Source organism: Variovorax sp. V213, from assembly GCF_041154455.1.
Classification (GTDB): Bacteria; Pseudomonadota; Gammaproteobacteria; order Burkholderiales; family Burkholderiaceae_C; genus Variovorax.
This window is the reverse complement of sequence record NZ_AP028664.1, coordinates 3,743,162-3,858,504: the sequence shown is the minus strand read 5'-3', so window position 1 is coordinate 3,858,504 and position 115,343 is coordinate 3,743,162. Positions and strand designations below refer to the sequence as shown.

Annotated in this window: 93 protein-coding genes and 1 pseudogene (2 of these 94 running past the window's edge); 48 read left to right on the top strand and 46 right to left on the bottom strand. The window is 67.8% G+C overall.

The window, feature by feature from the left end; genetic code table 11:
- The 3 genes from ACAM55_RS18330 to ACAM55_RS18320 all read left to right on the top strand — a co-directional run.
- Window positions 1–544, top strand: partial view of a beta strand repeat-containing protein gene (locus ACAM55_RS18330; RefSeq protein ID WP_369652909.1) — the 3' portion only. 2,360 nt of this gene lie to the left of the window's left edge; only the last 544 of its 2,904 coding nucleotides appear in the window; its start codon lies beyond the left edge, outside the window; its stop codon occupies window positions 542–544.
- 251 nt (window positions 545–795) lie between these two features.
- Window positions 796–7,980, top strand: a complete 7,185-nt coding sequence (locus ACAM55_RS18325; RefSeq protein WP_369652908.1) for a hypothetical protein — start codon at window positions 796–798, stop codon at window positions 7,978–7,980.
- Window positions 7,981–7,990: 10 nt separating this feature from the next.
- Entirely contained in the window at window positions 7,991–13,288 is a 5,298-nt protein-coding gene (locus ACAM55_RS18320; RefSeq protein ID WP_369652907.1) for a beta strand repeat-containing protein, read from the top strand.
- Window positions 13,289–13,305: 17 nt separating this feature from the next.
- On the opposite strand, the gene pbpC is transcribed toward ACAM55_RS18320, so the two are convergent.
- Window positions 13,306–15,600 carry a penicillin-binding protein 1C gene (pbpC, locus tag ACAM55_RS18315; protein WP_369652906.1) on the bottom strand — a complete coding sequence of 765 codons (2,295 nt, stop codon included), beginning with the start codon at window positions 15,598–15,600 and terminating at the stop codon, window positions 13,306–13,308.
- A 274-nt stretch (window positions 15,601–15,874) separates the two neighbouring features.
- Here pbpC and ACAM55_RS18310 point away from each other — a divergent pair, with 274 nt between their 5' ends.
- On the top strand, window positions 15,875–16,087 hold the full coding sequence (locus ACAM55_RS18310) for a thrombospondin type 3 repeat-containing protein (protein WP_369652905.1): 213 nt from the start codon (window positions 15,875–15,877) through the stop codon (window positions 16,085–16,087).
- Between the two features lie 18 nt (window positions 16,088–16,105).
- On the opposite strand, the gene ACAM55_RS18305 is transcribed toward ACAM55_RS18310, so the two are convergent.
- From ACAM55_RS18305 to ACAM55_RS18245, 13 genes are all read right to left on the bottom strand, one after another.
- A complete protein-coding gene (locus tag ACAM55_RS18305) occupies window positions 16,106–16,732 on the bottom strand; it encodes a LysE family translocator (RefSeq protein WP_369652904.1) in 627 nt (208 codons plus the stop codon).
- A gap of 27 nt (window positions 16,733–16,759) precedes the next feature.
- Window positions 16,760–17,029, bottom strand: a complete 270-nt coding sequence (locus tag ACAM55_RS18300) for a DUF2277 domain-containing protein (protein ID WP_369652903.1) — start codon at window positions 17,027–17,029, stop codon at window positions 16,760–16,762.
- A gap of 106 nt (window positions 17,030–17,135) precedes the next feature.
- On the bottom strand, window positions 17,136–18,482 hold the full coding sequence (locus ACAM55_RS18295) for an amidase (RefSeq protein WP_369652902.1): 1,347 nt from the start codon (window positions 18,480–18,482) through the stop codon (window positions 17,136–17,138).
- Window positions 18,482–19,168, bottom strand: a complete 687-nt coding sequence (locus tag ACAM55_RS18290) for a DUF2848 domain-containing protein (protein ID WP_369656422.1) — start codon at window positions 19,166–19,168, stop codon at window positions 18,482–18,484. Before ACAM55_RS18290 ends, ACAM55_RS18295 begins: the two co-directional genes overlap by 1 nt.
- Window positions 19,169–19,202: 34 nt before the next feature.
- Window positions 19,203–20,513, bottom strand: a complete 1,311-nt coding sequence (locus ACAM55_RS18285; protein ID WP_369652901.1) for an MFS transporter — start codon at window positions 20,511–20,513, stop codon at window positions 19,203–19,205.
- A gap of 39 nt (window positions 20,514–20,552) precedes the next feature.
- The gene (locus tag ACAM55_RS18280; RefSeq protein WP_369652900.1) at window positions 20,553–21,248 is read right to left on the bottom strand and encodes a hypothetical protein; all 696 of its coding nucleotides are present in this window, start codon (window positions 21,246–21,248) and stop codon (window positions 20,553–20,555) included.
- Window positions 21,249–21,395: 147 nt separating this feature from the next.
- Window positions 21,396–22,313, bottom strand: a complete 918-nt coding sequence (locus ACAM55_RS18275) for a LysR family transcriptional regulator (protein ID WP_369652899.1) — start codon at window positions 22,311–22,313, stop codon at window positions 21,396–21,398.
- Window positions 22,310–22,735, bottom strand: coding sequence for a GNAT family N-acetyltransferase (locus tag ACAM55_RS18270; protein WP_369652898.1), 426 nt, complete (start codon window positions 22,733–22,735; stop codon window positions 22,310–22,312). The genes ACAM55_RS18275 and ACAM55_RS18270 overlap by 4 nt, the downstream gene beginning before the upstream one ends.
- A gap of 26 nt (window positions 22,736–22,761) precedes the next feature.
- Window positions 22,762–23,835 (bottom strand): tRNA 2-selenouridine(34) synthase MnmH, encoded by a 1,074-nt coding sequence (mnmH, locus tag ACAM55_RS18265; RefSeq protein WP_369652897.1) that lies wholly within the window; start codon window positions 23,833–23,835, stop codon window positions 22,762–22,764.
- Window positions 23,828–24,634 carry a phosphonate ABC transporter, permease protein PhnE gene (gene phnE / locus ACAM55_RS18260; RefSeq protein WP_369652896.1) on the bottom strand — a complete coding sequence of 269 codons (807 nt, stop codon included), beginning with the start codon at window positions 24,632–24,634 and terminating at the stop codon, window positions 23,828–23,830. Before phnE ends, mnmH begins: the two co-directional genes overlap by 8 nt.
- Complete coding sequence (locus ACAM55_RS18255) at window positions 24,631–25,482, bottom strand: PhnE/PtxC family ABC transporter permease (protein ID WP_369652895.1); 852 nt, start codon at window positions 25,480–25,482, stop codon at window positions 24,631–24,633. The genes phnE and ACAM55_RS18255 overlap by 4 nt, the downstream gene beginning before the upstream one ends.
- Window positions 25,479–26,318 carry a phosphonate ABC transporter ATP-binding protein gene (locus tag ACAM55_RS18250; protein ID WP_369652894.1) on the bottom strand — a complete coding sequence of 280 codons (840 nt, stop codon included), beginning with the start codon at window positions 26,316–26,318 and terminating at the stop codon, window positions 25,479–25,481. The genes ACAM55_RS18255 and ACAM55_RS18250 overlap by 4 nt, the downstream gene beginning before the upstream one ends.
- Window positions 26,319–26,349: 31 nt before the next feature.
- Window positions 26,350–27,207, bottom strand: a complete 858-nt coding sequence (locus ACAM55_RS18245) for a putative selenate ABC transporter substrate-binding protein (RefSeq protein WP_369652893.1) — start codon at window positions 27,205–27,207, stop codon at window positions 26,350–26,352.
- 118 nt (window positions 27,208–27,325) lie between these two features.
- Here ACAM55_RS18245 and selD point away from each other — a divergent pair, with 118 nt between their 5' ends.
- From selD to ACAM55_RS18220, 5 genes are all read left to right on the top strand, one after another.
- Window positions 27,326–28,405 (top strand): selenide, water dikinase SelD, encoded by a 1,080-nt coding sequence (selD, locus tag ACAM55_RS18240; RefSeq protein ID WP_369652892.1) that lies wholly within the window; start codon window positions 27,326–27,328, stop codon window positions 28,403–28,405.
- A gap of 101 nt (window positions 28,406–28,506) precedes the next feature.
- Entirely contained in the window at window positions 28,507–28,995 is a 489-nt protein-coding gene (locus ACAM55_RS18235; protein WP_369652891.1) for a DUF4124 domain-containing protein, read from the top strand.
- A 13-nt stretch (window positions 28,996–29,008) separates the two neighbouring features.
- Window positions 29,009–29,452, top strand: coding sequence for a ribonuclease HI family protein (locus ACAM55_RS18230; protein ID WP_369652890.1), 444 nt, complete (start codon window positions 29,009–29,011; stop codon window positions 29,450–29,452).
- 118 nt (window positions 29,453–29,570) lie between these two features.
- Complete coding sequence (locus tag ACAM55_RS18225; protein ID WP_369652889.1) at window positions 29,571–29,819, top strand: DUF3297 family protein; 249 nt, start codon at window positions 29,571–29,573, stop codon at window positions 29,817–29,819.
- A gap of 91 nt (window positions 29,820–29,910) precedes the next feature.
- Window positions 29,911–30,432: an O-acetyl-ADP-ribose deacetylase gene (locus ACAM55_RS18220; protein WP_369652888.1), complete on the top strand. Its 522-nt coding sequence runs from the start codon at window positions 29,911–29,913 to the stop codon at window positions 30,430–30,432.
- 34 nt (window positions 30,433–30,466) lie between these two features.
- Here ACAM55_RS18220 and ACAM55_RS18215 read toward each other — a convergent pair whose 3' ends face one another.
- Together ACAM55_RS18215 and ACAM55_RS18210 are read right to left on the bottom strand one after the other, a co-directional pair.
- The gene (locus ACAM55_RS18215; protein WP_369652887.1) at window positions 30,467–31,111 is read right to left on the bottom strand and encodes a hypothetical protein; all 645 of its coding nucleotides are present in this window, start codon (window positions 31,109–31,111) and stop codon (window positions 30,467–30,469) included.
- A gap of 45 nt (window positions 31,112–31,156) precedes the next feature.
- On the bottom strand, window positions 31,157–37,189 hold the full coding sequence (locus ACAM55_RS18210; protein WP_369652886.1) for an alpha-2-macroglobulin: 6,033 nt from the start codon (window positions 37,187–37,189) through the stop codon (window positions 31,157–31,159).
- A gap of 151 nt (window positions 37,190–37,340) precedes the next feature.
- Here ACAM55_RS18210 and opgC point away from each other — a divergent pair, with 151 nt between their 5' ends.
- Window positions 37,341–38,483, top strand: a complete 1,143-nt coding sequence (opgC, locus tag ACAM55_RS18205; protein WP_369652885.1) for an OpgC domain-containing protein — start codon at window positions 37,341–37,343, stop codon at window positions 38,481–38,483.
- Window positions 38,484–38,489: 6 nt separating this feature from the next.
- On the opposite strand, the gene ACAM55_RS18200 is transcribed toward opgC, so the two are convergent.
- From ACAM55_RS18200 to ACAM55_RS18190, 3 genes are read right to left on the bottom strand one after another with little or no spacing between them, the layout of a single operon-like run.
- Complete coding sequence (locus ACAM55_RS18200; protein WP_369652884.1) at window positions 38,490–39,275, bottom strand: SGNH/GDSL hydrolase family protein; 786 nt, start codon at window positions 39,273–39,275, stop codon at window positions 38,490–38,492.
- Window positions 39,276–39,303: 28 nt separating this feature from the next.
- Entirely contained in the window at window positions 39,304–40,056 is a 753-nt protein-coding gene (locus tag ACAM55_RS18195) for an anti-sigma factor (RefSeq protein ID WP_369652883.1), read from the bottom strand.
- Between the two features lie 25 nt (window positions 40,057–40,081).
- On the bottom strand, window positions 40,082–40,657 hold the full coding sequence (locus ACAM55_RS18190; RefSeq protein WP_369652882.1) for an RNA polymerase sigma factor: 576 nt from the start codon (window positions 40,655–40,657) through the stop codon (window positions 40,082–40,084).
- Window positions 40,658–40,859: 202 nt separating this feature from the next.
- Here ACAM55_RS18190 and ACAM55_RS18185 point away from each other — a divergent pair, with 202 nt between their 5' ends.
- The 3 genes from ACAM55_RS18185 (at window position 40,860) to ACAM55_RS18175 (ending at window position 43,364) form a co-directional block, all read left to right on the top strand.
- Window positions 40,860–41,405 (top strand): DUF3455 domain-containing protein, encoded by a 546-nt coding sequence (locus tag ACAM55_RS18185; protein WP_369652881.1) that lies wholly within the window; start codon window positions 40,860–40,862, stop codon window positions 41,403–41,405.
- 100 nt (window positions 41,406–41,505) lie between these two features.
- The gene (locus ACAM55_RS18180) at window positions 41,506–42,042 is read left to right on the top strand and encodes a hypothetical protein (RefSeq protein WP_369652880.1); all 537 of its coding nucleotides are present in this window, start codon (window positions 41,506–41,508) and stop codon (window positions 42,040–42,042) included.
- Between the two features lie 17 nt (window positions 42,043–42,059).
- Window positions 42,060–43,364 carry a tol-pal system YbgF family protein gene (locus ACAM55_RS18175; RefSeq protein WP_369652879.1) on the top strand — a complete coding sequence of 435 codons (1,305 nt, stop codon included), beginning with the start codon at window positions 42,060–42,062 and terminating at the stop codon, window positions 43,362–43,364.
- 12 nt (window positions 43,365–43,376) lie between these two features.
- Here ACAM55_RS18175 and ACAM55_RS18170 read toward each other — a convergent pair whose 3' ends face one another.
- Entirely contained in the window at window positions 43,377–44,852 is a 1,476-nt protein-coding gene (locus tag ACAM55_RS18170) for a rhomboid family intramembrane serine protease (RefSeq protein ID WP_369652878.1), read from the bottom strand.
- Window positions 44,853–44,983: 131 nt separating this feature from the next.
- Complete coding sequence (gene argH / locus ACAM55_RS18165; RefSeq protein ID WP_369652877.1) at window positions 44,984–46,381, bottom strand: argininosuccinate lyase; 1,398 nt, start codon at window positions 46,379–46,381, stop codon at window positions 44,984–44,986.
- Between the two features lie 22 nt (window positions 46,382–46,403).
- On the opposite strand from argH, the gene ACAM55_RS18160 reads away from it, so the two are divergent.
- Genes ACAM55_RS18160 through ACAM55_RS18150 form a run of 3 tightly spaced genes read left to right on the top strand, consistent with a single transcriptional unit; the run spans window position 46,404 to window position 49,506 of the window.
- On the top strand, window positions 46,404–47,504 hold the full coding sequence (locus tag ACAM55_RS18160; RefSeq protein WP_369652876.1) for a sensor histidine kinase: 1,101 nt from the start codon (window positions 46,404–46,406) through the stop codon (window positions 47,502–47,504).
- Window positions 47,501–48,247 (top strand): LytR/AlgR family response regulator transcription factor, encoded by a 747-nt coding sequence (locus ACAM55_RS18155; protein ID WP_369652875.1) that lies wholly within the window; start codon window positions 47,501–47,503, stop codon window positions 48,245–48,247. Before ACAM55_RS18160 ends, ACAM55_RS18155 begins: the two co-directional genes overlap by 4 nt.
- A complete protein-coding gene (locus ACAM55_RS18150; protein WP_369652874.1) occupies window positions 48,244–49,506 on the top strand; it encodes an AI-2E family transporter in 1,263 nt (420 codons plus the stop codon). Before ACAM55_RS18155 ends, ACAM55_RS18150 begins: the two co-directional genes overlap by 4 nt.
- A 41-nt stretch (window positions 49,507–49,547) precedes the next feature.
- On the opposite strand, the gene ACAM55_RS18145 is transcribed toward ACAM55_RS18150, so the two are convergent.
- Entirely contained in the window at window positions 49,548–50,072 is a 525-nt protein-coding gene (locus ACAM55_RS18145; protein WP_369652873.1) for an N-acetyltransferase family protein, read from the bottom strand.
- Between the two features lie 48 nt (window positions 50,073–50,120).
- On the opposite strand from ACAM55_RS18145, the gene ACAM55_RS18140 reads away from it, so the two are divergent.
- Window positions 50,121–51,068, top strand: coding sequence for a LysR family transcriptional regulator (locus ACAM55_RS18140; protein ID WP_369652872.1), 948 nt, complete (start codon window positions 50,121–50,123; stop codon window positions 51,066–51,068).
- Here the strand turns inward: ACAM55_RS18140 and ACAM55_RS18135 are convergent.
- From ACAM55_RS18135 to ppc, 5 genes are all read right to left on the bottom strand, one after another.
- The gene (locus ACAM55_RS18135) at window positions 51,049–52,296 is read right to left on the bottom strand and encodes an MFS transporter (protein ID WP_369652871.1); all 1,248 of its coding nucleotides are present in this window, start codon (window positions 52,294–52,296) and stop codon (window positions 51,049–51,051) included. The genes ACAM55_RS18140 and ACAM55_RS18135 overlap by 20 nt on opposite strands.
- 170 nt (window positions 52,297–52,466) lie before the next feature.
- Entirely contained in the window at window positions 52,467–53,012 is a 546-nt protein-coding gene (locus ACAM55_RS18130) for a hypothetical protein (RefSeq protein ID WP_369652870.1), read from the bottom strand.
- Window positions 53,013–53,036: 24 nt separating this feature from the next.
- A complete protein-coding gene (locus tag ACAM55_RS18125; protein ID WP_369652869.1) occupies window positions 53,037–61,214 on the bottom strand; it encodes a glucoamylase family protein in 8,178 nt (2,725 codons plus the stop codon).
- A 94-nt stretch (window positions 61,215–61,308) separates the two neighbouring features.
- Window positions 61,309–61,527, bottom strand: coding sequence for a hypothetical protein (locus ACAM55_RS18120; protein ID WP_369652868.1), 219 nt, complete (start codon window positions 61,525–61,527; stop codon window positions 61,309–61,311).
- 184 nt (window positions 61,528–61,711) lie between these two features.
- Window positions 61,712–64,558, bottom strand: a complete 2,847-nt coding sequence (gene ppc / locus ACAM55_RS18115; RefSeq protein ID WP_369652867.1) for a phosphoenolpyruvate carboxylase — start codon at window positions 64,556–64,558, stop codon at window positions 61,712–61,714.
- Between the two features lie 83 nt (window positions 64,559–64,641).
- Between ppc and hemC the strand changes: the two genes are divergently transcribed.
- Genes hemC through ACAM55_RS18095 form a run of 4 tightly spaced genes read left to right on the top strand, consistent with a single transcriptional unit; the run spans window position 64,642 to window position 68,749 of the window.
- Entirely contained in the window at window positions 64,642–65,568 is a 927-nt protein-coding gene (gene hemC / locus ACAM55_RS18110) for a hydroxymethylbilane synthase (protein ID WP_369652866.1), read from the top strand.
- Window positions 65,569–65,587: 19 nt separating this feature from the next.
- Complete coding sequence (locus ACAM55_RS18105; protein WP_369652865.1) at window positions 65,588–66,376, top strand: uroporphyrinogen-III synthase; 789 nt, start codon at window positions 65,588–65,590, stop codon at window positions 66,374–66,376.
- Window positions 66,373–67,464, top strand: a complete 1,092-nt coding sequence (locus ACAM55_RS18100) for a uroporphyrinogen-III C-methyltransferase (RefSeq protein ID WP_369652864.1) — start codon at window positions 66,373–66,375, stop codon at window positions 67,462–67,464. The genes ACAM55_RS18105 and ACAM55_RS18100 overlap by 4 nt, the downstream gene beginning before the upstream one ends.
- Window position 67,465: 1 nt before the next feature.
- Entirely contained in the window at window positions 67,466–68,749 is a 1,284-nt protein-coding gene (locus tag ACAM55_RS18095) for a heme biosynthesis protein HemY (RefSeq protein ID WP_369652863.1), read from the top strand.
- Window positions 68,750–68,882: 133 nt separating this feature from the next.
- On the opposite strand, the pseudogene ACAM55_RS18090 reads toward ACAM55_RS18095, so the two are convergent.
- Window positions 68,883–72,118 (bottom strand): annotated as a pseudogene (locus ACAM55_RS18090) (Rne/Rng family ribonuclease).
- A gap of 559 nt (window positions 72,119–72,677) precedes the next feature.
- On the opposite strand from ACAM55_RS18090, the gene ACAM55_RS18085 reads away from it, so the two are divergent.
- The 4 genes from ACAM55_RS18085 to ACAM55_RS18070 are packed head-to-tail and all read left to right on the top strand — an operon-like array spanning window position 72,678 to window position 75,867.
- On the top strand, window positions 72,678–73,775 hold the full coding sequence (locus ACAM55_RS18085) for an RluA family pseudouridine synthase (RefSeq protein ID WP_369652862.1): 1,098 nt from the start codon (window positions 72,678–72,680) through the stop codon (window positions 73,773–73,775).
- Window positions 73,768–74,439 carry an HAD-IIIA family hydrolase gene (locus tag ACAM55_RS18080; RefSeq protein WP_369652861.1) on the top strand — a complete coding sequence of 224 codons (672 nt, stop codon included), beginning with the start codon at window positions 73,768–73,770 and terminating at the stop codon, window positions 74,437–74,439. The genes ACAM55_RS18085 and ACAM55_RS18080 overlap by 8 nt, the downstream gene beginning before the upstream one ends.
- Window positions 74,440–74,449: 10 nt before the next feature.
- A complete protein-coding gene (locus tag ACAM55_RS18075; RefSeq protein ID WP_369652860.1) occupies window positions 74,450–74,821 on the top strand; it encodes a Rieske (2Fe-2S) protein in 372 nt (123 codons plus the stop codon).
- A gap of 2 nt (window positions 74,822–74,823) precedes the next feature.
- Complete coding sequence (locus ACAM55_RS18070) at window positions 74,824–75,867, top strand: S49 family peptidase (protein WP_369652859.1); 1,044 nt, start codon at window positions 74,824–74,826, stop codon at window positions 75,865–75,867.
- Window positions 75,868–75,874: 7 nt separating this feature from the next.
- On the opposite strand, the gene ACAM55_RS18065 is transcribed toward ACAM55_RS18070, so the two are convergent.
- Genes ACAM55_RS18065 through ACAM55_RS18055 form a run of 3 tightly spaced genes read right to left on the bottom strand, consistent with a single transcriptional unit; the run spans window position 75,875 to window position 78,368 of the window.
- The gene (locus ACAM55_RS18065) at window positions 75,875–77,026 is read right to left on the bottom strand and encodes an MFS transporter (RefSeq protein WP_369652858.1); all 1,152 of its coding nucleotides are present in this window, start codon (window positions 77,024–77,026) and stop codon (window positions 75,875–75,877) included.
- A gap of 2 nt (window positions 77,027–77,028) precedes the next feature.
- Window positions 77,029–77,790 carry an SAM-dependent methyltransferase gene (locus ACAM55_RS18060; RefSeq protein ID WP_369652857.1) on the bottom strand — a complete coding sequence of 254 codons (762 nt, stop codon included), beginning with the start codon at window positions 77,788–77,790 and terminating at the stop codon, window positions 77,029–77,031.
- Complete coding sequence (locus ACAM55_RS18055) at window positions 77,787–78,368, bottom strand: nucleoside triphosphate pyrophosphatase (protein ID WP_369652856.1); 582 nt, start codon at window positions 78,366–78,368, stop codon at window positions 77,787–77,789. Before ACAM55_RS18055 ends, ACAM55_RS18060 begins: the two co-directional genes overlap by 4 nt.
- An 82-nt stretch (window positions 78,369–78,450) precedes the next feature.
- On the opposite strand from ACAM55_RS18055, the gene ACAM55_RS18050 reads away from it, so the two are divergent.
- The 22 genes from ACAM55_RS18050 to nagZ all read left to right on the top strand — a co-directional run bounded on the left by ACAM55_RS18050 (window position 78,451) and on the right by nagZ (window position 97,912).
- The gene (locus ACAM55_RS18050) at window positions 78,451–79,008 is read left to right on the top strand and encodes a DUF177 domain-containing protein (protein WP_369652855.1); all 558 of its coding nucleotides are present in this window, start codon (window positions 78,451–78,453) and stop codon (window positions 79,006–79,008) included.
- Window positions 79,009–79,154: 146 nt separating this feature from the next.
- Complete coding sequence (gene rpmF / locus ACAM55_RS18045; RefSeq protein WP_007830466.1) at window positions 79,155–79,337, top strand: 50S ribosomal protein L32; 183 nt, start codon at window positions 79,155–79,157, stop codon at window positions 79,335–79,337.
- Between the two features lie 61 nt (window positions 79,338–79,398).
- Window positions 79,399–80,496, top strand: coding sequence for a phosphate acyltransferase PlsX (plsX, locus tag ACAM55_RS18040; RefSeq protein ID WP_369652854.1), 1,098 nt, complete (start codon window positions 79,399–79,401; stop codon window positions 80,494–80,496).
- Window positions 80,496–81,473 (top strand): beta-ketoacyl-ACP synthase III, encoded by a 978-nt coding sequence (locus ACAM55_RS18035; RefSeq protein WP_369652853.1) that lies wholly within the window; start codon window positions 80,496–80,498, stop codon window positions 81,471–81,473. Before plsX ends, ACAM55_RS18035 begins: the two co-directional genes overlap by 1 nt.
- 51 nt (window positions 81,474–81,524) lie before the next feature.
- Entirely contained in the window at window positions 81,525–82,478 is a 954-nt protein-coding gene (fabD, locus tag ACAM55_RS18030; RefSeq protein WP_369652852.1) for an ACP S-malonyltransferase, read from the top strand.
- A gap of 25 nt (window positions 82,479–82,503) precedes the next feature.
- Window positions 82,504–83,247: a 3-oxoacyl-ACP reductase FabG gene (gene fabG / locus ACAM55_RS18025; protein WP_093018790.1), complete on the top strand. Its 744-nt coding sequence runs from the start codon at window positions 82,504–82,506 to the stop codon at window positions 83,245–83,247.
- 99 nt (window positions 83,248–83,346) lie between these two features.
- Complete coding sequence (acpP, locus tag ACAM55_RS18020; protein ID WP_007830471.1) at window positions 83,347–83,586, top strand: acyl carrier protein; 240 nt, start codon at window positions 83,347–83,349, stop codon at window positions 83,584–83,586.
- Between the two features lie 96 nt (window positions 83,587–83,682).
- Window positions 83,683–84,927: a beta-ketoacyl-ACP synthase II gene (gene fabF, locus ACAM55_RS18015; RefSeq protein ID WP_369652851.1), complete on the top strand. Its 1,245-nt coding sequence runs from the start codon at window positions 83,683–83,685 to the stop codon at window positions 84,925–84,927.
- 31 nt (window positions 84,928–84,958) lie between these two features.
- Window positions 84,959–85,423 (top strand): hypothetical protein, encoded by a 465-nt coding sequence (locus ACAM55_RS18010; protein ID WP_369652850.1) that lies wholly within the window; start codon window positions 84,959–84,961, stop codon window positions 85,421–85,423.
- Window positions 85,424–85,432: 9 nt separating this feature from the next.
- Window positions 85,433–86,107, top strand: a complete 675-nt coding sequence (gene rpoE, locus ACAM55_RS18005; RefSeq protein WP_369652849.1) for an RNA polymerase sigma factor RpoE — start codon at window positions 85,433–85,435, stop codon at window positions 86,105–86,107.
- Window positions 86,108–86,124: 17 nt separating this feature from the next.
- On the top strand, window positions 86,125–86,790 hold the full coding sequence (locus tag ACAM55_RS18000; RefSeq protein WP_369652848.1) for a sigma-E factor negative regulatory protein: 666 nt from the start codon (window positions 86,125–86,127) through the stop codon (window positions 86,788–86,790).
- 84 nt (window positions 86,791–86,874) lie between these two features.
- Window positions 86,875–87,879 (top strand): MucB/RseB C-terminal domain-containing protein, encoded by a 1,005-nt coding sequence (locus tag ACAM55_RS17995; RefSeq protein WP_369652847.1) that lies wholly within the window; start codon window positions 86,875–86,877, stop codon window positions 87,877–87,879.
- A gap of 94 nt (window positions 87,880–87,973) precedes the next feature.
- Window positions 87,974–89,467 (top strand): DegQ family serine endoprotease, encoded by a 1,494-nt coding sequence (locus ACAM55_RS17990; protein WP_369652846.1) that lies wholly within the window; start codon window positions 87,974–87,976, stop codon window positions 89,465–89,467.
- A 521-nt stretch (window positions 89,468–89,988) separates the two neighbouring features.
- A complete protein-coding gene (gene lepA / locus ACAM55_RS17985) occupies window positions 89,989–91,800 on the top strand; it encodes a translation elongation factor 4 (RefSeq protein ID WP_369652845.1) in 1,812 nt (603 codons plus the stop codon).
- 9 nt (window positions 91,801–91,809) lie between these two features.
- Window positions 91,810–92,775, top strand: a complete 966-nt coding sequence (lepB, locus tag ACAM55_RS17980; RefSeq protein ID WP_369652844.1) for a signal peptidase I — start codon at window positions 91,810–91,812, stop codon at window positions 92,773–92,775.
- Between the two features lie 31 nt (window positions 92,776–92,806).
- Window positions 92,807–93,175, top strand: coding sequence for a DUF4845 domain-containing protein (locus ACAM55_RS17975; RefSeq protein WP_028258993.1), 369 nt, complete (start codon window positions 92,807–92,809; stop codon window positions 93,173–93,175).
- 17 nt (window positions 93,176–93,192) lie between these two features.
- A complete protein-coding gene (gene rnc, locus ACAM55_RS17970) occupies window positions 93,193–93,879 on the top strand; it encodes a ribonuclease III (protein ID WP_369652843.1) in 687 nt (228 codons plus the stop codon).
- Between the two features lie 7 nt (window positions 93,880–93,886).
- Window positions 93,887–94,852, top strand: coding sequence for a GTPase Era (gene era / locus ACAM55_RS17965; RefSeq protein ID WP_369652842.1), 966 nt, complete (start codon window positions 93,887–93,889; stop codon window positions 94,850–94,852).
- A gap of 1 nt (window position 94,853) precedes the next feature.
- Window positions 94,854–95,627, top strand: a complete 774-nt coding sequence (recO, locus tag ACAM55_RS17960) for a DNA repair protein RecO (RefSeq protein ID WP_369652841.1) — start codon at window positions 94,854–94,856, stop codon at window positions 95,625–95,627.
- Window positions 95,624–96,391: a pyridoxine 5'-phosphate synthase gene (locus ACAM55_RS17955; RefSeq protein WP_369652840.1), complete on the top strand. Its 768-nt coding sequence runs from the start codon at window positions 95,624–95,626 to the stop codon at window positions 96,389–96,391. The genes recO and ACAM55_RS17955 overlap by 4 nt, the downstream gene beginning before the upstream one ends.
- Before the next feature lie 13 nt (window positions 96,392–96,404).
- Window positions 96,405–96,806 carry a holo-ACP synthase gene (acpS, locus tag ACAM55_RS17950; RefSeq protein WP_369652839.1) on the top strand — a complete coding sequence of 134 codons (402 nt, stop codon included), beginning with the start codon at window positions 96,405–96,407 and terminating at the stop codon, window positions 96,804–96,806.
- A complete protein-coding gene (gene nagZ, locus ACAM55_RS17945) occupies window positions 96,803–97,912 on the top strand; it encodes a beta-N-acetylhexosaminidase (RefSeq protein WP_369652838.1) in 1,110 nt (369 codons plus the stop codon). Before acpS ends, nagZ begins: the two co-directional genes overlap by 4 nt.
- 7 nt (window positions 97,913–97,919) lie before the next feature.
- On the opposite strand, the gene ACAM55_RS17940 is transcribed toward nagZ, so the two are convergent.
- The 4 genes from ACAM55_RS17940 to ACAM55_RS17925 all read right to left on the bottom strand — a co-directional run bounded on the left by ACAM55_RS17940 (window position 97,920) and on the right by ACAM55_RS17925 (window position 102,079).
- Window positions 97,920–98,486 (bottom strand): YgjP-like metallopeptidase domain-containing protein, encoded by a 567-nt coding sequence (locus tag ACAM55_RS17940; RefSeq protein WP_369652837.1) that lies wholly within the window; start codon window positions 98,484–98,486, stop codon window positions 97,920–97,922.
- A complete protein-coding gene (locus ACAM55_RS17935) occupies window positions 98,483–99,745 on the bottom strand; it encodes an Hsp70 family protein (protein ID WP_369656421.1) in 1,263 nt (420 codons plus the stop codon). Before ACAM55_RS17935 ends, ACAM55_RS17940 begins: the two co-directional genes overlap by 4 nt.
- A 2-nt stretch (window positions 99,746–99,747) precedes the next feature.
- The gene (lysS, locus tag ACAM55_RS17930; protein ID WP_369652836.1) at window positions 99,748–101,310 is read right to left on the bottom strand and encodes a lysine--tRNA ligase; all 1,563 of its coding nucleotides are present in this window, start codon (window positions 101,308–101,310) and stop codon (window positions 99,748–99,750) included.
- A 121-nt stretch (window positions 101,311–101,431) separates the two neighbouring features.
- Complete coding sequence (locus ACAM55_RS17925) at window positions 101,432–102,079, bottom strand: LON peptidase substrate-binding domain-containing protein (protein ID WP_369652835.1); 648 nt, start codon at window positions 102,077–102,079, stop codon at window positions 101,432–101,434.
- Between the two features lie 49 nt (window positions 102,080–102,128).
- On the opposite strand from ACAM55_RS17925, the gene ACAM55_RS17920 reads away from it, so the two are divergent.
- On the top strand, window positions 102,129–102,689 hold the full coding sequence (locus ACAM55_RS17920) for a YggT family protein (protein ID WP_369652834.1): 561 nt from the start codon (window positions 102,129–102,131) through the stop codon (window positions 102,687–102,689).
- A 149-nt stretch (window positions 102,690–102,838) separates the two neighbouring features.
- Here the strand turns inward: ACAM55_RS17920 and accD are convergent, their stop codons facing one another.
- The 11 genes from accD to ACAM55_RS17865 all read right to left on the bottom strand — a co-directional run.
- Window positions 102,839–103,711, bottom strand: coding sequence for an acetyl-CoA carboxylase, carboxyltransferase subunit beta (gene accD / locus ACAM55_RS17915; protein ID WP_369652833.1), 873 nt, complete (start codon window positions 103,709–103,711; stop codon window positions 102,839–102,841).
- Window positions 103,712–103,779: 68 nt separating this feature from the next.
- A complete protein-coding gene (gene trpA, locus ACAM55_RS17910) occupies window positions 103,780–104,625 on the bottom strand; it encodes a tryptophan synthase subunit alpha (RefSeq protein ID WP_369652832.1) in 846 nt (281 codons plus the stop codon).
- Complete coding sequence (trpB, locus tag ACAM55_RS17905) at window positions 104,625–105,902, bottom strand: tryptophan synthase subunit beta (RefSeq protein ID WP_369652831.1); 1,278 nt, start codon at window positions 105,900–105,902, stop codon at window positions 104,625–104,627. The genes trpA and trpB overlap by 1 nt, the downstream gene beginning before the upstream one ends.
- 50 nt (window positions 105,903–105,952) lie before the next feature.
- On the bottom strand, window positions 105,953–106,645 hold the full coding sequence (locus tag ACAM55_RS17900; protein WP_369652830.1) for a phosphoribosylanthranilate isomerase: 693 nt from the start codon (window positions 106,643–106,645) through the stop codon (window positions 105,953–105,955).
- On the bottom strand, window positions 106,642–107,454 hold the full coding sequence (truA, locus tag ACAM55_RS17895) for a tRNA pseudouridine(38-40) synthase TruA (protein ID WP_369652829.1): 813 nt from the start codon (window positions 107,452–107,454) through the stop codon (window positions 106,642–106,644). The genes ACAM55_RS17900 and truA overlap by 4 nt, the downstream gene beginning before the upstream one ends.
- Before the next feature lie 27 nt (window positions 107,455–107,481).
- Window positions 107,482–110,268: a FimV/HubP family polar landmark protein gene (locus tag ACAM55_RS17890; RefSeq protein ID WP_369652828.1), complete on the bottom strand. Its 2,787-nt coding sequence runs from the start codon at window positions 110,266–110,268 to the stop codon at window positions 107,482–107,484.
- 166 nt (window positions 110,269–110,434) lie between these two features.
- Window positions 110,435–111,577 carry an aspartate-semialdehyde dehydrogenase gene (gene asd / locus ACAM55_RS17885; protein WP_369652827.1) on the bottom strand — a complete coding sequence of 381 codons (1,143 nt, stop codon included), beginning with the start codon at window positions 111,575–111,577 and terminating at the stop codon, window positions 110,435–110,437.
- A 92-nt stretch (window positions 111,578–111,669) separates the two neighbouring features.
- Window positions 111,670–112,758 carry a 3-isopropylmalate dehydrogenase gene (gene leuB / locus ACAM55_RS17880; RefSeq protein WP_369652826.1) on the bottom strand — a complete coding sequence of 363 codons (1,089 nt, stop codon included), beginning with the start codon at window positions 112,756–112,758 and terminating at the stop codon, window positions 111,670–111,672.
- 43 nt (window positions 112,759–112,801) lie between these two features.
- Window positions 112,802–113,452, bottom strand: coding sequence for a 3-isopropylmalate dehydratase small subunit (gene leuD / locus ACAM55_RS17875; RefSeq protein ID WP_369652825.1), 651 nt, complete (start codon window positions 113,450–113,452; stop codon window positions 112,802–112,804).
- Between the two features lie 13 nt (window positions 113,453–113,465).
- Window positions 113,466–114,887 (bottom strand): 3-isopropylmalate dehydratase large subunit, encoded by a 1,422-nt coding sequence (leuC, locus tag ACAM55_RS17870; RefSeq protein ID WP_369652824.1) that lies wholly within the window; start codon window positions 114,885–114,887, stop codon window positions 113,466–113,468.
- 49 nt (window positions 114,888–114,936) lie between these two features.
- Window positions 114,937–115,343 carry the end of a LysR substrate-binding domain-containing protein gene (locus tag ACAM55_RS17865; RefSeq protein ID WP_369652823.1) on the bottom strand. It continues 547 nt past the right edge of the window, so only the last 407 of its 954 coding nucleotides appear in the window; its start codon lies off the right edge, out of view — the gene reads right to left on this strand; it ends in the stop codon at window positions 114,937–114,939.

Below are 115,343 nucleotides of genomic sequence, written 5' to 3'. Positions count from 1 at the left end.
GGTGACCGGCCCGCAAGCCGGCCCGCTGGCCGTGGGCGCATCGCAGAAGCTGCTGGTGCGCGTGTTCGCACCGGGCGGCGCCAGCGCCGGCGCAACCGACACCACGACCGTGACCGCGACCTTCACCGGCCCGTCCAGCTGCGGCGCACCGTCGGCCACCGACATCAGCACCGTGATCACCGGCCAGATCCGCGTCCTCAAGACGCAGGCAGCCGACGTCACCTGCGATGGCGTGGCAGACGGCGCATTCGCGGCAACTCCGCTGTCGCTGAAGCCCGGCCAGTGCATCGTCTACAAGGTCGTCGCCACCAATGAGGGCACCGCGCCGGTCACCAACATCGCGATCAACGATGCGGTGCCTGCGTACACCTCGCTGAGCGCCACGCAACCCACGGCGGCAACGCAGTGCACCTCGACCGGCGTGACCGGCACGGCGCTCGTCTACGCACAGACCGCCACCGCGGTGAGCTGCGGCAGTGCCACCAACTCCGTGGCCCCGAGCGGCACGGCCACGTTGACCTTCGCCGTGAAGATCAACGAGTGACGACAAGGGTTTGAGTCGCCGGCGGGCCTCCGGGTCCGCCGGCTTTCGCGAGGCGCTGCCCATCGGCATGCCTCGCTTTTTTCCCTTGCCGCTTTCACCCAGCACGCGATCGCGCCTGTCCTGCAGGCGGCAGAGGAAAAAAGTTCTTTGAGTTTTGACGGCTCGCGCCGCGCGCGGGCCGACGGAAGGTTCGTGGCGTGCAATTTCTTCTGGCGTATCTGAGCACCCGCTCGCAGCGATGGCGAGGTGGCATGGCCGCAGCCGTCGTGGCGATGGCGGTCCTCGGCTGCATGCTCGCCGGAACTGCCGCCCACGCCGCGCCCCCGCCCGGCGGCACCGTGATCCGCAACGTCGCCACCGCCACCTATGTGCCGGCCGGCCTTTCACAGACCGAGACGTCGAGCTCCAACGGCGTCAGCGCCAACGTGTTGCCGGTCGAGGCGCTGGTGCTCACGCAGGACCAGTCGGTCAGCCGTCCGCCGTCCGCCGTCGTCACGCTGAGCCACCTGCTCGCCAACACCGGCAATGTGCCGTCGAGCTACACCATCGGGCTCGTCAACAACGGCGCAGGTTGCGCGGCCAGCGCGCTCGACCTGTCGGCCCTGCGCGTGGTGCGCGACACCAACAACAACGGCGTGGTCGATGCGGCCGACCCGGTGCTGCCGCTCGGCACAGGCGGCGCCATCGCGCTGCGCTCCGGCGAAACCGCCGCGCTGCTGGTGCAGGGCACCGTCCCTGCCACGGCCAGCGGCAATGCCTGCGTGGCGCTCACCGCCACCACCGCGCTGCAGCACCTCAGTGCCGTCAACCGCGACACCGTGACCGTGGGCGATGCGGCGGTGCTGGCCCTCACCAAGTCCGCGAGCTATCCTGGCTTCGTGGTTCCGGGCGCCACGCGCATCGACTTCACCGTGACGGGCACCAACATCGGCGCGCGCGACGCACGCCCCGGCAACACCGCCGCACCCGCCGGAACGCCGGTGCTGGTGAACGGCACGCCCACCAGCCTGCTGCTGGTGCGCGACCTCGTGCCCGCTGGCACGCGCTACATCGCGGGCAGCCTGCAAAGCACGGCGGCCGGCGCGGTGCGCCTGTTCCGCCTGCCGGGCGATCCGGACTTCAGCTACCGCACCGCCGAAGACGCCTCGGCCGTCGAAGTGGCCATCGGCGTGCCGACCGCGCTGTCGCGCAACGCGTCGATCGCCATGCGGTTCGCGGTGCAGGTCAAGGCCGACCAGAGCGGCGACATCCGCAACACCGCGCAGGGCTACTACAACGACGGTGCCGCGCCCGCGGTGTCGCCGTCGAACACGGTGGTCATCACCTCAAGCCAGGGCCGCATCGGCGTGGCCAAGGCGGCCTCGACGCCGCGCCTGAACCGCGGCACCGACGGCCAGCTCGACGGCACCGCCACCGTGAGTTTCAGCGTCAACGTGCGCAACTACGGCACCGTGTGGCTCTACGGCGTGCAGGCGACCGACCTGCTCGAAGGCAGCGGCGCCACGCAGTTCGGCAGCTTCACGTCGGCGGCGGTGCCCGCCGCCAACCAGTACACCATCGTGCCCGGCACGCTGGCCATCGCGGGCAACCAGGGCAACGGCGTGGGCGGCACCGTGGCTGCGGCCGACAGCGCATTCAACGGCACCGCCGCTGCGCAGAACCTGCTGGCGCCCGGTGCCGTGCTGCCGGTGGGCGCGCAGTTCACCGTGCGCTTCGATGTGCGCTTCAACGTCGGTGGCCGCGCCGGCACGCTCTACAACACCGCGCGCGCCCAGGGCGCGCTCGCGGCCGGCGGTCCGCCCGTGGCCTTCGACGACTCGGTCAACGGCAGCAACCCCGACGCCGACGGAGACGGCAATCCGAACAACGACAGCTCGCCGACGCCGGTTTCCACGCAGCTGCCCGCGCTCACGCTGGCCAAGACCGCTTCGGCGCCGCGGCGCGTGTCGCAGGGCGTGTACGAGCTCGACTACCGTCTCAGGGTGAGCAACACCGGCGTGGCGTCGGCGCCGAACGTGCGCCTCATCGACAACCTCAATTGCACCTTCGACATGGACAAACCCGACGGCCTCGTTGCCGCCTGGGAACTGGCCGGTCCGCCGAAGGCGCGCAACGGCATCCTCCATGCCGCGGGCGGCTTCACCGGCCGTGCCACCTGCGACCGCGAAGCGCTCGCCAGCAGCGATCCTTTCAGGCTGCCGACCGAAGCCGTGTTGAGCGTCACCGACGGCAGCCGCGCGCTCGCGCCGGGCCAGAGCGAAGAACTCTCCTTCACCGTGCGCATCACGCAGAAGCCCGGCATCGTCGGCGGCCGCATGGCGCTCACCAACAAGGCCTGGGCTGCGGCCTTCGACCAGAACACCGTCAACGTCACGCCGGCCATGCTGGTGGCGGCCAGCGCCAGCTCGGCGCAGTCGCTGCTCGCCGACCCGCAGGGCACGGTCTACAACGCCGTCACGCGCCAGCCCGTGGCCGGTGCGGTCGTCACCTTCACGCGCCAGTCGTGCAGCAGCGGGCCGGTCACGCCGATCACGGCGCAAGAGCTGTATGGCGGCTCGTCGGGCATCTACACAGTCAATGCCAACGGCAGCGTCTCCATGGTCACCGGCGCCGACGGCGGCTACCAGTTCTTCCTGCAGTCGCCGCCGGTCACCGGCTCGTGCACCTACGCGCTCGGCGTGGTGCCGCCCGCAGCCAGCGGCTATGTGACGCCATCGCAGCTCATTCCGGTCACGGCGGGTACCTTCAACAGCTGCGGCGCCATCGTGCCGAATGCCGGCCCGCCGCAGGGCGCGGACCCGACCACCTACTACTTCTCGGTCAACGCGGGCTTCAACGCATCCGGCGCCGCCTGCGACGTGGTGCACAACCACATCCCGCTCGACCCGGGCAACGTGCTCGGGCTGGTGCTGCGCAAGGAAGGCAGCAAGCGGCAGGTCGAGTTCGGCGACTTCATGGACTATGCGCTGGTCGTCACCAACAAGACCGGCTTCCCGGTCACCGGCGTGCGCCTGGCCGACACCCTGCCGCCGGGATTTGCCTATGTCGCGAACAGCGCGCGCCTGAACGGTTCGGCCGCGGTCAACCCGGCCGGCGGCGCGGGTCCGCAGCTAGTCTTCGACTACCCGGCGCTGGCGCTGGGCGTGGACCAATCGGCAACGGTGCGCTATCGCGTGCGCATCGGCGTGGGCGCGCCCACCAATGGCGATGCCGTCAACCGCGCCCGTGCGAGTTCGGGCCCGATGCAGTCGAACCTGGCCAACTGGACCGTGCGCGTGACCGGCGGCGTGTTCTCCGACGACGCCTTCCTGTTCGGCAAGGTCTACATGGACTGCAAGCGCGACGGCCGGCAAGAAGGCGACGACGAAATCGGCGTGCCCGGCGTGCGCCTCTACATGGAAGATGGCACCCACGTCATCACCGACGTGGAAGGCAAGTGGAGCCTCTACGGCCTGAAGCCGATCACCCACGTGCTGCGCGTCGACCAGACCACGCTGCCGGCCGGCGCGCGGCTCGGGGCGCTCGACAACCGCAATGCCGGCCGTCCCGAGAGCCGCTTCGTCGACTTGAAGAAGGGCGAGTTCCACAAGGCCAACTTCATCGTCGCCAATTGCGACACGCCGGGAGTGATGGCCGAGGTGGTGGCACGCCGTGCAGCCATCGCCGCCATTCCCGACACCGAAGCCGAGGCGCAGGTGCGCATGCGGCTCGACCCCGAGGGCAAGACCGTGCCCGTGGGCGACGCGCGCTCGCTGCCCGCCAGCGGCCAGGCGCTGGTGACGGGCAGCACGGGCAGCGCCGGCTCCACGCTCGCCAACTCGGCCCCGTTGATCGCGATGCCCGTGGCGCCCGCCAACGCCAGCAGCTTTGTCAGCGGTGCGTCGGGCACCCTGAGCGGCACGCTCGGCGCCAGTGCGGCACCGGCGCCCACGCCCGCAGGCAGCCTGTTCGCGGCGCTGAGCGGCCTGCCCACCAATGCGCAGGGCGCATCGGCCACGGGCGGCGGCGCCACCGGCGTAGGCGCATTCGCGAGCCGCCCGATCAATACGAACACCGCCATGCTCGAGCCGCGCCAGAACGCGGTGGCACCGCTGCTGCCGCAGGCCGTGCCCAGCCCGGTCGAGCTCGAAGCCCTGTTGCCGCAGATCGAAGACAACGCGCTCGGCTTCATCGACCTGAAGGAAGGCGACACGCTGCCGGGCCAGTCGGTCAACGTGCGCGTCAAGGGCCCAGCCGGACTGGCGCTGCGCCTCACGGTCAACGGCAAGGCCATCGAGGAGCGCCGCGTCGGCAAGAAGACCGAGCTGGCCGGCAAGAAGCTCGGCGCCTGGGAATATATCGGCGTGGTGCTGCAGCCCGGCGCCAACCGCCTGCAGCTCGAGGGCGTGGACCCCTTCGGCAACGCGCGCGGCACCACGCAGCAGATCAGCGTGACCGCGCCCGACAAGCTAGGCGCGATCCGCGTCGACGTGCCCGAATCGGCGAAGGCCGACCTGCGCACACCGGTGATCGTGAAGGTGCGCCTGACCGATGCAGCCGGCGTGCCCGTGACCGCGCGCACGCAACTCACGCTGGAGGCCGACCGCGGCCGCTGGCTCGATGAAGACCTGAACCCCGCCGAACCCGGCACGCAGGTGTTCATGGAAGGCGGCGTGGCCGAGTTTCGCCTGCTGCCGCCCGGCGAGCCCGGCGATGCGCGCCTGCGCGTGACGGCGGGCAGCTTCGTGAAGGAAGTGCGCCTCGCGCTCTTGCCCGAGATGCGGCCGATGATCGGCGTGGGCATCGTCGAAGGCGTGCTCGATCTCACCAGGCGCGGCGGCGTTCCGCTCGGTGCGATGCCCGCCGGCGCCGCCTTCGAGGCGGAACTCACCGGCCTGGCCGACGAGAGCAAGAACCGCCGGGCCGCCGCCCGCACCGCGTTCTTCTTCAAGGGCACCGTCAAGGGCGAGTACCTGCTCACGGCCGCCTACGACTCGAACAAGACGCGCGACGACCGCCTGTTCCGCGACATCCGCCCCGACGAGTTCTACCCGGTGTACGGCGATTCGTCGGTCAAGGGCTTTGACGCGCAGAGCACGCAGAAGCTCTACGTGCGCATCGACAAGAACCGCTCCTACCTGCTGTACGGCGACTTCACGACCGCCAGCAGCACCGAGGTGCGCAACCTGAGCCAGAGCAACCGTGCGCTCACCGGCCTCAAGCATGTGTACGACGACGGCAACGTGCGTGCCACCAGCTTCTTCTCGCGCACCGCGCAGACGCAGCAGGTGGAAGAGTTCCGCGCGGTCGGCACCTCGGGCCCGTACTACCTGAGCGCCACGAGCGGCGAGTTCGTCGACAACAGCGAGCAGGTCGAGGTCGTGGTGCGCGACCGCAACCAGCCCAACCTGGTGCTGCAGCGCACGACGGTGGCGCGCTTCGTGGACTACACCATCGAACCGCTCACGCGCCGCATCCTGTTCACGCATGCGATCTCGTCGGTCGATGCGAACCTCAATCCGCAGTCCATCCGCGTGACCTACGAGGTCGACGCCGGCGGACCGAAGTTCAAGGTGGCCGGCACCGACGTGCAGGTGAAGGTCGGCGACAACCTGCAGCTCGGCGTCGTCGCCAGCACCGACGAGAACCCCGAGAACCGCCGCAAGCTCGGCGCGCTCACCGCGGTGGCGCGCCTGGGCGACAACACCACCATGGCCGGCGAGTGGGTGCGCACCGAATCCGACAAGAACGGCAAGGGCAGCGGCGGCCGCGTCGAGCTGCGCCACCAGACCGAAGACCTCGCCGTGGTCGCGCTGGCGAGCAAGACCAGCACCGGCTTCGACAACCCCGGCGCGAGCTTCTCGGCCGGCCGCACCGAGGCCTCCGCGCGCGCCGAGTACCGCCTCGACGCCGCCACTGCGGTGCGCGGCGAAGCGCTCTTCAGCCAGGACGCATTGCAAAGCGGCAGCCGCCGCGGCTTCACCGCCAGCGTGCAGAAGAAATTCGGCGAGCAGATGACCGCCGAAGTGGGCCTGCGCCACGGCCAGAGCGGTGCGGGGATGGGCACCAGCTCGGGCTTCGACTACGGCCAGATCTCGACCTACAGCGGCAACCTGGGCAGCGGCGTCGGCGCCAGCAACGTCACTGCGCTGGGCGGCGCGGCGAGCGCGAACGCCAGTGCGAACGCCGAAGACCTGACGACCGTGCGCGCGCGCCTGTCGGCCCAGGTGCCGGGCCTGCCGCAGGCCAATGTGTTCGTCGAAGGCGAGCAGGACATCCGCAGGTCCGACCGCCATGTGCTGGCTGTCGGCGGCAACTATGCCGTGACCGACAAGACGCGCATCTACGGCCGCTACGAACTGGTCTCCAGCCTCTACAGCCAGGACGAACTCGGGACGACCGGGTCGAACAACGTCGGCATCCTCGGCGTCGAGAGCAGCTACATGGAAGGCGGGCGCGTGTACAGCGAGTACCGCCTGGCCGACAGCATCGACGGCCGTGCCGCGCAGGCGGCCACCGGCGTGCGCAACACCTTCAAGCTCAACGACCAGTGGCGCCTGACCGGCGGCATCGAGCACACGCGCCAGCTCGGCGGCCTGCGCAACAGCGGCAACACCGGCACGGGCTATTCGGGCGGGCTGGGGCAGTCGACGGCCATCACCGGCGGCGTCGAATACATCGGCGAGCGCATCAAGGCGAGCGGCGTGCTCGAAGGCCGCCGCGGCGACGATGCGAACACGCGGCTCTTCAGCGCCGGCTTCGGCTACAAGATCGACCGTTCGTGGAGCCTGCTCGCGCGCAGCGTGATGAGCGGCAGCGAAGGGCAGGGCACCAATGCCGGCAACGAGCATCACCTCGCGCGCCACCAGGTCGGCCTGGCGTACCGCCCGGTCGATACCGACACCTGGAACGCGCTGATGCGTTACGAGCGCCGTTCGGAGCGCGTGGTGGGCACGGGCAGCTCGACCGGCGCGCTCGACGGTTCGAGCGTCTTCGGCGCGGGCTCCGGCAACGCCAGCCTGCCCGGCACGACGAGCGCCGACATCGTCTCGGCCCACCTCAACTACAACCCGCGGCCCGGCACCGTGATCAACGGGCGCTATGCGGCCAAGTGGTCGCGCGCCGACGACGGCTGGCTCAAGAGCACCTACCGGGCCCACCTGCTGCAGGCGCGCTACACGCAGGACATCGACAAGAACTGGGACTTCGGCATCCAGGCCGGCCTGCTCCACGGCAAGGGCGGCGCGTTGCAGAAGACGCTGGGCGCCGAGGTAGGCTACCAGGTCATGAAGGACCTGTGGGTGTCGGCCGGCTATAACTTCGTCGGACTCAAGGACCGCGACCTCACGGCCAACGAGTACACCAGCAAGGGCGCATACATTCGCCTGCGCTTCAAGTTCGACGAGACGGGGCTGGGCTTCTCCTCGGCCGGCGCCAATGCCAACGACAAGAAATGATTCGGCCGCCATGGCAGAACAGATGACTCAATTTCCATCTTCGATCGCCGGGCGCTTGCGCGTTCTGCTGGTGTTGCTGGCGTCGTTCGTGTCGGCGCCGGCCCTTGCCGCGCAAGTCGCCTGCACACCGCAGTCGGGCTTCAACTCCTGCGTGCGGGTGACTTACTCCGGCGGCGACCAGACCTTCACCGTGCCGACCGGCGTGACCTCGGTGTTCATCAAGGCATGGGGCGCGGGCGGCGGCGGACCCAACACCAGCTACTACACCGCGCAAAGGGGCGGCGGCGGCGGCGGCTTCTCCTCCGGCACGCTGGCGGTGACGGCGGGTACGGCGCTGGGCGTTCGCGTCGGCGAAGGCGGTGGCGTCAACGACGCTTCCACGACCTACGGCGGCGGCGGTGCGGGCGGCAACGCGCAGGCCACGGCCATCGGCGCGAGCGGCGGCGGCCTGTCGGGCGTCTTTGCCACGACGACCTACACACAGGGCAACGCGCGGCTCATCGCCGGCGGCGGCGGCGGCTCGTCGCCGGGGGCGGACGTGGGTACGCCCGCCGCTGGCGGCGGCGGAGGTGCGAGCGGACGCGACGACAACGTGGCTGCCAGCGGGCGGCCCGGCACCCAGGCAGCGGGGGGCGCGGCAGGAACGGGCGGCACCTGCAACCTCGGCGCGCCGACGGGCGGCACGGCGCTCCAGGGCGGCAATGGCGGCTCCACCAACGAGAACCAGAACGAAGGCGGCGGCGGCGGTGGGGGCGGCTACTTCGGCGGCGGCGGCGGCCTGTGCCAGGGGACTTCACCCAACGGCATGGGCGGCGGGGGATCCGGCTACACCGGTGGCGTCACCAGTCCAACCACGGCCGTGGGATTGAATTCGACGTCCGACAATGTTGGCGGCGCGGCGGCCACCACCGGCGACACCCACTACACGACGGGCATCGGCACGGGCGGTGGCGGCGATGCCAGCGGCGGCAACGGCCTCGTGGTGATCCAGTTCAACGCGCCGCCGTCGATCACCCTGAGCAAGACCGCGCCGGCCACGGTGGCGCCGGGCGCGGCCATCGCCTACGTGCTGAGCCTGACCAACAGCGGCCCTGCCGCCACCGGCACTTCCGTGGTGGTGCGCGAGCAGCTTCCGCCGGGTGTGATCGCCACTTCGGTGGCTGTCGGCAGCGGCGTCACCTCCGTGAGCTGCGGTACGCTGCCGAGCGCAGCCGGCGCTGCGCTGACATGCACGATGACGCTGCCGACCGGCGGCATTCCCGCCAGCGGCGGGGTTCGCAGCTTCACGCTCAATGCCACGGCGCCGCTGGTGGCGGCGGGCACGGTGCTCACCAACTATGCGAACAGCAACGTGGCCGGCAGCGGAACGCCGGCCACGGCGCCGGGCGCGGCCTGCGTGTCCAACACCACCGTGAGCTGCAGCAGCGCCGCCACCACCGTGGTGACCGGCGCGGCCGCCCTGGCTCGCTCGGGCGAGCGCACCGTCACCGACAACCAGGTGGCCAACGGCAGCGCGCAGGACGTGCTCGAAGCCATCGTGCGCGATGCCGCCGACAACCCGGTGGCGGGCACGGTGGTGACCTTTGCCGCCACCGCCGGCGTGGCCTTCAACGGCGGCACGGTCGGTGCGGCCGGCACTTGCACCACCAGTGCCAGCGGCCTCTGCCAGGTGACGGCGACCAGCACCGTGGCAGGAACCAAGAGCACTGCCGTCAGCATCCCGGCCGGCGCGCTGACCGGTGTCTTCACCGCGGGTGGGCAAAGCTACGGTGCGAGCCCCGCGGCCTACAGCTTCGTGGCCGGCGCGCCGAGCGCCGCGCAGTCGGGCCTGCGCATCGCCACCGACGGCCAACTGGCCAACGGCAGCGCGCAGGACGTGCTGCAGGCCTTCGTGCGGGATGCGAGCGGCAACCCGGTCGGCGCCGGCGTGGTCGTGAGCTTCGGCGCCACGCCCAACGTGGCCTTCAACGGCGGCACGGTGGGCGCGGCGGGCAGCTGCACCACCACCGCCGCGAGCCTCTGCCAGGTGACGGCAACGAGCATCGTGGCCGCGACCTACAGCGCCACCGCGGTCACGCTGGGCGGCGTGGCACTGGGCGGCAGCTTCACGGCCAGCGGCAACAGCTACCTGCCGAGCCCGCAGGCCTACAGGTTCCTGTCGCTGCCGACGGTGACCATCCGCAAGACCTCGCTCAACGGCGTCGGCACCTTCGACTTCACCGGCAGCAACGGGCTCGCCGCGCAGAGCATCACTACCACCGCGGCCGGCACGCCCGAGAGCGCGCCGGTGCAGACACTCACGGCCGCGAGCACGGCCACCACCATCACCGAGGGCGTGCCGCCGGCGGGCTACACGCTGACGGCCGCCTCCTGCACCGGCCTGCCTTCGGGCGGCACCGCCACGCTCTCCGGCCGCACGCTCACGCTCAATGCCGCGGCCACGGCGCCGGGTGCCAACCTGGTCTGCACCTTCACCAACACGGGCGACACCGGCACCACGTCGCCGCCCATTCCGCCGACGATCAGCTGCCTCTCTAACGCCGCGATCTTCAACACCGCCTACAACGGCGTCAACGGCCCGCCGCTGAGCACAGGGCGCGACACGGTGTGGGAGTCGGGCGAAGGCGCCGCCAGCGGCGGCCCCGGCACCGTGGCTTCGTGGCAGCGTGCCTACGTGGGCAACAAGGCCCCCGGTGCCTGGGTCAACTCCCCATTCGGCAACGCCAACTGGAACTCGAACTACAACCCGAACCACACGGGCAACGTCGACGTCTACCACCGCTTCACCTTCAACATGGCGGCCTCGGTGAATCCGGCGACCTTCTCGCTGAAGCTGGACTTCTATTCCGACAACTCGGTGGCCGAAGTGTTCGTCAACGGCGTGCTGCAGAGCGTGCCCGGCGTGCCGCAGGGCGGCAGCGATCCCTACAATTTCCGCGGCTACCAGGCGGGCCAGCAGGCCAGCGCCACGCTGTCGAGCAACTGGCGCACCGGCAGCAACACCGTGGTGGTGCACATCAAGAGCGGTGCGAATGCCGAAGGCTTCCTGGCGCAGGCCACCACCACCGCGGTCTGCACGCCGCCGACCGTGGTGCTGTCGAAGACCACCACCGGCGGCGCGGGCGGCCCCTTCAACTTCACGCTGAGCAACACCACCCAGACCAACGGCGTGGTCAGCACGGTGGCGGCGGGCACGGCGGTGCAGGTCGATGGCAACACGGCGACGGCCGGCACGCAGCCCTTCTCGGCCACGGCGCAGGGCACCGCGATCACCATCGCCGAGCCGGCGGTGCCGGGCTGGAACCTGGCGGGCGCGGTCTGTACCGATGCCGGCACGCCCGTCGGCAGCCTGGGCACCGGCGCCGATGCGCGCACCTACACGATCCCCGCGGCCAGCGTGCAGTACGGCAGGCCGCTTTCGTGCACCTTCACCAATGCGGCCTCGGCCACGGTGACGATCAGCAAGGTGAGCAACGGCGGCGTCGGCCCCTTCGGCTTCACCGGCAGCAACGGCCTGGCGGTGCAGACGATCACCACCGTCACCGCCGGCACCGCTGTCGCGGGTGCGATCCAGACGCTGACCGCGCCCGGCGTCGCCACCACCATCACCGAAGATCCGCTGCCCGCCAACTACGCGCTGACCGGCGTGAGCTGTACCGGCCTGGGCGCGGGCGGCACCGCCACGCCCGACCTGCCCAACCGCAAGGTGACGCTCGATGCGGCCGCCACCGCGGCGGGCAGCAACATCGCCTGCACCTTCACCAACACCTTCACGCCGCCGTTCCCCCGGGTGCAGATCGTGAAGACCACCACCGGCGGCAGCGGCGCCAATCTGTTCGGCTTTGCGCTCAGCGGGCTCTCGGCCGCCACCGACAGCATCACCGTCAACGGTGCCGGCACCGCGAGCGGCGCCGCCAACCTGAGCGGCACGGCCGGCGTACTGGCGACGATCAGGGAAAGCGTGCCCACCGGCTGGCCCGCCAACCCGATCAGCGCGAGCTGCCTGGATGCGGCCAGTGCCACGCCCACCGTGCCCTTCGGCACGCTGGCCGGCAATGAGCTCACCATTCCCGCAGCCAACATGGTGGCCGGCGCCAACATCACCTGCACCTTCGTCAACGGCTTCGGCTACGCCGTGACGGGCCGCGTGTTTCTGGACAACGGCACGGGCTCGGGCGTCGCGAACGACGGGTTGATCAACGGCAGCGAGGGCGGCATTGCCGGCGTGAGCGTGCAGCTCACCAACTGCAGCGCCACGGTGCTGTCGACGGCCACCACCGACGGCGCTGGCAACTACGCGCTCGACGTGCCCTTTGCCACCGCCGCGAGCGCGCCGCTGTGCGTGGAAGAAACCAACACCGCATTGCGCCTCTCGACCGGCGCCTCGTTCGGTGCCGTGCCGCTGCCTTCGGGCTCGGCGGTGGCGAGCGGCGGCACCAGCTACACCTACACGCGTACCGGCACGCCCGACCGCATTGCCTTCACCTGGAACGGCACAGGCCACACCGGCCTCAATTTCGGCGACGTGGACCGCAACACCTTCGCGGCCGACGGCACCAAGAGCGGCATGCCGGGCAGCACCGTCAGCTATGCGCACACCTTCATTGCGCGGACCGGCGGCACGGTGAGCTTCAGCATCTCGAACTCGGTCGACACGCCGGCCGTCAGCGGCTGGAGCGGAAAAATCTTTGCCGACACCGGCTGCACCGGCGCGCAGCAGGCCGGCGCTGCGCTGCTGTATCCGCCCGCGGCGCCGGTCACGGTGGCAGCGGGGCAGAACGTGTGCATCTTGATGCAGGAGTTCATTCCCGCCAACGCGGCCAACGGCAACAACAACCAGACCACGGTGCAGGCCAGCTTCAGCTTCACCAACGCCGGTCCGGCCCTGAGCGCGAGCTACACGGTGCTCGACACCACGACGGTGTCGAACAGCGCACTCGAACTCAAGAAGGAAGTGCGCAACGTCACGCAGGGCGGCAGCTTCGGTGTGAACAACCAGGCCAAATCGGGCGAAACGCTGGAGTACCGCGTCACCTACACCAACAACGGAACGACGCCGATTTCCGACATGAAGATCAACGACGCGACGCCGCAGTACACCAGCTTCGGCGCCGCGCAGGCCGGCACCACGCCTGCGTCGCTGACTGGCTGCCGCAAGAACACGCCCGCCAACGCCGCCCCCGCGCCTTCGGTGGCCTGCGCGGTGGCGCAGACCGCCGGCGGTACCGGCATGCTGAGCTGGGAGTTTTCCGGCTCGCTCGCGCCGGGCGGGTCGGGGTCGGTGCTCTTCAGCGTGAAGGTGGATTGAGCGGTCGCGATCACTTGCTATCGGCGCGCGCTTTTCGCGACCACGCCCGCGCCGCGCACTTCGAGCTTGCGCTGGTCCACCACCTTGCCCGTGGCATCGACCAGTTCGATCACATGGCGTCCCGGCCACGGCAGCCATTGCGCGCTGTTGCCGCGCGCAAAGTGCTTGCCGTCGATGCGCCATTGCACGCCGCGCCCCTCGGACTCGAAACGCACGCGCTGGTGCAAGGGCGGAATGTCCGGGTCGAGCGCGATGATGGTGCCGTCGGCCGGCGCGGTGATGCGCGCGGCTGCCCCGTCAGACGAGGTGCCGGCGCCGCCGTTGTCGAGTGCGAAGAGCCCTTGCTCCGTGCCCTGCAGGAACCATTCGCTGCGCGCCGCCTCGAGCGGGTTGCCGTCGGCGCCGGGCCCGAACGCCACGCGCGCTTCGACAAGCCCGGCGGGCGGCCTGGGCGCGCGGCTGGGCTCACGCGCGTGCAGGAAGCGCATCACCTCGGCCCATACCGGCGCCGCGCCGCTGGTACCGCTTACGTCCCACATCGAGGCGCCGCTCGCGTTGCCGACCCACACGCCGACCGTGTAGCGCTGCGACCAGCCCACGGCCCAGTTATCGCGCATGTCCTTGCTGGTGCCGGTTTTCACCGCGGTCCAGAAGCGCGTGGAAAGAATGCTGTCGAGCCCGAAGGTGCGCGTGCGTGCGTTCGCGTCGGAGAGAATGTCGCCGACGATGAAGGCTGCGCGCGGGTCGAGGATCGGCACGGCGGAGTCGTCGCCGGCCTTGGCTTTAGCGGCTGAAGCCGGTACCGGCCCCGGAGTACGCGCGGTCAGCATCGTCGGTCCGTGGCGCCCGCCATTGGCCAGCATGCGATAGGCGTTGGTGAGCGACAGCAGCGACACCTCGGCGCTGCCGAGCGCGAGGCTGTAGCCGTAATAGTCGCCGCTTTCGCGCAGCGGCAGGCCCACCGCGCGCAGCTGCCGCGCAAACGATTCGGGCGACACCATCACCAGCGTGCGCACGGCCGGCACGTTGAGTGAGGCGGCGAGCGCGGTGCGCACCGACACCGGCCCCTTGAACTGGCGGTCGTAGTTCTGCGGAATGTAGAGCCCGCTCGCGGTGCTGATCTGCGCCGACGAATCGTCGATCAGCGAGGCCGCGGTGAGCCGCCGCTCGGCAATGGCCTGCGCGTAGAGCAGCGGCTTGAGCGTGGAGCCGGACTGGCGCAGCGCGACAACGGCATCGACCTCGGCCGCCTGGCTCAGCGGGCCCGACGAGCCGACCCATGCGAGCACTTCGCCGCTCGCGTTGTCGAGCACCACCAGCGCGCCGTCTTCCACGTGCCGGCCGCGCAGTTCCTTCAGGTGGCGTTGCAGCGTGCCGAGCGCAAAGCGCTGCAGCGGTGCGCGCAGCGTGGTCCTGAGGGCCGTTTCCTTGTTTGCTGCTGGCCGCACGGGTGCCGTGGAAGACGCGGCCGCAGCCGTTTCGCCGGTTTCACGCAACTCTCGCAGCGCACGCCGCGCCGCATGCGGCGCAATGCCTTCGTTCGCATCGAAGGCGCGCCGCTGCACTGCCGCACTGGTGAACATGTCGATCGCATCGCAATCGATCTTCTGCCCCGGCTCCATCGCGCGCATGAGTTCGCAGGCACGCTGCGCCACCAGCGTGGGCTTGGCGTTGGGTGCGCGCACCAGCGCGGCGGCCACGCTGGCCTCGCGCGCGTCGAGGCCGTTCGGCGCCTTGCCGAACAGCGTGCGCGAGAGCGCGTCGATGCCCACGATCTCGCCGCGGAAGGGCACGGTGTTGAGGTAGGCCTCCAGGATCTGGTCCTTGCGCCAGCTGCGTTCCAGCTGCGTGGCCGCCACGGTCTGGCCGATCTTCTGCGTGAAGGTGCGTCCGCTGTTGGCGCGGCGCAGGTCTTCGTCGAGCAGGCCGGAGAGCTGCATCGTGATGGTCGATGCGCCGCGGGTGCGGGTGTTCCACAGGTTGCCCCAGGCGGCGGCCGACACCGCGCGCCAGTCGATGCCGCTGTGCTCGTAGAAGCGCCGGTCTTCGCTCAGCACCATGGCCATGCGCAGCGCGGGCGAAACGTCGGCCAGCGCAATCCATTGGCCGCGCCGCACGCTGGCGTCGGTGCGCACGCGCTGCAGCAGCTCGCCGTTGCGGTCGAGCACCGCGGTGTCGGAAGAACGGAACTCGCGCTTCACCTCGTCGAAGCTCACGATGCCAGCCGACGCCAGCCCCGGCTGCGCGCAGAGGATGGCCGTCAGCGTTGCGGCAAGGCAACGGCGGCTGGCGGCGAAGGGCGGGCGGTGCATGAAAAGCGGCGTGAGGGCAGGGGCGGAAATCGGTTGCGTGGGGGCGCCATTCTCGGCCATGCGGCCACGGGAACTGCACCTACTTGCAGACGGGCGCGCCGCCTCCTGCGGCTGCAGGAACCTAGCGCCAAAGTTTGCAGCACGTTCCACATCCGGTAACGAACTTCACGCTCCGGGCTCATGGCAGATACGGAGCCGAGACGGAGGTGGCCTTCAATGCAGAGGCCGGCTTGCGGAGGCAAGCCGTCTTTCTAGAACTCCAAGGAGAAATCAAATGATGATCAAGACATTGGCCGTTCTGCTGGCCGCATCGGCCACCCTGGCGGGCTGCGTCGTCGCGCCTTATGACCGCCCGGCGCCGCGCCCGCACTATGGCTACGGAGACCGCGACCGCGACGGTGTGCCCAACCGCTACGACCGCGACCGCGATGGGGACGGCGTGCCCAACCGCTACGACCGCAACCCGAACAACCCGTACTACCGCTGACGCCAGCGGGAGCGCACCTCAGGCGGGCCGGCGCGCGAGCAGCGCCCACACGCCCGCCGCGCTCAGCAGCGAACCGCCCGCAAGGTTGAAGCGCCGCTGCGCACGCGGCGAGGAAAGCAGCCTGCGGGCCGACCCCGCGAACACGGCGTAGAGCGTGGCATTGAGCGCGGCCATGGCCACGAAGGTGACCGCCAGCACCCACAGCTGGCGGGTCATGTCGGCCGCGGGGCTCAGGAACTGCGGCAGAAACGCCACGAAGAACACGATGCCCTTGGGGTTCAGCGCCGTCACCAGGTAGGTGTTGGCGAACAGCCTCCAGCGCGAAGCGGGCGCGGCCGGCGCCGCGATGTCGGCCGATGCAATGCCCGCGCGCAGCAGCTTGATGCCCAGGTAAAGCAGGTACAGGCCGCCCGCCCACTTGACCACCGTGAACCAGAACGCCGAGGTGGCGAGCAGCGCCCCGAGGCCCAGCAGCGAAACCACCAGCGCGGTCGAATCGCCGAGAGCCACCGCGGCCACCAGCGGCACGTTGGCGCGGCGCCCGTGCGACATGGAATAGCTGATCACCGTGAGGATGGTCGGGCCGGGAATGATCAAGAGCACGGCGGACGCGGCAACGAAGGCGAGCCAAAGTTCAACGGGCATGAAGAGTCTCCAAAGTTGTTGTGGTGTTCAGGTGCCGAAGCGCACGGCCGACCTGGCCCGTGCGCGTTCGGCTTCGATTGCGCGGTCGCGCGGTTCGGCCGTGGTGACCAGCGAATCGATGAGCCGCGTGGCGCTGGCGGCCATTTCATCGACCGCGCGCTCGAAGGCTTCCTGGTTCGCCTTCGATGGCACGCTGAAGCCGCTGAGCTTGCGCACGAACTGCAGCGCCGCGGCGCGGATCTCCTGCTCGGTGGCGGGAGGCTCGAAGTTGTAGAGGGTCTTGATGCTTCTGCACATGGGAACTCCATCCGGCAGGGGATGCGCCAGTTTAGGGCCTGTTGACAGGCCCTAGCCGATAGCCGAATCGAGGCGGCGTTTCTCGAGGGTGCGCGCCGCCGTTCTTTCAGTCGAAGCGCAGCGCGGGCTCCACTGCCAGCGCCACCGCGGCCAGCCGCGCGTCGTCGCCGCGCACCGACGAAAGCATCAGGCCCGCAGGCAGCTCGCCGGGCGCATGGCACGGCAGGCTGAATGAACACCCGTCGAGCAGGTTGATCGCGAAGGTGTTGCGCAGCAGCAGGCCGTTGGCCTGGAAGAAGGCGGCGTCTTCGGCCAGCGCTGCGATGGGCGGCGCAACGATCGGCACGGTCGGGCAGATCAGCGCATCGAAGCCCTCGAGCGCGCGTTCGACGCGGACGATCCAGTCGCGCCGGCGGTCCTGCATGGCGATGTAGTCGGCAGCGCGAACTTCGGTGCCGAGCGCGATGCGTGCAGCGACGCGGGCATCGAAGCCTTCGCGCCGGGCGGCGAATCGCTCGCGGTGCACCGCCGACGCCTCGACCGGAGAGAAGCCGCCGGGCGCGTTGACGGCCGCGATCTCGCCGAGTTCGGCCAGTGTGATGTCGACCACGTGCGCGCCCGCTGCCGACAGGGCCTGCACGGCGCGATCGAAGGCGCGGGCGACGGCCGGTTCGATGCCGTCGAACATCAGCGTTCGAGGCGCGGCAAGGCGCAGGCCTTCCAGGGGACGCCTGCGCACCACCAGCGGCGCATCGGCAATGGCTGCATCGGCGATCAGGCAGTCTTTGACGCTGCGCGCCATGGCGCAGACGGTGTCGAGCGAACGCGCGAGCTCGAAGGCCCCGGTGCGCGGAACGCGCGACTGCGTGCTCTTGAAGCCGACCAGGCCGCAGAGGGCGGCCGGGATGCGGATCGAGCCGCCCGTGTCCGAGCCCAATCCAGCAACGGCAAGACCGAGCGCCACCGACACGGCCGCGCCCGACGACGAGCCGCCCGGGATGCGCGCCGTGTCGGCATCGGCCGGGTTGCGCGGCGTTCCGTGGTGCGGGTTGATGCCCACGCCGGAGAATGCGAACTCGGTCATGTTGGTCTTGCCGACGATGGCCGCGCCTTGCGCGCGCAGCCGCCCAACGGCGACGGCGTCGCTCGCCGCTGGTGGCTCGCCTTCGCACACGGCGGAGCCGGCCATGGTGGTTTCGCCAGCCACGTCGTACAAGTCCTTGATGGACACCGGCAGGCCCGCGAGAGGGCCCAGCGCCACGCCTGCCTTGCGCGCCGCATCGGCATGCCGGGCGGCGGCGCGTGCGGCGTCGGCGTAGACCCGTGTGAACACGTGCTGCGCGGCAGGAAGCGCCGCGCGCTCGAGCACCTGCTCGACCAGCGCTTCGTGCGACAGCTTGCCGAGGGCGATGCGCCCGCGCAGCGCGCCAATGGTGAGGTCGTCTTGTTGCATCACGCCACCACCGGCAGCGGCTGGACCGCATAGCGATGCACGATGCGCCGTTGCAGGCGAGGGTCGTGCAGCTCGATTTCCATTTGCGCGGCCGGGCGGATACCTTGGCCGCGCGCATTGGGCAGGGCGCCCAGCGTGCCGCAGGTCATGAACAGGCCTTCGGGATTCTTCGCTGCCTCGGCCAGGCCGTTGCGCAAATCCGCCAGCGGGCGAATCGCTGCCAGCGTGCCGCGCTGGTAGTCGATCCAGCGGCCGTCCTCGAAGATGCGCGAACGCAGCTCCACCGTGTCCTGGTGCGCCTGCACGTCGCTCCAGCGCCAGGCCGAGGCGGCCATGGGCTTGGCGCACATCTGCTTGGAGACAGCCACCGAATAGCTTTCGACCTGCCGGTCGGTGTGGTCGGACGCGACGCTCAGCCACCACTCGCCGCGCGAGAAGAACAGCACCGGTTCGGCCTCGCCGGAGCTCTGCTCGCCCAGTGCCTCGATGGACGGTGCCTGCGTCAGCAACTGGGTTGCCACGCGGTAGTAGAGCGGCACGCCCGACGGACGCGGCACGCCGAGCACCGCAAGCTCCTCGATGTGATGTTCGATGGCCGAAAGATCGCGTCCGGTCCAGCCGGCCACCACCAGCGCGCGGGGTTCCACGGCATGGAGTGCGACCGACCGTGCGCCGTCATCGCCGATGCTTTCGCAGGCGAAATGCAAGGGTGTGCCCACGTCAGCTCTCCAGCGGCTTGTTGGCGGTCTCGCGCGCCACGATGAGCGCGATCAGCGTCAGGCTCAGCGCGCCCACCACGTACAGGGAGACAGCCGCCGTGGTGCCCCAAGACTTGAACAGGCTTGCGATGATGAGCGGCGCGAAGCCGCCGCCCAGGATGCCGGCCAGCGTGTAGGCCAGCGAGGCGCCCGCATAGCGCACGCGGCTTGGGAACTGCTCGGTCACGAAGGCGGCCTGCGGGCCGTACATCATGGCGTGGATGATCAGCCCGCCCACCACGGCCGCGCAGATGGTCAGCGGCCGGGCCTGGTCCATCAGCACGAAGAACACAAAGGCCCAGACCATGCCGAGTAGCGCGCCGGCAATGTAGACCGGCCTGCGGCCGATCCGGTCCGACAGGCTGCCGAACCAGGGCACGGCCACGGCGTTGCACGCAGCGCCGATCATCGTGGCCGTGAGCGCGAGCGGGCGCGACAGGTGCAGCACCGTGGTCACGTAGGTCAGGGTGAAGACCACCACCAGCGCGTACAGCACGTCGGAGCCGATGCGCGAGCCACCGGCCACCAGCAGGCGGCGCCAGTGCTGCGTCATCACTTCCTTGATGGGGGTCTTGGCCGTGGCCTTCTTCTGTTCCATTTCGCGGAACACGGGTGTTTCGTCCACGCCGCTGCGCAGCCACAGACCGAACAGCACCAGCGCTACGCTCGAGATGAACGGAATGCGCCAGCCCCAGGACTGGAAGTCTTCCGGGCTGAGCCAGGCCGACACCAGCGCGATGAAGCCGGTGCCGATCAGCGTGCCGCACGACGGGCCGACCTGCGTGAACGAGGCATTGCGGCCGCGTTCGTCGGGCTTGCCGTGCTCCATCGACAGCAGCACCGCGCCGGCCCATTCGCCGCCCAGTGCAACGCCCTGCACGAAGCGCAGCGCCACCAGCGCGATGGGTGCCCAGATGCCCCATGCCGCATAGGTGGGCAGCAGGCCCATGAGGCCGGTCGACACGCCCATGATGACCAGCGTGGCCACCAGCACGAAACGCCGGCCGAGCCGGTCGCCGAGATGGCCGAACACCACGCCGCCCAGGGGCCGCGAGATGTAGCCGACCGCATAGGTCGAGAAAGCCAGGATGGTGCCGGTCAGCGGATCGAACGAGGGAAAGAAGATGGCGTTGAAGACCAGCGCCGCCATGATGTTGTAGACGGTGAAGTCGTACCACTCCAGCGTGGTGCCGATGGAGCTGGCCATGGCCAGGCGCCCCATGCGGGCGGGTGCCGCGGTGGACACCGGGGCGTCGAGAACGTGTTCAGTCATGGAGATGTCCTTGTGGAATGCGTCGGGATTCGATGAGGCTCAGTTCAGCTCGGCCGCGGTGAGCTTCCAGCCGAGTGCCAGCAGCCAGGCCGCGGAGGGATCGGTGTCGAGCGCGGCGGCGGCTTGCGTGCGCGCGGCACGGGCCGCAGCGGCGCTGCTGGCCTCCACCACCAGCATGGGCAGCAGTTCGCGCTGCACGGCCGATTCGCGCGGCAGCGGTGTGCTCAGCGCGGTGTCGGGCACCAACAGGTACGACTGCACGAAGCCCGGCTGCTGGGCCAGGCCGCGGCCCGCTTCGGCGGCGCGCGCGGCCAGTGCTTCAGCGCCGGCGTCTTGCGAGGTCGCGGGCAGCGGCAGCACGGCCAGGTGGCTGCCGCTGCCGAAGCCCGTCACCGCGCGCACCGCGCACACGCGGCGCATCGGCTGGCGCATGCGGTCGAGGTTGGCGACGGACCAGGGCGTTTGCCGCTCGAAGGCGGCGCGATAGCCGGCGGAGCCGAACACCTCGAGCGATTCGGTGCGGTAGAGGCCCAGATACTTGCGCCCGCCTTCGAGCGACAGGTAGCGCGCACCCGACAGAAAGCCGGGAATGCGCACGCGCTCTTCGACATGCTCCTTGTCGTACCAGCGGTTGAAGTCGGCCTCGTCGGCCGCGTCGACATCCGAGGCGACGAACAGCAGGCCGTTGACTGCGGTGGAGGGCGCGGGGGCAGGGTGGGGGGCTGATGTGCTCATGGCGGCAAAGAGGAAAGAGGTCGGGCCTTCGGAAATGAAGGCGCGATCTTCCGCCGCAGGGTCCTGCTGCCACAAACGAGTTTTTTTGGCCCACAGCCAAAAGAATTAGTGGCCCCTTTGCGGGGCCTGCATGCGCCAATTTGAGGGTTAACCCTCTGTAGAAGAGCTCCAAACTGGTGCGGAGGCCGATGTCGTGAACTGGTCCGACGCGCGGCAGGCCAGTTCGGCCACGAGACGGATGGCGTCGGAGTCGGCGGCTTCCAGGTGGCTCACCACGATGCGCTGCGGTGAAATGAGCGCGTCGCACTGGATGATGCGCACGTCGCCGCTCGCCACGTATTCGTAGACCGGCGGCAGCGGCACCAGCGCGTTGCCGAAGCCCGCCTTGACCAGCCGCGCCAGCGCGGAGATCGAGCTCACGCAGTGCACCTTGCCGATGGGAATGCCGGCTTCGCGGTACAGGTACTTCAGTGCCTCGTGCGGCTGGGACCCGGGGCTCATGGTGAGCACGGGCTGGCGCAGCAGCTGTTCGACCGTCTGCTCGGCCTCGGCGCCCTGCGGGCCGACCCAGCCCATGGGCATGGGTAGGCAGGGCGTGCTCACGATGCCCGCTCCCGCGATGTGGTCGGTCTGCAGCGCGATGTCGAGCGCGCCTTCGCGCAGTCCGCGGTGCAGCGCGCGCGTGGTCTCCGAGGTGAGCTGCACTTCGATGCCCGGGTAGGTGGAGCGCAGATTCGTCAGGAAGCCGAGCAGCCAGGTGTGCACCACGGTTTCGATGGCGCCGATTCGCACCAGCCCCAGGATGTCGCCGCGCGGGCGGCCCAGCGAAACGATCTCGCGGCGCAGTTCGAGCAGCCGCTCGCCATAGTCCAGCAGCCGCACGCCCACGGGCGTGAGCCGCAGTTCGCGCGCATCGCGCTCGAACAGCCGCGCGCCGATGTCTTCCTCGAGCGAAGCCACGCGGTTGGACACGGCCGCCTGCGTGATGTGCAGCCGGTCGCTCGCGGCGCGAAAGCTGCCGAGCCGCGCGGCCCAGAGAAAGGCCTCGACGAAGCGCGTGTTCATTCGGTCAGCCCGCGCTCGACGGCCTGCGCCTGGTTCTCGAAGATCGCCATCGCGGTCTTCATGCGCCTGAAGCCCAGCTTCTCGTAGAAAGGCTCCTTGCCGGCCACGGCATAGAGAATGATTTTGCGGTGCCCGCTCGAGAGCGCCACGAGCCGCGAGACGATCGCCTTGCCGAGGCCGGTACCCTGGTGGCTCGGATGCACGGCCACGTCGCAGATGTAGGAGCAGTCGAGCCCGTCGGCCATTGCGCGCCCGGCGCCGACCAGGCGGCCGCCGTCATGCACGAAGCACTTGAACATGCTGTTGGAGAACACGAGCTTCAAACCGTCCGGCTGCTTGTTGCCGAGCGGTGCGGCCTGGTAGAGACGCGAGAGTTCTTCCCAGTCGATGTCTTCGAGCGAATGGCGCCATTCGAGTGTCATGCTGCGTGCCTCTTGTTTCCGGCCGGTCAGCCGGCGGCGTTCAGCCGAAGGATGGCGTCCGCCACGGCTTCGATGCCCTGGTCCGTCAGTTCCGGCGCCGCCACCTGCTGGCGCAGCGGCCACTTCTCGAAATGGCGCGCCTGCGAGCGTTCGTAGTGCGGATCGTAGTGAAGCGCCATCAGTTCGGCAAAGAGCGGCGGCAGGTTGCCCTGGAGTGCCCATTCCTGCCAGCGCTGCACCACCGCCTTGCCCTGCATTTCCTTCAACCTGTCGAGCTGGGCCGCGAGCGCGGCGCGGTCGTCGCCCAGGTAGGCGTAGTCGCGCAGCAGATAGTCGAGCCGCGCGGCCGCGTCCGCCTGGACTTCGATGCAGGCGGCGGCGCGCATGTGCGCGACCAGCGGAATGGGCACCGAGAGCCGGCCGATGCGCGCGCTCTCGCCTTCCACGTAGAGCATGCGCGACAGGTCGAGCGCATCGAAGCAGGTGGCAATGCGGGTCTCGAACTGCTTTTGAGACGGCTGCGGCACGCCGGGCAGGGCGCCCAGCAGCGAACCCTTGTGGCTGGCGCAGTGTTCCAGGTCGAGCACCTGTTCGCCGCGCGCGGCCAGCGCCTGCAGGATCCGCGTCTTGGCGCTGCCGGTGGCGCCGCAGATCACCTTGAGCCGAAGCTTCGGCACCGTGGCCTCGATCTGCGCGAGCACGTGATGGCGAAAGCTCTTGTAGCCGCCGGCGAGCTGCTGCGCATCCCAGCCGACCAGGCGCAGCCAGGTCACCATCGAGCCGCTGCGCAGCCCTCCGCGCCAGCAGTAAACGAGCGGCCGCCAGTTCGAGGGCTGGTCGGCGAAGCGCTCGCGCAGGTGCCGCGCGAGGTTGGCGGCCACCATGGCGCCGCCGACACGCCGCGCCTCGAAGGCGCCTGTCTGCTTGTAGATGGTGCCGACGATGCGGCGCTCTTCGTCGTCGAGCACCGGGCAGTTGATGGCCCCGGGAATGTGGTCGAGCGCGAACTCGGAGGGCGAGCGCGCGTCGATGATGGTGTCGAACCGGTGCATGTCGGCCACGCGCGTGGGCTGGTGGCGTGGGTTGTCGTGCTCACGCATGGGCGTGCCCCAGGTTGCGCCGCAGCCGGCCGCTCGCCAGGTCGACGAGGGCCACCAGCCCGAACATTGCAATCAGTACGGTCATGGCCTGCTGCTGTTGAAAGATCGACAAGTGAAAGTAAAGGAGCTGCCCCAGGCCGCCGCCGCCGACGAAGCCCAGCACTGCGGCCATCCGGATGTTCATTTCCCAACGATACAGCGCATAGGCCAGCCATTGCGGCAGCACGAGCGGAAGGCTGCCGTAGCCGAAGGCCGCCGCCGCGCCGGCACCGCCCAGCGCCAGCGCCTGTTCGGGTTCGCGCGGCGCGTTTTCCAGGCTTTCGGCAAACAGGCGGCCTAGCACGCCGGTGGTGTGCAGCGCGAGCGCCAGCGCGCCGGCAAACGGGCCGATGCCCGCGGCCAGCACCATGAGCGCGGCCCACACCAGCTCGGGCACGCTGCGCAGGAAGTTGAGGACAAAACGGCAGCCTTGCCGCGCCAGCAGGCCCGACCGCCCCGAGGCCGGCAGCGCGAGCGCGGCGGCGCCCGCGGCCGCCAGCAGCGTGCCGAGTGCCGACACGGCCAGCGTCTGCAGCGCACCCCACACCGTCTTGGCAAGAAAGGCGCTCGAAAGATCGGGCGGAAAGAATTCGGCGATGAACTTGCACATCAGGCCGATCGATTCCGCCGTGAAGAGGGCGCGATAGTCGATCGCCAGGTAGGCAAAGCTGGCCGCCACGGCCGCGAGCACCAGCGCCGATGCGATCCAGCAGCGGATGCAGCGCGGCGGCCGGGCAAGTTGCGCGTTGTTGGCCTTCATGCGAGCAACCGCCGCAACGCATTGCTCAGCGCATCCGCGAGCAGCACCAGCACCAGGAACACCAGCAGGATGCTGCTGGCTTCGCCGCCGTTGAGCATCTTCATCGACTGGTCCATGAGCTGGCCCAGGCCGCCCGCGCCCACGAAGCCCATCACGACCGAGGCCCTGACGGCGCATTCCCACCGGTACACGGAGTAGGAGATGAGCTCCTGCGCACAATTGGGCAACAGGCCATACGCAAGCGCAGCCAGGCGGCTGCTGCCGCTTTCCATCAACGCGCGGGCGGGCCGCGTGTCGGTCGATTCGAGCACCTCGGCGTACACCTTGCCGAGCATGCCGCCGTAGGTGATGGCGAGCGCCAGCACGCCCGCAGCGGGGCCGAGGCCCAGCGCGCGCACGAAGACCAGCGCCCAGACGATTTCGGGAACCGCGCGCAGCACCATCAGCACGGAACGCCCGGCCTGCCGCACCGCGGCGGCCTGCGCACGCCCCGGGCCGGGACCGATGCGCGAGACCGAGAGCGCGCGCGTGGTCACGAAGGCCAGCGGCGCACCGATGACGAATGCCAGCGCCGTGCCCGCCGTGGCCATGGCCAGCGTCTCGAGCGTGGCCTTGCCCAGCATCGCGAGAAAGTCCGGCGCGGTTTCGGGCGGCAGGAAGCCGGCGAGGAAACCGCCGATCACCTGCAGGTTGCCCGGCGCGAACAGGACCGAGGGCGCAAAGCCCGACAGCTGCAGCATCGGCCACGCAATGACGAGTGCAGCCAGGAGCCATGCCAGGCGGCGCCACGACAGGGGATCGCGCAACGCTGGCGGCGTGCGTGGCGGCAGCGGTTGCGCGGCGGTCACAGGCAGTCCGGGCGCGGGGCGGAATTCGCCGCGCCCGCCTTGAATGCGCCGGATGCGAGGTCGAGAGGCAGTTCACGTGCCTGCGTCGGCAGCCCGCCTTCGCTCGCATAAAGCGCCACGAGCATCGGCTCCGTCACGTTGCCGACAGGTTCGTCGAACACCACCTGCCCGCTGCGCATGCCCACGATGCGCGGAAACCAGCGCAGCGCCAGGTCGACCGCATGCAAGGAGGCCACGAGGGTGGCGCCGGTTGATTCGCTTTGCGCCACCAGCTGCTGCAGCGTGGCGTCGGCCAGCGTCGGGTCGAGCGCGGATACCGGCTCGTCGGCCAGCATCAGCGCGGGCCGCTGGTAGAGCACGCGCGCAATGCCCACGCGCTGCAGCTGGCCGCCCGAGAGCCGGTCGCAGCGGTCGAACAAGCGGTCTTCGAGCGAGAGCCGCGACAGCACCTCGTGCGCGCCTTCGAGGTCCGAGGGCCGCAGCAGCGAGCCGAGCGCGCGCGCGGCGGACCACTGCCCGAGCCGGCCCGAAAGCACGGCGGTGACCACGCGCAGGCGCGGCGCGATCGGCGGGCTCTGGTGCACGGTGCCGATGCGCGACCGCAGCTTGCGTAGCGCCGGCGTGGACAGGCGCCATGGTGCTTCGCCGAGCAGCTGCACCGTGCCTTCGCCGGGCCGCAGCGCGGCGCCGAGCACGCGCAGCAGCGTGGTCTTGCCCGCGCCCGAGGGGCCGATGACCGCCAGCCGTTCGCCGTTGCGCGCGGCGAGCGACACACCCTGCAGCGCGCGATGGCCGTTCGGGTGCACCAGCCCGGCGTCGTCGAGCGAAAAGCTCACGCGACGGCTCCGGCGGCGCGCCCAGGCCGTGTCACTTGACCAGACCGGCCGACTTGGCGGCGGCTTCGATGCCGTCGTAGTTCGACGACTTGGTGGCTATGAACTTGCTCGCGCGCTGCAGGTTCATGATGTCCTTCATGGCCGGGTCCGCCGGATCGAGCTTCAGGAAGGCTTCGGTGAGCTTCTTCGTCAGTGCCGGGTCGAGGCCGGGGCGCACTGTCCAGTTGTAGTCGTAGTAGGTGGGGGTGGTGGCCAGCACGCGCACCTTGGCGGCGTTCGGGTTCTTGCTCTCGACCAGCTTCTCCCACACCGACGCATTCAGCACGCCGGCTTCGGCCCGCGAGGCGGCCACGAAGGCCACGGTGGCGTCGTGTGCACCCGAGAAAGCCACCGTCTTGAAGTCCTTCTCGGGATCGATGCCCGCCTGCATCAGGAAGTAGCGCGGCATCAGGCTGCCCGAGGTGGACGAAGGCGCACCGAACGCGAAGGTCTTCCCCTTCAGGTCGGCCAGCGTCTTGGCAGTGCTATCGACCGGCACGATGAACTTGCTGGTGAACACCTCGTCTTCGGCACGCTGCACGATCGGCACCACGCCGCCGTTGGTACGGATGCGGGCCTGCACGAAGGTGAAGCCGCCGAGCCAGGCCAGGTCGATCTTGTTCGTGGCGAGGCCTTCGACCACCGCGGCGTAGTCGGTCACCGGCGTGAACTGCACGTCCATGCCGGTTTCCTTCTTCAGGTAGTCGCCGAGCGGCGTGAACTTGCGCTGCAGTTCGGTGGGCGCCTCGTCGGGAATGGCGGACACGCGCAGCACCTTGCCCTGTGCGGAGGCACCCAGGGCGAGGACGGACAGCGAAAGTGCAAGGGCGATGCGAAGGAGGGGTTTCATGGGGTGGCGCGGCATGGCGCAGGGGAGGACGGACAACCCTCGATTGTAGAAACCCGCGCGCGGGCGCCGTTTGCGGCCGCCTTCGATAATGGACGACCGCCCCGATCCGAATTGCGCCATGACCGACACCCCGACGATTTCCCCCCTCAATCCGCTGGCACCGCTGCGGCTCACCAGCTTCTCGCACGGCGGCGGATGTGGCTGCAAGATCGCGCCCGGCGTGCTGTCGGAAATACTGAAGAACAGCGGCGGTGGCCTGATTCCGCCGGAGCTGATGGTGGGTATCGAAACCGCCGACGACGCGGCCGTGTACCGCCTGAACGACAAGCAGGCGCTGATCGCGACGACCGACTTCTTCATGCCCATCGTCGACGACCCCTACGAGTTCGGCCGTATTGCCGCCACCAATGCCATCAGTGACGTCTATGCGATGGGCGGCAAGCCGATCATGGCGCTGGCGCTGGTTGCCATGCCCGTCAACCAGCTGCCGGTGGAAGTCATCGGCGACATCGTGCGCGGCGGGCAGGACGTGTGCCGCGCGGCCGGCATTCCGATTGCGGGCGGCCACACCATCGATTCGGTCGAGCCGATCTACGGGCTGGTGGTGATGGGCCTGGTCGATCCGGCCCACGTCAAGCGCAACGCCGAGGCGCGCGCGGGCGACGTGCTGGTGCTGGGCAAGCCGCTGGGGGTGGGCGTGCTCTCGGCCGCGCTCAAGAAAGAGAAGCTGTCGCTTGCCGGTTATCGGCAGCTCATCGAGAACACCACGCGGCTCAACACGCCGGGCATTGCGCTGGCCACCATGCCGGGCGTGCACGCGCTGACCGACGTTACCGGCTTCGGACTGGCCGGCCATGCGCTGGAGCTTGCGCGCGGCGCCGGGCTCACGGTCACCATCGACTGGCCGCGCGTGCCGCTGCTGGACGGTGTGGCCGAGATGGTGGCGGACGGTTTTGTCACCGGGGCGTCGGGACGCAACTGGGCCGGCTATGGCAAAGAGATAGAGCTGGCAGACGGCCTGCCTGCCACGGCGCAGGCGCTGCTGAGCGATCCGCAGACCTCGGGCGGGCTGCTCGTGAGCTGCGCGGCCGAATCGGCCGATGCGGTGCTGCAGGTGTTTCAGGGTGAGGGCTTTGCGCATGCCGCGGTCATCGGCCGGATGGAGCAGGGCCCCGCGCGGCTGCGCGTCTCGGCGTGAAGACCGCGAAGACTCCGCGGGCCGGCGCGCGGCGCGACTTGGGGCCAGAATGCGGTGCAGGGGAGACGCGGACGTCTTCGGCAGCCCACAACGGAGGTCGCATGATGCGCACATCGGTTCTCTTCATTCCGGTATTCGGCGCCATGGCCGCTGTCGCCGCCATGGGCGTGCAGGCTGCCGACGTGGTTCGCTGCACCGATGCGAACGGACGCATCGTCTACACCGACGGTCCTTGCCCCGCCGGCAGCCGCCTCTCGCGCCAGGTACCCCTCACCGAGCCGCTGACCGTGGTCCCGCCGGTTGGGTCCGACGAAGCGCGCAGGCCGTCGTCCACGGCGTCACCGCGCGCGGCGCTGCCACAGCCGCCGGCCGGCAATGCGCCACAGGGCCCGGCCATCATCCCGCGCAGCGTCGACGAGCGCCCGGTGTCCGAGCCGGCACCGGTCTATACCTGGGGGCCGGAGCCGTACTACGACGGCGGCCGCCCGATCGTTCGTCCACGGCACCCCCGCCCGCAGGAGGACCCGGGCCCGCCGCCGGGCCAGCGGCCTTGCCAGAACCTCGCGGGCATCAAGCGCAACAACTGCTGAGCCGCCGGAGCCGATGCAACTTCGCCCCTGGACCGTGTACTGCGACGGCAGCGCCATGCCGAACCCCGGCCGCATGGGGGCCGGCGCGGTCATCACCGAGCCCGATGGCACCCGCCACACCCTGTCGCTGGCCAGCCATGCCATCGGCTGCAACAACGAAGCCGAGCTGAGGGCGCTGACTCTCGCCCTCGAGGAACTGAAGGCGAGGGGCGCGACCTCGGTGCTTGCCTACACCGACAACAGCATCCTCGTCGAACAGCTCGGCGCGCCCGGCGCCAGGCCGATCGTGCGCATGGCCGGCCTGTTCGAGGATGCCCGCGCCTTGCTTGGCTCGTTCGAAGAGGCGAGCCTGCGATGGGTGCCCAGGCACCGCAACCACGAGGCCGATGCGCTCGCGCGCGCCTCGCTGGGCTTTGCGCCCAAGCCTGCTGCCAAGGCGACGAAGAAGCGGCGCTAGCAGAGGCTGCGGCGGTGGCCGGTGGGAGAAGCCATATCATCCGCGTCTTGATTGCCGCACCGGCCCGCAGAGCGCGAGGGCGGGGCGGCACCGTTTTCAGGAAACGTTTTTCTATTCCATGACCGAAGCCAATCCCCTTCCGCCTCTTCCCGATCATCTGTCGTCCGATCCGCGCAGCCCGCACCACGTGGCGGCCGTCTTCGAGCACGACATCGGCATCCGCTTCAACGACAAGGAACGCCTCGACGTGGAGGAATACTGCATCAGCGAAGGCTGGATCAAGGTGCCCGCGGGCAAGACGGTGGACCGCAAGGGCAAGCCGCTGCTGATCAAGCTGAAGGGCAGGGTCGAGGCGTTCTACCGCTAGGAGAATCCGCTGCGTGAGTAGCCGAGCAGCCGACGTGGGTCTGGCGCCGGGAGTAATCTGCCAACCATTCCCCTCGACGCAGATCAAAGCCATGCAGAAAGCTCTTCGCGCTGTGCGCGGTGACATCACCAGGCTGCAGGTCGATGCCATCGTCAATGCGGCAAATTCATCGCTGCTGGGCGGAGGCGGCGTCGATGGCGCCATCCATCGCGCCGCCGGGCCCGAGCTGCTCAACGAGTGCCGCCTGCTGGCGGGCTGCAAGACGGGCGACGCCAAGCTGACCAAGGGCTATCGGCTGCCGGCCCCGTTCATCATCCACACCGTCGGGCCGGTCTGGCGCGGTGGCTCGAACGGCGAGCCGCAGCTGCTGGCGTCGTGTTATCGGAAGTCGATGGAAATTGCCGAGCAATGCGGCGCACGGACGGTTGCGTTTCCATCGATCAGCACGGGCATCTACGGCTACCCGATCGAACTCGCGGCCCCCGTCGCGGTGGCCACGGTTCAATCGGCGCTGGCTGCAGGCTCCAGCGTGGAGGAGGTCACGTTCTGCTGCTTCTCGGACGCGGACCTTGCCGTGTACGAGGCGGTGCTTGCGGCGGCGGGGCCTGCGTGAATCAAGGATGCAGCCATCACGGCGGCAAAGTGGCTCAGCAAAAAACGATTGCCGTTCTGTGCGCGATGCTCAGCCGTGCCGATTCGTAGAGCAGCAGCCACGACGCATATTCGCGGTAGAGGCCTTCGTCGGCATCGATCAGGCCTTCGATGCGCGCGGCTTCCTCGTCCGACAGCTGGCCGTCGGTGAGGGCGATGCCGAGCGCGGGCGCCACCAGCACCAGCTCGTCGCGCAGACGGTAGGATGAGCCGAGCATGCCGCCGCTCAGTTCTTCGTCGTCGGAATCGGAGAACAGCACCTCGTCGAATTCGACCGGCACATAGAACCCTTCCGCGTCCGAGTGGCAGATGAGGTGGCTGTCTGATTGGTCGAGCGCGGCCTGAATGGCCGGATCGTCCGCGGGATCGACACCATCTTCCACTGGCGTTGCCACCCAGTCTGGCGACATCAGCCGGTGCGCATAAGCCCGGCGCAGGTGGTGGATGAACGAGTACGGAAAGCTGTCGAGCGACGCACGGGAATCCAGTGATGGCAGCTCACGGGGCTCGGCATGCGGCGGAAGTCCCGCCGCTGCCAGCACCTTGTTCACTACCACCAGGTCTTCCTGGAGCCACTCGGCTCCTTCGGTGTCGTTCTCCAGCAAGTCGGCAAGTGCGCCAACGCTGATGGCCAAACCCATGGTGTTCCTTCTCTCTTTTGCCTGGTCAGTCGGTTGCGGCGCGGCTCACTTCGCCGCCTCCACCTTCACCCGCGCATTCGGCGTCTCGCCGAACATTTCCGGCGCGTACATCGCTTCGACGCGGCTCGGCGGCAGCGCGAAGTCGCCCACGTTGTTGAGGCGCACGGTGTATTCGACCTTCACCACGCCCTTGGGCAGGTACTCGTAGTAGCTGCGGAAGGCCTCGAAGCTGCGCTCTTCGAACGCCAGCCAGCCGGCGCCCGACTTTCTCTCGCCCTGCGTGGCGATCTGCGAGTCGCGGCCCAGGCCGGTGCCGAGGATGGTTGCGCCGCCCGGGATCGGGTCGCTCACCACGACCCAGGTCATGTCGGTGCTGGCGTTCACCTCGACCGTCACGCGCAGCACGTCGCCGCGGGTGTACTTGCCCGCAATGGCCTGCTCGACCGGCGTGATGGTCTTCTTGACGGCATAGCCGGCGGCAAACGGCGCCTTCAACTGCACCGCGGCAATCGACTGCATCGTGAGCCACGGCTTGCCGGTGCCTTGCTGCGTGACCAGCAGCGTGTCGCGCACCGGTGCGCCCGCGGGTGATGCGGACCAGGGCAGGAACATGGTGTTGTTCTTCAGATTGCCCGGCGAGGCGGGTGCGCCGAAGAAGGTGCTCTGGTTCGGCGCGCCGGCAGGGTCGGTGGTCTTCGCGCGCGTGACGTTGCGCCAGTCGACCTGGGCCTTCACGGCACCCAGCGTGGCGGCGGTGACGCCGGCCACCGGCGTGCTTTCGAACACCTTGGAGAACTTCTCGAGCGCGAGCCCGCCCCACAGGTTGGCAGTGGTGGTGTGCCAGGCGCCGTTCTGCTGGCGGCCGATGAAGCCGTTGGCGAGCTTGCCGATGTCGTCCTTCCACGCCGCGTCGTCCATCACGCTGAGCAGGAGGCGCGCGGTGTTGACGTCGCCGTTGGTCATGAGCCACCACCAGTAGTCGTCCTGCTCGGTGCTGAAGACGAGCTTGGTGCCCTGGTACGACAGGCGCGCCTTCAGCACGTTGTTGGCTTCGTCCAGGCGCTGCTGGCGCTGCGGCACGTCCTGCACGCGCTTCAGGATGTTGAGCCAGTCGATCACCGCGCTGGTGGGCCACTGGTTCGGCGCGATGGTGATGCTGCCGAGCATGCTGCCCTTGGCCGTGCCGTAGCGTGAGAGGGCCTCGAGCGCGGCGAGCTTGCGCACGTCCAGGTCCTTGCGCGGGCTCCAGAACTCGCGCTGGATGCGGCCTTCGACAAAGGCGATGAGGCCCGATTCCATCGGCGCGCGCGCTTCGTCCGGCAGCGCAAAGGCCGGGTTCAGCGCCGCCGCCTCGTGCGTTGCCGCCAGCAGATAGGAGGTGAGGATGTCGCTGCCGCGGTTGGACTCGCCGTCGCGCGGCGGAAAGTAGCTGGCCAGGCCGTCGCTGTCCAGGTACGTCGGCAGCTGGGCCAGCACGCCCTGCCACATCTTCGCGTCGCGCAGGCCAACCGACTTGCTGGTCTTCTGTTCGAGGCAGATGAAAGGGTAGTTGGCAAACCAGTCGCGCACGCCCGGCAGGCCTTCGGCGAGCCTGGGCTGCAGAGAAAGCTTCAGGCCGCCGCGGCCGGGCAGGGCGTCGGCGGGCGGTGCCACGTCGAGTGTGAAGGGGCCATCGACCTGCACCAGCGTGGCCTGCTGCACCGTGAGCGGCACCGAGGGCACGATGCGCTGGCGCACCTTGAGCGCGTCGCGCGCGCCGCCGAGCGTGTCTTTCGCCTCGATCTCCCACAGGATTGCTTCGGCGCGCGTCTGCGCGAGCTGTGCGGGTGCGGTCACGGTCCAGGCCACCTCGCGCGCTTCGCCGGCCGGAATGTCGACCGTCTGCGTCTCGAGCGTGAGCAGCGTGGCGCGCGGCGTGGCTTCGACCTTCATCGGTTTTTGCGTGGTGTTGCGCAGCGTGATCTGGGCGCGGAACTGGTCGTCCTCGCGCACCAGCGGCGGCAGGCCGCTGATGATCTGCAGGTCTTGCGTGGCCTGAATGCTGGCCTGGCCGGTTCCGAAGAGGCTGGTGCCCGAATCGGCCACGGCCACGATCCTGAAGGTGGTGAGCGCGTCGTTGAGCGGCACCGTCACCACGGCCTGGCCGTTGGCGTCGAGCACCACCTTCGGGTTCCACAAGAGGAGGGTGTCGAGCAGTTCGCGCGTCTGCCCCTTGCCGCCGCCGCCGCCCGCGGGCACGGCCTTGCGCCCGTAGTGGCGCCGGCCGACGATTTCCATCTGTGCGGTGGAGGTGGCGACGCCCCAGCTGCGCCGCTGCAGCATGGCGTTGAGCAGGTTCCAGCTGTCGTTGGGCATCAACTCCAGGAGCGCCTGGTCGACCGCGGCCAAGGCCACTTCGGCGCCGGCCGCGGGCTTGCCGTCGGGCAGCTTGGCGGAGATGGTGATCTGCGCCTTGCTGCGCACCGGGTAGCTGGGCTTGTCGCTGGTCACGGTCACGTCGATCTGGTGCGCGCGCGTGCCGACGCGGATCTCGGCCATGCCGAGGCGGTAGGCGGGCTTGCTCAGGTCGACCATCGCGGTGGGGGCGACGTATTCCTTGCCTTCGTACCAGAAGGCGGTCCACCACTCGCGCGGTGCCTTGAAGCCCCAGGTGAAGAAGCTGTACCACGGCACTTCGCGCAGGCGCCCGCGCAGCGCGAGCACGCTCACGTAGGCGTTCGGCCCCCATTCGGGCTTGACCTCCAGGCTCACGGTCGGGTCTTTTCCGTCGAGCTGCACCACGCGGGTCTCGATGATGCCTTCGCGTTCCACCGACACCAGCGCGGTGGCAAAGCGGAACGGGCTGCGCACCTGGAACTTGGCGGTCTCGCCGGGCTGGTAGCTCTTCTTCTCGGGCAGCACGTCGATGCGGTCGTTGTCCTCGCCGCCGAACCAGAGTTCGCCCTGCCTGGTCACGTACACCGAGCTGGCAGCGCGGCTGTCGCGGCCTTCGCTGTCAGTGGCGCTGGCCACCAGCTCGACCTCGCCGGCCTCCTTGAGCACCGACTCGCACAGCAGCAGGCCGCGCGCGTCGCTCTTGCCGCTGCAGACGGTGCCGATGTCCTTGGTCTCGGTCTTGTTGTCGTAGGTGTAGAAGCCGCCCACCATGCGTTTGCGGCTGGTGGTGGTGATGCGCGCCACGGCGCGCACGTTGAGCGTGACGCCGGCCTGCGGCTTGCCCGAAAGGTCCAGCGCGAGCGCCTGGTACTTGAGCTTCTGGCTCGTGGACACCCAGCCCTCGGTCTTGATGCCGGCGATGACCGATGCCGGCCACAGCGTCTGCGTGCTGCGGATGGTCTGCACTTCGCCGTTCGGGTCGGCATAGGTGGCCTCGAGCAGCAGCTCGCGCGCGGCCTTGACCTTGGGCACCTTGTCGATCGTGACCTTGCCGGCGCCGTCCTTGTTGAGCGTGAGGGGCAGCTTGTCGGCGATCACGCGGGTGTCGCTGGCGCTGTTGATGTCTTCCTCGCCGCCTGCGGTGTCGGCTGCGGGCGCGGCCGCCTGCGAACTGTCGGCCTGCACGCGCGGCGGGTTGAAGCTGAAGGCGTCGTGGTCGGCAAAGCTCAGGCTCTTGCCGCGCACCATCGCCGAGACGCGCACCGGCAGGTTGGCGGCCCCGCCCCCGGCCACGTAGTTGATCTGCACGTCGGCCGGCACCGAGAGCGCGTTCACCAGCGGCTTCTTGTCGGTGGGGGCGATGCGGCCTTCGAGTACGGGCAGGCGGAATTCCTCGACGCGGAACTGGCCGGTGGAGAAGCTGCGGTTGCGGCCGCTGTCGTCGCCATCGCCTTCGTCTTCGGAGTCGCCGCTGTTGGCGTCCTTGCCCTTGCCGGTGCGCAGCATGACCTCGTACACGCCGAGCTTGGCGGCCGGCGGGATGGCAAAGGTGTTTTCCGCGCTCAGGCCGCCGGTGGGCGTCTTGCGCCAGGCCAGCGGCTGCGTGAAGCGCTGGCCGCTGCCGGTGTGGGTCACCACCAGCGTATCGGGCCGGGCCTCTGGCAGGCCGAAGCCCTTGCTGGTCTGGGTGCGGATCAGGTGCTTCATCGACACCGTTTCGCCGGCGCGCAGCAGCGTGCGGTCGAAGATGGTGTGGGCCACGCGGTCGGGCTCGGCCTGCAGGCTGGTGGGCACGTTGAAACGCCAGGGCTCGATGCCGCGCTGCCAGTCGCTCCAGGTGAAGGCCAGGTCCTCGACGCCCTTGTCATCCTTGGCGCGCGCGCTGACGAACCATGCGTTGTTGCTGTATTCGCCCGGGCTATAGCAGCTGGGCGCATCGGGTGCGATGCCGGCAAGCCTGACGATGCCGCTGGCGTCGGTGGTGCCCGATGCAACGGCGACGCCGTGGCAGTCGGACACGCGCACCTCGGCATTCGGCACCACCTTGCCCTTGTCGAGCGTGGTGACCCAGGCCATCGAATTCTCGCGGCCGAGCTTGAAGTGCACCGCGAGGTTCGTGGCCAGCGCGGTGGTGCGCACGTACATCGTGCGGCTGGCGCCGTAGCGCTCGTCGAGCAGCGCGTCGCCCAGCTTTTGCGAAGCGATCTCGAGCACGTGGAAGCCCGGCGTCAGCGGGATGCCGATGACTTCGAACGGGCGCGGGTCGCCGCTCTGGGCCTTGGGCATGTCGAGCGCCTTCACGCCCGGCTGGCCCGCCAGCAGCGACAGCATGCGGCTCTGCACGTTGGTGCGATCGTTGTTCTCGATCACAGGCGGGAGCGCGCCCTTGACGTCCTTGCGCGCCTGTTCGCGGGTCACGGTGTATTCCTCGTAGCGGCGCACCTTGCGGAACCACGCGATGATTTCGGCGTCGGTCTTCGGGTTCATGTCGCTGACCTTGCCGGGCGTGAGCGCCTGCACCATGAGCGCGGGTTCCACGCGCCGCACGGTCACCGGCATCATGGCCGGCGTGCCGGGTTCGGCCAGGCGCTCAACCACGCCGAAAGGCGAGGCCGCGAACTTGGCCAGCGGCGGCATCGCGCCAGTGGCCACCTTCAGCGGAAAAGTGCCGGGCGAGGCCAGCGGCCGGCCCGAGGCGTCCTCGAACTTGGCGGGCAGTTCGATGGTGAACTTGGTGTCTTCCGCGAGCGGCGGACCGAAGCTCGCGGAGCTGACCACGTCGTCTTCGCTGGCCGCGCCGCCGTCGTTCTCGAGCGTGGCGGCAATCGTCTTGCCGCCGCCCTTGAGCTGGATCTGCGAGGCCAGCTTGCGCGTGACCGGCGCATTGAACTGCAGCTGCATCGGCCGCAGCGGAAGGCAGGCGGCCTGAGCGTTCTCGCGCTCGCAGGTGAAAGACACCGCGAACGGCTCGCGCACCTGGAAGCTCAGGCGGCGCTCCACATTGTTGGCCACACCCGAGGGCGTGGCCACGCCCTTGCCGTAGACGATCTGCACCTTGCTGCCCGGCGTCAGCGTGCGATTGCACTGCAGCGCAATGAAGCGCAGCGGGTCCTTGGCGGTTTCCTTTTCGCGGCCGAAGGCCTTGAGGAGACCCGCGCGCTGCTCGCCGTCGAGCAGCTTGACCGGAATGCGCTCACCGATGCCGTCGGCCGCACACCAGACGTTCTGGCGAACGCTCTCGACCGTGGCCGCACCGTTGAGTTCGAGCACGAACATCTGCTGCTCGTCGATCCGGCCATAGCTGTCCGGCATGAAGTTGCGCACGAACGGGCCGCCGCTATTGAATTGATAGCGATCCGGTCCGGTCAGCTCACCGCCCGAACTGGGCTTGAAGGTGGAGATGCGCGTGACGGTGCAGCGCACGCCGGGCGGCAGGTCGTTCTCGAAGTCGTAGACCCAGGCTTTCGCATCGGTCCAGCGGCCCGTGCCTTTGCCGGCTTGCGCGTCGGTGCAGCTCACGGTGAGCGGCGCTGGCGCCTTCGGGTCGCCGAAATTGACGGCGGGCTGGTCGAACTTGGCGACGATCTGGCGCACGCGCGCCACCTCGCCTTGCGGCGTCAGGCTGGTGATCTGGATGGCATGGCCTGGGCCGGCAAAAAAGGCACTGCCGGCCAGGAGCAATGCTGGAATGGTTTTTTTCAATTTTTTTCTCCACCTTGAAGCACGCGCAGCGTAGCCGATTTGCACGACGGTTCGGCTGTGCCAGGCGTCATATGCCTCGGCGCTCCTTCATACAATCGGTACTGTCGTGCGTGCGCCGCGCGGACCGCCACCAAGACCTCGCCGCCGACCGATGAAACGCTACTGGGAAATAGACGCCTTGCGCGGGCTGATGCTCGTGCTGATGACCGTCACCCACCTGCCGACGCGCCTCACGGACCCGCTGGGCCAGCCCTTCGGTTTCGTCTCGGCTGCGGAAGGCTTCGTGCTGTTGTCGGCCTTCGTGGCCGGGCTGGTCTACAGCCGCATCGGCTACCTGCGCGGCGTCGACTCGATGCGCCAGGCCTTCTGGCGGCGCGTGGTCAAGGTGTATCTCTGCCAGGCAGCGATCCTGCTGTTTCTCTTCACCGTGATCGCGGCGCTGGGGCTGCACATCGACCAGCCGGCCGTGAAGAACCTGGTGTCGTACTACCTCGCGGAGCCGCGCGACGGCTTCCTGTTCGGCTTGCTGCTCATCTACGAGCCCGCGCTGCTCGACATCCTGCCGATGTATATCTTCTTCATGCTGATGAGCCCTTGGGTGCTGGCCTTTGCCATGCGGCACGGCTGGACGCTGGTGATGGGCGCCAGCGCCCTGCTGTGGGCACTGGCGCAGTTCGGCCTGAGCGAATGGATCTACGAGCTGGCGCAGCGCCACCTGGGGCTGCCGGTTCCGTTCCACGAAATGGGCGCCTTCAACACCTACGCCTGGCAGTTCCTGTGGTTTTCGGGCCTGTGCCTCGGCGCCAGCCGCAACATGCCCGACGCGCGGCCGCTGCGTTTTCCGGCCTGGCTGTGGATGCCGGCGCTGGGCATTGCGCTCTATGGCTTCTGGTGGCGCCACCACGGCATCAACGGCCAGGCGCCGTTCGGCGGCGACGTCGAACTGAACCTGCTGTTCGACAAGTGGCAGCTGGGGCCGCTGCGCATCGTCAACCTGGTGGCGCTGGGCATCCTGGCGGTGCGCTTCGGGCCATGGTTCATGCGCAAGATACCGCGCCTGCACTGGCTCGAGGCCATGGGCTCGGCCTCGCTGCCGGTGTTCTGCGCGCACCTGGTGGCGGTACTGCTGGTGCTGGCGTTCTATGGCGACAGCCAGACTGCGCGCCCCTGGTGGGGCGACGGCCTGCTGCTGCTCGCGGTGTTCGCGGGCATGTACGCGGTGGCGCGTTTCACGCGCGGGGCCGACGTGCCGCCGCCGGCGGACGATATGCCTACCGAGCCGCAGCGGGCTTGAGGCCGTTCAGGGCAGCGACGCCCCCGGCGCTGGCGCCGGTGGGGCAATTGGCGCCGGCACCGCTCCCGGCAAGTGCGCAGCGATGACCGATTGCCACAGCCGGTAGCCCTCGTCCGTCATGTGCAGCTTGTCCCCGCGAAACAGTTCCGGCCGCGGCCGTCCATCGGCGCCGAGCATCGGCGTGTGGATGTCGATGTATTCGCTGTTGGGCAGCAGATTGAGGTACGCCGAAACCACATGGTTGGTCTCGCGGATCTGCGGCATCAGGTGTTCGCGCGAGGGGCTGGGCTTGACCGAGATGAAGCTGATGCGCGTGTTCGGCAGTTCGGCACGCACCGTGTTGGCAAAGCGCGCGAAGCTCTCGAGCACCTGCAGTGGCGTTCGGCCTTCGGCCAGGTCGTTGTCGCCGGCGTACACCATCACCTGCCGGGGCTTGTAGCGCACCACCAGCTCGCGGGCAAACAGGCTGCAGTCGGCCAGCGTCGAGCCGCCGAAGCCGCGGTTGACCACGCCGCCGGGTACGTGGGCGAAATCCTGCGCGAGGCGGGTCCACATGCGCACCGTGGAGCTGCCAACGAACACCACGCCGCCAGGGGGCGGAAACTGCTGTTGGTCGGCCCGGGCGAAGGCGGCGAGTTCGTTGTGCCAGCGCGCCTTGGCGGCGAGGTATTCGGAGGATGCGTCCGCGGCGGTGGAGCCGTCGGCCTCGTAGGGGAAGGCGGCCGAAGCGGTCTGGGCATGCGAGGCAAGCGCGGCCGTCAATAGTGCGGCCGCGAGCAGCGCGGATTTCATTGAAGACATCGGGAAGACACGAAGCAGATCAGATGGTTTTCTCAATCAGGGCGCCCTTGAACACGATGGGGCCCTTCGGTCCGCTGCCGGGTGGCACGCCGCCCTTGGCTTCCAACGTAACGGCCAGGGTCGGCACGGCGTGGACATCGGATTCTGACGCAGCCAGCCGCAGCGCCGGTGCATTGTCGAGCACGCCGAGCGAGCGCGGAGCGCCGCCCGGCGGCAGGGCCCAGAGCTGCAGCGACTTGTCGGCGCCTTCGCTGTAGCTGCCCACGCGCTGCAGCACCAGTTGCCGCTTCCTGGGATCGAAGGTCACGAGCATCGAGGCGGTGGCCTTGTCGTCGGACAGCACTGCCACGTACTGGATCGCCGGCGCGTTCTGCAGCTGGTCGCGCAGGTTCAGCCCGACCACCACCGCCATGACCGTGGCAAGCGCACCAGCCGCGGCGGCGCCGCGCCAGAGCGCCAGGCTGCGCAGCCAGCCGCCCTGCGCCGCCGAGGCGTCGGGGGCCGCACCGCGTTGTCGCTCGATGGCGTGCTGTGCCTGCTCGGCGTCGATCATGTTGCGGATGCGGGTCCACACCGCGGCGTCGGGGACGACCGGGCTTTGCAGCTCGGTCATGCTCGCGAGCCGGCTCTGCCACACCAGTGCCGCGGCGCGCACGGGCGCCTGCTCGCGCGCCAGGGTCTCGAAACGCCTGCGGGCGCCGCCGCGCAGCGTGCCGAGCGCATGGCTCGCGGCCAGCAGCTCGAGCAGTTCGGGGTGGGCGATGAGGTTCATGGATAGCTTGTCTTTGTCGTCGCGGCTAGGCGAAGCGCCCCATGCACAGGCGCAGTTTTTCGAGCCCGCGCCGGATCCAGGTCTTGACCGTGCCGAGCGGCAGCTTGAGCTGCTCGGCCAGCTCGCCGTGGCTCAGTTCGCGCAGGTAGGCCAGGCTCACGACCTCGCGCTGGCGGGCCTCGAGCTGGCTCAGGCACTGGTGCAGCGCCCAGGCCTGCTCGCTGGCGTCGGCCGTGTCGGCCGGATTGGGCGCATCGGATTCCATCGTCTCGGCCATCAGCTCGTCGAACTCCTGCGTGAGCTGGGCGCGGTCGGCGGTGCGGCGGCGCAGCAGGTCGAGCGAGCGGCTGCGCACGATCAGCCCCAGCCAGGCGAGCGGCGGGCTCAGCGTGCCGCGGTAGTCGCCGGCCACGCGCCAGACCGTCATGAACGATTCCTGCAGCACGTCCTCGGCCCACTCGCGCTGCCGCACGACCCGCATCGCCAGGCCCATGAGCTTGGGCGCCGTCCGGTCGTAGAGCAGACGCAGCGCGGCCTCGTCGCGGCGGCCGATGCGATCGATCAGCGAGATCAGTTCGGCGTCGGGGCTGGGTGCTGTCATGCGCGGATTGTGGGGCATCGGCCTGCATGGAAAAGGTACGCCGGCGCGGCGCGGACGGATTCACTTCGGCCGCCGTGAATCCATCCGGCCATGGCCCCCGTACAGGCCTGCGAGACCGTCGAAAACGCACGACACCAGGCACGGACTCGCGCTCCATTCACTCGTCATCGATCCGAAGAAATTCGGGAAAAAGGAACCGACCATGACCATCCGCATCCTGACCGCGCTCGCCGCCGCCGCTGGCCTTGCCGCCTGTTCCGGCATGGGGGCGAAGCCCCCGGTGTATTCCCAGGCCGCCCTGCCCGACTCGGTGAAAGTGCCGGCCGGCCACGCCGTGGCCATGGAGACCGTGGGCGCCGGCGACATCACTTACGAATGCCAGGCCAAGGCCGGCATGCCCGGCCAGCACGAATGGGTCTTCATCGGCCCCGACGCCAGGCTGATGGACCGCAGCGGCAAGCAGGTGGGCAGGTACTACGGACCGCCCGCCACCTGGGAGAGCATGGATGGCTCCAAGGTCACGGCCACGCAGGTGGCGGTCGCGCCCAACGGCAGCGGCAACATCCCGCACCAGCTGGTAAAGGCGAACCCGGCCATGGGCACGGGTGCCATGCAGGGCGTGAGCTACATCCAGCGCGTGTCCACGCAGGGCGGCGTGGCGCCGGCCGCGGCCTGCGACGCCTCGGCCATGGGCCGCAAGCGGGTGGTGAAGTACCAGGCCGACTACATCTTCTACCGCGCCATCTGAGAGCCCCGGCCCCCGTTTTCCGCCCCCCGGAAAACATTCGGCAACGTATACTGCCCCGCAAAATATCGGAGCGGGACGCACCAAGGTGCGGGGGCGGGGAATGAAACAAATAGCGATCGTCGTCGCGCTCTGCGTGGGCGCGTGGTACTTTTTCATCGGCGGGCGCAAGCTCGACGAGGCCATGGTGCGCCAGTACTACGAGAAAGAGGCGCACGCCATCTATTCGCGCGACGCCGAGAAGCTGTGCAAGCAGCTCAGCAAGAAGGTCGTCATCCAGAGCAAGACGGTCATGATGGGCCGCACGCAGGAGACCACCAGCGACCGCGAACAGGCCTGCGAGTCCTTGCGCAAGACTTTCAAGATGTTCGAGATGGTGGGCGAGGGGATGGGCGGCATTCTCACCATCGAGTACGAATACCACATCGACAGCGTCCAGATTGCGGGCGACCGCAAGAGCGCCACCGTCGAAGGCACCAGCGTGCTGAAGATGGGCGAGGCCGCGATGCAGTTCAAGAGCAGCTTCACGCAGCGGCTGGAGCGCGAACTGGGCCAGATGCGGCTCGTGCGCGGCGACGACGTCACGGTGGTGCGCCTGGGCGGGCGCGGCGCCATGAGCCAGAGCGACTTCTTCAAGTAACTGCAGGCGCCGCCATCATGCTCGCCAACGACCCGCTGCCGCCTCCGCCGCCTTTTTGGCACCGCCTCAACAGCTTCTTCGCGTTTCCGTTCCAGCTGCGGCCGTTGATGTATGGCCTGGTGCTTGCGTTCTGCAGCCTGCTGTTCGAGGTTCTTCCCTTTGTGCATCCCGGGTTGTCGCTGCTGCTGATCGAGCTGGGCATCGTGCTCGCGGCCAGCCGCTATGGCTTCAAAGTGACCGCGCTCGGTTCGCGCGGCATCTGGCGCTCGGCCGATTTTCCGCGCGAGCTCAACGAGGACTGGGTCAACCTGCCGTGGAAGCTGTTCGCCATCTCGGTGGTGCAGGGCGCGCTGATCGGCTGGCTGGCATGGTTCGAGCCGGTGCTCGGCACCGTGGCGCTGTTCGTCGTGTCGTTCACCTTTCCGGCGGCGGTGATCGTGCTGGTGCAGTCGGGCAGCTTCTTCCAGGCCATGAACCCGGGCCACGTGATGGATGCGATGCGCATCATTGGCTGGCCTTATGCACTGCTGTGCTTCTTCCTGTTCTTGCTGAGCACCGGGGCGCAGATCGCCATCGGCGTGCTGCTGCCGATGATCGACGGCGTCATCGTGCTGCCGATCGCCAATTTCGCGTTCATCTACTTCGGCTGGGTGATGGCGAGCCTGCTGGGCTACGTGATGTACCAGCACCACGACGCCTTCGGCATCGACCTCTTGCCCGGCGGCGGCGTGGACGACGGCGCGCCGGTGGACCGCCGCACGCCCGAGCAGATTGCCGCGCAGCGCACCGATGCCGAAGTGGCGCAACTGGTCACCGAAGGCGACCTGGCCGGCGCGCTGGGCGTGGCCTACGAGGCGCAGCGCGTGGCACCGGCCGACGACCTGGCGGCGCAGCGCCGCTACCACCGCGTGCTGCTGCTCGCGCCCGACAAGGCGGCCACCTTGCTCGACCATGCGCACCGCTACATTCCGCTGCTGCTGCGGCGCGACCTGGCGTCCGAGGCGCTCAAGGTCTTCAGGGCCTGCCGCGAGAAGGACAAGGCTTTTGCGGTCGACGACGCGCCCACGGTCATGGCGCTGGCAAAAGCCGAATGGCGCAACGGCGATGCGCATGCCGCGCTGGCGCTGCTGTCGGGCTTCGACCGGCGGTTTCGCGGGCATGCGGCCATTCCGCAAGCCTATGAACTGGCGGCCCGGGTGCTGGTGCAGGGGCTGGGCCGCACCGACATGGCGCAGCCGATCCTGACGACGCTCGAATCGCGCTTTCCCGACAGCGAGCAGACGCAGGAAGTACGCTGGCTGCTGCGGCCCACGACCTCCTGAGTTGCGGCCAGGCTAGGCGCGCTCGAGGGCGCGCGTCACCATGTCGTTGGGCGCGATCCGCAGCAGGTGCGGCAGCCATCCGACGGCCATGTCGCGCTCGCCGGCATGCAGCAGGCCGTTGGCGCAGACCGACAGCGTGTCGGCCAGCTCGGGATGGTCGGGCGCGGTCTTCAGCAGCACGCGGCACAGCTTGTCGGCATCCTGGAACTGGCGCACGCGCGTGAAGCGGCGCGCCAGGCGGGCCATGTCGTCGGGCTTGAGCCGGGCGCCCGGCTTGGCCTGGTCGAGGTAGGTGGTGTAGCTGGCGTGTTGCAGGGCCAGCGTGTCCGGATCGGTGGCCGGCAGGCGGAAGATGCGGCGCGCGGCCTGGTGGAAGTCTTCGCCCGCGGGCTGCAGCCGCGCGGTGTTGAACCAGGCGCGCAGCGTGTCGGTGTCGCCGGGTCGCAGTGCGGCGGCGGCACGCCATTCGGCCGTGGCGGCCTCGAACTTCATGGCAGCGCCCAGCCGGCGCGCCGCGGCCACGTGCCGGTCGAAGTCGCCGTTGTCGGCCGATTGTTCGGAGGCCACCGTCTCCGGCGTCTTCACCCGGCCCAGGGCCATGGCGCAGGCCATGAGCGTGGCGCCCGCCAGAAGACCACCCAGGTGCGCCATGTAGGCAATGCCCTGGCCGCCCACCAGATGCTGGAGCAGTTCGTTGGCAATCCATGCCGGCAGCAACAGCAGGGCCGGCGCGGTGACGTAGTTGAAATAGAAGAAGAGCTGGTAGAAGAACCGGATGCGCCGCAGCCGGTACATCACGGCGTACATGCCCATCAGCGCCGACACCGCACCCGAAGCGCCGAGGCCGTAGCTGCCCTTGCCCGCATAGGCCCAGTCGGCCAGCATCGACGCGCCCACCGCGCCCAGGATGTAGAAGCTCAGGTAGGTGCCGCGGCCCAGCGCCAGCTCGACCGAGAACCCGAACAGGAAGAGGAACAGCATGTTGCCCAGCAGGTGCCCGGTGCTGCCATGCAGGAAGGCCGCGGTGACCCAGGTCCAGGGCTTGAATTCGGCGTCCTTTGTGTAGTCCTGCGCCCAGCGTTCGGTAAACGGCGCGGGCCGCATCGATTCGTACTGCTGGCGGTCGCGCTTCCACTCGGCGTAGCGCGGATGGGCGGGCGTGACGACGGCGTCGGCCCGCAGTTTCTGCAGGAACGCCTTCTCATGCTGCATGTCGTCGAGCAGCAGCCCTGTTTCCTCATGCGCCAGCAGCCGCCGGGCGGTCTTGGCGCGGGGCGAGCGCGTTTCCTCGAGCCAGGCCACGAAGGGCGGCAGCTCCAGTTCGGGCAGCACGCTGTGCGCGTAGTAGTGGGCCGCGCGTTCGTCGGCCTTTTCTTCGCTGCGCTGCGGGCCCCAGAACACGATCATGTTCACGAGGATCAGCAGCACCGTCATCCACGGTGGATTGCGCCAGCTCGGTTTGTTTTCGAGCGGGATGGCGTAGAACAAGCGGGGCCTCGAATATCAGTTAGTTCGAACGGCCGCGGAGCAGGCCATGCCAATGCACCCGCGGAACCGGCTTTGCCGGGCCGCAGGGTGCGCGCCCCAGTGGGGGGAGGCGCCGCACGCGCTTCGGGGGGTCATGCCAATCTTGCGCGGTGGCGCGCGATTTGCGCTTTTACCTGCGCCGGCGCGGTGCCGCCGAGAACGTTGCGCGCATTGAGCGAGCCGCGCAGGCTCAGCACGTCGTACACGTCCTTCTCGATCTTCGGGTTGAACTGCTGCAGCACGGCCAGCGGCAGCTCGGCGAGGTCGACCTTGTGCGAGGTGGCGGCCTTCACCGCATGGGCCACGGTTTCGTGCGCGTCGCGGAAGGGCAGGCCCTTCTTCACGAGGTAGTCGGCCAGGTCGGTGGCGGTGGCGTAGCCGCGCAGGGCGGCGGCTTCCATGGCCTCGGGCTTCACGGTGATGCCGCCGATCATCTCGGCGAAGATGCGCAGGGTGTCCTTGAGCGTGTCGACGGTGTCGAACAGCGGCTCCTTGTCTTCCTGGTTGTCCTTGTTGTAGGCCAGCGGCTGGCCCTTCATCAGCGTGATGAGCGCCATCAGGTGGCCGACCACGCGGCCGGTCTTGCCGCGCGCGAGTTCGGGCACGTCGGGGTTCTTCTTCTGCGGCATGATCGAAGAGCCGGTCGTGAAGCGGTCGGCGATCTGGATGAAGCCGAAGTTCTGGCTCATCCACAGAATGAGTTCTTCGCTCATGCGGCTGATGTGCACCATGCACAGGCTGGCGGCGGCGGTGAACTCGATGGCAAAGTCGCGGTCGCTCACGGCGTCCAGGCTGTTCTGGCACACGCCGTCCATCTTCAGGGTCTTGGCGACCAGTTCGCGGTCCAGCGGATAGCTGGTGCCGGCCAACGCGGCGGCGCCCAGCGGCAGGCGGTTGACGCGCTTGCGCACGTCCTGCAGGCGCTCGGCGTCGCGGCTGAACATTTCGACGTAGGCCAGCATATGGTGGCCAAAGCTCACCGGCTGCGCCACCTGCAGGTGCGTGAAGCCGGGCAATATGACCTCGACGTTCTTCTCGGCAATGTCCACCAGCGACACCTGCAGCGCGACCAGCAGTTCGGCAATCAGGTCGATTTCGCCCCGCAGCCACAGGCGCACGTCGGTGGCGACCTGGTCGTTGCGGCTGCGGCCGGTGTGCAGGCGCTTGCCGGCGTCGCCCACGAGCTGGGTCAGCCGGGCCTCGATGTTCAGGTGCACGTCCTCCAGGTCGAGTTTCCACTCGAAGGCACCCGATTCGATTTCGCTGCGAATCTGCGCCATCCCACGCTCGATCTCGGCGTGGTCCTGCTTGGCGATGATGCCCTGGGCGGCCAGCATGCCGGCATGCGCCAGAGAACCCTCGATGTCGGCCTGCCACAGACGCTTGTCGAAGAACACGCTCGCGGTGTAGCGCTTCACGAGGTCGCTCATGGGTTCGGAGAACAGGGCCGACCAGGCTTCGGATTTCTTGTCGAGTTGGTTTTGAGTCATGGGAGCCGTTCGAGAGGCAATAATGGGTTGGTTACCCAATGTATCTGTGATGCGCAACCCGGCGATTTTATCGGCCACCTCCACCTCCCCGCCTCCGGCCCCGCCGGAAAGAGGGCGTTTGCCCGCGCGCGGCAGCCCCGGGCTGTTCGACGCCTGCCAGATCGGGGTGGTTTTGCGCACGGTGCTCTTCGTGGAAGCGCTGGTCGCGACCGCCACGCTGTTCGTGTCTTCCTCCCCCGCGGGATGGCTGGTGCAGACCGCCACCGTCACGGGCGGCGCCTTGCCTGCCACCTTGCTGTGGCTGGTGGCCGCCTGCGGGCTCAAGAAGCCGCTCGGGCGCCTGCCCCGGCAGGCGCAGTACGCGGCCGGTGCCGCGCTCGGTGCCGTGTCCTCGCTTTACGGCTGCGGGCTGCTGCGGCTCACCGGCGTTCTTGGCACGGCGCCGTGGCTCGCCAGCGCCGTGGCGGGCGCCTTCATTGCGGGCCTGGTCATGGCCGCGATGGTGCTGCGGGCGCGCGGCCAGACGCCGGCCGCCATGACGGCCCGGCTGGAGGAGTTGCAGTCGCGCATCCAGCCGCACTTTCTGTTCAACACGCTCAACAGCGCCATTGCCCTGGTGCGCGAGGAGCCGGCCAAGGCCGAGACCATGCTGGAAGACCTGGCCGAGCTGTTTCGCCAGGCGCTGGCCGACCCGGGCGAATCCGGCACGCTGGCCGACGAAATCGCGCTGGCCGAGCGCTACCTGGCCATCGAGCAGGTGCGTTTCGGCGACCGCCTGCGCATCCGCTGGGACCTCGATGCCGCCGCCAGCAACGCCCGGCTGCCGCCGCTGCTGCTGCAGCCGCTGGTGGAAAACGCCATCAAGCACGGCGTGGAGCCCAGCCCCGAAGGCGCCAAGCTGCGCATCCGCACCGAGCGCCGCGGCAGCGTGGTGGTGATCGAAGTGGTCAACAGCCTGCCGCCCCTGCGCTGGGCCGACGAGCCCCTGCCGCGCGGCCACGGCATTGCGCTGGCCAACGTGCGCGACCGGTTGCGGCTGCTGCACGACATGCAGATGCAGTTCAGCGCCGGCATGGACCAGAAGAACTACCGCGTACGTATTGCCATTCCCGCCGAACCATGACTCTCAAGACCCTGATCGTCGACGACGAAGCCCTGGCCCGCTCGCGCCTGCGAACCCTGCTGCGCGACTGCCGGTCGCCCGGTGCCGAGGTGGTGGCCGAGGCCGCGCAGGGCGCCGAGGCGCTGCAGCACCTGGAGAGCATGGCGCTCGACCTGGTGCTGCTCGACGTGCACATGCCCGGCGTCGACGGCATCGAAGTGGCGCGCGCCCTGCGCAGCCAGGCCGATGCGCCGGCCGTGGTGTTCGTGACCGCCCATGCGACCCATGCGGTGACGGCTTTCGACCTCGACGCGGTCGACTACCTCACCAAGCCGGTGCGGGCCGAGCGCCTGCAGCAGGCGCTGCAGAAGGCCGAGCGCTTTCTCAAGGAGCGGCGCGCGCTGCAGGCCAACGCCCTGCAGGAAAGCGTGCTCATCCAGGACCGCGGCCGCGCCGAGCGGGTGCCGCTGTCCGAGGTGCTCTACCTGAAATCGGAGTACAAGTACCTCACGGTACGCACCGCCTCGCGCAGCCACATCCTGGACGGTTCGCTGAATGAATTCGAGGAGCGGTATCCGGGACGCTTCCTGCGGGTGCACCGCAATGCCCTGGTGGCACGCTCGGCCATCCGCGCGCTCGAGAAATACGACGACGGGGAAGACGCCGAAGGCTGGGCGCTGCGGCTCGACGCGATCCCCGAACCCGTCGCGGTGTCGCGGCGGCAACTGGCTGCAGTGCGCGAAGTGCTGAAGGAGCCGCGATGAGCGACGAAAAGAAAACGGCCGACGAGGCCCCGGCGGCGCAGGAACCTCCACAGGCCGTGGAGCCTCCGCCGGAGCAGCCCCTCCAGCCCGTGCCGGAGCCGCCGCGGGAAGCCAGCGCCCCGGAAGCGGAAGCGGAGCCCGAGCCAGAGCCCGAACGCGTGCTGCTGCACATGCCGGTGGACGTGCGCAGCGCATCGCTGGCGGTGCTCGCCGTGCTGGCCAGCGTCTTCGCGCTGCAATGGGGCCAGGCCGTGTTCATCCCGCTGATGCTGAGCCTGTTGCTGACCTACGCGCTGTCGCCGCTGGTCGAGCGGCTGCACCGCTGGAGGCTGCCGCGCTGGATCGGCGCAGCGGTGATCCTTGCCGGGCTGTTCGGCGGCCTGGGCTGGACCGGCTACTCGCTCTCGGGCAGCGCCGCGCAACTGGTCGACTCGCTGCCCATCGCGGCCCAGAAACTGGGGCAGGCCATGCGCAGGAGCAAGGGCGCCAGCGCCACGCCGCTCGAAAGCGTGCAGCAGGCGGCAGCGCAACTTGAAAAGGCGGCCGAGGAAAACTCCGCGCGCGTCGCGGCCCGCAAGGGCGTGGCGCGCGTCGTCATCGAGCGGCCGTCCTTCAATGTGCGCGACTATCTTCTGAGCGGCACCGTCGGCCTGGTGGCGGCGATGGGGCAGCTCACGCTGGTCGCCTTCCTGACCTACTTCGCGCTGTGTTCCGGCGACACCTTCCGGCGCAAGCTGATCAAGATCACCGGGCCGAGCCTGCAGAAGAAAAAGGTCACCGTGCATGTGCTCGACGACATCACCCGCAACATCGAGCGCTACCTGCTGGTGCAAATCCTGATCAGCGCGCTGGTGGGCGTGACGACGGGCGTCGCCTTCTGGGCCATCGGAGTCGAGAACGCCGCCGTGTGGGGAATCATCGCGGGCGTGACCAACCTCATCCCCTACATCGGCTCGGTGATCGTGCTGGTGGCTGCGGGGCTGGTGGCCTTCCTGCAGTTCAACAGCCTGGAGATGGGCATTTTGGTGGGCGGCGTGTCGCTCGCCATCCACACGCTGATCGGCAACCTGCTGTTGCCCTGGCTCACCAGCCGCACCAGCCGGATGAACCCGGTGGCCGTGTTCGTCGGCGTGATCTTCTGGGGCTGGCTGTGGGGAGTCTGGGGGCTGCTGCTGGGCATTCCCATCACCATGGTGATCAAGTCGATCTGCGACCGGGTCGAAGACCTGCAGCCGATTGGCGAGTTGCTGGGGGAGTAGGCCGGTCCCGGCGCGTCAGCCAGCCGCGCCCGGGCGGCGGCTCAGCGCAGCGCACGTTGCATGAGCACGGTATCGACCCACTGCCCGAACTTGAAGCCGACGTTGCGCAGCACGCCCACCGTCTCGAAGCCGAGGCGCTGGTGCACACGCTGCGAACCGGCGTTGGCGCTGTTTCCGACCACCGCCACCATCTGCGTGAAGCCGCCGTCGGTGCAGCGGCGGATTACCTCCTGGAGCAACGCCTTGCCGATGCCGTGGCCCTGCATGTCTCTTGCGACGTAGATCGAATCTTCCACCGTGTGGCGATAGGCCGAGCGGCTGCGGTAGGGGCTCGCATAGGCATAGCCGACCACCTCGCCATCCTTGATGGCCACCAGATAGGGAAGGCCGTGCGCAAGCACGCCGGCGCGCCGTGATTGCATCTGCGGGGCGGTGGGCACCTCTTCCTCGAAGGAGCACAGGTCGTGCAGCACGTAGTGGCTGTAGATGGCCTGCACGGCCGGCATGTGGTGCGGTCCGGCATCGAGGATTTCAAGGGTGGCGGAAGCAAGAGTGGGTGAGAGCATGCGCCGATCTTGACGCTGCGGCATCGATAAGTGAAGCTTCGTTGAACTATGCAAAGCATAAGAAATACTTTGGAAAAGACACTCAACCTCGACCAGCTGAAATCGTTCGGGCTGGTGATCGAAACCGGCAGCTTCTCGGCCGCGGCCGAGCGGCTCGGCCTCACGCAGCCCGCGGTGAGCCTGCAGATCCGCCAGCTGGAGCGCAAGCTGGCGGTGCGCCTGGTCGAACGGGTCGGCAAGCGCGCCAAAGCCACGCCGGCCGGTGCCGAACTGCTGCGGCACATCCACCACATCGAGACGGCGGTGGAGAACGCCATCGACGCACTGGCCGACCACGCCAGCGGCGTGACGGGCCGGGTCCGGCTTGGCACCGGCGCAACGGCCTGCCTTTATTTCTTGCCGGCCCTGCTGCGCGGCCTGCGCGAGCAGTTTCCGGCGCTCGGCATCGTGGTGAGCACCGGCAACACCGACGACCACGTGCGCAGGGTGGAAGAAAACAGCATCGACCTTGCACTGGTCACGCTGCCGGCCGCGGGGCGCTCGCTGAGCGTGGTGCCGGTGCTCGACGACGAATTCGTCGCCATCGGCCGCAGCGATCTCGCGCCGCTGAAGGCGCGCGTGGCGCCCGCCGAACTGGCCGCCTTGTCGCTGGTGCTGTTCGAGCCCGCGGCCAATACGCGCAAGCTGGTCGACCGCTGGTTCGCGGCCGAAGGCTTGCAGCCGCAGCCCGTCATGGAGCTGGGCAGCGTCGAGGCCATGAAGGAGATGGTGGCCGCGGGGCTGGGCTACGGCATCGTGCCGCGCATGGCCATGGCGGGCCGCGGGGCCCACCCTGGCTTGAAGATCAGCCAGCTGAACCCGCGCATGCACCGCACGCTGGCCGTGGTCATCCGGCGCGACAAGCCGGTCAACAAGGCCCTGCGCGTGGTGCTCGACGCGATCGTCGCTGCCGGCAGGAAGGCCAAGGCCGGTCCGGTTACCGGGCCGAAGAAGTAGCCAGCGCCGCACCGCCGCGAGCGCGGCCCAGCGTGGCGACGATGAGTGCGGCAATCAGCACCAGCACACCGCTGAGCACCATCGCGCTCGAGATGCCGTAGTTGTCGACCGTGATGCCGCCGATCAGCGCGCCGGATGCAATCGCCACCTGGAAGCCGCTCACGAGCAGGGCCTGGCCGGCTTCGGGTGCATCGGGCACCGCCTCCATCATCCAGCCCGTGAGCGCTACCGGGATCAGGCCGAAGGCCACGCCCCAGATGAAGACCACGACCGCGCCGGCCGCGAAGCCGCTGCCGATCACCGTGGACAGCAGCAGCGCCGTCGCAAGCATCAGCGCCGCCAGCAGGGTGGTGCCGCGCACGCTGCGGGCCATCAGGCTGCCGCCGATGAAGGTGCCGATGAAGCCCACCGCGCCGTACATCAGCAGCAGCGTGGAGACCGAGTTCGGCGCCAGCCCGAACACCTGCTGCAGCAGCGGCTTCAGGTAGGTGTAGGCCGCGAAGTGGCCGGCAATGAAGAACAGCACCGCGAGCAGGCCGACCTGGGCCATGCGCCGCGTCAACGGCGTGAGCAGGTCGCGCGCGCCGATGGCGCGCACCGGCGGTATCGCAGGCAGCAGCCACAGCTGCACCACCAGCACCAGGGCCGCTAGCGCGCCCGTCACCGCGAAGGAAGCGCGCCAGCCGAACAGCGTGCCGAGGAACGAGCCCGCGGGCACGCCGAGCACCGTGGCGGCGGAGACGCCCGCCAGCACCAGCGACATGGCCCGCGCCTTCGAGGCGTCTGGCACCAGCTGCGTGGCCGCGGCCGGCGCAAAGGTCCAGAAGCCGCCGACGCACAGGCCGAGCATCAGGCGCGCGACCAGCATGGTGGCAAAGTTGGGCGCAAAGGCGGCGAGCAGATTCGAGGCGATCAGAAGCGTGGTGAGCGCGATCAGCACGGTGCGGCGGTCGAGGCGGCCCGAGGCGACGATCAGCGCCGGCCCCGCGAAGGCGGCCAGCACGCCGGGCATGGTGATCATCAGGCCGGCGGTGCCGTCGGACACGTGGAGGCCGCGCGCGATGTCGGTCAAGAGGCCGATGGGCATGAACTCGGTCGACACCATCGCGAAGGTGCCCACGGCAATCGAGCCGACGGCCAGCCAGGCGGAACGGGTTGAGCGGGTGACCTCGGCCGGCTCGTGCACGAGATCGTCGACGCAGGGGTTGCTGCTGGGTGAATTCATCATGGGAAGGAGGTCCTGGGATCGCGTCGGCGAAGTGCATGCCGACACGGTGTTGCGAAAGGCCATCCAGTGTCCAAGCGGATGGGCCCGTCACAAAGGGGCTCGCCAGCAGTTGTCAGTTTCCCCAGGGCGAACAATCGACCCTTTTGCCTGTCCCCGCTCGTCTCGATCCGCTAGACAGGGGGTGCGCGGAGCTGCAGCACGCGGCCGTCGGCAATGAAAGAGTCGCCCACCAGCACACGAAAGGCCTCACCTTCGGAGAAGTGCGCTTTTGCCGTGTCCGGCGTCAGCAATTCGACGTCGAGCGCATGTGGCGTTCCCCGCTCGAGCACTTCGCCCTGCGGCACGAACCATCGCGCGGAGAAGCCCTGGTTGCCCACCACCAGCGCACAGCGGTATTCCCCCGCGGAAAGCGGCACGTTGTGCGAAAGCAGTGCCGTCGGACGCAGCGTGAGCTCGATTCGAAGATGCGGCGTGAACGCGCCCGCCGCATCGAAGCTCACGGGCTCCGCCGGCGGCGTGCGCCGCGGCAGCTTGCCGATGAGCCAGCCAATGACGTTGCCGATGATGGGCACCCACAACACCATCAGCAGCGTGCCGATGTCGCGCGTGGTCGACCCGCGCTGCGCGTAGTGGCGCACGAGCGCGCCCGCGATCGCCACGCACAGCAGGATGATGACGATGAGTTTGCGGCGGGACTGGATGGTGGTCATGGACATGCAGCTGGAATCGGCCCGCGGACCTTAACCCACCCGCAGCACGGCATCCGCCGGCAGCGCCTGCCAGTCGATCCATTCACCGATGGCGGCGTGGTGCGTCGGCGTCGCAGCTGCATCCGGCACTCCCCATTGCAGCGTCAAGCGCCGTGGTCCGAGCCGCAGCGCCATCTCGAACCCCGGCCAGTGCGCGGGCACGCGCGGCGTCAGCGAGAGCTCGCGGCCCTTCACGCACAGGCCCAGCAGGGTTTCGACCGCGGCGCGGTGCAGCCATGCGGCCGAGCCGGTGTACCAGCTCCAGCCACCGCGGCCGACATACGGCGCGGCACTGTAGATGTCGCCGGCCATCACGTAGGGCTCCAGCTCGTAGGCGGGCCCGCGCTCCGGATGCGCGGCGCGATGGGCGGGGCTCAGGCCTTCGAAGCTTTGCCATGCCGCTTCGTGGTCGCCCTGGAGCGCCTGCGCCATCAGCGCCCACACGGCGCCGTGCGAATACTGCCCGCCGTTCTCGCGTACGCCGGGCGGGTAGGCCTGGATGTAGCCCGGGTTGTTGGCGGAGTGGGCGAAGGGCGGTGCCAGCAGGCGGAGCAGGCCGGCCGGCTCGTCGTGCAGATGCTTCCTGATGGCGGCCATCGCCGGGCCGGTGTGGGCGTCGTCCGATGCGCCCGAGAGCACCGACCAGGCCTGCGCGATCAGGTCGATGCGGCACTCGTCGTTGGCCGACGAACCGAGCGGCGCACCGTTGTCGAAGAAGGCGCGGCGGAACCAGGCGCCGTCCCAGCCAGCGTCGTGCAGCGCCGCGATCCAGCCGCGCCGCGCCTCGTTCCAGCGCGCGGCCCGACCGTGCTCGCCGCGTGCCTGCGCAATCGGCGCGAACTGCTCGACCACGCTGCACAGGAACCATGCGAGCCAGACCGATTCGCCGCGGCCTTCGTGGCCGACCCGGTTCATGCCGTCGTTCCAGTCGCCGGTGCCCATCAGCGGCAGGCCGTGCACGCCGGTTGCCAGGCTGCGGTCGATGGCCAGCGCGCCGTGCTCGAACACGCTGGCCGTGCGGCCGCTGTGCTGTGGCACGTAGTAGGCGTCTTCGGCGCCCTCGGGAATCGCGGGGCCTTCGATGAACGGGGCCGCGTGGTCGAGCAGCGCTGCATCGCCGGTCACCTCGACGTAGTGCGCGGTCGCAAAGGGAAGCCACAGCAGGTCGTCCGAAAAATGCGTGCGCACGCCGGCACCGCCAGGCATGTGCCACCAGTGCTGCACGTCGCCTTCGGGAAACTGGCGCGCCGCATTGACCAGGATCTGCGCGCGCAACCGCGATGGGTCGGTGAGCGCAAAGGCCATCGCGTCCTGAAGCTGGTCGCGAAAGCCGAAAGCGCCCCCGGCCTGGTAGAAACCGGCTTTCGACCACAGCCGGCAGGCCAGCGTCTGGTAGACGAGCCAGCGGTTGACCATGGCGTCGAACAGCGGATCGGGCGTGCGCACCTGCAGGCGGCCCAGCAACTCGTCCCAGAACCCGGCCGCCGCAGCCAGGGCTTGGGGCACATCGCGCTGACCCCATTGGCGGGCGAGCGCCAGCGCCGCATCGGCATTGTCGGCGTGGCCGAGCACGAAGCTGAAATCGGCGGTGTCGCCCGCACCGACGACGAATTCGCCGTCGATGGCCGCGCAGGCATCGAGCCCGCCGCCAGCGCGCCGCGCCAGCGTGTCGGGCACTTCGACGATGCCGTGTCCGGCAAAGAACTCGCTGCGCTCGCAGGTCCATTGCATGGCGCCCGGCGACCCGGCCAGCAGCAGGAAGGCCGTGCTGCCCCCAAAGCCCGTGCTCGATTCACGCTGCTGGCCGAACACCACTGGCAGGTCTTCGGGCTTCCAGCAATGAATGGTCCGCCGGTCGCCGCGCGCGGCGCCGAGTTGCCACTCGACCATGCCGAGGGCGCGCAGGCGCCGTTGGCCGGAGCCCTCGTTGCGCACGCGCACGTGCACCACCTTGACGGCGTCGTCGCGGTCCGCGAAGAAGGTGGTTTCGAGGGCCAGGTTCTGTTGACGGCATTCGAAGACCGTGTAGCCCTGGCCATGCCGCACGCGGTGGCGCACCTCATCCCCATGCCTCGCACCCTGGCCGGCCGGCGTGAGCGGCAGCAGGGCGCGCGAGGCGAGGTCTTGCAAGAGGTAGTGCTCGAAGGCCGGGTCTTGCACCGGATCGTTCGACCATGGCGTGACCTGGTGCATGCGGCTGTTGCCGGCCCAGGTGAAGCCGGTGCCCCATTCGGACACCTGGAAGCCGAAACCGGCGTTGGCGATCACATTGATCCAGGGGCGCGGTGTGCGGTGGCCGGCATCGATCTCGAAGCGGAACTCGCCGCTTTCGGTATCGAAGCCCCCGGTGGGCACTTCCGCCGAAGGAACTCCCGTCGGCCGTGCGAGCAAGGCAACGCGCGATGATGCCGCAGGAAACTCGGCGCCCGTTCCGGCGTCGACCCGCGCTTCGTGGAGCGCCGCCACCTGCATTTCGAGCGAGCGCCCATCGGCAGTGAACACCACGCGCGCCAGCTTGGACAGCGCAGCCTTCTCGGAAGGCGCCACCTCGTGGTCGCGCAGCAGGTAGAAGCCCGCCGTGTCGTTGCGCGGAAAACTGTTCTGGGTCTGGTGCGCGACGCGCAGGCGCAGGGCTTCGATCTCGCGCTGCAACGGCATCAGGTAGGAGCTTGGCTCGCTGTTGAGCACCACCAGGTCGCAGGCCACGCCGCCAAAGCCCCACCACGGCTGCGCGCGCAGCAGCGCGTTGATGAGCCCCATGCCGTTCATCGAATGGATGGCGACCAGCACGATCGGCTTGTCGCCCGAGATGCCGAAGCGCCAGATCTGGCGCAGGTCGATCAGCCCGCGGTCCTTCATCACGCGCGGCGTGGTGTAGGTGAGGATGGTCGTCAGGTCTTGCAGCGCGAAGGTCTGCGCGGGCGCGATGCTCAGGTCGCGCAACCGCACCTGCGCCAGCGTGGCGGCCATGCGCATCGCGCGCTCGACGTGCATCGGCTCCAGGTAGCGGTCGATGCTGGGCATCAGTGCCTCGATGCTTTCGTCCGCGGCGGTCGCAAAGCTCAGGTGCGCGGTGGCCCCCGGTGCGATCGACAGGCGCACGCGAAGGCACGCGATGGGATCGAGGCCGTTCACCGGTGTTCCGTCTGCCGCCAGCGGCTGCGGATCGAGCGCGGGGCTCGCGAGCGAACGGTTGCGGCCGATGAACGCGCGCCGGTCGGTCATGCAGTCGATCGAAAGCACATGGGCATCGACCGAGGCGAGGAAGTGCGCGGCGGCCACCACCGGGTCGCCATGCAGGCGCGGCTTGCGCGTCATCAGCAGCGCGCGCCACGCGGGTTCCCAGCGCGATTCGACGAACAGGTTGGCGAAGGCCGGATGCGCCTCGTCGGCCTTGGGATACGACAGCACCGGCTCGAAGTAGGAGAGGAGCTCCAGCGTGCGGGTCTCCTCGCCGGCGTTGTGCAGCGTGATGTTGCGCAGCTCGGTGTCGTCTTCGGGGCTGATCAGCACCGTGGTGCGCACGTGCAAGCCGTCGCCGGCCGCATCGAACTGCACCTGCTCGGCAAGAAAGCGGGTGCGGTAGCTCCAGCCGGCGCCGGGCGCGGGCAGGGCGGTGAGCGAGACGAGCTCCTGCTGCCCTTCGTCGCGCAGGAAGAAGAAGGTGCCATGGCTGTCGCGCAGGGGATCGTCGCGCCAGCGGGTCACGTTGAACGCGTGCCAGCGGCTGACACCTGCGCCGTTGGCACGCAGGGCCACCGTGTAGCGCCCGTTCGACAGCAGGTGCGTGGGCTGGAAGCCGGACGCCGTCGGGTCCACCGCGCGGGGCTGGAACAGCGGCGCCAGTTCGGCCGGGCCGGGCTCGGGCGGTGTGCGTGGATCGGCACTGCCGATGATCTGCCGCGGCGTGCGTTCGTGCAGCAGAGATTCGTGCGCCTGCACCAGCGCGGCACTGCCGAACCAGCGCCGCGGCGCCTCGGCGCGCAGCACGTGGCACAGCGCCACGAGCGACATGCCCTGGTGGTGCGCCATGAAGTTGCGCACCACGGTGAAGTCCTGGCCTTCGGCCTGGCGCGAGGTGGTGAAGTCCAGCGCATCATGGAAGCCGAATTCGCCCCGCGCGCCAAGTGATTCGAGCAGTTCCAGGTTGACCACCGCCGCGGCCGGTGCAAGCACGGCGGCCATGGCGCTCGCATAGGGCGCCACCACGCGGTCGGTGGGGGGCGTGCGGCGCAGTGCGAGGCGCGGCACGCCGAAGGGCGAGTACTGGAAGGCCAGCGAATGGTCCTGCGCGAAGTAGGCCGACTCCGAAATGCCCCACGGCAGGCTCTGCGAACGGCCGAAAGCCTGCTGCTCGGCAATGGCCGCGGTGTTGGCCACCTGCAGCAGGCCGTCGGCGGGCTCGGACATCACGAGCGCGGGCATCAGGTATTCGAACATCGAGCCGGACCACGACTTGAGGCCGGGCTGGTAACCCACCAGCAGGAACGGCCGGCCCAGCGCCATCCAGTGGCGCCGGGGCACGTCGCCCTTGGCAATGGCCAGGAAGCTCAGCAAGCGCGCTTCGGAGGCCAGCAGGTCGTAGTAGCTCGCGTCGAGCACGTTCTCCTCGACGCGCAGGCCGATGTGGAACAGGTGCCGCTTGGGGTCGTAGAGGCCGCTGAAATCCATGCCGGCGTGCAGCGCGTCGCAGCGCCGTGCCAGCGCTTCCAGTGCGGGTTCTTCGTGGCTCTGGCAGCCTTCCGCGGCGAAGGCGCGGCAGGCCTGGGCCACGGCCACCAGATGGCCCGCGAAGTTGCCGCTATCCACGCTGGACACATAGGCCGGCGGCAGCAGGCGCAGGGTCTGCGTGTCGTACCAGTTGAAGAGATGGCCCTCGTGCTTCTGCATGCGATCGATGGTGTCGAGCGTGGCGGTGATTCGCGCCAGCAGCGCCGCGGTGTCGAGCCAGCCGAACTCGCGCGCGCAGCACGTCGCCAGCAGGTACATGCCGATGTTGGTCGGCGAGGTGCGGTGGGCGATGGTCGGCTGCGGCTCGAGCTGCAGGTTGTCGGGCGGCAGGTGGTTGTCGTCCGGACCGACCACGTGCTCGAAGAACCGCCAGGTGTCCTGTGCCAGTTTTTCGAGGTAGCCGCGTTGTTCGGCGCTCAACGGATCGGGCACGTCCGGATCGACGCGGCTGCTCCACCAGGCCGCGAACGGCGCCAGCGCCCAGGCCACGAACAGAAGAGGCCCGGCCACCGGGTAGGCGCTCCAGCGCGCCGCCACCACCGCCAGTGCCAGGCAGAGCACGCTGCCGAGCGCCGCGCTGCGCAGGAAGGGCGGCAGCCGCTGGCTCGACTGGGCCTGCGCCTGCGCGGTCGTGGTCCATTGGAGCAAATGCTTGCGGCTGACAGTCAGCCGCCATGTCGCCAGGAACATCGCATCGAGCAGCAGGCGCGTGTGCGCCGCCAGTTGAACGAACTGCCAGGCCGCGCCCGCCATGGCGCGCAGCAGCTCGACGGCACCGACGTCGAAGAAGTGGCGCAGCTCGATGGCGCGGCGCGTCGGCACCAGTCCGGCCAATGCGCCGAGCAGCGGCCCCAGTGTGAGCGCCGAAGCGACCGCGGCAAGCGCCCATCCGAGCGGCATGGCCTGCGTGAAGATCACCAGCACCAGCAGCGCGAAAGAGGTGGGCACCACCAGCGAGCGGCGCAGGTTGTCACCCATCTTCCAGAGTCCGAGTGCGTCGATGCCGAAGCGCCTGGCGCGCCATATCAGCGGCAGCAGCTGCCAGTCGCCGCGCACCCAGCGGTGCACGCGCGATGCGGCCACGCCCGCGTGGTGAGGGTGGTCCTCGATCAGCACCACGTCGCTCACCATCGCGCAGCGCGCGACCGTGCCTTCGAGCAGGTCGTGGCTCAGCACCGCGCCTTCGGGCAGGCGGCGATCGAGCGTGGTGTGCACAGCGCGCACATTCAGCAGGCCCTTGCCGGTGAAGGAGCCGCTGCCGAACACGTCCTGGTAGATGTCGGACGCGCCGCTGCCGTAGGGGTCGAGCCCGCACTGTCCGGCAAACATCCAGTGGAAGAGCGAGCGCTCGTTGCGCATCGGAAACGGCGTCACGATGCGCGGCTGGAGGATGCCGAAGCCCGCGACCACGCGCCGGCTTTGCGCGTCGATCTCGGGCGCGTTGAGCGGGTGGGCGGCAATCGACACCAGATCGCGCAGCGCGCCGGGCGGCAGGCCGGTGTCGCTGTCGAGTGTCAGCACATAGGGCGTTCGTCCCGGCGCCAGCCGTTGGCCCGGCGCGAGTGGCAGAAAGCCGCTGGCATCGCCCGTTGCCAGGAGGCGCATCAGCATTTCGATCTTGCCGCGCTTGCGCTCCCAGCCCATCCAGCGTTCTTCGGTGCCGCTCCAGCTGCGTGGGCGGTGCAGCAGCAAGAAGCGTGAGGCCGCGCCTGCGGCCGCCGGATATTTCGCGTTGAGGGCTGCGATGCGCGCAATGGCATCGTCGAGCAGTGGTGCGTCGTCCGGCAGCGAGGCCTGCACAGCGTCGGCCCAGTCGGTCAGCAGCGCGAACTGTGCGTGCTCCTCGCGGTTGGCAAGCCAGTGCAGTTCGAGCCGATGGGCGAGCTGCGCGGTGTTCGCGGGCGAACTCAGCAGCGTGGGAATGACGACGAGCACTCGGTGCCGTTCGGGAATGCCGGCCGGGAAGTCGAGCCGCGGCAAGGCCTGCACCCGCACCGACTCGGCCATGATGCGCTGCGCCAGGGCGATCAACGCCTCCGAGAGCGGCCATGCGAGCAGCGCTATTGCTGCAACGGTGCTCCAGCCACGAGGGGGCGGCAGGCCGTTCGCCACCGCCGCCAGCAGCCACACGGTGCCCAGCACGATGGAGAGCACATAGGCAGGCAGGCGCCAGCTGCGGAGGCTGGGCAGCGGCCAGATTCCTGCAGGCCGGCGGGCGTGGCCCGTCGCGGCGTCGGATTGCAGCACCGCGATCAGCGCGGCGCGCCCCTGGCCGAACATGTAGTAGCCGGTGGTGCCGTCGGCGCGGTCGGTATCCGCGTGTGCATCCTCGGCCGGCGCGGCGGCCGCGAGCCGCACCACGGCCTGCGCTACCTCGCGCTCGGAGCGGCCGCTGTCGCGCGCAACCCGCTCCATCGCGTGCGTGATCTGCTGGCGCGTGAGCTCGCTTTCGGCCGCGAAGCTCGGCAGCTCGCGCAGCACGCGCAGCGAGCGGCTGACGGGTTCGATCAGGTCGCTCCACTCGACCTGGCCGATCATGCGCAGCGTGGTAATGATGTTGCCGACGGTGAGGTTGGCCGCGGCTTCTGCGTTCTGCGCTTCGCCAATCAGTGCCGGCCCGTTGGGGCAGTGCTGCTCGGTCCATTGCACCAGCGCAGTCATGTTCTCGCCATGCTCCACCGGCAGGCGCTGCCAGAGCTGCGTGATGTAGGCATCCTGCAGGTTGTGGCTTTGCAATGCGCGATACAGCGCGTCCAGGTCTTGCGTCGACAGATGCGGCGCCGCATCCCAGACCGCATGGGCTATCTCGCGCGCAACCTTGTTCTCCGCAATGCTCTCGGCCACGCGGCGCAGGTTTTCGAGCAGCACCACGCGCAAAGTGGTGGGCAGCGCCCAGAGCTCGCCGAGCGTGAGCTCGTCGATGTCCTGGTAGGCATTGAGAAAGGCAGTGAACAGCGTCTCGTTGAGCACGCTGTCGGTGTGGGCCACATAGGCCCACGCGATGCCGTAGACGCGCGGCAGCCCCGCGAGCGGCGGCGTGGCGAGCTTCGGCAGGCGCGCGTAATAGCTGCGCGGCACGCCGTCGTGGATCTGCTGGAGCTGGGCTTCCACCAGGTGGAAGTTGTCGAGCAGCCATTCGGCCGCGGGCGACACATACCGCCCGCTCTGCGAAATGAGCGCGATGTAGTCGAAAGCATTGCGCAGCGATTCGAGGTTCTCGTCGACGCGTGGAAAAAAGGGCGCGCCTTCGCGCGCGCGGCGGGGGTCGACTTCGACGACCTGGGCCCGGGCCAGGCTATGGCCGTGCTGTTCGAAGCGCTGGGCGCCGAAGAGTTCGGCGCGGATCGGCTGCGCCACCGGATCATGCGGCGCGAGGAGCAGCGCGCGCGCGTACGGGCTGAGATCTGCGAGTCGATCAACGACAAAGGCGGCGCTCATTGCGCCGCCTTTGTGTGGAATTCGAATGGCATGCTGCCTGCTTGTCCCCTCGCGGGGGGAGTTGCAGCCCGGATCGGGTCAGGGACGGCCACCCTCAGGCGATGGCGAAGAGCCCGATGCCGAAAGCTGCCGCAACGCAGGCCATCGTGACGATCCGGCCCGCAGCGAGTGCACGCACCCGCTGCATGTGGCTTCGCATCGAGAACCATCGCCCGTGGGCACGTGCGCAGTGGCGCATGTGGGAGGCCAGCGCCTCGAAATCGTTAGTGACGAAATCGATCTGCGAATGGGTGAGGGACTGCGGGGTGGACATTGCAACGGGCTCCTGAATACGACTCGAGCTGCCGCGCGATTGCGAGAGATAGCGAGAAACTTTGAACGTTCCCGACCCTACTCTCTTAATTGACCTTACGGATTGCTATTCAGCAATTGTTTGCGTAGGAAAAGGCGTACAAGACGCCCTTTCCTGGTCTGTTCCTCGATCGATCCGGACGCCGTCAGCCGGTGTTGCGCAAGCCGGCCGCGACCCCGTTGATGGAGATGTGGATGCCCCGTTGCAGCCGCTCGCCGCCTTCGCCCGCGCGATAGCGCCGCATCAGCTCGACCTGCAGGTGATGCAGCGGGTCGATGTACGGAAAGCGGTGGCGCACGGAGCGCTGCATCTCGGCATTGCCCTCGAGCCTTTGCTTGGCGCCGGTGATGAGGGTGAGCGCGTCGGAGGTGCGGTGCCATTCGGTGTCGATCATCGAGAACACCTTCTGACGCAGCTTGCGATCGGTCACGAGTTCGGCGTAGCGCGAGGCCAGCGCGAGGTCGCTCTTGGCAAGCACCATGTCCATGTTGGAGAGCAGGGTGCGAAAGAACGGCCACTGCGCATACATGCGGCGCAGCAGCGCGAGGCGTTCCTTGCGCGCAGCCGGCGTTTCGGCCGACGCCAGGAACTGTTCCACGCCCGAGCCGAAGCCGAACCAGCCGGGAATGGTGAGCCGGCATTGGCCCCAGCTGAAGCTCCACGGCACGGCGCGCAGGTCGTCGATCTTGTGGCTCGGGTTGCGCGAAGCGGGACGTGAGCCGATGTTGAGTTCGGCAATCTCGCGGATCGGCGTGGAGCCGAAGAAGTAATCGCCGAAGCCCGGGGTTTCGTAGACCAGCCTGCGGTAGGCCGCCATGCTTGCGGTCGAAAGCTCCCCGGCTGCCGAAAGGAATGTGGCAGGCGCCGACTTGGCCTGCGGCAGCAGCGTGGCTTCGAGCGTGGCGGCGACCAGCGTCTCGAGGTTGCGCCGGCCGATCTCGCGATTCGCGTACTTCGAGCCGATGACTTCGCCCTGCTCGGTGAGGCGGATCTGGCCGCGCACCGTGCCGGGGGGCTGCGCGAGGATCGCCTGGTAGCTCGGGCCGCCGCCGCGCCCCACCGTGCCGCCGCGGCCGTGGAACATGCGCAAGCGGATCGGATTGGTTTTCTTCTTCTTGTTGAGCTCGTCGAACAGCGCCACCAGCGCGATGCCGGCGCGGTAGAGCTCCCAGTTGCTGGTGAAGATGCCGCCGTCCTTGTTGCTGTCGCTGTAGCCGAGCATCACGTCCTGTTCGGCGCCCGAGCGCTCGATCAGCGCCTGGATGTTCGGCAGCGCATAGAAGGCGCGCACGATGGGCGCGGCGTTGCGCAGGTCTTCGATGGTTTCGAACAGCGGCACCACGATCAGGTCGCAGGTCGCGTTGCTGTCCATCTTGCCGCGCAACAGGCCCACTTCCTTTTGCAGCAGCAGCGCTTCGAGCAGGTCGCTCACCGTTTCGGTGTGGCTGATGATGTAGTGGCGGATGGCCGCCGCACCGTATCGCGCACGCGCGATGCGCGCGGCCGCGAAGATCGCGAGTTCGCTCTTCGCGAGCGGCGAGTATTCGGCATCGGGCACGCGCAGCGGACGCGCATCGTCGAGCAGCTTGAGCAGCAGCGTCTGCTTGGCCTCTTCGGCCAGCGAGGCGTACGCGGGCTCGATGCGCGCGGTGGCCAGCAGCTCGGCGATCACGGCCTCGTGCTTGTCCGAACTCTGGCGCAGGTCGACCGTGGCCAGGTGGAAACCGAACACCTCCACCGCGCGAATCAGCGGCCGCAGGCGCGGTGCGGCCAGCACGGTGCCGTGCTTCTCGGCGAGCGACTGTTCCACGGTGTGAAGATCGGCCAGAAACTCCTCGGCCCGGGTGTAGGGGTTTTGCGGCGGCACGGCATGGCGCGCGGCCTCGCCGCCAGCCAAGTCGCGCAGCGTGGCCGCGAGGCGCGCATACACCCCGGTGAGTGCGCGGCGGTAGGGCTCGTCCTTGCGGTGTTCGCTGGTGTCCGGCGAGCGTTCGGCCAGCGCCTGCATCTCGACCGACACGTCCACCAGCGTGGCGGAAAGCGAGAGTTCGCTGCCGAGGTAATGCACTTCGGTGAGGTAATGGCGCAGTGCCAGTTCGGCCTGGCGGCGCAGAGCGTATTCGAGCGTTTCGGCCGTGACGTTGGGATTGCCGTCGCGGTCACCGCCGATCCACTGGCCCATGCGCAGGAAGGGTGCCACCGAAGGCACGGTACCGCCCTGGCCGAGCGCCTTTTCGAGATCGGCGTAGACGCGCGGAATTTCGCGCAGGAACGTGGCTTCGTAGTAGCTCAGCGCGTTCTCGATCTCGTCGGCCACGGTGAGCTTGGAGAAGCGCAACAGGCGCGTCTGCCAGATCTGCGTGACGCGGATGCGCATCTGCGTTTCGTTCTCGGCGAATTCGAGCGGCGAGAGCGCGTCCTTGGCCGCAGCGTAGGCGCTCTGGCGCAGCTTGATTTCGTCGCGCGCGGTGAGCAGCTGCGCAATGGCGCGCTCGGCATCGAGGATGCTCTTGCGCTGCACTTCGGTCGGGTGCGCGGTCAGCACCGGCGACACATAACTGCGCGCCAGCGAAGCCACCACCTCGTCGGGCTTGATGCCGGCCTTGCGGATGCGCGCGAGGGCCGTCTGCAGATCGCCGTCGGCGCTTTCGCCGGCACGCTCGGCCTCGGTGCGGCGGCGGATCTGGTGACGGTCTTCCGCCAGGTTGGCCAGGTGGCTGAAATAGGTGAAGGCGCGAATCACGCGCACTGTCTCGGCTGCGCTGAGACCCTTGAGCAGGTTCTTCAGCGCGCGGTCGGCGGCATGGTCGGCATCGCGGCGGAAGGACACCGACAGCGTGCGAATCTTCTCGACCAGTGCATAGCTCTCCTCGCCCTCCTGTTCGCGGATCACGTCGCCGAGGATCCGGCCCAACAGCCGGATGTCGTCGATCAGCGGCTGGTCCTCGGCTTGGCGGCGCTTGGGCGGGGCAGGGGTCTTGCTGGCTTTCATTCGATGTTGTTCCTGGGGACTTGAATGGGTGCGCCGCCTGCGTTGCTGCGGCGCAACATGCTAGCATTCCGGAGGTCTGAAACTTGTACTTTTTGGGAGCGGTCTTGAGCAATATCGTGATCGCCACGCGCGAAAGCCGGCTGGCCCTGTGGCAAGCCGAACACGTGCAAGCGCTGCTGCAAGAAAAAGGCCACGCGGTCAGCCTGCTGGGCATGACCACGCGTGGCGACCAGATCCTCGACAAATCGCTCAGCAAGGTGGGCGGCAAGGGCCTCTTCGTGAAGGAGCTCGAGCTCGCGCTCGAGGAAGGCCGTGCCGACATCGCGGTGCATTCGCTCAAGGACGTGCCAATGGATCTGCCCGAGGGCTTTGTGCTGGCCTGCGTGCTGGAGCGCGAAGATCCGCGCGACGCATTGGTGTCGCCGCGTTATGCCTCACTGGACGAGCTACCCCAGGGGGCTGTCGTCGGCACCTCCAGCCTGCGGCGCGTGGTGCTGTTGCGCGCCCTGCGGCCCGACCTGCGCATCGGCCCGCTGCGCGGCAATCTCGACACCCGCCTGCGCAAGCTCGACGAAGGCCAGTACGACGCCATCGTGCTCGCGGCGGCCGGGCTCAAGCGGCTCGGCCTCGAAGAGCGCATCCGCGTCGCGTTCGAGCCCGACACCATGCTCCCGGCGGCGGGGCAGGGCGCACTCGGCATCGAGGTACGGGCCGACCGCGCCGATCTGATTGCGCTGCTCGCGTCTCTTTCGCACCGGGGCGATTGGCTGGCCACTGCCGCCGAACGCGCGGTCAGCCGGTCGATGGGCGGAAGCTGCTCCATGCCGCTGGCGGCTCATGCGCGCTGGCAGGCCGACGGCGCATTGCGCATCGATGCTGCGTGGGGCGATCCCGAGGGCAACGTACCGCTGGTGCGGGTTCATGCAGAGGCTGAAGCGGCCGATTTTGCACAGGCCGGCGTGCTCGGAGAGCAGGCTGCCACGCTGCTGCGCGCCGCCGGCGCTCATTGAAGCAGGCGACCCGAGAGACATGGCTGCCGCCAAGCCCGTGATCGTGACGCGGCCGGCGCGCGAGGCCGTGCAGTGGGTGGACGAATTTCGCGCCGCGGGGCTCGAGGCGGCCGCACTGCCTCTGATCGCCATCGAGCCCGCCGTCGACGCCCAGCCGCTCCGGGCAGCCTGGAAGCGCCTGTCGGACTACGCGGCGCTGATGTTCGTGAGCGCCACCGCGGTCGAGCATTTCTTTCTTCACGCGGAAGGCGCAGAAGCAAAGGACGCGATCGCGGCAGGCCTGCGTTTCTGGGCCACCGGTCCGGGCACCGCGCGCGCTCTGCTGCGTGCCGGCGTGCCGGAAGAGGCCATCGATGCGCCTGCGCCCGATGCCGTCCGCTTCGACTCCGAAGCGCTGTGGGACCGGGTGCGAACCCAGGTCTCGGCGGGCGTGCGCGTGCTGATCGTTCGTGGCGGCGACGCGGCCGGCAACCCCAGCGGGCGCGACTGGCTCGCCAACGAAATCGAAGCCGCGCAAGGTTGCCGCGACACCGTGGTCGCCTATCGGCGCCTGCCGCCGTCCTTCGACGAAGCGGCGCGCGCGCTGGCGCGCGAGGGCGCCGCGGGCCGTGCGATCTGGCTGTTCAGCAGCTCCGAAGCCATCGCGAACCTGTGCGATGCCTTGCCCGGCACCCAGTGGCATGCGGCCGGCGCCGTGGCAACCCATGCCCGCATCGCCGAGGCCGCGCGGGCCGCGGGATTCGGCGCGGTGCGGGTGTGCAAGCCGCTGCGTGAGGCAATGATCGCGTCGATAGAATCCTTCACATGAGTGCCGCGTCCCCGTCCGACGACTTCTCCCCCCCATCCGCCACCGCGCCGGTGCCTGCCACGCTGGCGGCACCGCAGTCGCCGGAGTCGCTGGCGGCCGCCGCAACCACACTCTCCCGCATCGGGCTCGGCCTCTTGGCCATCGTGTCCCTGGCGGCCCTGGTGATTGCCATTTCTCTCTGGCAGAAGGTCAGCGGCATGCAGGAGCAGCTGGCGCGCCAGAGCGCGGATGCGCAAGCCCAGTCGCTCGAGGCGCGCACGCTCGCGCGGCAGGCCATCGAGACCGTGCGCGACACCGCGGCGCGTGCCGCCCTCACCGAAACCCGCGTCGCGGAGGTCGCGCTGCAGCGCTCGCAGCTCGAAGAACTGATGCAAAGCCTCTCGCGTTCGCGCGACGAGAACCTGGTGGTCGACATCGAGTCGGCCGTGCGCCTTGCGCTGCAGCAGGCCCAGGTCACGGGCAGCGTGGAGCCCTTGCTTGCGGCCCTCAAGGCCGGCGACCAGCGCATTGCGCGCGCCGCGCAACCCCGGCTTGCGCCGCTGCAGCGTGCCATGCAGCGCGATGCCGACCGCCTGCGCAGCAGCGCCAGTGCCGACAGCGGCGAAGCCCTGCAAAAAATCGACGAGTTGACGCGCAGCGTGGACGACCTGCCGCCGCTCAATGCGGTGGCCACGCGCGGCAACGGTCTCAATGCCTGGCAGCCCGAACCCATTCCGGCCGACGCGCCATGGTGGGAGCGGGCGCTTCTCACGGTGCGCGCCGAAGCGCGGTCGCTGGTGCGGGTCGGGCGCATCGATCGCCCGGAGGCCGTGCTGCTGGCGCCCGACCAGACTTTTTTCCTGCGCGAGAACCTCAAGCTCAAGCTGCTCAATGCGCGCCTCTCTCTGCTGTCGCGGCAGGTGGACGTCGCGCGCAGCGAGCTCGCCACGGTTTCCGCAACGCTGAACCGTTATTTCGATCCGGCGTCACGGCGCACGCAGGCCGCCGCCACGCTGCTGCAGCAACTCCAGGCCCAGGTGAAGACTTCCGAAACTCCGCGCATCGACGACACGCTGGCCGCGCTGGCAACCGCGGCTGCCGGACGTTGATATGAGGGCAGCACTCTGGCTCCTGGCGCTGTTCGCCATTGCGGCGGCGGTGGCCCTGTTCGCCGGCAACAACCAGGGCACGATCACCGTGTTCTGGCCGCCGTGGCGGGTCGATCTTTCGCTCAACCTGGTGCTGGTGATCCTGCTGGCTGCTTTCGTCCTGCTGCATCTTGCGCTGCGTGGCCTGGCGGCGCTGTTCTCGCTGCCGACCCAGGCCCGCCAATGGCGGCTGCAGCAGAAGGAACGCACGCTGCATTCGGCCCTGCTCGATTCGATGGTGCAACTGCTGTCGGGGCGCTTCTCGCGCGCGCGCAAGGCCGCGCAGGCTGCGCTGGTCCAGGAAAAAACGCTCGCGGCCCTCGATGCCAAGCTGCCCCAAGCGCAGCAGGTTCGCGTGCTGTCGCACCTGCTGGCTGCCGAGAGTGCGCAGGCCTTGCAGGACCGGCCGGCGCGCGATGCCCACCTGCAGCAAGCCCTGAACGAAAGCGCTGACCGAACCATGCTGGCCACCCCGGAGACGCGCGAAGGCGTGCAGTTGCGCGCCGCGCGCTGGGCGCTCGAAGACCGCGATCCTGCGGCGGCGCTGGCCCGGCTCGAAGAGCTTCCCCAGGGTGTGCAACGGCGAACCCTTGCCCTGCGTATTCGCTTGAAGGCCGCGCGCCAGGATCGGCGCACGCTCGAAGCGCTGGAAACCGCACGCCTGCTCGCCAAGCACCGCGCGTTTTCCGACGCTGCGGCGCAGAGCATCGTGCGCGGCCTGGCGACCGAGCTGTTGTCCGGTGCACACGACCCGGCGCAACTGCTTCGTGCCTGGACCGAACTCGACGTGGTCGAACGTGAAATGCCCGAGGTGGCGGTTCATGCCGCCCAGCGCATGGTGGCTTTGCGCGGCGACCTGGCACTGGCGCGCGAATGGCTGCTGCCTGCCTGGGAACGCATGGTGTCGCAGCCCCGGGGGCTGGGCGACGCCCTGCGCGTCAAGCTGGCGCGGGCGCTCGAAGCGGGGCTCGATTCAGTGGACGCCGAGTGGCTCGCCCGCATCGAATCGGCCCAGCGAAACAATCCGCGCGACCCCAACCTGCAATACCTCGCGGGCATGGCGTGCATGAAGCGCCAGCTCTGGGGCAAGGCCCAGCAGTTGCTCACCCAGGCCGGCCTGGGCCTGCAGGACACGGACCTCTATCGCCGTGCATGGCTTGCGTTGGCCGAGCTGGCCGAAGCGCGCGGCGATGCCGAGCATGCGGCCGAGGCCTGGAAGCGCGCGGCGCAAATCGAGAAGGTCTGAAGGAAGGGGCTTCGGCCCCGCCTGCGTTGCGGCAGGCATTGGCCGTCCCTGCGTTTTTGCATTCCCCATAAAAAAACGGCGCCAACGATGGCGCCGTTTTCTATTGCGCTCAGGCCCTGGGGCCTGAGCTTCTTCAGTTCACGCCTTGCGCGTCGGACGGCGCCTTTTCGAAAGGCAGCGTCATCGAACCGAGTTCGCGGCGGGTTTCGACCAGCACCAGCGGACCGGCGTCGAGCACGATGGCGGGCGGGCGCTCGCGCGGCACATGCACCGGCTTCGGCTCGGCCGCGATGGCTGCACGGGCCTGCGCAATGCGCTCGGCGTCGGAGTTCACCCACTGCAGGCCCGAACTCTCGGCGATCTGCGCCAGTTCGCCCAGCGGCAGTTCGAAAGGCTGAACCTTCGGCAGTGCGCGGCCATTGGCGGCAGGCTTGCTGCTGATGCTGCTTTCGACCACGATGGGAGCGACGGCGGGCGTTGCGGCAACGGCAACGACAGCGGCTGCTGCGGGCGCCGGCGCCGGCACCGGCACCAGCACCGGCACCGGTGCCGGTGCCGGTGCAGGACGGTCGAAGTAGCTTCGCGGTGCCGGTGCGTATGCTTCTTCGGGCACTGCGGTGCGGGCTTCGGCGTGTTCCGGCTGCTGCCGCACGGGCGCTTCGTTCGCCTCTGCCGATGCGCCAGCCACATTGGCTTCGCTCTCGTCGCGCGGACCGCGTTCGCGGCGGTCGCGGCCATAACGGTCGCGCGAACGACCGCGGCGCTGCTCGTCGCCTTCGCGGCGCGGCGCTTGCGGCTCGTTGCCACCGGTCTCGCCTTCGTTGCCGGACGCGACATCAGCCGGCTCGGCGCCGCGCAGACCCGCTTCGTCGGCAGATGCCGGTGCTTCGCCGTTGGCGAAACGTGGCTGGCCTTCGCCGCGGCGCTCGCGGCGGCCGTCGTTGCGCTCACCACGCGGGCCGCGCTGCTCTTCACGGCCGCCGCGCGGTGCGCGTTCGGCTTGGGTGCCGTCCTGGGCGGCGGCATTGTCGCCACCGGCCGCTTCACGCGGTGCCTCGGCGGCATTGCGTTGGTCGCCGCGTTCGCCGCGGTCAGCACGTTCACCGCGCTCGCCACGTTCCCGGCGTTCGCCGCGGGCGCGGGGCGCGCGTTCCGCGGGTGCATTGCCTTCGTCGCCGGCCGGTGCGTTGGACGCCAGTTGCTGTGCGTCGAGGTTGCCGTCGAGTTCGGCAGCCACCGGCCGAGCCTCGCGGCCTTCGCCTCGCGGCGTTCGCCACGTCCGCCGCGGCGTTGTTCGCCTTCACGCGGACCACGTGCTTCGCGGGGTTCGCGCTGCTCGCGGGGTTCGCGAGGCTGCTGGGCGGCCTCGTTGCGCAGTTCGCTGCTGCGGCCTTCACGGCCTTCGCCGCGGCGCTCGCCACCACGTCCGCCACGGCGTTCGCCGTCGCGGCCACCGGAGCGGCCACCGTTTTCGCTGCGGCCTTCGCCGCCGCGGCCACCGCGGCGCTGCTCGCCATCGCGGGCGCCGCGCGCCTCACCGTCGCGGCCGGAGCGGCCGCCGTCACGGCGCGCGGGCTTCGGAGCCTCGATGGGAATCACGGCCGGTGCGGGGGCCGGTGCCGGCGTGCCGCCGAACCAGCTCTTGAGTCGGGCGAAGAAGCCCATTTCGGCCGGAGCCGGTGCGCTCGCCACGGGCGGCGCGACGGGTGCCGGGGCCACGGCGGGCGCGCGCACGGCCTCGGGCTTGGGCGGCACCACGGGCGCCGGTGCGTCGGGCAGCACGCCCTTGATGACCGGCGTCTGCTTGTTGGTGGGTTCCTGCGAACGGCGCGTGACGGCGGTCGGGTCCTCGATCTCGTCGGCCATCTTGTAGCTGGCTTCGATGTGGTCGAGGCGCGGATCGTCGTGCTTCAGGCGTTCGAGCTTGTAGTTCGGCGTTTCGAGCGTCTTGTTGGGCACCATCAGCACGGTGACGCGCTGCTTGAGCTCGATCTTGGCGATTTCGGGGCGCTTTTCGTTCAGCAGGAACGACGCCACTTCGACCGGCACCTGGACGTGCACGGCGGCCGTGTTGTCCTTCAGGCACTCTTCCTGAATGATGCGCAGGATCTGCAGCGCGCTCGATTCGGTGTCGCGGATGTGGCCCGAGCCGCCGCAGCGGGGGCAGGGGATCGACGAGCCTTCCGAGAGAGCCGGCTTCAGGCGCTGGCGGCTCATTTCCATCAGGCCGAACTTGCTGATCGAGCCGAACTGCACGCGGGCGCGGTCCTGGCGCAGCGCGTCGCGCAGGCGGCTTTCGACTTCGCGGCGGTTTTTCGACTCGTCCATGTCGATGAAGTCGATGACGATCAGGCCGCCCAGGTCGCGCAGGCGCATCTGGCGGGCCACTTCGTCGGCGGCTTCGAGGTTGGTGCGGGTGGCGGTCTCTTCGATGTCGCCGCCCTTGATGGCGCGGGCCGAGTTCACGTCGACCGACACGAGTGCTTCGGTGTGGTCGATCACGATGGCGCCGCCCGAGGGCAGCTGCACGGTGCGCGCATAGGCCGATTCGATCTGGTGCTCGATCTGGAAGCGGCTGAACAGCGCGGCGTCGTCGCGGTAGCGCTTCACGCGGGCGGCATGCTCGGGCATGACGTGGGCCATGAACTGCTGCGCCTGGTCGTAGATGTCGTCGGTGTCGATCAGGATGTCGCCGATGTCGTGATTGAAATAGTCACGGATGGCGCGGATGACGAGCGACGATTCCTGGTAGATCAGGAAGGCGCCCTTGCCGCCCTTGGCGGCGCCGTCGATGGCACTCCAGAGCTTGAGCAGGTAGTTCAGGTCCCACTGGAGTTCGGGCGCCGAGCGGCCGATGCCGGCGGTGCGCGCGATGATGCTCATGCCCTTGGGGTACTCGAGCTGGTCCATCGCCTCCTTGAGTTCGGCGCGGTCGTCGCCCTCGATGCGCCGGCTCACGCCGCCGCCGCGCGGGTTGTTGGGCATCAGCACGACATAGCGGCCGGCCAGCGAGATGAAGGTGGTGAGGGCCGCGCCCTTGTTGCCACGTTCTTCCTTTTCGACCTGGACGACCAGCTCCTGGCCTTCCTTGATGACGTCCTGGATGCGTGCCTGGTTGGCGGAAACGCCTTCGGCAAAGTATTGCTTGGAGATTTCCTTGAACGGCAGGAAGCCGTGGCGGTCTTCGCCGTAGTCGACGAAACAGGCTTCGAGCGAGGGCTCGACGCGCGTCACGACGGCTTTGTAGATGTTGCCCTTGCGCTGTTCGCGCCCTTCGATCTCGATTTCGTAGTCGAGGAGCTTTTGCCCGTCGACGATGGCCAGGCGGCGTTCTTCGGCCTGCGTGGCATTGATCAGCATCCGCTTCATGATGCGTTGTCCTTATATGTATCGTTCTACCGGCCCATGACGGGCCAACGATGCACGGACGACGCCCGCGAAACGAGGGGAATTGCCGCTTGGCCCCGGTTGCTGTCACTGCCGCGACAAGCGCGAACAGGCCTCTTGAGCGTCAGCTCAAGAAGACAGCCGGGGTGGGGGCGCGTGGATGGGCGCGAGCCAGATTCGGTGTTGAGCAGCTATCTTATTGATAGCTGGTTGCGCAATGGTGGCGCGCGGTGCGGATGATTCGATGCCTGAGGCCGCTGGCAGAAGCCAGGTGGGCCAGCGCAGGCACATTTGAATCAGCAGCATCAACACAAGGGACTCGCTTCGATCCGCCGGCAGCTTGGAAGCTGCAGGCTGGGTATTCCGTATCGGTGTTTCGTGGGTGTCGGCTTGACTTGGGTGCAGGGGCTGCCACTTTGCGCAATTGCGCGGGGTTTGCAGTCTCGGCGCCAAAGCGGCATCGACCTCGCAGCGTTGTCCTGGGTGTTTGACTGCAGTGATCTAAACTTCTGTCTAATCAAGCACTTACACGACCGCGCTGGTGAAAAACATTATAGGTGCGAAGCAAAGCCCTGCGGCCACTCCAAATCCCGCAGATCAAAAAGCCGCGGCCGATGCCGGAGCGCCGCACGCGTCCATCAAATTCATTACTGTGGATGCGGAGTCCGCCGGGCAACGGCTGGACAACTTCCTGTTCCGCCATCTGAAGGGCGTGCCCAAGACGCATGTCTACCGGATCATCCGGTCGGGGGAGGTGCGCATCAACAAGGGGCGGGCGCAGGCCGACTCCCGCATCGAGGCCGGCGACGTGCTGCGGCTGCCGCCGGTGCGGATATCGCCGCGTGCCGAGGAGGGCGCCGCGCCGCCTGCGCCGGCGCGCGAATTTCCGGTGCTGCTGGAAGACGACGCGCTGATTGCCATCGACAAGCCCGCCGGCGTGGCGGTGCATGGCGGCAGCGGGGTGAGCTTTGGCGTGATCGAGCAGCTGCGCACGGCACGGCCGGCCGCGAAATTCCTGGAACTGGTGCACCGGCTCGACCGCGAGACCTCAGGCATCCTGCTGGTGGCAAAGAAGCGCAGCGCGCTGGTGGCGCTGCAGGACCAGTTCCGCGAGCGCGAGACGGGCAAGACCTACCTCGCGCTGGTCGAAGGTGCCTGGCCCGCCAACAAGAAGGTGCTCGACGCGCCACTTGCCAAATACCTGCTGCCGGGCGATGGCGCAGGCGCTGGCGAGCGCCGGGTGCGCGTGGTCGCCAAGGACCATCCCGATGCCATGCGCGCGGTGACGCTGGTGCGCGTGCTGGCGCGGCTCACGCTGCCGGGCGATGCCGCGCCGCTGTCACTGCTGGCGGTCACCATCAAGACCGGCCGCACGCACCAGATCCGCGTGCATCTTGCATCGGCCGGCCATGCGATTGCGGGCGACGACAAGTACGGCGACTTCGAACGCCAGCGCGCGTTGCAAAAACTCGGCCTCCGGCGCATGTTTCTGCATGCCTGGCGATTGCAGTTCAACCATCCCGCGACCGGCGAGCGCGTGGCGCTGCAAGCCGGCCTGCCACCCGAACTGCACGCATTGATGCCGCCCCAGGCGCTCGAGGCGCTTGCCCAACACCCGACTCCTACGGCCAATGACTGAATCTTCCAGACCCTTGCGTTTCGACCTGATCGCCTTCGATTGGGACGGCACTCTTTATGACTCCACGCGGCTCATCGTGCGCTGCATCCAGGCCGCCGTGATCGACGTCGGCGGCGCCAAGCCGAGCGAGAACGATGCCGCGTGGGTCATCGGCCTGGGCCTGGCGGAAGCCCTGGCGCGCGCGGCCCCCGATGTGCCGAAGGAAAAATACGCCGAACTCGGCGCGCGCTACCGCTATCACTATCTGCAGCACCAGGACGACCTCGTGCTGTTCGACGGCGTGCTGCAGATGATCGACTCCCTGCGCGCACGCGGCCACAAGCTGGCGGTAGCCACGGGCAAGTCGCGCCGCGGACTGAACGAGGCGCTGAAGTCGGTCGCGCTGCGTGACCGCTTCGATGCTTCGCGCACGGCCGACGAGACTTTCGGCAAGCCGCATCCGCGCATGCTGCTGGAACTGATGGAAGAACTCGAGGTTCCGGCCAAGCGCACGCTGATGATCGGCGACACCACGCACGACCTGCAGCTGGCGCTCAATGCCGGCTGCGCCAGCGTGGGCGTGAGCTACGGCGCGCACGAGCCCGAGAGCTTCGACGAGCTGAAGCCGTTGTTCGTGGCCCACTCCGTGGCCAGCCTGGAAGCATGGCTTCTGGACAACGCCTGAAAATCTCGCCATGAGCGAAGAAGAGCCTGTTCCCTTCTGCAATGCATCGGACCTCGTCGAAGGCGGCCGGGCCGTGCCTTTCGATGTGGTCTACGGCGGCGAAACCTGCCGCGCCTTCGCGGTGCGCTTCGAAGGGCAGCCGCATGCCTATCTGAATCGATGCAGCCACGTGGCCATGGAACTCGATTTCCAGCCTGACCGCTTCTTCGACGACAGCGGCCAGTGGCTGCTCTGCGCCACGCACGGCGCGGTCTACAAGCCGGACACCGGCGAATGCGCCGGCGGCCCGTGCCGCGGCGGCCTCGTGAAGATCGCCCTCAGCGAACGCGACGGCGTGGTGCACTGGCATACTGCCTGGAACCTCCACCCCCTGACTTTTTGACAATGACCGACCCGAACCGCACGGAACCCGAAGGTTTTGATCCTTTTGAGCCGGCCACTCCCATCGCGTCCTCGCAGGGCGCGCCAAGAAACATGGCCAAAGACCCGACGCAGCGCCCAGGGTGGGAGCGCGCAACGCTCGAGAAACTCGCCTTCGCTTCCCTGAACGAGCAGAGGGCCGCGCGCCGCTGGAAGACCTTCACGCGTCTTTCGTGGCTCGCCTTCTTCATCTTCCTGGTCTGGCTCGCGATGTCGCGCAACGCGCCGAGCGCCGCCAAGACCACGGCCCACACCGCGGTTGTCGAAATCAAGGGCGAGATCGCCAACGGCGGCGACGCCAGCGCGGAATTCGTGGTGGCCGCAATGAAGACCGCTTTCGAGGACGAGGGCGCCAAGGGCATCGTGCTGCTGATCAACTCGCCCGGCGGGAGCCCCGTGCAGGCCGGCATCATCAGCGACGAGATCAAGCGCCTGAAGGCCAAGCACAAGAAGCCGGTCTACGCGGTGGTCGAAGAAACCTGCGCCTCGGCCGCCTATTACATCGCTGCCGCCACCGACAAGATCTTCGTCGACAAGGCCAGCATCGTCGGCAGCATCGGCGTGCTGATGGACGGGTTCGGCTTCACCGGCGTCATGGACAAGGTCGGCGTCGAGCGCCGTTTGCTGACGGCCGGCGAGAACAAGGGCTTCCTCGACCCGTTCAGCCCGATGAGCGACGCACAGCGCGCCCATGCCCAGGCCATGCTGAACCAGATCCACACCCAGTTCATCAACGTGGTGAAGGCCGGGCGTGGCGACCGGCTCAAGCTCGACACCCCGGGGCTCTTCAGCGGCTTGTTCTGGAGCGGCGAGCAAGCCGTCGCGTTCGGCCTGGCCGACCAGCTCGGCAACGTGGACTACGTGGCGCGTGAAGTGATCAAGGCCGAAGAGGTGACCGACTACACGCGGCGCGACAACGTGGCCGAAAAGCTCGCCAAGAAATTCGGCGCCGCGATGGGCGACGCCACCGTGCGTTCGCTGCAGTTCGCCACGCCGGCGCTGCGCTGAGGCCGGCTCAGCTTGGGTCGCCGCTGTCCGTGAAACGGGCCGAGGCGGCCAGCGCCACCGCGAAAACCACGACCACGTAGAGCGCGGCTGTCAGCGAACTGGCCCGTGCCAGCAGGCCGATCACGGCCGGTCCGGCCATGAAGCCCAGGTAGGCGATGGCCGAGACGGCCGCAATGCCCGTTGCGGCTTCGACGCCGGGCACGCGGGCCGATGCGCCGAACAGGATCGGCACCACGTTCGCGAAGCCCACGCCCACCCCCGCGAAGCCGACCAGCGCGAGCCAGGGCAGGTCGGTCAGCAGAACCAGGGTCATGGCCGCCGCCGCGAGCACGCCGCTGCCGAGCAGCAGTGCAGCGGGCGAGAAGCGGGCACGCATCGCATCGCCAGCGAAACGCGCGGCTGCCATGGCGGCCGAGAAGCTCGCATAGGCCAGCGCGGCCTGTTTCTGCGGGCTGCCGAGTTCCTGCTGCATGTAGAGCACGCTCCAGTCGTAGATCGCGCCTTCGGCGATCAGGCCCAGCGCGGCAAGCACGCCCAGCACCGCGAGTACGCCGCGAGGCAGCCGAAATGCGTGGTCGGCCGGGGATGCATCGCTTGCGGCAGGCGGCCTGGGGAGCATGTGCCACGAAGACACGGCCACCACCAGCACCATGGCCGCCGCAACCCACAGCAGATGGGCCTGGGCCCCGAGCCCGGCGGCCAGTGCCGCACTGCCGCTCGCGGCGCCGGCCATGCCGCCCAGGCTGAACATGCCGTGCATGCCGCTCATCAGCGGTTTGGCGCCATGCAGCTCGAGCTGCGCCGCCTCGGCGTTGATGGCCACGTCGAACACGCTGGTGACAAGGCCGAAAGCCCCCAGCAGCACCAGCAGGAAGAGGTAGCCGGGCATCGCGATCAGCCCCGCCAGCAGCATTGCGTAGACGCAGCCGCACAGGGCGGCCATGCGCCGCGGGCCGTGGCGGCCGATCCAGCGTCCGGCGCTGGTCAGGCCGAACATCGCACCGGCACCGGCCGCGAGCATGGCCAGTCCCAGCTCGGCTTCATCGATGCCGTAGTGCGTCTTGACCGTTGGAACGTGCACGCCCCAGGTCGCAAAGATGAAGCCGGAAGAAAAGAACTGCGCGCGCGCGGCCCAGCGGGTGCCGGCAGTCACCACCATCGTCAGCGCCCGATCGCGAATACCGCAGGCAGGCGTTCGTCCGCCGGGCCTTGCGCCTTGGAGCGCCAGGCCTTTACCGTTTCGCTGCGCACCTGGGCTGAGGCGAGCGTCAGCCCGCGCGCCACGGCGAGCCGGGTGTTGTGCTGCAGCGTTTGCACCAGCGCTTGAAGCAGCGCCGCATTGCGGTAAGGGGTCTCGATGAACAACTGCGTCTGGCCGGTCTTGAGGGCCAGTGCCTCGAGTTCCCGGATTCGAATCTGGCGCTCGCCCGAATCCTGCGGCAGGTAGCCGACGAAGGCAAAGTTCTGTCCGTTGAGGCCGCTGGCCGCCAACGCGAGCAGCAGCGACACGGGGCCGGTGAGCGGGACCACGGCAATGCCAAGGTCGTGCGCGGCGCGCGCCACCGAGGAGCCGGGGTCGGCCACCGCCGGCATGCCGGCTTCGCTGAGCAGGCCGATGTCGTGGCCTTCGAGTGCGGCGGCCAGCAATGGCTTGGCATCGAACTGGCCGGCATGGTCGCCCTTCTTGTGCACCTCGCGCGGGAGTTCCCGGATGTCTTGTGCCTGCAGGGGCGCGGCCAGCGGGACGACGGCATCGATGCGCTTCAGATAGGCGCGCGCCGACTTGGCGTTCTCGCAGATCCAGTGGGTGATGCCGGCGGCAGCCTGCAGCGTACCGAGTGGCAGGGCGTCCTGCAGGGGCGCCTGCGCGTCGCAGCCGAAGTCCAGCGGCGCGGGCACCAGGTAGAGCTTGCCCCGGGTCACAGCAGATCGACCCCGGCGGAGCGCAGCATCCGGCAGGTGCGGATCAGCGGCAGGCCGACCAGGGCGGTCGGGTCGTCGCTGTCGATCGCACTCAGCAAGGCGATCCCCAGGCCTTCGCTCTTGGCGCTGCCCGCGCAGTCGTAGGGTTGCTCGGCCTGCAGGTACTGCTCGATGGCCGCATCGCTGAGTTCGCGGAATACCACCCGAACCGGCGCCAGGTCGCGCTGGACGAAGCCCGTGGCCTGGCAGACGACGGCCACGGCGGTCTGGAACACCAGCGTCTGGCCGCGCATCCGGCGCAGCTGGGCCGTGGCGCGTGCGTGGTCGCCCGGCTTGCCGAGCGCCTCGCCGGCGAGGTCGGCCACCTGGTCCGAGCCGATCACCACGGCCTCTGGAAATCGCGCGGCGACGGCCTGGGCTTTTTCCAGCGCCAGGCGCTCGGCCAGTTCGCGGGGGGTCTCTCCGCTCCGGGCGGTTTCGTCGACTTCCGGGGCATGCACGTCGAAGGGCAGGTGGAGTCGGGCCAGCAGTTCGCGGCGGTAGCGCGAGGTCGAGGCAAGGATCAAGGGGCGTTGCATGGCGACGATTGTGCGTGAGCTGCGAGAAAGCCTTTGGCGGCGCCGCGCCAATTCCCGCGGCCGGCGCGCTAGACTGGTGTGGATGAAGAGAGAATTTGTTCCCGAACGGCTCGACGTGGCCGCCTTTGCCGCCGAAGCCGCTGCGCTTTCAGCCGACGATCCCGTTCCCAACTATCCCCGCCTGGCGCAGGAACTGGCCTCGCCGGCGCCTGAAGCCGTGATCAGCTGGGAAGCCGTTGGCGAGCAGCGCACCGGGGCCTTGGGCAAGGCCGAGCCCTGGCTGCACCTGGTGGCCGAGACGACCGTGCCGCTCGTTTGCCAGCGCTGCCTGGCGCCGGTGGACACGCTTGTTGAATCGGACCGCTGGTTCCGTTTCGTGGCCGACGAGGCCACGGCCGACGCCGAGGACGACGAATCGGAAGAAGACCTGCTCGTCGTGAGCCGCGATTTCGACCTTCACGCCTTGATCGAGGACGAGCTCCTGATGGAAATTCCCGTCATGCCGGTACACGAGGTCTGCCCCACGCCGATCCAGCTGTCGTCCAGCGACGAAGACTTCAAGGCCGCCGAAGAAGCCAAGCCCAACCCCTTTGCGGTGCTCGGCGCGTTGCGTTCGCGCAAGCCGGAAGAGGGCAAGTAGCCCTTTTCTCCAGGCTGGGCTATAATCATGGGCTTCGCGCGCGCCGCCGTGAGCAGCAAGACAGACCAAGGCATTCCATACATGCCCCTGTATTGCCACCGCAAGAGAGCGCATCCAATCACTCACCTAACAGTCCAGGAGCCATCATGGCCGTCCAGCAAAACAAGAAGTCGCCTTCCAAGCGCGGCATGCACCGTTCCCACAATGCGCTGGTCGTGCCCGGCATCGCCGTGGAACCGACCACCGGCGAAACGCACCTGCGCCACCACATCAGCCCCAACGGTTTCTACCGTGGCCGCCAGGTGCTCAAGAACAAGTCCGAAGCCTGATCTCGCATCCCAAGGCCAAGGCCCGAAGCTACTTTTGCCGTAGCGTCGGGCCTTTGTTTTGATGGCTACGCCTTCTTCCCCCGAATCCACTGCTGCGCCTTCCGCAATCACGCTCGCCGTCGATTGCATGGGAGGCGATCATGGGCCGCGCGTCACGCTCGCGGCCTGCCGCGCGTTCCTCGAACGGCACAGCGAAGCCTCGTTGTTGCTGGTCGGTGCGCCTGCCGCATTGGCCGGGTTTGCTGCGCATCCGCGTGCCCGCATCGTTGCCGCCAGCGAAGTGGTGGGCATGGACGATCCCGTTGAAATTGCCCTGCGCAAGAAGAAGGACTCTTCGATGCGTGTCGCGATCCAGCAGGTCAAGGACGGTGCGGCCCAAGCGGCCATTTCGGCCGGCAATACCGGCGCCCTGATGGCCATTGCGCGCTACCTTCTGAAGACGCTCGACGGCATCGACCGCCCTGCCATTGCGCCACAGCTTCCGAACGCCAAGGGCGGCGCCACCACGGTGCTGGACCTGGGCGCCAATGTCGATTGCGATGCCGAAGACCTGCTCCAGTTCGCCGTGCTCGGCTCAGCCCTGGTCTCCGCGCTCACCGGCAACGAAGCCCCGTCGGTCGGGTTGCTCAACATTGGCGAGGAAGCCATCAAGGGCAGCGAAACGATCAAAAAAGCGAGTCAACTGCTGCGTACGGCTGCCAACTCGAAGGATCTGAACTTCTACGGCAACGTGGAAGGTAACGACATTTTCAAGGGCACGACAGATATCGTCGTCTGTGACGGTTTCGTAGGAAACGTCGCGCTGAAGGCCAGCGAAGGCGTGGCCTCGATGATCGGTGAATTCATTCGCATCGAGTTTTCGCGGAACATCTTGACCAAAGTGGCGGCAATTGTTGCTTACCCGGTGCTAAAAGCATTTAAAAATCGATTGGACCATCGTCGATACAACGGCGCCGCCCTGTTAGGCCTGCGCGGCCTGGTTTTCAAGAGCCATGGCTCGGCCGACGAAGTGGCTTTCGGACATGCGCTGGATCGCGCTTATGATGCCGCTCGCAACAACCTGCTCGATCGCGTGCGGGCCCGCATCGCTCACGCCGCGCCATTGCTTGCGCGGCAGGAGCCCGCGGTGCCAGCCGACGCGACGGCCCTTCACGTTTGATGAGCCCTTATTCACGCATCACCGGCACCGGCAGCTATCTGCCGCCGCGCCGGGTGACCAATGACGACCTTGCCAAGGAATTGGCAGCGCGCGGCATCGAAACCTCGAACCAATGGATCGTCGAGCGTACCGGCATCCATGCGCGGCACTTCGCGGCGCCCGAGGTCACGAGCAGCGATCTCGGCCTCGAGGCTGCCAGGCACGCACTCGAAGCCGCGGGCCGCAAGGCTGAAGACATCGACCTGATCATCGTCGCGACCTCGACGCCCGACATGGTGTTTCCTTCGTCGGCGGCCATTCTCCAGAACAAGCTCGGCATTGCCGGCTGCCCGGCATTCGATGTCCAGGCGGTCTGCAGCGGCTTCGTCTATGCGCTGACCGTGGCCGACGCGATGATTCGCACCGGCAGCGCGCGCTGCGCGCTGGTGGTGGGCGCCGAAGTGTTCTCGCGCATCCTCGATTTCAACGATCGCACCACCTGCGTGCTGTTCGGCGACGGTGCCGGCGCAGTGGTGCTCGAAGCCAGCGACGAGCCTGGCATCCTCGCAAGCGACCTGCATGCGGATGGCAAGCACGTCGGCATTCTTTGCGTGCCGGGCCACGTCTCGGGCGGCAATGTGCTGGGTACGCCGCTGCTGCACATGGACGGGCAGGCCGTGTTCAAGCTGGCGGTGCGCGTGCTCGAAGATGCGGCCCGTGCCACGCTTGCAAAGGCAGGCAAGACCGAAGCCGACATCGACTGGCTGATTCCGCACCAGGCCAACATCCGCATCATGGAAGGCACGGCCAAGAAGCTGAAGCTTCCGCGCGAGAAGCTCATCGTCACGGTCAATGAGCATGGCAACACCTCGGCTGCCTCGATTCCGCTGGCACTCGACGAGGCCGTGCGGTCCGGCAAGGTGAAGAAGGGTGAAACCGTCATGCTCGAAGGCGTGGGTGGCGGCTTCACCTGGGGCGCGGTGCTATTGAATCTGTAGTCATTGCAATGCCCTCGCAGGGCGCGGCAGTGCGACATGACGCTTGAAACAATGAAATCCTTTGCTTTTGTCTTTCCGGGCCAGGGCTCGCAGGCGGTCGGCATGCTCGACGCCTGGGGCGACCACCCGGCCGTGGCCGAAACCCTGCGCGAAGCCTCCGAGGCGCTGGGCGAAGACGTCGCGGCGCTGATCAAGAACGGCCCCAAGGAAGAACTGGCGCTCACCACCAACACCCAGCCGGTGATGCTGGTGGCCGGCGTCGCCGCCTGGCGCGCATGGCTGGCCGAAGGTGGCGCGGCCCCTTCCGTCGTCGCCGGACATTCGCTGGGCGAGTACTCCGCGCTGGTCGCGTCTGGCGTCCTCACTCTGGCGCAAGCCGCGCCGCTGGTGCGTTTTCGGGCGCGGGCCATGCAGCAGGCCGTGCCGGTCGGAGTGGGGGCCATGGCCGCCGTCCTCGGCATGGAAGCGGCCAAGGTGGTGGCGGGCTGCGCGGAAGCGACCGCGACCTTCGGCACCGGAAGCGCCGAGATCGTCGAGGCAGTGAATTTCAACGACCCGATGCAGACCGTGATCGCGGGCAGCAAGGCGGCCGTCGACAAGGCCTGCGAGCTGCTCAAGGCCAACGGCGCCAAGCGCGCACTGCTGCTGCCCGTGTCGGCACCCTTCCATTCGAGCCTGATGAAGCCCGCCGCCGAGGCGCTGCGCGAAAAGCTGACCACGATCTCGCTCGCCGCGCCGCAGATTCCGGTGCTGAACAACATCGACGTGGCCGTTGAAACCGATCCCGAACGCATCCGCGACGCCCTGGTGCGCCAGGCGGCCGGGCCGGTTCGCTGGGTTGAAAGCGTGCAGGCCTTGAAACTGCGCGGTGTAGCCGCCATCATCGAGTGCGGGCCGGGCAAGGTGCTGGCCGGCATGGTCAAGCGCATCGCCCCCGAACTCGAAGCCGCGTCGGTGTACGACCCGGCGACTCTCGCGGACACCCGACAACTGCTCGCCGGCTGAACGGCGCAAGGCCCCCGATACTTTTATGAGCATTCCCAAATTCGAAGGGCAAGTCGCCCTGGTCACCGGCGCGTCGCGCGGCATCGGCGCAGCAATTGCGCTCGAACTGGCGCACCGCGGCCTCAAGGTGGTCGGCACCGGCACCACCGAAGACAGCGCAGCAAAGATCACCTCTGCCCTGAGTGCCTTCGACGGCCGCGGCCGTGCGCTCAACGTGAACGACGCCGCAGCCGTCGAAGCGCTGATCGACGAAATCGTGCAGGCCTACGGCGCCATCCACGTGCTGGTCAACAATGCCGGCATCACGCGCGACACGCTCGCCATGCGCATGAAGGACGACGATTGGGATGCGGTGCTCGACACCAATCTCAAGGCCGTGTTCCGCCTGTCGCGTGCGGTCATTCGCCCGATGATGAAGCAGCGTTACGGCCGCATCATCAGCATCACGAGCGTGGTCGGCGCCTCCGGCAATGCCGGCCAGGCCAACTACGCGGCCGCCAAGGCCGGGGTCGCGGGCATGACCCGCGCGCTGGCCCGCGAACTCGGCAGCCGCAACATCACGGTCAACTGCGTCGCGCCGGGCTTCATCGAGACCGACATGACCGCCAGCCTGCCGGAAGCCCAGCAACAGGCGCTGCTCCAGCAGATCCCGCTGGGCCACCTGGGCAAGCCGGCAGACATCGCGCATGCAGTGTCCTATCTTGCATCGCCCCAGGCGTCTTACGTGACGGGGCAGGAGCTGCACGTCAACGGCGGCATGCACATGTAGCCGCAAGGCGCAAACTTTTCCCGTACCGGGTGCACGGCAAATGCCACAATGCGCCCGGCTAAAATCCACCGATTACCTACAACCCTCAGAGGGAACCAAATGAGCGATATCGAAGCACGTGTCAAGAAAATCATCGCCGAGCAACTCGGCGTGGAAGAGTCCCAAGTAACGAACGAAAAGGCTTTCGTGGCCGACCTCGGTGCGGACTCGCTCGACACGGTCGAACTGGTGATGGCACTCGAAGACGAGTTCGGCATCGAGATTCCCGATGAAGACGCCGAGAAGATCACCACGGTGCAAAACGCCGTCGACTACGCCACCAAGAATCAAAAGGCCTGATCGGGCCAGCTGGAACTGCCACGGCCGGCGGCGCTTTTCATCGAGCCCGTACGCGCCGCCCGCAGTTGTTCAGCGCATCCAGAAAGGTTTGCCGGCATGACCAAACGCCGCGTCGTCGTGACCGGACTCGGTTGCATCGCTCCTGTCGGAAACACGGTGACCGAATCCTGGGCCAACCTGTTGGCCGGGAAGTCGGGCATCGACACCATCACCTCGTTCGATGCCAGCGCCTTCGCTTGCAAGTTTGCGGGCGAGGTGAAGGGTTTCGACATCACGCAGTACATCTCCGAGAAGGAGGCGCGCCACATGGACCGCTTCATTCATCTCGGAATGGCCGCCGCCATCCAGGCGGTGCAGGACAGCGGTCTCAAGACCGGTGATGCGCTGTCGCCTGAAGAGGCGACTCGCATCGGCTGCAACATCGGCTCGGGCATCGGCGGACTGCCGATGATCGAGGAAACGCACGCGGAACTCGTGAATCGCGGCCCACGCCGCGTCTCGCCGTTCTTCGTGCCCGCCTCGATCATCAACATGATCTCGGGCCACGTCTCCATCAAGTACGGCTTCCAGGGCCCGAACATCGCGGTCGTCACGGCCTGCACCACCGGCTTGCATGCGATCGGCCTGTCGGCCCGCATGATCGAGTACGGCGATGCTGACGTGATGGTCGCGGGCGGTGCCGAGTCGACCGTCTCGCCGCTGGGCATCGGCGGCTTCGCGGCCGCGCGGGCGCTCTCGACGCGCAACGACGATCCCCGCACCGCGTCCCGTCCGTGGGACAAGGACCGCGACGGCTTCGTGCTCGGTGAAGGCGCCGGGGTGGTCGTGCTCGAGGAATACGAGCACGCCAAGGCGCGCGGCGCCAAGATCTACGCCGAGGTCTCGGGCTTCGGCATGAGCGCCGACGCGTACCACATGACGGCACCCAACGTCGACGGCCCGCGCCGTTCGATGTCGATGGCGCTCGCCAACGCGGGCGTCAACGCCGACGAGGTGCAGTATCTCAACGCGCACGGCACTTCGACGCCCCTGGGTGACCTGAACGAAACCAATGCGATCAAGAACACCTTCGGCGACCATGCGAAGAAAATGGTCGTCAATTCGACCAAGTCGATGACCGGCCACTTGCTGGGCGGCGCCGGCGGCATCGAGTCGGTGTTCACGGTGCTCGCACTGCATCACCAGAAGAGCCCGCCGACCATCAACATCTTCAACCAGGATCCGGAGTGCGACCTCGACTACTGCGCCAACGTGGCGCGCGATCTCAAGATCGATGTCGCGGTCAAGAACAACTTCGGCTTCGGCGGCACCAACGGCACGCTGGTGTTCAAGCGCGCTTGAGCATTGCTCTTTCATGCACAGCGCACCGTCGGTGACATACCCGGTGGGGCGCTCGCGCGGTGCCACCCGGATTCTGATCGCCACATGGGCCTTGGGCGCAGCGTGCGCGGGACTGTCGTGCTATCTGTTCGATAGTGCCGGTTGGCGCCAGCTGCTGCTGGTCCTGAGTGTGCTGTTGTCGGGCCTCGCAGCCGGGCTCGGGCTGCGAAGCGACGGTGCGGGGGTGCTGCACTTCGACGGACTGGGCTGGACGCTCACGGGCGCCCATCCGGGCCGAGCCGTTCATGCGGCCCGCGCCGCCGTCGCGCTCGATCTCCAGTCGCTGCTGCTGGTCCGGCTGACCCAGCCGGGCCGCGCGAGCCGATGGATCTGGGTCGAGCAGCGCGCCATGCCGGAACGCTGGCGCGACCTGCGCCGTGCGGTATATTCGCGCGCCCCGTCCGCGTCGCCCGCCGGCGAGCCTTGGCGAGCAACCGCTCCCGCCGATGCGCCCTGAACCTCCTCGATGACCACTTCTCCGCCGCCAGTGCCACCGGACTCCGGCTTGACCGATGTGTCCGCCGAAGCGCCGCGCCCCGGTGAAGTCGACCTGCAGCTGGTCCAGCGCACGGTCGCGGGTGACCAGAAGGCATTCGAACTGCTGGTCATCAAATACCAGCGCCGGATCGAGCGCCTGATCGGGCGCATGGTGCGCGACGTCGACCTGGTCGAGGACATCGCGCAGGAAACCTTCATTCGCGCCTACCGCGCGCTCCACCAGTTCCGCGGTGACGCGCAGTTCTACACCTGGCTTTACCGGATCGCGGTGAATACCGCCAAGAAGGCGCTGGTCGACATGAAGCGCGACCCGACCATTTCCGAAAGCGCCATGCGGCCGTCTTCTGAAGAGGACGATGAAACTTACCGGCCCGGAAACGAACCAATCAGCGACGAAACCCCCGAATCGGTCCTGGCGGCAAATGAAATTGCCCGCGTGGTCGAGGCGGCCATGGAAGCGCTGCCGTCCGAGTTGCGCCAGGCTGTCACCCTGCGCGAGATCGAGGGCATGAGTTACGAAGAGATTGCCGAGGTCATGGATTGCCCGATCGGCACCGTGCGCTCGCGTATTTTCCGGGCGCGCGAGGCCATTTCGGCCAGGGTCAAACCGCTGCTGGACAACCAGTCCGGCAAGCGTTGGTAGGTAAGCAGGTGAATGAAATGAATCAGACAATGACGGTTCGTGAGCAGGTGTCCGCACTGGCGGATGGTCATTTGCAGGGCGAGGACTTCGCGCGGGCCATCGAGGCTGTCTGCGCGGACGACGAGGCCCATCGGGCTTGGCGTGCCTATCACGTGGTGGGCGATGTGTTGCGCGCGGGCGCGCATTCGCCGTGCAGCGATGGCAATGCGTTCCTTGTCCGCCTTCAACAACGCCTGGCGGCGGAGCCCGTCGCCGCGGCAGCCCCGGTTGTGGCGCCCGCCCAGGTGTCGGTTCACGCGGTGCGGCACAAAGCCGACGCGGCCAATGAGCCGGTCTTTCGCTGGAAGCTTGTGGCCGGCGCCGCTTCGCTGGTGGCCGTCGCCGCGATCAGCTGGACGCTGGTCGGGAACGGTGCCGCCGTTCCGTCGCAGGGTGCCCAGATGGCAGTCCAGCAGCAACCGGCAGCCAACTCGGTGCTCGCGGCCGCTGCCACTGGCAACCAGTCGCCCGCTGCTGCGCCGCTGACGCCGACCCGCGTGGTGGTCGGGAGCGGGAGCCCGCAGATCATGCTGCGCGATCCGCGGCTCGATCAGTTGCTCGAAGCGCACCAGCAAGCGGGCGGCGCTTCGCAAATGCCCTCAGGTTTCCTGCGCAACGCGACCTTCGAAGGCCCGACGCGCTGACGCGCGCCTGCCGCCCTTCCAATGACCGTTCAGATGCCGATTCCTGCACGCGCGCTCGCGCTGGTGTTCGCTGCTTTTTGTCTGGTGCAGATCGCGGCGGGGCAGACCCGGCCGGGGTCGGCCAATGCCAGGAGTCCGGTCTCGGTACAGGGCGGCGATGCGCCACCCGCGATGGGCGTCGTGGAGTGGCTGCAGCGCATGCACACGGGGGCGCGGCAGCGAAATTACGTCGGCACCTTCGTGGTATCGGCGGCGGGCGGCGATCTGTCGAGCGCACGCATCTGGCATGTGCGCGACGGCGATATGCAGATCGAACGCATCGAAGCCCTGTCGGGCCCGCCACGCTCCACATTCAGGCGTAACCACCACGTGATGACCTTCCTGCCCGAGGCGAAGGTCGTGAAGGTCGAGAAGCGCGAGAACCTCGATCTCTTTCCCAATCTCCCCGATAAGCCCGATTCGTCAATCGGCGACTTTTACGATGTCCGTGCCATTGGCAAGGACCGTGTGGCCGGTTTCGATGCCGACGTGGTGCAGCTGGTGCCGCATGACGGGCTTCGCTTCGGATATCGCATCTGGAGCGAGCGCCGCTCCGGCCTGGTGATGAAGCTGCAGACCATCGACAGCGACTCCCGCGTGGTCGAGCAGTCGGCGTTTTCCGAGTTGCAGCTGGATGCACCGGTCAAGGCGCAGGCACTCGCCCAGATGATGGCCAATACCGGCGGCTATCGCATCGAGAAGCTGGAGCTGGAGCGCACCAATGCGCAGGACGAGGGCTGGGTGCTCAAGTCGCCCGTGGCCGGTTTCAAGCCGCGCAGCTTCTACCGCCGGCCGGTTGGCAGCGACAAGAGCGGGCAGGATCGGACCGTTCAGTGGACCTTCTCCGATGGCCTTGCCTCGGTGTCGCTTTTCATCGAGCGATACGATGAGAAACGCGCGCCCCGGGACGGCGTGCTCACAATCGGTGCAACCAACGCCATTCGCCGGCGATTGCCCGAGCCGGCGAACGATTGGTGGCTGACCGCAGTGGGCGAAGTGCCGCAGCAGACGCTCAACGCGTTTGCGCAAAGCCTCGCGCGCACACGCTGATCGCCCAGGATCGGCGCAGCAGGCGCTGAACCAAGTCCGCACCACCGACTCATAGCTCTTCTTTTGGCCGCTCTGTTCTTTTGAAAGAAAACCGATGATGTTCAAAGTCGAGGGACACAAGCTTCGTTCCTATCTCTTCGCATTCGGCGTGGCCTGCGCGGCTGCCACGGGCTTCCTGCCGGCAACGCCTGCCATGGCACAGACGCCGCAGGCGCGCGGATTGCCCGATTTCGCCGATCTGGTCGAGCAGGTGGGGCCCGCGGTGGTCGGGATTCGGACCGTCGAAAAGGTTTCCACGCGCAGCGGAAGCGGCGGGGAAATGGACGAGGAGATGCAGGAGTTCTTCAGGCGCTTCTTCGGCCAGCCGTTGCCCGGCAACCCGCGTCCGGGCCCGCGTCCGAACCGGCCGCAGCAGCCCCAGGAGGAAGAGCGTCCGCGCGGCGTGGGCTCGGGCTTCATCCTGTCCGCCGACGGCTATGTCATGACCAATGCCCACGTGATCGAGGACGCTTCCGAGATCCTCGTCACGCTGACTGACAAGCGCGAGTTCAAGGCCAAGCTGATCGGCGCCGACAAGCGCAGCGACGTCGCCGTGGTGAAGATCGAGGCGACCAGCCTGCCGGTGGTGAAGGTCGGGGACATCTCGAAGCTGCGCGTCGGCGAATGGGTCATGGCAATCGGCTCGCCCTTCGGCCTCGAGAACACCGTGACCGCGGGCATCGTGAGCGCGAAGCAGCGCGACACTGGCGACCTGGTGCCGTTGATCCAGACCGACGTTGCCATCAACCCCGGCAACTCGGGCGGGCCGCTGATCAACCTGCGCGGAGAAGTGGTCGGCATCAACAGCCAGATCTATTCGCGCTCGGGCGGCTACATGGGCATCTCTTTCTCGATCCCGATCGATGAAGCCATCCGCGTGAGCGACCAGCTGCGCGCCACCGGGCGTGTGTCGCGCGGCCTGATCGGCGTGACCATCGGCACAGTTTCCAAGGACGTGGCCGAATCGATCGGCCTGGGCAAGGCCCGCGGCGCGCTCGTGAACAGCGTGGTGCCGGGTTCTGCGGCCGACAAGGCCGGCGTGCGCGAAGGCGACATCATCACCAAGTACGGCGACAAGGTCATCGAGACGCCGAGCGACCTGTCGCGCTCGGTGGCCAGCACCAAGCCCGGCGTCAAGAGCACGCTGACCCTGTTCCGCAACGGCGCTTCGCGCGAACTCGCCATCACCGTGGCCGAAGGCGACCCCGAAGCCAAGCCGGCCGGCAAGCGCCAGCAGGATCGTGAAGAGCCTCAGGCCAAGCCGTCGTCCGCGGCCAGCAAGTCGCTCGGCCTGGTGGTCGGCGACCTCACCGACGCCCAGAAGAAGGAACTCAAGGTGCGTGGCGTGCGCATCGAGGCAGCGACCGATGCGGCCGCCAAGGCCGGGCTGCGCGAGGGCGACGTGATTCTCTCGGTCGGCAACATCGAAGTCTCGAGCGTCAAGGAGTTCGAGTCCGCGATTGCCAAGGCCGACAAGAACAAGCCGCTCAGCGTGCTGTTCCGACGCGGGGAGTGGGCGCAATATGCCCTGATCCGACCCGCACGCTGATCTGGCGCTGCCGTCAAGTGGCCCCACCCGTCAGTCGGGTTTGGGGCCTTTTTTTGAGGTGTTTGCGACGCTGGAGCGCCCGGTTTCAAAAAAAATTCTGAACGAAAAGTGCCACAGTTTTGTTGGTGTTCACTAACTTCAAGAAAGGCTTAGGACGGTTTTCGGTAGAATAGGGTTCATTGGGCGCTGAGTCCGTGCATAAGGAGTGGGGTTTCCTCCACCATGCGAGATGTCAGACAGCAGTCCACCGATGCTCCACAGATCGCCCACAAGTTGTTCATAGAGTGCTCCACCGATCCTGTGGATAAGTTGTTTATATCTTTGATGTTGTGGACCTGCAACGACCCGTTTTGACCCTGTCCCCGGATGTACGTGCCTCCCTTTTTGCCTACAATGAAGTTCCAACTACTGCAGTTGCCATTGCTTGTTGGTTCAGGGCGCGTCTCCAGAAGACGCGCCCTTTTTTCTTGCCTGTCGCACTCTGCGCACGAGCCAATTCAAGTACTTAAGCGTTCCCGTTGATGAATCACATCAGAAATTTTTCGATCATTGCGCACATCGATCACGGCAAGTCGACGCTCGCAGACCGTTTGATCCAGCGTTGCGGCGGTCTCGCTGAACGCGAGATGGAAGCGCAGGTGCTCGACTCGATGGACATCGAAAAAGAGCGTGGGATAACCATCAAGGCGCAGACCGCTGCGCTGCACTACAAGGCACTCGATGGACAGGTCTACAACCTCAATCTGATCGACACGCCGGGCCACGTCGACTTCTCTTATGAAGTGAGCCGTTCGTTGTCGGCATGCGAAGGTGCGTTGCTCGTCGTCGATGCATCGCAAGGCGTCGAAGCGCAGACAGTGGCCAACTGCTACACCGCACTCGACCTCGGCGTTGAAGTGGTGCCCGTGCTCAACAAGATGGATTTGCCGAATGCGGATCCCGACAACGCGCGCACCGAAATCGAAGACGTGATCGGCATCGACGCAACCGACGCGATTCCGTGTTCCGCGAAGACCGGCCTCGGCATCGACGAGATTCTCGAGGCCATCGTGCACAAGATGCCCGCGCCGCGCGGCAATCCCGATGGTCCGCTGCGCGCGATGATCGTCGACAGCTGGTTCGATCCCTACGTCGGCGTGGTCATGCTGGTGCGCGTGGTCGACGGGCGGCTGGTGAAGGGCGAGCGCATCAAGATGATGGCGTCCGGCGCCATGTACAACGCCGACAACGTCGGCGTCTTCACGCCCGCCAACGAACCGCGCGCGTCGCTCGAGGCGGGCGAGGTGGGCTACATCATCGCGGGCATCAAGGAGCTGCAGGCCGCCAAGGTCGGCGACACCGTGACGCTGATCAAGCCGGGTACGGGCGGTGCGGCCGCCACGGCGACGGAAGCGCTGCCGGGCTTCAAGGAAATCCAGCCGCAGGTGTTTGCCGGCCTCTACCCGACCGAAGCCAGCGAGTACGACTCGCTGCGCGACGCGCTCGAAAAGCTCAAGCTCAACGATTCGTCGCTGCGCTACGAGCCCGAGGTGAGCCAGGCGCTCGGCTTCGGCTTCCGCTGCGGCTTTCTCGGCCTGCTGCACATGGAGATCGTGCAGGAGCGCCTGGAACGCGAGTTCGACCAGGACCTGATCACGACCGCGCCGAGCGTGGTCTATCAAGTGGTGCGCAGCGACGGCGAAGTCATCATGGTCGAAAATCCGTCCAAGATGCCCGACGTCGGCAAGATGAGCGAGATTCGCGAGCCGATCGTCACCGTGCACCTCTACATGCCGCAGGAATACGTCGGCGCCGTCATGACGCTGGCCAACCAGAAGCGCGGCGTGCAAATGAACATGGCCTACCACGGCCGCCAGGTCATGCTGACCTACGAAATGCCGCTCGGCGAGATCGTGCTTGACTTCTTCGACAAGCTGAAATCGGTCAGCCGGGGCTATGCCTCCATGGACTACGAGTTCAAGGAGTACCGCGCGTCCGACGTGGTCAAGGTCGACATCCTGCTGAACGGCGAGAAGGTCGATGCGCTCTCCATCATCGTGCACCGCAGCCAGTCGCAGTACCGCGGCCGGGCGGTGGTGTCGAAGATGCGCGAGATCATTTCGCGCCAGATGTTCGACGTCGCCATCCAGGCGGCCATCGGGGTCAACATCATTGCGCGTGAGACAATCAAGGCGCTGCGCAAGAACGTTCTTGCCAAGTGCTACGGCGGCGACATCACCCGCAAGAAGAAGCTGCTCGAGAAGCAGAAAGCGGGCAAGAAAAGAATGAAGCAGATCGGCTCGGTCGAGGTCCCGCAAGAGGCCTTCCTCGCGATTCTGCAGGTCGAAGACTGATCTCAAAAAATGGCATTCATCACTACTTTGGTCCTCGCGGCCTTTGCCGGCTACGTCGGTGCCTGGTACTCTGGCGCCATCGAAGGCAACTTCGCGCTGCTGCTGTTTCTGGCCACGGTGGTCACCGGGCTCTACTGGCTGGCCGAGCGTTTCTTTTTCCTGCCCCGGCGGGAGCGCGCCGCCGCCGCGCTCGAATCCTCGCTGAGCGAGCGCAACGCGCGCCTGGCCGGCCAGGGCATTACGCAAGTCGACACGGTCGATGCCAAGGCCAGCGAGCGCCTGCTGATGCAGCCGTGGTGGCTCGACTGGACGGCGGGGCTGTTCCCGGTCATCCTGGTGGTGTTCCTGCTTCGCTCGTTCCTCTACGAGCCCTTCAAGATTCCATCGGGTTCGATGATGCCGACGCTGCTGACCGGCGACCTGATCCTGGTCAACAAGTTCACCTACGGCCTGCGCCTGCCGGTCATCAACACCAAGATCACCGACGGCACGCCGCTGGCGCGCGGCGACGTGGTGGTGTTCCGCTATCCGCCCAAGCCGAGCATGGACTACATCAAGCGCGTGGTCGGCATTCCCGGCGACGAGGTGGCCTATCTGAACAAGAAGCTCACCATCAACGGGCAGCCGGTCTCCAAGTCCTCGATGCCGGACTACCTCGACAGCGATTCGATGCGCCTGCTCAAGCAGTTCAACGAAGACCTCGGCGGCAAGCAGCACAGGCTGCTCAACGACGATGCCGGCCCGGCCTTCGTCCAGGGCGCCTCCGACTTTCCGTTCCGCGAAAACTGCCGCTACTCCGTTGAAGGCGTGGTTTGCAAGGTGCCCGCCGGCAACTACTTCATGATGGGCGACAACCGCGATAATTCGGCGGACTCGCGTTTCTGGGGTTTCGTGCCGGACAAGAACATCGTAGGCAGGGCATTCTTCGTCTGGATGAACTTCGGCGACCTGGGTCGCATCGGTCCATTCCAATAAGCAGTCAGCATTGTTCGAGGGGTAAGAGGGCATGAGAGCTAATCGGTCCATCCGCAGCAGGGCCGCGCACCAGCGCGGCATCTCGTTCATCGGCCTGGTGTTTGTCGCCGTGGTGCTGGGTTGCCTGGGCGTCGTCGTCGCGCAGGTCATCCCGACACTGATCGAATACCAGGCCATCGACAAGGCCGCCAACAAGGCCAAGGAAGGCACCACCGTGCCCGAAGTGCGCGCCATCTTCGACCGGGCGCAGGCCATCGACGACTTCAAGTCGGTCTCCGGCAAGGACCTGGACATCAAGAAGGTCGGCGACAAGGTCGTCGTGTCGTATGCGTACGAGCGGGAAATTCCCTTGTTCGGGCCGGCCTACCTGGTGCTCAAGTACAAAGGCGAGACCCGCTGAACGCGGCGACACGCAAGGTGGACGGCAGCCTCGCAGCGCTGCAGGAGCGCCTCAAGCATTCGTTCTCCGACCCGCGGCTGCTCCAGCTCGCGCTCACGCACCGCAGTTTTTCGGCTGACCACAACGAGCGCCTCGAGTTCCTCGGCGACTCGGTGCTCAATCTCGCGGTCTCGCACCTGCTTTACACGCGCCTCTCGGCCCTGCCCGAAGGCGACCTCTCGCGCGTGCGGGCCAACCTGGTCAAGCAGGACACCCTGCATCGCCTGGCGCTGGAGCTGCAGCTGTCGCCCTTGCTTCGGCTCGGGGAGGGCGAGGCGCGCTCGGGCGGGCCCAACCGGCCTTCGATCCTGGCCGATGCGCTCGAAGCGCTGATCGGCGCGGTCTACCTCGACGCGGGCTTTGCGGCCGCGGAGGCGCTGGTGCGCCGGCTCTACGAGTCGGTCGAGATCAATCCGCGCATGGATGCGGTCGCCAAGGATCCGAAGACCGAATTGCAGGAATGGCTCCAGGGCCACAAAATGAAGTTGCCGGTGTACCGCGTGGCGGCGACGCTCGGCGCCGCGCACAAACAGACTTTCGATGTCGAGTGCGAGGTGCCCGAGCTGGGCCTGCGCGAACGCGGCATCGGTGGCTCGCGACGCGCCGGCGAGCAGGCTGCCGCGGCAGCCATGTTGATCCGGCTCAAGGCACGCGGAGCCGCGTGAAACCAGAATGAACGACGCTATAAATTCAGCAGCAAACCCCGAAGACGCAGCGGGCGATACGGCTACGACCGGGCCCCAGCACTGCGGTCTGGTGGCCATTGTCGGCAAGCCCAACGTGGGCAAGTCGACGCTGCTCAACGCGCTGGTGGGCCAGAAGATCAGCATCACCTCGCGCAAGGCGCAGACCACGCGGCACCGGATCACGGGCATGCGCACCATCGGCGCGACACAGTTCGTGTTTGTCGATACGCCGGGTTTCCAGACCTTGCACGCCAACGCGCTGAACAAGTCGCTCAACAAGACCGTGCAGGGCGCGGTCGGCGACGTGGACCTGATTCTTTTCGTGGTCGAGGCGGGCAGCTTCACGCCCGCGGACGAGCGGGTGCTCAAGCTGCTCGGCAAGGGCATTCCGACCGTGCTCCTGGCCAACAAGCTCGACAACGTGCACCGCCGCGGCGATATCGCGCCCTGGCTGCAGACCATGCAGGCGAAGCACCCCTTCGCCGAGTTCGTGCCGATGTCGGCCAAGAATCCCAAGGACGTCGAGCGCCTGTTCGGCATCTGCGAAAAATACCTGCCCGAGCAGCCCTGGTTCTACGCCGAGGACGAGCTCACCGACCGCAGCGAGAAATTCCTCGCGGGCGAGCTGGTGCGCGAAAAGCTGTTCCGCCTGACCGGCGACGAACTGCCCTATACCTCGACCGTGATCATCGACAAGTTCGAGGAAGAGCCGCCGCAGAAGAAGGGCCAGAAGCGCCTGCTGCGCATTGCCGCCACCATCGTGGTGGAGCGCGACGGCCACAAGGCCATGGTGATCGGCGACAAGGGCGAGCGCATCAAGCGCATCGGCATGGAAACCCGCGTCGAACTCGAAAAGCTGGCCGACGCCAAGGTTTTTCTCGAGCTGTGGGTGAAGGTGCGCTCCGGCTGGGCCGACGACGAGGCCCGCGTGCGCTCGTTCGGTTACGAATGAAGTGGCGACTGCCCACCGCGTTTCGCACGAACCGGCGTATGTGCTCCATCGCTACGACTGGAGCGAATCGAGCCTGATCCTGGAGGTCTTCACCCGGCACCGCGGGCGCATTGCGCTGGTGGCCAAGGGGGCGAAGCGGCCGAGTTCCAATTTCAGGCCGGTGCTGCTGCCGCTGCAGCCGCTGCAGCTCAACTATGGCGGCGACGCCGAGATCCGCACGCTCAAGGGCGCCGAGTGGATGGGCGGCCATGTCATGCCGACCGGTGAGGCGCTGCTTTCGGGCTACTACGTCAACGAACTGCTGCTGCGCCTCCTGGCACGGGACGATGCGCATGAAGCCCTGTTCGATGCCTATGCGGGCGTAGTGCAGGTGCTGGCCAGCGAGCACGCTGGCGCGCAGGCAGCCACCCACGCCGCCGCGCTGCGCGCCTTCGAATTGCTGCTGCTGCGCGAAGTGGGTCTCCTGCCCTCGCTCGACGTGCAGACCCTCACGCTCGAGCCGCTGGCCGCCGACGCCCGCTACAGCCTGGTGCCGGAAGCCGGCTTGCGGCTGGCGGGCGAGGACGAGGCCGCGCTGGCGGGCGCCGACTGGCAGTCGTTGCAGGGCGTGCTGGACGACCGCGCGCCGTTCACCGCCACGCTGCGCGAGATCGCGACCATGAACGCCGGCAGCAACAGTGCCCTCAGGAACCAGCTGCGCACCTTGCTCAACTACCATTGCGGTGTGTCCACGCTGCGCACGCGGCAGATGATGAGAGATTTGCAAGCCCTATGAGCACAACGTCCGGCCATTCCGCCACCACCTCGCTGTCCGTCAACCTGAACAAGGTGGCCCTGGTGCGCAACACGCGCGCCCTCGGCATTCCGAGCGTGCTTGTCGCCGCCAACGCCTGCCTCGCGGCCGGGGCGCAGGGCATCACGGTGCATCCGCGGCCCGATGCGCGTCATATCCGTGCGCACGACGTGAGCGACCTTGCCGCGCTGCTGGCCAAAGACTGGCCGGCGATCGAATTCAACATCGAAGGCAACCCGTTCCACAACCTGATGGACTTCGTGCGCGAGCTGAAGCCGCATCAGGCCACCTTCGTGCCCGACAGCGAAACCCAGTCGACCAGCGACCATGGCTGGAGCTTCCCCGAAGACGCCGAGCGCCTGCGCCCCTTGATTGCCGAGGCCAGGGCGCTGGGCGTGCGCGTGAGCCTGTTCATGGACCCCATTCCGGAAATGATGGCTGCGGCCAAGGAAGTGGGCGCGGACCGCGTCGAGCTGTACACCGAGGGCTATGCCGCATCGCGCGGCACGCCGAACGAGCAGGCCGTGCTCGCGCGTTATGTCGAAGCGGCGCGCGCGGCGCAGGCGGCGGGCCTTGGCGTCAATGCGGGCCACGACCTGAGCCGCGAGAACCTCACCGCGTTCCTGCGCGCCGTGCGTGGCGTCCAGGAAGTCTCGATCGGCCACGCCTTCATTGCCGATGCGCTCGAGCTCGGCTATGCCGCCACGACACGGGAGTATCTGCACTGCATCGAAGAGGCGCAGTGAACGCGGGAGTGGAATGATCTACGGCATCGGTACCGACATCTGCGACCTCCGGCGCATCGCCGCAACGTTCGAGCGGCAGGGCGAGCGCTTTGCCCAACGGGTGCTGAGCGACGCCGAGCTCGCGGTCTGGAAGGCCCGCAGCGAGCGCTGGCCCAAGCGAGGCCTGAGCTATCTCGCCACCCGTTTTTCCGCCAAGGAGGCGTTCAGCAAGGCCATCGGCCTCGGCATGCACATGCCGATGAGCTGGCGGCTGTGCGAGATCGCGAACCTGCGCAGCGGCAAGCCGGTCATCGTGCTGCACGGGGAGCTCAAGGAGTGGTTCGAGGCCAAGGGCCTCACGGCCCATGTCACGGTGACCGACGAAACCGAATATGCCGCGAGTTTCGTGGTGGTCGAATACAAGAACGAGGCATGACCCTGGCAACGACAAGCATTCACGCGCCCTTGATCATCGATGTGGCGGGTACGGAACTCGGCGATGCGGATCGCCGCCGCATCACCAACCCCCTGGTCGGGGGGGTGATCCACTTCGCCCGCAACTGGCAGGACCGCGCCCAGATGGCGGCGCTCAATGCCGAACTGAAGGCCATCCGTCCCGACCTGCTGATCTGTGTCGACCACGAAGGCGGCCGCGTGCAGCGGTTTCGCACCGACGGGTTCACGCGCCTGCCCTCGATGCGCGCACTGGGCGAATTGTGGATGCGCGACGCCATGCGCGCCACCCAGGCCGCAACGGCAACTGGCCAGGTGCTTGCCGCCGAGCTGCGCGCCTGCGGCATCGACTTCAGTTTTGCACCGGTGCTCGACCTCGACTACGGCGGCAGCAGCGTGATCGGAGACCGCAGCTTCCACCGCGACCCGCGCGTGGTGGCGCTGCTGGCCAAGAGCGTGATGCACGGCATGCTGCAGATGGGCATGCGCCATTGCGGCAAGCACTTCCCGGGGCATGGGTTCGTCAAGGCCGATTCGCATGTGGAAATTCCCGTCGACCGGCGCAGCCTCAAGGCCATCCTGGCCGACGATGCACGGCCCTATGACTGGCTCGCCGGCACGCTCACGGCGGTGATGCCGGCGCACGTGATCTATCCGAAAGTCGACAAGCGCCCCGCGGGTTTTTCTTCCAGGTGGCTGAACGAGATCCTGCGCAGCCGGCTTTCATTCGATGGTGCCGTCTTCAGCGACGACCTGAGCATGGAAGCGGGGCGCTACATCGACGGCGAGCTCCTGAGCTATGCCGATGCCGCACTGGCCGCGCTCGATGCGGGCTGCGACCTGGCGATGCTGTGCAACCAGAGCGTCGGCGATGGCCGGCCGCTGGACGAGTTGCTCGATGGCGTCGCCGCGGCAGCCAGGGCCGGGCGCTGGTTGCCCGAGGCAAGGAGCGAGGTTCGGCGGCGGGCGCTGCTGCCGCCGGAGTCGCCTTCGGCGGGCTGGAGCGCGCTCGCGGAGTCCGCAGGGTACCAAGGCGCACGGCAAGTGCTGGCGAAGGCCAAACTCGCGCCGCTGCACGGCAGCGCCTGACGAATCGCTACGGTGCGCTGACCGGGGCCGCCGCATTTGGCAGCGGGTTCGGCAGCGGGTTCGGCAGCGGGTTCGCCCACAGGCGCTCGCCGCCCGAATCCAGGTGCGTCAGGTACAGCCGCACGTCGAACTCCAGCCGGTGGTAGCTTGGCTCCATGTGTTCGCACAGCGCATAAAAGCTCTTGTCATGGTCCCGCTCCTTCATGTGCGCGAGCTCATGGACCACGATCATGCGCAGCCACTCCAGCGGCACTTCCCTGAACAGGCTCGCCACCCGGATTTCCCGCTTGGCCTTGAGCTTGCTGCCTTGAACGCGCGAAACGGTGGTGTGCGTACCGAGCGCATTGCGGATCACGTGCAGCTTGCTGTCGAACGCCACCTTGGAGAGCGGCGGCGCCTTGCGCATGAAATCGCTCTTGAGTTCGCTCACGTAGTCGTAGAGCGCACGGTCCGTCTGCACCTCGTGCATGGCGCCGGGATAGCGGCTGCGCAGCAAGGGCGCGAGCCCTTCGGTCGCGACCAGCTGCTGAACCTGCGCCAGCAAGGCGGGTGGATAGCCCGCAAGATATTTCATGCAACCGGCCTCGCGCAGGCCAGCCCGGTGGCCACGCCGCCGAACAGGTCGCCTTCGACGAGGTTGACCCCGGCGAAGCTCCTGCGCAAGGCCTGCTGGAACGGCCGCAGCGCCGACGAGCCTCCCGTCAGGTAGATGGCGTCGAGGTCGCCGCTGCGCAGCCCGGCCCGCTTGACGCAGGCGTGCGCACAGGCAATCACGCTCTCGAGCAGCGGAGAAAGCTGCTGTGCCATGTCGGCGGGCGAGAGCGATGCGGCCAAGCCCGGTTCGGCGCACGAAAGGTCGATGGCGGTGGGCGCATCGTTCACCGAGGCATCGATCTTCGCCTGCTCGACCTCGCTGGCGATGCGATGGCCGTGCCGCTCTTCGAGCACCGTCATCAGACGGTCGTGCAGCCGCGTGTCGCTGTAGCTGGTGCGCAAATCCTTTGCCTGCCGCACCGCCTTGGCGGCATAAAGCCAGTTGATCAGGTGCCAGGACGAGAGCTCGAAGAACACCTTGCTCGGCACTTCGCGTCCCTGCGCGCCCGTGTGGCGAAAGCCGAATTCCGGCATGACGCGATCGAGGTTCAGGCGCTGGTCGAAATCGGTTCCGCCGATGTGCACGCCGCTGGTGGCCAGCACGTCGTCGCTGCGGTCTTCGCGCGCGGCGCGGTCCGGGCCGACGCGCACCACGGTGAAGTCGGAGGTGCCGCCCCCGACGTCGACGATCAGCACCAGTGACTCCTTCGTGATGCGCTGCTCATAGTCGAAGGCTGCGGCAATCGGTTCGAGCTGGAACGCGATCTCGCGGAATCCGGCCGCGCGCGCCGCGTGGCGCAGGCTTTCTTCCGCGCGTTCGTCCCGCCTGGAATCGTCGTCCACGAAATGAACCGGCCGGCCGATGACCACGCGCTCCGGCACCCGGCCCAGTTCGCGGCCCGCCCGCGCGGCGAGTTCGCGCAGAAAGCGCGCGATGATGTCCTCGAAGCTCACAAGCCCGTCGTAGACGGCCGTTTTCTCCTGCATCAGCGCGCTGCCGAGCAGGCTCTTCAGCGAGCGCATCAGGCGGCCCTCGGTGCCCGCAAGATAGAGCGCGACGGCCTCGCGGCCGAAATGCGTGCTGCGGTCTTCGGCGTTGAAGAAGATCGCGGTGGGCAGGGTGGTCGCCGAGCCCTCCACGGGCAGCAGGCGGGCCGCGCCGTCGACCCGGCAGGCCACGGCGGAATTGGAGGTGCCGAAGTCGATGCCGATCGTCGGCAGCGACGACGGTGGATGCACGCTCAAGATTCCCTGCGAAGCGCGGGGAACAGGATCACGTCGCGAATGCTTGGCGAATCGGTCAGCAGCATCATCAGCCGGTCGATGCCGATGCCGCAGCCGCCGGTGGGCGGCATGCCGTATTCGAGCGCACGCACGAAGTCGTGGTCGTAGTACATGGCTTCGTCGTCGCCGCTGTCCTTGGCGGCCACCTGCGCGTTGAAGCGCGCGGCCTGGTCCTCGGCGTCGTTGAGCTCGCTGAAGCCGTTGCCGAATTCGCGGCCCGTGATGTAGAGCTCGAAGCGCTCGGTCACTTCGGGGCGTTCGTCGTTGGCGCGCGCCAGCGGCGAGATTTCGGTCGGGTGCTCCATGATGAAGGTCGGCTGCCAGAGCTTCTCTTCCACGGTCTCTTCGAAGTACATCACCTGCAGGCTGGCGAGGCTGCGCTGCGAGAGCTTGTCCTTTTCTTCGCTCAGGCCGATCTTGCGCAGTGCGTTGATGAGCCAGGCGCTGTCGTCGACGCCATCACCAGCCTCGGTGTGCTTGAGAATGGCTTCGCGGATCGTCAGGCGCTCGAAGGGCTGGGTCAGGTCGACCGGCTTGCCCTGGTAGGTGAGCTGTTGGGTGCCCACGGCCTTGTCGGCAATGGTGCGGATCAGCGTCTCGGTGAAGTCCATCAGGTCGCGGTAGTTCCAGTAGGCCGCGTAGAACTCCATCATCGTGAACTCGGGGTTGTGCCGCACCGAGATGCCCTCGTTGCGGTAGCTCCGGTTGATCTCGAACACCCGCTCGAAGCCGCCGACGATCAGCCGCTTGAGGTAGAGCTCGGGCGCGATGCGCAGGAACATCTCCTGGTCGAGCGCGTTGTGGTGCGTCTTGAAGGGCTTGGCGTTCGCGCCACCCGGAATGGGGTGCAGCATCGGCGTCTCGACTTCGAGGAAGTCGTTGGCCACCATGAATTCGCGCAGGGCGCTCACGGCCTTGCTGCGCGCGGTGAAGCGCACGCGCGCCGACTCGTCGGTAATCAGGTCGACGTAGCGCTGGCGGTACTTCTGCTCCTGGTCGGCCATGCCGTGGAACTTGTCGGGCAGCGGACGCAGGCTCTTGGTGAGCAGGCGCAGCTTCGTGACCTTGACCGAGAGCTCGCCGGTCTTGGTCTTCATCAGCGTGCCCTCGGCCCCGACGATATCGCCCAGGTCCCATCGCTTGAACTCGGCGTAGGCCTCTTCGCCGATGGCGTCGCGTGTCACGTAGAGCTGGATCCGGCTGGTGGCGTCCTGCACCGTCGCGAAGCTGGCCTTGCCCATCACGCGCTTGAGCATCATGCGGCCCGCCACGCTCACGGAAATGGCCTGTGCTTCGAGCGCTTCGGCTTCGGTGGCGCCGTGCGCCTCGATCAGCGAGGCGGCGCGGTGGCCCGGTTTGAAGTCGTTCGGAAACGCGACGCCCTTGCCCTCGGTCTGCGCGGTGCGCATCAGCTTGAGCTTTTCGCGGCGTTCCGCGATGAGCTGGTTGTCGTCGACGGCGGGCGCCGCGGCTGGAGCCGCAGCGGGCGTGGGAATGGAGGGGATCAGGTGGTCGGACATGGAGAGCGGATGGGCGCATCGGGAGCGTGCGCAACCCGCCATTTTAGCCGATCGGGTTCGAATGAAACCGGCCTCCAGTGCCCGCCAATCCTGTATGAAATGCTATTGAAAAAATAGCAGCCTATTCAGTGATGCCCACGCGTGCGAGCAGATCGCTGACCAATTCGAGCCGCATCAGGGGGCTGTCGAGCTCCATGAGCCGTTGCCGGAGTTCGAGCTGCATGGGTACCAGTTCGCACCAGCGGTTGGCCACCCAGCCGCAATCGTCGAACCGAAAGGGCTCGCCGACGGGCAGGCGCACGCTTTCGGCACCCTGCGCGCGGCGGCGCTCTTCGAGGGTATCGACCAGGCGCCGCAGTGCCGTGGCGGTGTGCTGGAGGTCGCCCGGGATCTCGATGGCCGCATCCTCGAGCACGGCCTCCACCTCGGCCACCCACAAACCGTGTTTTTGCAACTCGGCGCTGCGAACCCTGAAACGCTGCGTGCCGGCGCATTCGATCTGCAGCAGGCCGCTTTGCGGCGAATCGAATTCGCGGATGACCGCCAGCGTGCCGACGGCCGCGAAGCTTTCCGCATCGGCACCTGGCTTGCGCACCTCGCTGCCGCTCGTGAGGCTGACGACGCCGAAAGGCGCATCGGCCTTGCGGCATTTGCCGATCATGTCGAGATAACGTACCTCGAAAATACGCAGCGGAAGCACGCCGCCGGGGAACAGAACCGTGCCGAGCGGAAACAATGGCAGTGAATGAAGAAGGGGTTGTGTCGTCATCGAAGAACCTTGCATGGCTATCATCGCATTCCGCTCACGACCGCGCCCCATGCTCTATCAGATCCCCTCGTTCCTTCTCGACGTGATCGTCGGCCTGCTCGGCGGCGCTTGCCTGCTGCGCCTCTACATGCAGTACCACCGGGTGCCGTTCGGCAATCCGCTTGGCCGCTTCGTGTTCGCAATTACCGACTGGATCGTGCTGCCGCTGCGCCGCATCGTGCCTGCGGTCAGGCGCTGGGACCTGGCAAGCCTGATTGCCGCATGGCTGCTGGTGCTCGCGAAGTTCCTGTTGCTGTGGCTGCTGATGGGCAATCTGGGGCGGATCGCCGCCTTGCCGCTGGTTTCGCTGGTGGGGCTGCTGCAGCTGGCGGTTTCAGGCCTGACCGCACTGCTGGTGGTCTATGCTGTGCTGTCGTGGATACCAGGTGCGTCGCCGATGCTGCTCGACCTGATCTCACGGCTGGCCGAACCGCTGGTCCGGCCGTTTCGCCGTTTCATTCCGCTGATTGGCGGCGTGGACCTGTCGCCCCTGGCCGCCATCGTGGTGCTGCAGGTGATTGCCATCGTGCTGGGCAACCTGCTGGTCTGGGCTTATCGACTCGGCGCTTGAGAAAACCAGGCGCCGACTGGGGCTTGTTCGCGCAAGTGCGCTCTGATTCGAGAAACAGCGCGGAACCGGCTTCGCCGGGCCGCAGGTGTTGCCCCCGGGTAGGGGGAGGGCGAAGCGGACACGAAGTGCCGCGCAGCCTGGGGGCGAGCCTAGCTCACCGCGTCGGCGGGCTGGCGCAGCAGCATCGCCAGCGTGCTCGCAATGGCCTTGCGCAGCTCGCGGCGGTCGCTGATGAAGTCGATCGCGCCCTTGGTCTGCAGGAACTCGGCGCGCTGGAAGCCCTCAGGGAGAGTCACGCGCACGGTCGATTCGATCACGCGCGGGCCGGCAAAGCCGATCAGCGCCTTGGGCTCTGCAATGACCACGTCGCCCACGAAGGCGAAGCCGGCCGAGACGCCGCCCATGGTCGGGTCGGTCAGCACGCTGATGTAGGGCAGGCCCTTTTTCGCGAGGCGCGTGAGCGCGGCATTGGTCTTGGCCATCTGCATCAGCGAGAGCAGGCCCTCCTGCATGCGCGCACCGCCGGTGGCGGTGAAGCAGATGAACGGCACCTTCTGCTCGATGGCCGTCTCGACGCCGCGCACGAAGCGCTCGCCGACCACGCTGCCCATGCTGCCGCCCATGAACTCGAATTCGAAGCAGGCCACGACCACGCTGATGCTGTGGACCGAGCCGCCCATGACGATCAGCGCATCGGTCTCGCCGGTGTTCTCGAGGGCCTCCTTGAGCCGTTCGGGGTACTTGCGGCTGTCCTTGAACTTGAGGGCGTCGACGGGAAGCACTTCCTGCCCGACCTCGTAGCGGCCTTCGGCATCGAGGAAGGCATCGAGCCGTGCACGCGCGCCGATGCGGTGATGGTGATTGCAGCTCGGGCAGACGTTCTGGTTGTGCTCGAGATCGGTCTTGTAGAGAACGGTCTCGCAGGCGGGGCATTTGATCCACAGGCCCTCGGGCACCTGGCGGCGCTCCGACGGGTCGGTTTGTGCGATCTTGGCGGGTAGCAGTTTTTCAAGCCAGCTCATAGGACTCCGGATTTAGCTCCCCTCCCCCGCAGTGCGGGAGAGGGGCTGAGGGGTGAGGGCACCCGCGATTATCGGCCAGCCGCGTTCTTGGGGGTAGCCGCCGGCAGCGCGTCCAACGCCTCGCGGATGCCGGCAAGGAATTCGCGCACGACCGGCACGACCTTTTCGCGCGGCTGTCCGTCGATCAGCTGGATGATCTTCGTCCCGATCACGACCGCATCGGCGGCCGATCCCACGGCCTGCGCCGTGCGTGCGTCGCGAATGCCGAAGCCCACGCCCACGGGGATGTTCACGTGCTCGCGGATGCGCGGGATCATCTGGCCGACCGCCTCCGTGTCGAGGTGGCCGGCGCCCGTCACGCCCTTGAGCGAAACGTAATACACATAACCGCTCGCGATGCGCGCGACCTGTGCCATGCGCTCGCTGGTGCTGGTGGGCGCCAGGAGGAAGATCAGGTCGATGTTCGCGGCCTTGAGGTCGGCGGCGAAGCCTTCGCATTCCTCGGGCGGGTAGTCGACCACCAGGAGGCCGTCCACACCCGCCGCCGACGCGTCGCGAATGAAGGCCTTCTTGCCGTGCACGAGGTCGTAGCGCTCGACCGGATTCGCGTAGCCCATCAGCACCACGGGCGTGGTCGCGTCCTGCTGACGGAACGCGGCCACCATGGCGAGCACCTGCTTCATGCCGATGCCCATGGCCAGCGCGTCTTCGCCGGCCTTCTGGATCACCGGGCCGTCGGCCATCGGGTCGGAAAACGGCACGCCGAGCTCGATCACGTCGGCACCCGCCGCAACCATGCCGTGCATCAGCTCGGGCGTGATGTCGGCGAAGGGGAAGCCGGCTGTCACGTACGGAATGAGGGCGCGGCGGCCGTCTTTTTTCAGCGCGTCGAAGGTGGCGGCGATGCGGCTCATCACTTGCCTCCCTTCACGCTCAGGCCGCGCATCGAGGGCCGGTCGTAGAAGTCGACGCCCGACAGGTCGGCCACGGTGCCGATGTCCTTGTCGCCGCGGCCCGAGAGGTTCACCAGAATCGACTGGTCCGGTCGCATGGTCTTTGCGAGTTTCATGGCATAGGCCACGGCGTGGCTCGATTCGAGGGCCGGAATGATGCCTTCGGTGCGGCACAGGTAGTGAAAGGCTTCGAGCGCCTCGGTATCGGTGATGCCGACATACTCGGCCCGGCCGATGTCGGCCAGGTAGGCATGCTCGGGGCCCACGCCCGGGTAGTCGAGCCCCGCGCTGATGCTGTGGGTCTCGGTGATCTGGCCGTCTTCGCTCTGCAGCAGGTAGGTGCGGTTGCCATGCAGCACGCCCGGGCTGCCGCGCAGGATCGAGGCCGAATGCTTGCCGCTGTCGAGCCCTTCGCCTGCCGCTTCAACGCCCACCAGGCGGGTGCCTGCGAACGGAATGTAGGGGTGGAAGATGCCCATGGCATTGCTGCCGCCGCCCACGCATGCGACCACCACGTCCGGCTGCCGGCCTTCGGCCTCGCCGGTGATGCCTTGGGCGGCGAGCATGGCGGGCATCTGGTCGATGCACTCGGTGCCGATCACGCTCTGGAAGTCGCGCACCATCGTCGGATAGGGGTGCGGGCCGGCCACGGTTCCGATGATGTAGAAGGTGTTTTCCACGTTCGTCACCCAGTCGCGCATCGCCTCGTTGAGCGCGTCCTTCAGCGTCTTGCTGCCCGATTCGACGGGCACCACGGTCGCGCCCAGCAGGTTCATGCGATAGACGTTGGGGCTCTGGCGTTTCACGTCCTGGCTGCCCATGTAGACCACGCATTCGAGGCCGTAGCGCGCGCAGATGGTGGCGGTGGCCACGCCATGCTGGCCGGCGCCGGTTTCGGCGATCACGCGGGGCTTGCCCATGCGGCGCGCGAGCATCGCCTGGCCGATCACGTTGTTGATCTTGTGCGCGCCTGTGTGGTTGAGGTCTTCGCGCTTCAGGTAGATCTGCGCGCCGCCCATCTCTCGGCTGGTACGCGCCGCGTGGTAGACCGGGGAGGGCCGGCCGACGAAGTGCTTCAGCTCGTAGTGGAATTCGGCGAGAAACGCCGGATCGTCCTTGAACCTGGCGTAGGCGTCCCGCAGCTCGTTGATGGCGTGGGTGAGCGTTTCGCTCGCGAAGGTGCCGCCGTAGTTGCCGAAATGGCCGGTGGCGTCGGGTTGCTGGTAGTTGCTTTGCATGGTTCTCGATCGGTGGGCCGCAGCCCGAAATCACGATCGGGGTGCGGCGGCTAACTGGAGAAGGACGCGTCTGCGGCTCTGACCGCGGCGACGAATTGCCGGATCTTTCCGGCGTCCTTCAGGCCCTTGTTCCCGGGTCCGTCGATTTCGACGCCCGAGCTCACATCAACGGACAGCGTCTTGCAGCGCGTCCGCAGGATGCGAATGCCATCGCTCACGTTTGCAGGTGTGAGCCCACCACTCAAGACGAGGTGAGCGTCGACGGCGGGTGGAAGAAGTGACCAATCGAATGCCTTGCCGCCACCGCCATAACCTTCGACATGGGCGTCGAGCAGGATGGCCTGGGCGTGGGAGTAATCGGAAGCGTATTTTACGAGGTCAAAGCCCGCTCCGGCAGCCCCCAGCGGAATGCGTGCGGCGCGCATGTAGCGAAAGCGGCCCGGGCCCGTCGATTCCTCGCACTGCCCGGGCGTTTCCTCGCCGTGGAATTGCGCGATGGCACCTTTCACGCCGGCGAGCGATGCTATGACTTTCGGAGCATCCTCGTTGACGAACAGCAGCACGGGGGTGATGAAAGGAGGCAGGCGGGAGGCCAGCTTGGCGGCACGTTCGGCCGTGACGGCGCGGGGGCTCGCCGGGTAGAGCACGAAGCCCACGGCATCGGCACCCGCCTCGACCGCGGCATCGACGTCGGCCTCGCGCGTGAGGCCACAGATCTTGATGCGGGTGCGGGGAAGCGTCATGGCGGTCCATCATAAGGAGCGCCGCCGGCCTGCAGCGTGGCCTCGGCCGGCAGACCCCACTTGGCGTCGTACAACGGCCCGAGAAAATACAGCCCGCTGGCGGAGAAGGTGGGCGCCGCCACCTTGCGGCTGCGGGCTTCGAGCACTTCGGCGATCCACTCGGGCCGCTCGTCGCCGCGGCCGATGCGCACGAGGCAGCCCATTAGGTTGCGGATCATGTGGTGCAGGAAGGCATCGGCCTCGAACTCGAAATGCCAGCGGCAGCGCTCGCCCGTGCCGACACGCGTGATCTCGATACGGCGCAGATCCTTGACTGGCGAACGGGCCTGGCACGCGGAGGCGCGAAAGGAGCTGAAGTCGTGCTTGCCCACCAGCAAGGCGGCTGCGGCGCGCATCGCGTCGCCGTCCAGCGCATGCATCGACCATCCGACCCGTCCCGATTCGAGGCTGGGCCGCACGGGAGACTGCGACAGCACGTAGAGGTAGCGGCGCGCCAATGCACTGGCGCGGCAATGGAATTCATCCGGCACCGGCTGCGCCCACTGCACCGCGATGTCGTCGGGCAGGAAACGGTTGGTGCCGCGCATCCAGGAGAAGGGTTCGCGCTCGACGGTGGTGTCGAAGTGCACCACCTGCATCAGCGCGTGCACGCCCGCGTCGGTGCGGCCTGCGCACAGCGTGCCGATCGGCTGTGCGGCGAACTTGGCCAGCGCGGCTTCCAGCTTGTCCTGCACCGTGCGGCCCGAGCGCTGGCTTTGCCAGCCCTCGTACGCCTGGCCGTTGTAGCGGATGCCTAGCGCCAGCCTCACGAATTCAGAAGACGGGGAAAAGGCCGCTCAGCGCAGCTCGGCGAGCAACTGCCTCGCCTGCGACTTGAGGTCGCCACCGCTTTCAGCCTCGACTTCTTCCACCAGCGAGCGGGCGCCTTCGACGTCGCCGATGGCCTGCAGTTCGCGCGCCAGCGACAGCTTGACCGCATGGGGGCTGTCGTCGCCATCGTCGTCCTCGGACATGGTGGCAGCGGGCCTTGTCGCTTCGGCGGTGCCGGCCGCCGGACGGGCGGGAAGGCCGGCCAGCGCGCTCATGTCGAATTCGATAAAGCCCGAATCCGCGGGAAGGCCGCCGCGCAGCGCTGCCGGACGGGTGTTTTCATCGGCTTCGCTGAGTGCCGCGGGGCGCGAGACCGGTGCCAGGGCACCGGGCGCCGTGTCGAAATCGTTCTCGAGATCGACTGGTGCGGCGGGCGCATGCGCATAGCCGTTGCCGTTGGACAAGGGCGTGGCTGCTGCAGGTGCTGCATACGCTGCCTTCGGCAGGCTGGCGCTCACCGGGGCCGGGCTGGGCGCAGGCGGCTGGCTCAGGTCCAGGTCGAAGTCCAGCGGTGCGACCGAGGGCACGAAGGCCGGAGTGGGCGCCACTGCGACGGGAGGCGCGACAGGTGCGGGCGCGGGCGGAACCGCGGCAGCGGGCCTGGCTGCCGAGGCAAGAGCGCCTGCAAAGGCAGCGCTTTCGGCCTGGCTCACGCCGCGGGGCGCGCCCGATTCGTACAGCGGATTGCCCGGATCGAGGTCCTTGCCCATTTCGGCCACGCGGTTCCAGTCGGAACCGGTGCCGTTGGTCAGCTTGTGCACCTCGGTTGCCAAGCCCTCGAAGGCCCGCACGTCGCGGCGCTTGGCATGGATCTCGAGCAGCTTGAGGTGGATGGCCGTGCGGTCGGGGCTCACGCGCAGGGCTTCGCGAAGGATCTCCTCGGCCTGCAGGTCGCGGCCATAGGCCAGGTACACGTCCGCTTCGGCCACGGGGTCCACATCGCCCGCGTCGAGCTGGCTCGGCGAGTACGACAACGACGAGACGCTGGAGTCTCCGCGGTGCTTGGTGTCGACCGATTCGCCGCCGCTGGCACCGAAGAAGGAATCCTTCGGGATGCGGCTTTCGAGAAACACGCTTTCGCTCATTTCCTCGCGCCGGCGGCCCAGCACGCGGTACAGCAGGAAGCCGACCAGCAAGGCGATCAGCGCCGCGCCGGCAAGCATCAGCGGGTTGTCGAGCAATTCTTCGAAGAAGCTGCGTTCCACCGGAGGCGGCGGCGGAGCTGCCTTGACCACCGGCTTGGGTGCCGGTGCGGGGGCTGCTGCGGCGGCGCTCGCTGCGGGAGCGGGAGCGGCAGGTGCGGCTTCGGATGGTGCTGCGGCGTCAGGTGCCGCGGCAGCGGGAGCAGTGGCTGCCCCCGGCGCGGCGGCCACGGGCGCGGGTGCTGCGGCTGGTGCCGGTGCTGCGGGTGTCGACGTGGCAGCCGGGGTTGCAGCTGGTGCAACAGGCGCGGGGGCAGCCGGTGCAGGCGCCGCTGCCGGTGGCGACGTGGTTGCAGCCACACCCGGATTGGGAACCGAAATGCCCGGCGTTGCGGGCGTCGAACCCGCGGCCGGTGCCGCCGTACCGGTGGCTGCCTTGAGCTTGGCGAGTTCGTTGATGTTCTTGGAAAGCTCCGCCACGCGGTTGGTGCTGTCCTGAGCCTGGCGGGTCTGCGCGACCTTTTCCTCGGCGGCGCGGGCAGCCGCGCTGCCTTGCGAGATCGTCAGCTTGTCGGGCGCGCTTGCCGCGGCATTGCGGTCCTCGACGTTGGCTTGAAGCTTGCCCGTGGCCTTGCGACTGGCGGCGGCCACGTTCGAGGTGGGCGCATTCTCGGCCAGGCGCTGGCGGTAGGCGCCGAAATCGCGGCTTTGCGCAGTGATGGTGCGCCGCGCTTCCGACGGCAGGATCGCGCCGGCTTCGGCCGCGCTCGGCAGGTCGAGCACGGCACCTGCTTTCATGCGATTGATGTTGCCGCCAACGAAGGCGTCGGGATTGGCGAGCAACAGCGCCACCAGCATCTGGTCGAGCGAGATATCGGCGGGCTTGTAGGCACCGGCGATCTTGCTGGCGGTATCGCCGCGCTGCACCGTGACCTGCTCGCCGCTGCTCGCGGGACGAGCCGTTGCCGCGGCACTGGGCGCTTGCGGTGCCGCCGATGCGGGCGCCGGCGCTGCCGCGGGAGCGGTGACCGGTGCTACGGGCGCACGCTCGCGGCGTGCACGGGCTGCGGCCGCGGCGGGACGTTCCACCGGGGTGCTGACCTGGGGCGTGGCGGGCGCGATCGGTGCGCTCGGCGCTGCCTGGCGGGTCGCGGGCGGATCGAGCAGCACGGTGTAGTCGCGCACCATGCGGCCCGTCGATCCGTTGGCTTCGAGCAACAGATCGATGAAGGGGTCGTTGAGCGGACGGGTGCCGGTCAATCGGACGACGTACTGGCCGCCGGCGCGGCGTTGCAGCGTTGCCTTGACGTCGCTCAAGGCGGCGTTGTACGGAACGCCTGCTTTCTTGAAGGCGTCCGCGTTGGCGACGTTGATCTTCAGGCTATCCGCGTCGGCGGCAGCCATCTCGGTCACGTCGATCTCGGCGCGAAGCGGTTCGCCCAGCGCCGATTGCACCTTCAACTGCCCCAGCGCAAAAGCGCTGGCGTCGGTGCTTGCAATGCCCAGAACCACCGCAACGGCTGCGCCCAGAACGGAAAGGCGAAGACCGTTCAAGGGTAGGGAAGGGCGAGCGGCCGATGGGCGGGCCGCGGGCAACAGATGTCTTGTCATGCTGATAGGGGCGGCTCAGGCCCAGAAATTGTAAGAGGACGTTAGCATCATCACCGGGTACTGACAAGGCGGCGCGCCCGTTCTACCCAGTGCGCGCATACTTACGCACACATTTAATGTTGCCATAAGGCAACACTTTCGGTCTGGGAAGAGCCTTGGCGCCCCATCAGGCCTCGAGCAGGATGCGCAGCATGCGGCGCAGCGGTTCCGCCGCGCCCCACAGCAGTTGGTCGCCGATGGTGAATGCACCGACGTATTCAGGGCCCATCGCCAGCTTGCGAATGCGGCCCACGGGGATGTTCATGGTACCCGTCACGGCCACCGGCGTCAGGTCCTTGAGGGTGGCTTCGCGGGTGTTCGGCACCACCTTCGCCCATGGGTTGTCGGCCGCGATCATGGCTTCGATGTCGGCCAGCGGCACGTCCTTCTTGAGCTTGAAGGTCAGGGCCTGGCTGTGGCAGCGCATGGCGCCAACGCGCACGCAGAAGCCGTCGACCGGCACCGCGGCGCTGCCGAAGCCCGCGCCCTGGCCAAGGATCTTGTTGGTTTCCGCCCCGGCCTTCCATTCTTCCTTGGACATGCCGTCGCCCAGGTCCTTGTCGATCCAGGGGATCAGCGAGCCGCCGAGCGGGGCGCCGAAGTTGGCCGTTTCAGCCGCACTCAGGTTTTGCTGCTTGTGCAGCACCTTGCGATCGATTTCGAGAATGGCCGACTTCGGGTCGTCCAGCAGGGCGCGCACTTCGGCGTTGAGCGTGCCGAACTGCGTCAGCAACTCGCGCATGTGCTGCGCACCGCCGCCCGAAGCCGCCTGGTAGGTCATGCTGGTCATCCACTCGACCAGGCCGGCCTTGTAGAGGGCGCCCACGCCCATGAGCATGCAGCTCACGGTGCAGTTGCCGCCGATCCAGTTCTTGCCGCCATTGGGGAGCGCGTTCTGGATCACCGGCAGGTTGACGGGGTCGAGCACGATGATCGCGTCGTCCTGCATGCGCAAGGTGGAGGCGGCATCGATCCAGTGGCCGGTCCAGCCGGCGGCGCGCAGCTTGGGGAACACCTCGCTGGTGTAGTCGCCGCCCTGGCAGGTGATGACGATGTCGCACTTCTTCAGGGCTTCGATGTCGTTCGCATCCCTGAGCGCTGTTTCGTTCTTCGCCATGGCCGGGGCCTTGCCGCCGGCATTGGAGGTCGAGAAGAACAGCGGCTCGATGAGCCCGAAGTCGCCTTCGGCCTGCATGCGGTCCATCAGGACCGAGCCGACCATGCCACGCCAGCCCACGAGACCGACCAGAGGTTGAGATGCGTTCGCCATTTCAGTTTGCCCTATTAAAAGAAAGAAAAAAGTTGTCTTTTCTTGCCCCCGACTCGTCGAGCCGGGGAGGGGCGTGACGAAGCGGGCTGCGGTTAGCCGGTAATCGTCCTTTTGGTGATTGCTGCAACGACCGCGTCGCCCATCTCACGGGTGCCGACGCGCTTCGTACCTTCTGACCAGATGTCACCCGTGCGCAGCCCGGAGGCGAGCACGTGCCTGACCGCCGACTCGATACGGTCGGCAGCTTCGGCTTGGTTGAGTGAAAAGCGGAGCATCATGGCAGCGGACAGTATTGTAGCCAAAGGATTGGCAACCCCTTTTCCGGCAATGTCGGGGGCACTGCCATGGCTGGGCTCGTACAGGCCCTGGTTGCTCGAATTGAGCGACGCCGAGGGCAGCATGCCGATCGAACCGGTAAGCATGGCGGCCTCGTCCGAAAGAATGTCGCCGAACATGTTGCCGGTGACGATCACGTCGAACTTCTTGGGCGCCTTCACGAGCTGCATGGCCGCGTTGTCGACGTACATGTGGTCGAGTTCGATGTCCGGATAGTCCTTGTGCACCTCGGTGACCACGTCCTTCCAGAACTGGAAGGTCTCCAGCACGTTGGCCTTGTCGACGCTGGTCACGCGCTTGTTGCGCTTGCGGGCCGCCTCGAAGGCCACGCGGGCGATGCGCTCGATCTCCGGGCGCGAATAGCGCATGGTGTCGAAAGCCTCCTCGGCGCCCGGAAAGTGGCCGTCGACGGCCGTGCGGCGTCCGCGCGGCTGGCCGAAGTAGATGTCGCCGGTCAGCTCGCGGATGATGAGGATGTCCAGGCCCGAAATCAGCTCGGGCTTGAGGCTCGATGCACCCACCAGCTGCTCGTAGCAGATGGCGGGACGGAAGTTCGCGAACAGGCCGAGGTTCTTGCGCAGCCCGAGGATCGCCTGCTCCGGGCGCAGCGGGCGGTCGAGCTTGTCGTATTTCCAGTCGCCGACGGCGCCGAACAGCACCGCATCGGCTTCCTTCGCGAGCTTGAGCGTCGATTCGGGCAGCGGATGGCCGTGCGCCTCGTAGGCCGCGCCGCCGACCAGCGCAGATTCCATTTCGAACGAGAGGTCGAGCGCGTCGAGCACCCTGATGGCCTCGGCCACGATTTCGGTGCCGATGCCGTCACCCGGGAGAACTGCGATTTTCATGATTTGGTCTGAAGTTTGAAAACGGAAATGCGGCGGAGGGCGATCAGGCGATCATCGTGTGCGCGAGCCAGGGCTTCTGTGCCAGGCGCTCGGCCTCGAAAGCCTTGATCTTGTCCTGGTGGCGCAGCGTCAGGCCGATGTCGTCCAGCCCGTTGATGAGGCAATACTTGCGGAAGGCCTGCACGTCGAACGCGAACTCGCTGCCGTCGGGCTTCACCACCACCTGGCGTTCCAGGTCGATGGTCAGCGCGTAGCCGGGGAAGGCAAGGGTTTCGTCGAACAGCTGCGCCACTTGCGCCTCGCTCAGCACGATGGGCAGGAGGCCGTTCTTGAAGCTGTTGTTGAAGAAGATGTCGGCGTAGCTCGGCGCGATGATCGCGCGAAAGCCGTACTGGTCGAGCGCCCACGGCGCATGTTCGCGCGACGAACCGCAGCCGAAGTTCTTGCGCGCCAGGAGGATCGAGGCGCCCGCGTAGCGCGGCTGGTTCAGCACGAAGTCGGGGTTCGGCTTGCGGCTGGCAGGGTCCTGGCCCGGAAAGCCGGCGTCCAGGTAGCGCCACTCGTCGAACAGGTTCTGGCCGAAGCCCGTCTTGCGGATCGACTTCAGGAACTGCTTCGGAATGATCGCGTCCGTATCGACGTTCTCGCGGTCCATCGGAGCCACGAGGCCCTTGTGCACGGTGAATTTCTGCATGTGTGTCTCCAGATCAGGCGAAGGTGCGCACGTCGACGAAGTGGCCGTGCACGGCGGCGGCCGCGGCCATGGCCGGGCTCACGAGGTGGGTGCGGCCACCGGCGCCTTGGCGGCCTTCGAAGTTGCGGTTGCTGGTCGATGCGCAGCGCTCGCCGGGTTCCAGGCGGTCGGCATTCATCGCCAGGCACATCGAGCAGCCGGGCTCGCGCCATTCGAAGCCCGCGGCCTTGAAGATCACGTCGAGGCCTTCGCGCTCGGCCTGTTCCTTCACCACGCCCGAGCCCGGCACCACCAGTGCGAGCTTCACGTTCTTTGCCACCTTCTGGCCGAGCTTCTTCACCACGGCGGCGGCTTCGCGCATGTCCTCGATGCGGCTGTTGGTGCACGAACCGATGAACACCTTGTCGACGAAGATGTCGTTCATCGCCTTGTTGGGTTCGAGGCCCATGTAGACCAGCGCGCGCTCGATGGCGCCGCGCTTGTTGGCGTCCTTTTCCTTCTCGGGATCGGGCACGCGGCCGTTGATGTCGACCACCATTTCAGGCGAGGTGCCCCAGGTCACCTGCGGCTGGATCTGCGTCGCGTCGAGTTCGACCACGGCGTCGAACTTTGCGCCGGGGTCCGACTGAAGCGTGCGCCAGTAGCTCACGGCCTGGTCCCATTCCACACCAGTGGGCGCGAGCGGGCGGCCCTTGACGTAGCTGATGGTTTTTTCGTCCACTGCCACGAGGCCGGCGCGTGCGCCGGCCTCGATGGCCATGTTGCAGACCGTCATGCGGCCTTCCATGCTGAGATCGCGAATGGCCGAGCCCGCGAATTCGATGGTGTAGCCCGTGCCGCCGGCGGTGCCGATCTTGCCGATGATCGCCAGCACGATGTCCTTGGCCGTGCAGCCCAGCGGCAGCTTGCCCTCGACCTTCACGAGCATGTTCTTCGCCTTCTTGCCGAGCAGCGTTTGCGTGGCCATCACGTGCTCGACCTCGCTGGTGCCGATGCCGTGCGCCAGCGCGCCGAAAGCGCCGTGCGTGGAGGTGTGCGAGTCGCCGCAGACCACCGTCATGCCGGGCAGCGTGGCGCCCGACTCGGGCCCGATCACGTGCACGATGCCCTGGCGCTTGCTCAGGAACGGAAAGAATGCGGCGGCGCCGAATTCCGCGATGTTCTTGTCCAGCGTGGTGACCTGCTCCTTGCTGGTGGGGTCGGCAATGCCTTCATAGCCGCGTTCCCAGCCGGTGGTGGGCGTGTTGTGGTCGGCCGTGGCCACCACCGAGCTGATGCGCCACAGCTTGCGGCCGGCCACGCGCAGGCCTTCGAAGGCCTGCGGGCTGGTGACTTCGTGCACCAGGTGGCGGTCGATGTAGAGGATCGCGGTGCCGTCTTCCTCGGTGTGGACGACGTGTTCGTCCCAGATCTTGTCGTAGAGCGTGCGTGCCATGTCGGTCTCTTGCTTTCGTGGGGAGGTGAATTGTCTTGTTTTCCGGGCGCTATGCGGCGAGCGGCTCGGCGGCATCGCGAGCGGCCGTTGCCGTGTGCAGATGGTTGACCAGCGTGCGCGCGGCCACCGGCAGGGTCGAGAAGTCGCGCGCCACCAGGCGGATCTCGCGTGCGGCCCAGGCGTCGTTCAGCGCCACGCTGCGAAGGCGGCTGCCGATGCCCGCCTGCAGCAGTTCAAAGGCGCGCTGCGGCATCACGCCGATGCCCAGCCCGTTGTCGATCATGCGGCACATGGCGTCGAGCCCGGTCACGTGGATGCGCAGCTTGACGCTGCGGCCCGCTTCCAGGGCGGCCTGGTGCATGGCCACGTAGATCGAGCTGTTGGTGTGCAGCCCGACATGGTCGAAATCCAGCGAGGCGGCGAAATCGAGCGGCCCCTTTGCGGTCAGCGGGTGCC

Coding starts and splice junctions, on each gene's coding strand:
- trpB (WP_369652831.1), bottom strand. CDS start 105,902: ATGCAAAGCAACTACCAGCAACCCGACGCCACCGGCCATTTCGGCAAC.
- ACAM55_RS18155 (WP_369652875.1), top strand. CDS start 47,501: ATGACTCTCAAGACCCTGATCGTCGACGACGAAGCCCTGGCCCGCTCG.
- ACAM55_RS18190 (WP_369652882.1), bottom strand. CDS start 40,657: ATGACAGCACCCAGCCCCGACGCCGAACTGATCTCGCTGATCGATCGC.
- ACAM55_RS18105 (WP_369652865.1), top strand. CDS start 65,588: ATGGCTGCCGCCAAGCCCGTGATCGTGACGCGGCCGGCGCGCGAGGCC.
- trpA (WP_369652832.1), bottom strand. CDS start 104,625: ATGAGCCGCATCGCCGCCACCTTCGACGCGCTGAAAAAAGACGGCCGC.
- ACAM55_RS18180 (WP_369652880.1), top strand. CDS start 41,506: ATGAAACAAATAGCGATCGTCGTCGCGCTCTGCGTGGGCGCGTGGTAC.
- fabG (WP_093018790.1), top strand. CDS start 82,504: ATGAGCATTCCCAAATTCGAAGGGCAAGTCGCCCTGGTCACCGGCGCG.
- ACAM55_RS18270 (WP_369652898.1), bottom strand. CDS start 22,735: ATGACACTCGAATGGCGCCATTCGCTCGAAGACATCGACTGGGAAGAA.
- lepB (WP_369652844.1), top strand. CDS start 91,810: ATGGCATTCATCACTACTTTGGTCCTCGCGGCCTTTGCCGGCTACGTC.
- argH (WP_369652877.1), bottom strand. CDS start 46,381: ATGACTCAAAACCAACTCGACAAGAAATCCGAAGCCTGGTCGGCCCTG.
- acpP (WP_007830471.1), top strand. CDS start 83,347: ATGAGCGATATCGAAGCACGTGTCAAGAAAATCATCGCCGAGCAACTC.
- ACAM55_RS18075 (WP_369652860.1), top strand. CDS start 74,450: ATGAGCGAAGAAGAGCCTGTTCCCTTCTGCAATGCATCGGACCTCGTC.
- ACAM55_RS18120 (WP_369652868.1), bottom strand. CDS start 61,527: ATGTCCACCCCGCAGTCCCTCACCCATTCGCAGATCGATTTCGTCACT.
- ACAM55_RS18035 (WP_369652853.1), top strand. CDS start 80,496: ATGAGCCCTTATTCACGCATCACCGGCACCGGCAGCTATCTGCCGCCG.
- ACAM55_RS17925 (WP_369652835.1), bottom strand. CDS start 102,079: ATGACGACACAACCCCTTCTTCATTCACTGCCATTGTTTCCGCTCGGC.
- ACAM55_RS18320 (WP_369652907.1), top strand. CDS start 7,991: ATGGCAGAACAGATGACTCAATTTCCATCTTCGATCGCCGGGCGCTTG.
- ACAM55_RS18140 (WP_369652872.1), top strand. CDS start 50,121: ATGCAAAGCATAAGAAATACTTTGGAAAAGACACTCAACCTCGACCAG.
- ACAM55_RS18310 (WP_369652905.1), top strand. CDS start 15,875: ATGATGATCAAGACATTGGCCGTTCTGCTGGCCGCATCGGCCACCCTG.
- ACAM55_RS17990 (WP_369652846.1), top strand. CDS start 87,974: ATGATGTTCAAAGTCGAGGGACACAAGCTTCGTTCCTATCTCTTCGCA.
- ACAM55_RS18130 (WP_369652870.1), bottom strand. CDS start 53,012: ATGTCCATGACCACCATCCAGTCCCGCCGCAAACTCATCGTCATCATC.
- ACAM55_RS18080 (WP_369652861.1), top strand. CDS start 73,768: ATGACTGAATCTTCCAGACCCTTGCGTTTCGACCTGATCGCCTTCGAT.
- ACAM55_RS18230 (WP_369652890.1), top strand. CDS start 29,009: ATGCAACTTCGCCCCTGGACCGTGTACTGCGACGGCAGCGCCATGCCG.
- opgC (WP_369652885.1), top strand. CDS start 37,341: ATGAAACGCTACTGGGAAATAGACGCCTTGCGCGGGCTGATGCTCGTG.
- ACAM55_RS18275 (WP_369652899.1), bottom strand. CDS start 22,313: ATGAACACGCGCTTCGTCGAGGCCTTTCTCTGGGCCGCGCGGCTCGGC.
- ACAM55_RS17955 (WP_369652840.1), top strand. CDS start 95,624: ATGAGCACAACGTCCGGCCATTCCGCCACCACCTCGCTGTCCGTCAAC.
- ACAM55_RS18285 (WP_369652901.1), bottom strand. CDS start 20,513: ATGACTGAACACGTTCTCGACGCCCCGGTGTCCACCGCGGCACCCGCC.
- ACAM55_RS18245 (WP_369652893.1), bottom strand. CDS start 27,207: ATGAAACCCCTCCTTCGCATCGCCCTTGCACTTTCGCTGTCCGTCCTC.
- ACAM55_RS18175 (WP_369652879.1), top strand. CDS start 42,060: ATGCTCGCCAACGACCCGCTGCCGCCTCCGCCGCCTTTTTGGCACCGC.
- accD (WP_369652833.1), bottom strand. CDS start 103,711: ATGAGCTGGCTTGAAAAACTGCTACCCGCCAAGATCGCACAAACCGAC.
- phnE (WP_369652896.1), bottom strand. CDS start 24,634: ATGAAGGCCAACAACGCGCAACTTGCCCGGCCGCCGCGCTGCATCCGC.
- leuD (WP_369652825.1), bottom strand. CDS start 113,452: ATGCAGAAATTCACCGTGCACAAGGGCCTCGTGGCTCCGATGGACCGC.
- ACAM55_RS18050 (WP_369652855.1), top strand. CDS start 78,451: ATGAAGAGAGAATTTGTTCCCGAACGGCTCGACGTGGCCGCCTTTGCC.
- ACAM55_RS18100 (WP_369652864.1), top strand. CDS start 66,373: ATGAGTGCCGCGTCCCCGTCCGACGACTTCTCCCCCCCATCCGCCACC.
- plsX (WP_369652854.1), top strand. CDS start 79,399: ATGGCTACGCCTTCTTCCCCCGAATCCACTGCTGCGCCTTCCGCAATC.
- fabF (WP_369652851.1), top strand. CDS start 83,683: ATGACCAAACGCCGCGTCGTCGTGACCGGACTCGGTTGCATCGCTCCT.
- mnmH (WP_369652897.1), bottom strand. CDS start 23,835: ATGCGTGAGCACGACAACCCACGCCACCAGCCCACGCGCGTGGCCGAC.
- asd (WP_369652827.1), bottom strand. CDS start 111,577: ATGGCGAACGCATCTCAACCTCTGGTCGGTCTCGTGGGCTGGCGTGGC.
- selD (WP_369652892.1), top strand. CDS start 27,326: ATGACCGACACCCCGACGATTTCCCCCCTCAATCCGCTGGCACCGCTG.
- lysS (WP_369652836.1), bottom strand. CDS start 101,310: ATGTCCGACCACCTGATCCCCTCCATTCCCACGCCCGCTGCGGCTCCA.
- rpmF (WP_007830466.1), top strand. CDS start 79,155: ATGGCCGTCCAGCAAAACAAGAAGTCGCCTTCCAAGCGCGGCATGCAC.
- ACAM55_RS17940 (WP_369652837.1), bottom strand. CDS start 98,486: ATGAAATATCTTGCGGGCTATCCACCCGCCTTGCTGGCGCAGGTTCAG.
- ACAM55_RS18150 (WP_369652874.1), top strand. CDS start 48,244: ATGAGCGACGAAAAGAAAACGGCCGACGAGGCCCCGGCGGCGCAGGAA.
- ACAM55_RS18280 (WP_369652900.1), bottom strand. CDS start 21,248: ATGAGCACATCAGCCCCCCACCCTGCCCCCGCGCCCTCCACCGCAGTC.
- ACAM55_RS18065 (WP_369652858.1), bottom strand. CDS start 77,026: ATGGTGGTGACTGCCGGCACCCGCTGGGCCGCGCGCGCGCAGTTCTTT.
- ACAM55_RS18185 (WP_369652881.1), top strand. CDS start 40,860: ATGACCATCCGCATCCTGACCGCGCTCGCCGCCGCCGCTGGCCTTGCC.
- pbpC (WP_369652906.1), bottom strand. CDS start 15,600: ATGCACCGCCCGCCCTTCGCCGCCAGCCGCCGTTGCCTTGCCGCAACG.
- ppc (WP_369652867.1), bottom strand. CDS start 64,558: ATGAAAGCCAGCAAGACCCCTGCCCCGCCCAAGCGCCGCCAAGCCGAG.
- ACAM55_RS18225 (WP_369652889.1), top strand. CDS start 29,571: ATGACCGAAGCCAATCCCCTTCCGCCTCTTCCCGATCATCTGTCGTCC.
- ACAM55_RS18095 (WP_369652863.1), top strand. CDS start 67,466: ATGAGGGCAGCACTCTGGCTCCTGGCGCTGTTCGCCATTGCGGCGGCG.
- ACAM55_RS17890 (WP_369652828.1), bottom strand. CDS start 110,268: ATGACAAGACATCTGTTGCCCGCGGCCCGCCCATCGGCCGCTCGCCCT.
- era (WP_369652842.1), top strand. CDS start 93,887: ATGAACGACGCTATAAATTCAGCAGCAAACCCCGAAGACGCAGCGGGC.
- ACAM55_RS18325 (WP_369652908.1), top strand. CDS start 796: ATGGCCGCAGCCGTCGTGGCGATGGCGGTCCTCGGCTGCATGCTCGCC.
- ACAM55_RS18055 (WP_369652856.1), bottom strand. CDS start 78,368: ATGCAACGCCCCTTGATCCTTGCCTCGACCTCGCGCTACCGCCGCGAA.
- ACAM55_RS18160 (WP_369652876.1), top strand. CDS start 46,404: ATGGGTTGGTTACCCAATGTATCTGTGATGCGCAACCCGGCGATTTTA.
- ACAM55_RS18070 (WP_369652859.1), top strand. CDS start 74,824: ATGACCGACCCGAACCGCACGGAACCCGAAGGTTTTGATCCTTTTGAG.
- ACAM55_RS18235 (WP_369652891.1), top strand. CDS start 28,507: ATGATGCGCACATCGGTTCTCTTCATTCCGGTATTCGGCGCCATGGCC.
- leuB (WP_369652826.1), bottom strand. CDS start 112,758: ATGAAAATCGCAGTTCTCCCGGGTGACGGCATCGGCACCGAAATCGTG.
- acpS (WP_369652839.1), top strand. CDS start 96,405: ATGATCTACGGCATCGGTACCGACATCTGCGACCTCCGGCGCATCGCC.
- ACAM55_RS17920 (WP_369652834.1), top strand. CDS start 102,129: ATGCTCTATCAGATCCCCTCGTTCCTTCTCGACGTGATCGTCGGCCTG.
- lepA (WP_369652845.1), top strand. CDS start 89,989: ATGAATCACATCAGAAATTTTTCGATCATTGCGCACATCGATCACGGC.
- ACAM55_RS18295 (WP_369652902.1), bottom strand. CDS start 18,482: ATGCAACAAGACGACCTCACCATTGGCGCGCTGCGCGGGCGCATCGCC.
- ACAM55_RS18300 (WP_369652903.1), bottom strand. CDS start 17,029: ATGTGCAGAAGCATCAAGACCCTCTACAACTTCGAGCCTCCCGCCACC.
- ACAM55_RS18215 (WP_369652887.1), bottom strand. CDS start 31,111: ATGGGTTTGGCCATCAGCGTTGGCGCACTTGCCGACTTGCTGGAGAAC.
- ACAM55_RS18200 (WP_369652884.1), bottom strand. CDS start 39,275: ATGAAATCCGCGCTGCTCGCGGCCGCACTATTGACGGCCGCGCTTGCC.
- ACAM55_RS18135 (WP_369652871.1), bottom strand. CDS start 52,296: ATGATGAATTCACCCAGCAGCAACCCCTGCGTCGACGATCTCGTGCAC.
- rpoE (WP_369652849.1), top strand. CDS start 85,433: ATGACCACTTCTCCGCCGCCAGTGCCACCGGACTCCGGCTTGACCGAT.
- ACAM55_RS18195 (WP_369652883.1), bottom strand. CDS start 40,056: ATGAACCTCATCGCCCACCCCGAACTGCTCGAGCTGCTGGCCGCGAGC.
- ACAM55_RS18145 (WP_369652873.1), bottom strand. CDS start 50,072: ATGCTCTCACCCACTCTTGCTTCCGCCACCCTTGAAATCCTCGATGCC.
- nagZ (WP_369652838.1), top strand. CDS start 96,803: ATGACCCTGGCAACGACAAGCATTCACGCGCCCTTGATCATCGATGTG.
- leuC (WP_369652824.1), bottom strand. CDS start 114,887: ATGGCACGCACGCTCTACGACAAGATCTGGGACGAACACGTCGTCCAC.
- ACAM55_RS18000 (WP_369652848.1), top strand. CDS start 86,125: ATGAATCAGACAATGACGGTTCGTGAGCAGGTGTCCGCACTGGCGGAT.
- ACAM55_RS18125 (WP_369652869.1), bottom strand. CDS start 61,214: ATGAGCGCCGCCTTTGTCGTTGATCGACTCGCAGATCTCAGCCCGTAC.
- ACAM55_RS17975 (WP_028258993.1), top strand. CDS start 92,807: ATGAGAGCTAATCGGTCCATCCGCAGCAGGGCCGCGCACCAGCGCGGC.
- fabD (WP_369652852.1), top strand. CDS start 81,525: ATGAAATCCTTTGCTTTTGTCTTTCCGGGCCAGGGCTCGCAGGCGGTC.
- ACAM55_RS18220 (WP_369652888.1), top strand. CDS start 29,911: ATGCAGAAAGCTCTTCGCGCTGTGCGCGGTGACATCACCAGGCTGCAG.
- ACAM55_RS17900 (WP_369652830.1), bottom strand. CDS start 106,645: ATGACGCTTCCCCGCACCCGCATCAAGATCTGTGGCCTCACGCGCGAG.
- ACAM55_RS18305 (WP_369652904.1), bottom strand. CDS start 16,732: ATGCCCGTTGAACTTTGGCTCGCCTTCGTTGCCGCGTCCGCCGTGCTC.